Source organism: Sinobaca sp. TMA16-18 (genome assembly GCF_059510535.1).
Window position 1 is genome coordinate 285,591 of sequence record NZ_JCAKFM010000004.1, and the last position, 95,920, is coordinate 381,510.

General features: G+C 44.7%; 83 protein-coding genes, 1 tRNA gene, 2 rRNA genes and 1 pseudogene (1 of these 87 running past the window's edge). 22 read left to right on the forward strand and 65 right to left on the reverse strand.

Annotated elements, in window-relative coordinates; translation table 11 throughout:
• The 6 genes from AC5W14_RS09830 to AC5W14_RS09855 all read left to right on the forward strand — a co-directional run.
• Window positions 1-406 carry the final stretch of a M20 metallopeptidase family protein gene (locus AC5W14_RS09830; protein WP_496194324.1) on the forward strand. The gene continues 806 nt to the left of window position 1, outside the view, so the window shows 406 of its 1,212 coding nt (coding positions 807-1,212); its start codon lies beyond the left edge, outside the window; its stop codon occupies window positions 404-406.
• 36 nt (window positions 407-442) lie between these two features.
• A complete protein-coding gene (locus AC5W14_RS09835) occupies window positions 443-1,153 on the forward strand; it encodes a DUF5058 family protein (protein WP_496060200.1) in 711 nt (236 codons plus the stop codon).
• Window positions 1,154-1,174: 21 nt separating this feature from the next.
• Window positions 1,175-1,882 carry a small-conductance mechanosensitive channel gene (locus AC5W14_RS09840; protein ID WP_496060199.1) on the forward strand — a complete coding sequence of 236 codons (708 nt, stop codon included), beginning with the start codon at window positions 1,175-1,177 and terminating at the stop codon, window positions 1,880-1,882.
• 298 nt (window positions 1,883-2,180) lie between these two features.
• Window positions 2,181-3,053 carry a hypothetical protein gene (locus AC5W14_RS09845; protein ID WP_496060198.1) on the forward strand — a complete coding sequence of 291 codons (873 nt, stop codon included), beginning with the start codon at window positions 2,181-2,183 and terminating at the stop codon, window positions 3,051-3,053.
• 27 nt (window positions 3,054-3,080) lie between these two features.
• Window positions 3,081-3,818, forward strand: coding sequence for an HNH endonuclease (locus AC5W14_RS09850; RefSeq protein ID WP_496060197.1), 738 nt, complete (start codon window positions 3,081-3,083; stop codon window positions 3,816-3,818).
• 21 nt (window positions 3,819-3,839) lie between these two features.
• Entirely contained in the window at window positions 3,840-4,235 is a 396-nt protein-coding gene (locus AC5W14_RS09855; protein ID WP_496060196.1) for an SMI1/KNR4 family protein, read from the forward strand.
• 57 nt (window positions 4,236-4,292) lie between these two features.
• Here AC5W14_RS09855 and AC5W14_RS09860 read toward each other — a convergent pair whose 3' ends face one another.
• From AC5W14_RS09860 to AC5W14_RS09885, 6 genes are all read right to left on the reverse strand, one after another.
• Complete coding sequence (locus AC5W14_RS09860) at window positions 4,293-4,802, reverse strand: DUF2798 domain-containing protein (protein ID WP_496194259.1); 510 nt, start codon at window positions 4,800-4,802, stop codon at window positions 4,293-4,295.
• Between the two features lie 104 nt (window positions 4,803-4,906).
• Complete coding sequence (locus AC5W14_RS09865) at window positions 4,907-5,215, reverse strand: PTS sugar transporter subunit IIB (RefSeq protein ID WP_496060194.1); 309 nt, start codon at window positions 5,213-5,215, stop codon at window positions 4,907-4,909.
• A gap of 261 nt (window positions 5,216-5,476) precedes the next feature.
• A complete protein-coding gene (locus AC5W14_RS09870; protein ID WP_496194260.1) occupies window positions 5,477-6,286 on the reverse strand; it encodes an SDR family NAD(P)-dependent oxidoreductase in 810 nt (269 codons plus the stop codon).
• Between the two features lie 21 nt (window positions 6,287-6,307).
• The gene (locus AC5W14_RS09875; RefSeq protein WP_496194261.1) at window positions 6,308-7,648 is read right to left on the reverse strand and encodes a glycoside hydrolase family 1 protein; all 1,341 of its coding nucleotides are present in this window, start codon (window positions 7,646-7,648) and stop codon (window positions 6,308-6,310) included.
• Between the two features lie 67 nt (window positions 7,649-7,715).
• The gene (locus tag AC5W14_RS09880) at window positions 7,716-10,064 is read right to left on the reverse strand and encodes a beta-glucosidase (protein ID WP_496194262.1); all 2,349 of its coding nucleotides are present in this window, start codon (window positions 10,062-10,064) and stop codon (window positions 7,716-7,718) included.
• A gap of 13 nt (window positions 10,065-10,077) precedes the next feature.
• Window positions 10,078-11,886 (reverse strand): family 43 glycosylhydrolase, encoded by a 1,809-nt coding sequence (locus AC5W14_RS09885; protein ID WP_496194263.1) that lies wholly within the window; start codon window positions 11,884-11,886, stop codon window positions 10,078-10,080.
• A 208-nt stretch (window positions 11,887-12,094) separates the two neighbouring features.
• Here AC5W14_RS09885 and AC5W14_RS09890 point away from each other — a divergent pair, with 208 nt between their 5' ends.
• Window positions 12,095-13,279, forward strand: coding sequence for a helix-turn-helix domain-containing protein (locus AC5W14_RS09890; protein WP_496194264.1), 1,185 nt, complete (start codon window positions 12,095-12,097; stop codon window positions 13,277-13,279).
• Window positions 13,280-13,360: 81 nt separating this feature from the next.
• On the opposite strand, the gene AC5W14_RS09895 is transcribed toward AC5W14_RS09890, so the two are convergent.
• From AC5W14_RS09895 to AC5W14_RS09930, 8 genes are all read right to left on the reverse strand, one after another.
• The gene (locus AC5W14_RS09895; RefSeq protein WP_496194265.1) at window positions 13,361-14,140 is read right to left on the reverse strand and encodes an SDR family NAD(P)-dependent oxidoreductase; all 780 of its coding nucleotides are present in this window, start codon (window positions 14,138-14,140) and stop codon (window positions 13,361-13,363) included.
• A 44-nt stretch (window positions 14,141-14,184) separates the two neighbouring features.
• Window positions 14,185-15,159 carry an SDR family NAD(P)-dependent oxidoreductase gene (locus AC5W14_RS09900; RefSeq protein WP_496194266.1) on the reverse strand — a complete coding sequence of 325 codons (975 nt, stop codon included), beginning with the start codon at window positions 15,157-15,159 and terminating at the stop codon, window positions 14,185-14,187.
• Window positions 15,160-15,224: 65 nt separating this feature from the next.
• Complete coding sequence (locus tag AC5W14_RS09905; RefSeq protein ID WP_496194267.1) at window positions 15,225-16,184, reverse strand: SDR family NAD(P)-dependent oxidoreductase; 960 nt, start codon at window positions 16,182-16,184, stop codon at window positions 15,225-15,227.
• A gap of 18 nt (window positions 16,185-16,202) precedes the next feature.
• A complete protein-coding gene (locus tag AC5W14_RS09910; RefSeq protein ID WP_496194268.1) occupies window positions 16,203-18,668 on the reverse strand; it encodes a glycoside hydrolase family 2 TIM barrel-domain containing protein in 2,466 nt (821 codons plus the stop codon).
• Window positions 18,669-18,762: 94 nt separating this feature from the next.
• A complete protein-coding gene (locus tag AC5W14_RS09915; protein WP_496194269.1) occupies window positions 18,763-20,157 on the reverse strand; it encodes an MFS transporter in 1,395 nt (464 codons plus the stop codon).
• Window positions 20,158-20,587: 430 nt separating this feature from the next.
• Complete coding sequence (gene araA / locus AC5W14_RS09920) at window positions 20,588-22,000, reverse strand: L-arabinose isomerase (protein ID WP_496194270.1); 1,413 nt, start codon at window positions 21,998-22,000, stop codon at window positions 20,588-20,590.
• Between the two features lie 30 nt (window positions 22,001-22,030).
• Window positions 22,031-22,726: an L-ribulose-5-phosphate 4-epimerase gene (locus AC5W14_RS09925; RefSeq protein WP_496060182.1), complete on the reverse strand. Its 696-nt coding sequence runs from the start codon at window positions 22,724-22,726 to the stop codon at window positions 22,031-22,033.
• Window position 22,727: 1 nt separating this feature from the next.
• A complete protein-coding gene (locus tag AC5W14_RS09930) occupies window positions 22,728-24,344 on the reverse strand; it encodes a xylulokinase (RefSeq protein ID WP_496194271.1) in 1,617 nt (538 codons plus the stop codon).
• 289 nt (window positions 24,345-24,633) lie between these two features.
• Here AC5W14_RS09930 and AC5W14_RS09935 point away from each other — a divergent pair, with 289 nt between their 5' ends.
• Window positions 24,634-25,719, forward strand: coding sequence for a GntR family transcriptional regulator (locus tag AC5W14_RS09935; protein WP_496194272.1), 1,086 nt, complete (start codon window positions 24,634-24,636; stop codon window positions 25,717-25,719).
• Window positions 25,720-25,811: 92 nt separating this feature from the next.
• On the opposite strand, the gene AC5W14_RS09940 is transcribed toward AC5W14_RS09935, so the two are convergent.
• The 4 genes from AC5W14_RS09940 to AC5W14_RS09955 all read right to left on the reverse strand — a co-directional run bounded on the left by AC5W14_RS09940 (window position 25,812) and on the right by AC5W14_RS09955 (window position 32,783).
• Complete coding sequence (locus AC5W14_RS09940; RefSeq protein WP_496194273.1) at window positions 25,812-26,267, reverse strand: hypothetical protein; 456 nt, start codon at window positions 26,265-26,267, stop codon at window positions 25,812-25,814.
• A gap of 136 nt (window positions 26,268-26,403) precedes the next feature.
• Window positions 26,404-28,077, reverse strand: coding sequence for an alpha-amylase family glycosyl hydrolase (locus tag AC5W14_RS09945; protein WP_496194274.1), 1,674 nt, complete (start codon window positions 28,075-28,077; stop codon window positions 26,404-26,406).
• Window positions 28,074-30,743, reverse strand: a complete 2,670-nt coding sequence (locus AC5W14_RS09950; RefSeq protein WP_496194275.1) for a glycoside hydrolase family 38 N-terminal domain-containing protein — start codon at window positions 30,741-30,743, stop codon at window positions 28,074-28,076. Before AC5W14_RS09950 ends, AC5W14_RS09945 begins: the two co-directional genes overlap by 4 nt.
• Before the next feature lie 75 nt (window positions 30,744-30,818).
• Complete coding sequence (locus AC5W14_RS09955) at window positions 30,819-32,783, reverse strand: fructose-specific PTS transporter subunit EIIC (protein WP_496194276.1); 1,965 nt, start codon at window positions 32,781-32,783, stop codon at window positions 30,819-30,821.
• 223 nt (window positions 32,784-33,006) lie between these two features.
• Between AC5W14_RS09955 and AC5W14_RS09960 the strand changes: the two genes are divergently transcribed.
• The gene (locus AC5W14_RS09960) at window positions 33,007-33,744 is read left to right on the forward strand and encodes a MurR/RpiR family transcriptional regulator (protein ID WP_496194277.1); all 738 of its coding nucleotides are present in this window, start codon (window positions 33,007-33,009) and stop codon (window positions 33,742-33,744) included.
• Between the two features lie 78 nt (window positions 33,745-33,822).
• Here AC5W14_RS09960 and AC5W14_RS09965 read toward each other — a convergent pair whose 3' ends face one another.
• Complete coding sequence (locus AC5W14_RS09965) at window positions 33,823-34,185, reverse strand: hypothetical protein (RefSeq protein ID WP_496194278.1); 363 nt, start codon at window positions 34,183-34,185, stop codon at window positions 33,823-33,825.
• 93 nt (window positions 34,186-34,278) lie between these two features.
• Window positions 34,279-35,451, reverse strand: a complete 1,173-nt coding sequence (locus tag AC5W14_RS09970; protein ID WP_496194279.1) for a DNA cytosine methyltransferase — start codon at window positions 35,449-35,451, stop codon at window positions 34,279-34,281.
• A 296-nt stretch (window positions 35,452-35,747) separates the two neighbouring features.
• Between AC5W14_RS09970 and AC5W14_RS09975 the strand changes: the two are divergent.
• A pseudogene (locus AC5W14_RS09975) lies at window positions 35,748-36,059 on the forward strand (very short patch repair endonuclease); the annotation flags it as partial.
• A 30-nt stretch (window positions 36,060-36,089) separates the two neighbouring features.
• Here AC5W14_RS09975 and AC5W14_RS09980 read toward each other — a convergent pair.
• The 7 genes from AC5W14_RS09980 to AC5W14_RS10010 form a co-directional block, all read right to left on the reverse strand.
• On the reverse strand, window positions 36,090-37,706 hold the full coding sequence (locus AC5W14_RS09980; protein WP_496194280.1) for an AlwI family type II restriction endonuclease: 1,617 nt from the start codon (window positions 37,704-37,706) through the stop codon (window positions 36,090-36,092).
• 371 nt (window positions 37,707-38,077) lie between these two features.
• Window positions 38,078-38,968: a PD-(D/E)XK motif protein gene (locus AC5W14_RS09985; RefSeq protein WP_496194281.1), complete on the reverse strand. Its 891-nt coding sequence runs from the start codon at window positions 38,966-38,968 to the stop codon at window positions 38,078-38,080.
• Window positions 38,969-38,983: 15 nt separating this feature from the next.
• Complete coding sequence (locus AC5W14_RS09990) at window positions 38,984-40,369, reverse strand: DNA cytosine methyltransferase (RefSeq protein WP_496194282.1); 1,386 nt, start codon at window positions 40,367-40,369, stop codon at window positions 38,984-38,986.
• Window positions 40,317-41,051 carry a DUF6339 family protein gene (locus tag AC5W14_RS09995; RefSeq protein ID WP_496194283.1) on the reverse strand — a complete coding sequence of 245 codons (735 nt, stop codon included), beginning with the start codon at window positions 41,049-41,051 and terminating at the stop codon, window positions 40,317-40,319. The genes AC5W14_RS09990 and AC5W14_RS09995 overlap by 53 nt, the downstream gene beginning before the upstream one ends.
• Window positions 41,051-41,998, reverse strand: coding sequence for a hypothetical protein (locus AC5W14_RS10000; RefSeq protein WP_496194284.1), 948 nt, complete (start codon window positions 41,996-41,998; stop codon window positions 41,051-41,053). The genes AC5W14_RS09995 and AC5W14_RS10000 overlap by 1 nt, the downstream gene beginning before the upstream one ends.
• Window positions 41,995-44,103: a hypothetical protein gene (locus tag AC5W14_RS10005; protein ID WP_496194285.1), complete on the reverse strand. Its 2,109-nt coding sequence runs from the start codon at window positions 44,101-44,103 to the stop codon at window positions 41,995-41,997. Before AC5W14_RS10005 ends, AC5W14_RS10000 begins: the two co-directional genes overlap by 4 nt.
• The gene (locus AC5W14_RS10010; RefSeq protein WP_496194286.1) at window positions 44,103-46,928 is read right to left on the reverse strand and encodes a Z1 domain-containing protein; all 2,826 of its coding nucleotides are present in this window, start codon (window positions 46,926-46,928) and stop codon (window positions 44,103-44,105) included. Before AC5W14_RS10010 ends, AC5W14_RS10005 begins: the two co-directional genes overlap by 1 nt.
• 203 nt (window positions 46,929-47,131) lie before the next feature.
• Here AC5W14_RS10010 and AC5W14_RS10015 point away from each other — a divergent pair, with 203 nt between their 5' ends.
• Window positions 47,132-47,545 (forward strand): very short patch repair endonuclease, encoded by a 414-nt coding sequence (locus tag AC5W14_RS10015; RefSeq protein ID WP_496194287.1) that lies wholly within the window; start codon window positions 47,132-47,134, stop codon window positions 47,543-47,545.
• 385 nt (window positions 47,546-47,930) lie between these two features.
• On the opposite strand, the gene AC5W14_RS10020 is transcribed toward AC5W14_RS10015, so the two are convergent.
• From AC5W14_RS10020 to groES, 21 genes are all read right to left on the reverse strand, one after another.
• A complete protein-coding gene (locus AC5W14_RS10020; protein ID WP_496194288.1) occupies window positions 47,931-48,263 on the reverse strand; it encodes a J domain-containing protein in 333 nt (110 codons plus the stop codon).
• 243 nt (window positions 48,264-48,506) lie between these two features.
• Window positions 48,507-49,496 carry a tRNA dihydrouridine synthase gene (locus AC5W14_RS10025; RefSeq protein WP_496194289.1) on the reverse strand — a complete coding sequence of 330 codons (990 nt, stop codon included), beginning with the start codon at window positions 49,494-49,496 and terminating at the stop codon, window positions 48,507-48,509.
• 131 nt (window positions 49,497-49,627) lie between these two features.
• Complete coding sequence (locus AC5W14_RS10030; RefSeq protein WP_496194290.1) at window positions 49,628-52,723, reverse strand: AAA family ATPase; 3,096 nt, start codon at window positions 52,721-52,723, stop codon at window positions 49,628-49,630.
• Complete coding sequence (locus AC5W14_RS10035; protein ID WP_496194291.1) at window positions 52,720-53,877, reverse strand: exonuclease SbcCD subunit D; 1,158 nt, start codon at window positions 53,875-53,877, stop codon at window positions 52,720-52,722. The genes AC5W14_RS10030 and AC5W14_RS10035 overlap by 4 nt, the downstream gene beginning before the upstream one ends.
• A gap of 171 nt (window positions 53,878-54,048) precedes the next feature.
• The gene (locus AC5W14_RS10040; RefSeq protein WP_496194292.1) at window positions 54,049-54,432 is read right to left on the reverse strand and encodes a VOC family protein; all 384 of its coding nucleotides are present in this window, start codon (window positions 54,430-54,432) and stop codon (window positions 54,049-54,051) included.
• A 129-nt stretch (window positions 54,433-54,561) separates the two neighbouring features.
• Window positions 54,562-55,080: a YehS family protein gene (locus tag AC5W14_RS10045; RefSeq protein WP_496194293.1), complete on the reverse strand. Its 519-nt coding sequence runs from the start codon at window positions 55,078-55,080 to the stop codon at window positions 54,562-54,564.
• Window positions 55,081-55,125: 45 nt separating this feature from the next.
• Window positions 55,126-55,605: an SRPBCC family protein gene (locus AC5W14_RS10050; protein WP_496194294.1), complete on the reverse strand. Its 480-nt coding sequence runs from the start codon at window positions 55,603-55,605 to the stop codon at window positions 55,126-55,128.
• 116 nt (window positions 55,606-55,721) lie between these two features.
• Window positions 55,722-56,174 carry a VOC family protein gene (locus AC5W14_RS10055; protein WP_496194295.1) on the reverse strand — a complete coding sequence of 151 codons (453 nt, stop codon included), beginning with the start codon at window positions 56,172-56,174 and terminating at the stop codon, window positions 55,722-55,724.
• Window positions 56,175-56,407: 233 nt separating this feature from the next.
• Window positions 56,408-58,453 carry a multicopper oxidase domain-containing protein gene (locus tag AC5W14_RS10060; protein ID WP_496194296.1) on the reverse strand — a complete coding sequence of 682 codons (2,046 nt, stop codon included), beginning with the start codon at window positions 58,451-58,453 and terminating at the stop codon, window positions 56,408-56,410.
• A 214-nt stretch (window positions 58,454-58,667) separates the two neighbouring features.
• Window positions 58,668-59,411: an Ltp family lipoprotein gene (locus AC5W14_RS10065; RefSeq protein ID WP_496194297.1), complete on the reverse strand. Its 744-nt coding sequence runs from the start codon at window positions 59,409-59,411 to the stop codon at window positions 58,668-58,670.
• A 147-nt stretch (window positions 59,412-59,558) separates the two neighbouring features.
• Window positions 59,559-60,413, reverse strand: coding sequence for an ABC transporter permease (locus AC5W14_RS10070; protein ID WP_496060158.1), 855 nt, complete (start codon window positions 60,411-60,413; stop codon window positions 59,559-59,561).
• Window positions 60,410-61,366, reverse strand: a complete 957-nt coding sequence (locus AC5W14_RS10075; RefSeq protein ID WP_496194298.1) for an ABC transporter ATP-binding protein — start codon at window positions 61,364-61,366, stop codon at window positions 60,410-60,412. Before AC5W14_RS10075 ends, AC5W14_RS10070 begins: the two co-directional genes overlap by 4 nt.
• Window positions 61,367-61,659: 293 nt before the next feature.
• Entirely contained in the window at window positions 61,660-62,379 is a 720-nt protein-coding gene (locus AC5W14_RS10080; protein WP_496194299.1) for a GntR family transcriptional regulator, read from the reverse strand.
• 17 nt (window positions 62,380-62,396) lie between these two features.
• Window positions 62,397-63,419, reverse strand: a complete 1,023-nt coding sequence (locus AC5W14_RS10085) for an ADP-ribosylglycohydrolase family protein (RefSeq protein ID WP_496194300.1) — start codon at window positions 63,417-63,419, stop codon at window positions 62,397-62,399.
• 21 nt (window positions 63,420-63,440) lie between these two features.
• Window positions 63,441-64,832: a PTS transporter subunit EIIC gene (locus AC5W14_RS10090; protein ID WP_496194301.1), complete on the reverse strand. Its 1,392-nt coding sequence runs from the start codon at window positions 64,830-64,832 to the stop codon at window positions 63,441-63,443.
• A 254-nt stretch (window positions 64,833-65,086) separates the two neighbouring features.
• On the reverse strand, window positions 65,087-66,760 hold the full coding sequence (locus tag AC5W14_RS10095; RefSeq protein ID WP_496194302.1) for a restriction endonuclease: 1,674 nt from the start codon (window positions 66,758-66,760) through the stop codon (window positions 65,087-65,089).
• A gap of 300 nt (window positions 66,761-67,060) precedes the next feature.
• The gene (locus AC5W14_RS10100) at window positions 67,061-67,321 is read right to left on the reverse strand and encodes a hypothetical protein (RefSeq protein WP_496194303.1); all 261 of its coding nucleotides are present in this window, start codon (window positions 67,319-67,321) and stop codon (window positions 67,061-67,063) included.
• A 208-nt stretch (window positions 67,322-67,529) separates the two neighbouring features.
• Complete coding sequence (locus tag AC5W14_RS10105) at window positions 67,530-68,774, reverse strand: MFS transporter (RefSeq protein ID WP_496194304.1); 1,245 nt, start codon at window positions 68,772-68,774, stop codon at window positions 67,530-67,532.
• Window positions 68,775-69,300: 526 nt separating this feature from the next.
• The gene (locus AC5W14_RS10110; RefSeq protein ID WP_496194305.1) at window positions 69,301-70,032 is read right to left on the reverse strand and encodes a MerR family transcriptional regulator; all 732 of its coding nucleotides are present in this window, start codon (window positions 70,030-70,032) and stop codon (window positions 69,301-69,303) included.
• A 229-nt stretch (window positions 70,033-70,261) separates the two neighbouring features.
• The gene (groL, locus tag AC5W14_RS10115) at window positions 70,262-71,902 is read right to left on the reverse strand and encodes a chaperonin GroEL (protein ID WP_496060127.1); all 1,641 of its coding nucleotides are present in this window, start codon (window positions 71,900-71,902) and stop codon (window positions 70,262-70,264) included.
• A 69-nt stretch (window positions 71,903-71,971) separates the two neighbouring features.
• A complete protein-coding gene (gene groES / locus AC5W14_RS10120; RefSeq protein WP_496060126.1) occupies window positions 71,972-72,256 on the reverse strand; it encodes a co-chaperone GroES in 285 nt (94 codons plus the stop codon).
• 353 nt (window positions 72,257-72,609) lie between these two features.
• Here groES and AC5W14_RS10125 point away from each other — a divergent pair, with 353 nt between their 5' ends.
• Together AC5W14_RS10125 and AC5W14_RS10130 are read left to right on the forward strand one after the other, a co-directional pair.
• Window positions 72,610-73,329: a CPBP family intramembrane glutamic endopeptidase gene (locus AC5W14_RS10125; protein WP_496194306.1), complete on the forward strand. Its 720-nt coding sequence runs from the start codon at window positions 72,610-72,612 to the stop codon at window positions 73,327-73,329.
• Window positions 73,326-73,559 (forward strand): hypothetical protein, encoded by a 234-nt coding sequence (locus AC5W14_RS10130; protein ID WP_496060124.1) that lies wholly within the window; start codon window positions 73,326-73,328, stop codon window positions 73,557-73,559. Before AC5W14_RS10125 ends, AC5W14_RS10130 begins: the two co-directional genes overlap by 4 nt.
• A gap of 150 nt (window positions 73,560-73,709) precedes the next feature.
• Here AC5W14_RS10130 and AC5W14_RS10135 read toward each other — a convergent pair whose 3' ends face one another.
• The 3 genes from AC5W14_RS10135 to AC5W14_RS10145 form a co-directional block, all read right to left on the reverse strand.
• The gene (locus AC5W14_RS10135) at window positions 73,710-74,729 is read right to left on the reverse strand and encodes a hypothetical protein (protein WP_496194307.1); all 1,020 of its coding nucleotides are present in this window, start codon (window positions 74,727-74,729) and stop codon (window positions 73,710-73,712) included.
• A 271-nt stretch (window positions 74,730-75,000) separates the two neighbouring features.
• Window positions 75,001-75,783 (reverse strand): ABC transporter permease subunit, encoded by a 783-nt coding sequence (locus tag AC5W14_RS10140; RefSeq protein ID WP_496194308.1) that lies wholly within the window; start codon window positions 75,781-75,783, stop codon window positions 75,001-75,003.
• 2 nt (window positions 75,784-75,785) lie between these two features.
• Window positions 75,786-76,676 carry an ABC transporter ATP-binding protein gene (locus AC5W14_RS10145; protein WP_496194309.1) on the reverse strand — a complete coding sequence of 297 codons (891 nt, stop codon included), beginning with the start codon at window positions 76,674-76,676 and terminating at the stop codon, window positions 75,786-75,788.
• 148 nt (window positions 76,677-76,824) lie between these two features.
• Here AC5W14_RS10145 and AC5W14_RS10150 point away from each other — a divergent pair, with 148 nt between their 5' ends.
• On the forward strand, window positions 76,825-77,388 hold the full coding sequence (locus tag AC5W14_RS10150; RefSeq protein WP_496060120.1) for a TetR/AcrR family transcriptional regulator: 564 nt from the start codon (window positions 76,825-76,827) through the stop codon (window positions 77,386-77,388).
• Between the two features lie 59 nt (window positions 77,389-77,447).
• Here the strand turns inward: AC5W14_RS10150 and tatC are convergent, their stop codons facing one another.
• Genes tatC through AC5W14_RS10165 form a run of 3 tightly spaced genes read right to left on the reverse strand, consistent with a single transcriptional unit; the run spans window position 77,448 to window position 79,148 of the window.
• Window positions 77,448-78,248 (reverse strand): twin-arginine translocase subunit TatC, encoded by an 801-nt coding sequence (gene tatC / locus AC5W14_RS10155; protein WP_496060485.1) that lies wholly within the window; start codon window positions 78,246-78,248, stop codon window positions 77,448-77,450.
• A 16-nt stretch (window positions 78,249-78,264) separates the two neighbouring features.
• Window positions 78,265-78,462: a twin-arginine translocase TatA/TatE family subunit gene (locus AC5W14_RS10160; protein ID WP_252311138.1), complete on the reverse strand. Its 198-nt coding sequence runs from the start codon at window positions 78,460-78,462 to the stop codon at window positions 78,265-78,267.
• A gap of 38 nt (window positions 78,463-78,500) precedes the next feature.
• Window positions 78,501-79,148 (reverse strand): redox-sensing transcriptional repressor Rex, encoded by a 648-nt coding sequence (locus tag AC5W14_RS10165; RefSeq protein WP_496060118.1) that lies wholly within the window; start codon window positions 79,146-79,148, stop codon window positions 78,501-78,503.
• A 274-nt stretch (window positions 79,149-79,422) separates the two neighbouring features.
• Here AC5W14_RS10165 and AC5W14_RS10170 point away from each other — a divergent pair, with 274 nt between their 5' ends.
• The 6 genes from AC5W14_RS10170 to AC5W14_RS10195 all read left to right on the forward strand — a co-directional run bounded on the left by AC5W14_RS10170 (window position 79,423) and on the right by AC5W14_RS10195 (window position 87,197).
• A complete protein-coding gene (locus AC5W14_RS10170) occupies window positions 79,423-81,363 on the forward strand; it encodes an ABC-F family ATP-binding cassette domain-containing protein (RefSeq protein WP_496194310.1) in 1,941 nt (646 codons plus the stop codon).
• A gap of 348 nt (window positions 81,364-81,711) precedes the next feature.
• Window positions 81,712-83,316 carry an ATP-binding protein gene (locus AC5W14_RS10175; protein ID WP_496194311.1) on the forward strand — a complete coding sequence of 535 codons (1,605 nt, stop codon included), beginning with the start codon at window positions 81,712-81,714 and terminating at the stop codon, window positions 83,314-83,316.
• Window positions 83,313-84,014, forward strand: coding sequence for a response regulator (locus tag AC5W14_RS10180; protein ID WP_496060115.1), 702 nt, complete (start codon window positions 83,313-83,315; stop codon window positions 84,012-84,014). The genes AC5W14_RS10175 and AC5W14_RS10180 overlap by 4 nt, the downstream gene beginning before the upstream one ends.
• A 136-nt stretch (window positions 84,015-84,150) precedes the next feature.
• Window positions 84,151-85,152: a tripartite tricarboxylate transporter substrate binding protein gene (locus tag AC5W14_RS10185; RefSeq protein ID WP_496194325.1), complete on the forward strand. Its 1,002-nt coding sequence runs from the start codon at window positions 84,151-84,153 to the stop codon at window positions 85,150-85,152.
• A gap of 74 nt (window positions 85,153-85,226) precedes the next feature.
• Window positions 85,227-85,685 carry a tripartite tricarboxylate transporter TctB family protein gene (locus AC5W14_RS10190; RefSeq protein WP_496060114.1) on the forward strand — a complete coding sequence of 153 codons (459 nt, stop codon included), beginning with the start codon at window positions 85,227-85,229 and terminating at the stop codon, window positions 85,683-85,685.
• 15 nt (window positions 85,686-85,700) lie between these two features.
• Entirely contained in the window at window positions 85,701-87,197 is a 1,497-nt protein-coding gene (locus AC5W14_RS10195; RefSeq protein ID WP_496194312.1) for a tripartite tricarboxylate transporter permease, read from the forward strand.
• A gap of 16 nt (window positions 87,198-87,213) precedes the next feature.
• On the opposite strand, the gene tsaD is transcribed toward AC5W14_RS10195, so the two are convergent.
• The 7 genes from tsaD to rrf (AC5W14_RS10230) form a co-directional block, all read right to left on the reverse strand.
• Entirely contained in the window at window positions 87,214-88,227 is a 1,014-nt protein-coding gene (tsaD, locus tag AC5W14_RS10200) for a tRNA (adenosine(37)-N6)-threonylcarbamoyltransferase complex transferase subunit TsaD (protein WP_496060483.1), read from the reverse strand.
• Window positions 88,224-88,694, reverse strand: coding sequence for a ribosomal protein S18-alanine N-acetyltransferase (rimI, locus tag AC5W14_RS10205; protein ID WP_496060112.1), 471 nt, complete (start codon window positions 88,692-88,694; stop codon window positions 88,224-88,226). Before rimI ends, tsaD begins: the two co-directional genes overlap by 4 nt.
• Complete coding sequence (gene tsaB, locus AC5W14_RS10210; RefSeq protein ID WP_496194313.1) at window positions 88,691-89,395, reverse strand: tRNA (adenosine(37)-N6)-threonylcarbamoyltransferase complex dimerization subunit type 1 TsaB; 705 nt, start codon at window positions 89,393-89,395, stop codon at window positions 88,691-88,693. Before tsaB ends, rimI begins: the two co-directional genes overlap by 4 nt.
• Window positions 89,392-89,853 carry a tRNA (adenosine(37)-N6)-threonylcarbamoyltransferase complex ATPase subunit type 1 TsaE gene (gene tsaE / locus AC5W14_RS10215; RefSeq protein WP_496060110.1) on the reverse strand — a complete coding sequence of 154 codons (462 nt, stop codon included), beginning with the start codon at window positions 89,851-89,853 and terminating at the stop codon, window positions 89,392-89,394. Before tsaE ends, tsaB begins: the two co-directional genes overlap by 4 nt.
• 2 nt (window positions 89,854-89,855) lie before the next feature.
• A complete protein-coding gene (gene thiL, locus AC5W14_RS10220; protein WP_496194314.1) occupies window positions 89,856-90,872 on the reverse strand; it encodes a thiamine-phosphate kinase in 1,017 nt (338 codons plus the stop codon).
• A 125-nt stretch (window positions 90,873-90,997) separates the two neighbouring features.
• A tRNA-Met gene (locus AC5W14_RS10225) sits at window positions 90,998-91,074 on the reverse strand.
• Window positions 91,075-91,094: 20 nt separating this feature from the next.
• A 5S ribosomal RNA gene (gene rrf / locus AC5W14_RS10230) occupies window positions 91,095-91,211 on the reverse strand.
• 195 nt (window positions 91,212-91,406) lie between these two features.
• Between rrf (AC5W14_RS10230) and AC5W14_RS10235 the strand changes: the two genes are divergently transcribed.
• Both AC5W14_RS10235 and AC5W14_RS10240 read left to right on the forward strand, forming a co-directional pair.
• A complete protein-coding gene (locus tag AC5W14_RS10235; RefSeq protein WP_496194315.1) occupies window positions 91,407-91,553 on the forward strand; it encodes a hypothetical protein in 147 nt (48 codons plus the stop codon).
• 73 nt (window positions 91,554-91,626) lie between these two features.
• Complete coding sequence (locus tag AC5W14_RS10240) at window positions 91,627-92,721, forward strand: threonine synthase (RefSeq protein WP_496194316.1); 1,095 nt, start codon at window positions 91,627-91,629, stop codon at window positions 92,719-92,721.
• Between the two features lie 59 nt (window positions 92,722-92,780).
• Here the strand turns inward: AC5W14_RS10240 and AC5W14_RS10245 are convergent, their stop codons facing one another.
• The 4 genes from AC5W14_RS10245 to rrf (AC5W14_RS10260) form a co-directional block, all read right to left on the reverse strand.
• Window positions 92,781-93,926: a trans-sulfuration enzyme family protein gene (locus tag AC5W14_RS10245; protein ID WP_496060106.1), complete on the reverse strand. Its 1,146-nt coding sequence runs from the start codon at window positions 93,924-93,926 to the stop codon at window positions 92,781-92,783.
• Between the two features lie 24 nt (window positions 93,927-93,950).
• On the reverse strand, window positions 93,951-94,907 hold the full coding sequence (locus tag AC5W14_RS10250; RefSeq protein WP_496194317.1) for a 5-oxoprolinase subunit C family protein: 957 nt from the start codon (window positions 94,905-94,907) through the stop codon (window positions 93,951-93,953).
• A 27-nt stretch (window positions 94,908-94,934) separates the two neighbouring features.
• Window positions 94,935-95,666 (reverse strand): 5-oxoprolinase subunit PxpB, encoded by a 732-nt coding sequence (gene pxpB / locus AC5W14_RS10255; protein WP_496194318.1) that lies wholly within the window; start codon window positions 95,664-95,666, stop codon window positions 94,935-94,937.
• 129 nt (window positions 95,667-95,795) lie between these two features.
• A 5S ribosomal RNA gene (gene rrf, locus AC5W14_RS10260) occupies window positions 95,796-95,912 on the reverse strand.
• Window positions 95,913-95,920: the final 8 nt, after the last annotated feature.

A 95,920-nucleotide genomic window follows, 5' to 3' on the forward strand; every position in this document is an offset into this window, starting at 1 on the left:
AATTGAGAAATCAATGGAGTCTATCGTCACCACTACCGGCGAAGGCCTTGGAGCACACGTGGACTTCACGTACACGAGAGGCTATCCTGCTGTCTGGAACCACCCGGAAGAAACGCATCGCGTGGAGAAGGTCGCGCAGAATACGCCGGGCGTGGAACAGATTGAATACATTCAGGAACAGATGGGGATGGAGGATTTTGCCTACTACCTGCTTGAAAGACCGGGAACGTTCTTCTGGGTAGGCGGTGCTCCCGCCGGCGAACCTATTTATCCGCATCACCATCCGAGATTTGATATTGACGAGCGCTCAATGGTCGACATTGGCAGGCTGTTTATCGGTACGGTCTATCAGTACCTGTCCGGAGTGGAAGAACCGGCGCAGCCTGAGACCGCCCGGGCGGAATAATACTTGCACCGCTGACAAATAAAGGAGGAGAACTCCATGAATAGTGATGTAATGGCTCTCGCCAACAGCGCCCCGCTTTGGATTATGGCTTTTATTGTAGTAAGCATCGTCATTTTTCAGGGCATCGTGTTTTTAAGGCTTTCGATCAAAACGGCTCCCGACATTGGCATGAGCTCCGACGAAGTAAAAAGCTCCATAAAAACAGGATTCATCAGCTCGCTTGGTCCCTCCTTCGGTATTGCAATCGTTGTTGTGTCGCTGCTCGCCCTTCTCGGTTCTCCGATAACGCTAATGCGTATCGGTATTATCGGCTCCGCGGCTACAGAATCAGCCGCCGCAGGAATCGGGGCGGACGTGTTCGGCGCCGATCTCGGAAGCGCTGCTTTTAACGAACAGGCCTTTACAACGGTGGTCTGGACAATGTGTATCGGCGGTATGGGCTGGCTGATCTTTACCGCCCTGTTCACCAAGTCTCTCGGATCGTTTCAGAAAAAAGTCGTAAACAAAAATGCAAAAGCGATGGGTCTTGTCTCCACGGCCGCGATGCTTGGCGCTTTCGGGTACCTTGCAAGCGACTCAATGACCGGCGGCATGAGCTACATTGTAACCGGCACGATCTCAGCGGCTGCAATGATGTTTCTCATGTTTGCCTCGCAGCGTCTCGGTATTAACTGGCTGAAGGAATGGGCGCTTGGGATTGCCTTAGTGATCGGCATGACCGGCGGGTACTTTACGAGTATTCTTTAAAAAACGAAAGGGGTATGCACGATGGGAATGAACCAGGAGCATATTGATGCCCGCTCGGTGCCGGAAACGGCAAAAGCAGGTGGCATGGATCTTTTTCACGAAAAAGCCCACTTTTGGGGGCGTATGACGCTTTGGCTGTTGATTGCTGCCTGCCTGCTGCCACCGCTCTATTTATCTTTTGTGCTCGGCTACCATCCGGGCTGGGGCGTTATATTAGCCGGTATCATCGGGTACGCCGCTTTTATCGGTATTATGTGGGTGCTCGAACCGATCACCTATTACCCGACGCTTGGCATTGCCGGGACCTACATGGCGTTTCTGACCGGTAATATCGCGAATATGTGCCTTCCCTGCTCGGCCGCCGCTCAAAACGCCATTGGAGCCGAGCCCGGCACGAAAAAAGCAGAAATTGCCGGAGCTCTTGGCATTGCGATTGCTTCATTAGTGAATATTACTGTTATTATCAGCATCATTCTCGGCGGCTCTTACATTATTACGATGCTGCCGGCTCCGGTGGAGAGTTCCTTTGCTTTCGTGCTTCCTGCTATATTCGGCGGAGTGCTCGGGCAGTTCGCCTACAAGAATCCGCTGTACGGTGCAATTGCCCTTGCGATTGGTGCAGCTGTTGTATTCTCCCCGATTTTCAGCTTGATTAAAATTGTTATCTGCGTCGTACTCACGATTGCAATTGTGCTGTTTTTGGAACGGAAGAATTTAAAAGAAGCTTAAATTGAAAAAGAGCTGTTTCTATGTGATATAGAGACGGCTTTTTTTCTGTTTTTACAGAACACCTCTCAATAGCTTCCGCCTCTTTTCAGAAATCTGCTGACGAGTGTATTAATGGCGAGCAGTACAATAATAATGAAGATTAGTCCTATTAAATACTCTCCAGTCTCGAAAAATAACTTTTTAATGATCTATAATACCTACTAATAATTGTAAAAACAAAATATTGCAGCATTACATACTTAATAGTATACTTTTTTATAGGTATAAATACTTAGTTATAAAGGAGCGTGTTTTTATAGTGGGATTTCTGGATAGCTTTTTATCTAAAAAAGATCAAGAAGGACTGGCTGCCTTTTCCAAAAAAGCTAAAAAGGAATTATCAAAACTTCCCGTCATTTCTGCAGTTGGGGATGCCGTACAGGGAGCCTCCGGGTTAAATGAACTTCAAGAGAACTTAAACAGATACCCAAATGATCCGAAAAGCTGGCTGTATTATTATGAGGGCCACATGATGTACAGAAAAATTAATGGCGGCACCAACATCGGAAGAGCGGTTATTAATCCGGTCGGTTTTGCTGTCGCAAAAGGAGTTTCCACCGGGCTTAATACCCTCGACGATGAATACGAGAAATTCAATCCCAAAAAATGCCTCGGCATGACGATTGCCTTAGTCATGAAGAAAATAAAAAAGGAACATAAGAAAATAAAATCTGCAGATCTGGTGTTATTAGCCAAGGCGTTAGGCTATTCTTCCGCTTTTTCTCATTCCAAAAATAAACAAAAATTATTAAACCGTGCCATTCACTATATAACACTTTCCATTGAATTGGAGGAAACAACCTCCGCAAAAGCCGAGTATTTCTTTTATCTCGCTCAGTTCTATAAACAGGCCGGGGACGAAAAGAAACAATTGCGGGCTTTAAATATTTCAAGAAAATCAGGGTTTCAACCGGCTGATGAACTGCTGAAAAGTCTCTTAAAGAAAAGAACGGAAGATGTTGAGATAAAATCCGGCCTTACTCAATTTATATCCTCCACTCCCTATCAAAACTACCAGTTTACTTATTACCCTCAATTGGGAGATCGTTTCGGAAACGGCTGGAACAATGTTAAAGAGAAGCAGACAGAAAAATTTATAGAGACGAAAAATAGATTGAGTAAATTCCTGTAAAAATATAAAGAAAAGAGCTGATGGCGTATGGCTTTTGATTTAGATGTTTTTGATATTCTGGATGCTGATCAGGCTATGGAAATAGATGCAGCAGAATTAGAGTTATATGAAATACCAAATGAGTCCACATACGGTATTACCGATACTGATCACAGCCTTCTGATGGATAATCTGAATGCTTCCCTGCCCGACTCTTTGTTGCATCAGATGGATGCTGATGCAGGCGGTACGATGCTGAACCAGTATGAATTGGACTATCAGATTTCGGGTGACGGAAATGACAGTGACTATATTGACGAGTTTCTACATAAGGAAGGCGTTGTCGATTCAGACTACACGGCTGAAGGGGAAATAGAACAGATTGATACGATCAATGACCATTTGGAAGGTACGGCTGAACCGGTAAGCGGCATCTATTATGAAAGCAATACGGTGGACATGCCGGACGGCTCAACGATTGAAGGAGTTTTCCCAGTCTTTGATCCTACCTATGACGCTGTTATACCGCCGGAAGACTACCTCTCCAGCTCCTATTCTCATGAACAAATTGCTAACGAACAATTAGCCGCTGCGGTGGAACAAGACCCCGACGTTCAGGGTCAATTTGACGCCACACAGCTGGAACAGATTTCCGATGGCGAAACGCCCGACGGCTATACCTGGCATCATCACGAAGAGCCCGGTAAAATGCAGCTCGTTGAAACGGAAACACATGACCTCGCAAGACATTCCGGCGGCATGAGTTTATGGGGTAAAGGATATTAATACACACGAGGAGGCATTTTTATGGAATGGAAGTACAGCAAAGGACAGGCAGAAGACGCTGCTATTGCAGAAATAGAAAATCACTTCAACATCACTTTTCCCGAATTCTATAAATCGATAGTAAAACAATACAACGGTGCCAGACCGAGACCGCACAGCAGCTATACGGAAGCAGGAAAAGAAGTAAATATCAATTCATTCTTACCGATAGGCCAGGAGTATCCAGAAGATATAATTTCTGTTAATAATCGTTTGAAAGAAGAACTTCCAAAGAATTTAATTGCTTTTGCAAATGACGGCTTAGGTAATTATTTCTGCTTTGATAATAGATACGATGAGAATAAAGAAAAAGAAGTAGTGTTTTGGGATCACGAAAACTCTAAAATCCATAAAATTAACAAAATGAACCTTATATAAATTGATTAAAAAAAACTTCCTCCGGGTCATGCCCGGAGGAAGTTTTTCTCTATTTCATTAAGCAGAAACCGCTTTTCTATCCTGCACCGTACGCATCTGTTTCATCACAAACCGTGCAGTCGGCTGCGCGAAAAGGATCTCGATCCAGAAGGCGATGCCGAAATTGCGGGGCCAGATGTGCAGAAACTGCTGCAGCGGATCGAGGCTGATCCGGCCGGTGCCGACCCACATCCCGATGAACGTCATCAATAGAGAAATGATCGTCACATTCAGCACAATCGTCAGCAGGACCCTGGCGTTGAACCCGTCTGCTGCGTCGGCAAACACAGGCATCAGCCTGCCGACAAGGGGTTTGGCGATAAACAGGACAACCAGCATGACGATCGCCCACATCAGCGGCAGAATTAACAGCGTTTCTTTATAAACCTCGAAGGAAAACCCACGCTCCAGCCCGACCATGATTGAGGCAATCGTATTAACGGATAGAAACGAAACAATCAACATAAAAAGAATGCCTTCCTTCGCATTCTGCGGCAGTCTTGCTTCTTTGTGTGCACGTACGGACACAATTCCAACTCCCTTTCTCTAACTGCTTTGTCAGTATAGCGGGATTGGACTTGTCTTCATAAGTGAACATTATAGAAGGTTTTTCATCTTTTGAAATTATACTTTTATTTCAAATGCTTTTGAGCCTCTTCTAATATAGTCTCTCCATCGTAGTTAACGTAATGTTCTCCACTAACCATAACAACAGGAATATCATCTGTTATATTTGCCTTTATTTCTTTGAATCTGGAAGCCACCGGCGGGGTCAGCAGTACTAAATCTACAGGATCAGATTCAACTACTTCATATAAGTTATCCAACGCCAACGCTCGTATATTAATATCTAAATTCTGTTTCTTTACACTTTTCATCATATCTTTCACAGTAAATGCTGTAGTAATACCTATCGTACATACTAATACTATTTCTTTCATAATTTCCTCCTTAATCTCTCTTATCTATTTAAACTCGCTAAGCTGATATTCGTCTTGCATCATTATTCTATAAAAAGCTTACATCTTTGTATTGCATATGTATGCTTTCTATTATATTTATGTATCTATTCTTTTCAAATAACTTCTTCAGCAGCTTTGGCTTGCGTTAATAGATAGGAAAAGACAGCCGCCGTCCATAAAGTAAAAAGAGCCACCAAAGGTGCCCCATTACTTTGCCAGCTTTACTATTTGTCTCGTCTTTTATTTAAAATTCATATTCCTGGCTATTAGTCCTGCGGCAAATTTTGGATTTAACCGATTAAAAACATCAAGCATTTTGGAATCTTTGCCGGCAAGTACTCTGTATTTATCCCTTTCCATTCCGTCAATAATAATGTCCGCTGCTTCTTTCGGGGTAAATGGCTTTACTTTTTTATTGCTGTTGGCTTTTTTAATGGAATCATAGGCGTCCCCTTCTGCTCCCGAATTTTTAATAATGTCAGTCGCAACGGCACCCGGAAAAACGATCGTTACGTTGACGTTAGTCCCTTTAAGTTCTGAATAAAGCCCTTCTGTCAGCAGTTTAACAGCGGCTTTGGAAGCTCCATAAATCGACTGACCGGGAACCGGAACAAACCCGCCCATGCTTGATAAATTTGTAATGTGGGCTGTTGGCCTTTCCAGCAGATATGGAAGAAAAACCTTCGTCATATAAAGGGTTCCGTAAAAATTAATATCCATCACTAGTTGAATTTTTTCAATATCCAGTTCACTTATATTGATAAAAGGCTGGATAATTCCTGCATTGTTTATTACGCCGTCTACAGTACCGTGATGAGCAATCACCTGTTCAGGCAGCGCTTCTACTTCCTCCCGGCTGGTCAGGTTAACTCTATGTGTGGAGAGGTATTCATTTTTTTCTCCTGCTTGAGTAACGAGCTTCTCTAATGCTTTTTCATCAATATCTACAGCAGCTACACGGGCACCTTTTGATAGGAGGTTATGCACTAAATTGCTTCCTATGCCTCCTCCTGCACCGGTAACAACTACCACTTTGTTTACAACTTTCACGACCAACACCCCCTTCTCGTTTTATCCCTGTAAATCAGGCTTATCCTGTACGTTTGCTGACAATAACGGCAGTCCTGACTTTTTTATATTTCCTAAGCAGGACAAACTTTTCTTTGGATACCTTTTTTGAGTAGAACGATCGACAGCTATTAACCCGAAATGCTGTTCATAGCCAAGCTGCCATTCGAAGTTATCCAATAAAGACCAGTGCGTATAGCCAATAACATCGATCCCGTCTTCTATACATTCATATACACCCTTTAATGCCCGTTCCATAAATTCCACTCTTTCCTCATCGTGATCCGTGGAAACACCGTTTTCCGTTATTAAAATAGGCTTGTTCCAATCTTTGGAAACAAATCTTAGAACGTTCCCCAAAGCTTCGGGATAATACTCATAGCCCATTTTCGTGACCCGTGTGTTTTCATCCGGTTTCACCACTCCGTTGGGTCCATGGATTTTTCTGGAGTAATTCTGCACACCGAGAAAGTCATCTTTTTGGAGGCAGGGAAGATAATCAGTAAAATCATCCGCCTGTTCCTGTTTAACTGCTTCTTCCCCGCCGGGTAAGGCCTGGTGGTCGTATAAAGATAAAGTAAGGCCTACCTGAATATCAGGATTGACTCCTTTAATAACGTCTCTTGCTCTTTCATGGCATTGCATAATAATCAGCTCTCCCACTTCCGTACGAGGGGATAAAAATGTCTGCACTTTCTCAGAATCTATACCAAATACTTCACTTAACGTGGAATAATAGTTCATCATTTCAGGATTTGTCTCCATATTCAAACCAACCTGGACACCTGTATCACTTTCGGTATTCGATGATTCCTGCTTTAGAGAGCCGGTCATTTCTTTTATAATTTTGGCTATCTGCTTTCCCATATTTGCTTCATTTATCGTGCAGATGTATGAAAGAAAATCTCCTAATTCTGTTACAACATGTTTGGCATATGCCTCGAAATAATCAACAGTATGAACACTCTCCCATCCTCCTTCAGAAATCAGCCATTTCGGTGAGGAGAAATGATGCAGGGTGACAATGGGTTTAACGTTGTTTTCGTGGCAGTATTCGAGAACTTCTTTATAATGCGCTATTTCTTTTTTGTCAAAATATCCTTTTTCCGGCTCCACTCTTGCCCATTCAATTGAAAAACGATAAGCATTGCAGCCGGCTTCTATCAATAATTGAATATCTTCTTTATATCTGTTGTAATGATCAACAGCATCCAGGGAAGGCTCTTTATACATAGTGCCCGGGACATTTTCCATTGCCCAGAAATCACTGTTCACATTATTTCCCTCTACCTGGTGTGCAGCTGTTGCAGCTCCAATTAAAAAGTCACTTGGAAATTCCGGCATGTCTCTGTCATCCTTTCGTTTGTTCTTTGATTAGAAGAACATATAATACAGAAATCACAGTAAGTTATTACTTTTGGTTCATTTCATCAAACAGTGAATTCAGGCCGCTTTTAGATAAATCCGGAATAAATTCAATAATGATACTTACAGGCAGACTCATCATGACTTCCGTTCCACCGAAACCATTTCCCTGTCCTTCTGAATCAGCAATAAATTTTTTAACATTTTCATCGCTCACTTCATCTCCCGGCTTTATGCCCATCTCATCGAGCTGTTCCTGCTTGACCATCCCGCTTGCAGCCAGACCGGTAAAAAACCTGCCAATGTTTTCGTCCCAGAACTGTTTACCTGCCGGGTGCTCAATGAACTCACCTAAAGTAGAATTGGCATTATAATTTTTGCTGCCGAGATATGGTTTTGCTGTAATATTTATTGTTTCTTCACATACGATCTCATGTGAAGATTTCCCAATTTGAACAGCATGCTTTCCGCTTTCCATATACCAATCATGAGCTTCCGTATTCCAGTACGCAAAAGCTCTCCTGCTCAGTTCGAACGTAACAGTCTGTGTTTCCCCGGGCTGCAGGCTGACCTTGTCAAAGCCTTTCAGCTCGCGCACCGGCCTGATAATTTCGCCCTTTTCGGGGGCAATATAAAGCTGTACGACTTCTCTGCCGGATACACGGCCGGTATTGGTTACATCCACATGTACGGTAAGCGTATCTTTGTCGGTCATCTCTTTTTTATCAAGCTTTAAATTAGTGTATTCAAACGTGGTATAAGACAGGCCGTGACCGAATGGGAATAATGTCTCCATTTTTTTGCTTTCATAATAACGATAACCTACAAAAACTTTCTCAGTGTATTCCACCCGGTTTCCCTCGCCAAAATAAGACAAATAGGATGGATTGTCTTCGAGCTGCTTCGGAAACGACTCTGCTAACCGGCCGCTCGGATTAACTTCTCCGAAGAGTATATCCACCACAGCTTCTCCCACGGCCTGTCCGCCGAGATAGGTTTCAAGAATAGCTTTGGGTTTGTCGACCCATGGCATTTCAACCGGCGCCCCGTTATGCAGCACGATGACGGTATTGGGCTGCACTGCGCAGACGGCTTCAATTAGTTCGTTTTGGCAGGCGGGTAAATGAAGATGTTTACGGTCATATCCTTCAGACTCCATCTGCTCTGTCAGTCCAACAAAAAGTACAGCGGTATCTGCCTTTTTTGCAGCAGCTGCCGCTTCTGCCCGCAGCATTTGATCTGTCTTATCCTCTTTAATAGAGTAACCCTCTGCATATTCAACATTTATTCCTTCAGCAGCAGCGGCATCTAATGCAGAAGCAACTTTGAAGCTGTTGATCAGGCTGCTTCCGCTCCCCTGGTACCGGGGAGCAGAAGCAAATCTCCCGATAAAGGCAACGCTGCTGGACTTCTGCAGAGGCAGCATAGAATCTTCATTTTTCAACATAACAATCGACTGGCCGGCTGCTTGTCTCGCAAATTTATGTCCTTCTTCATAATTAAACTTCGTTTCAGGTGCCCGGTTTTCAACCCCCATCATTGTCATCATGAGAATATTTTTACAGGCCAGGTCCAACGCGCGCTCATCGAGTGTTTTGCTTTCTACAGCTTTTATGATTTCCGCGTCGGTTTCAATTTCAGCAGGCATGGTTAAATCGGTTCCGGCTGCCACTGCAGCCACACGATCATGCGTAGCTCCCCAGTCACTGACGACGAGTCCTTTATATCCCCATTCTTTTCTAAGAATATCGGTAAGGTAATGGGTATTTTCCGTAGCAAAAGTACCATTGATTTTATTGTAGGAAGCCATGATGGTCCATGGTTGTGCGTTTTTAACCGCACCTTCAAAAGCAGCCAGGTATATCTCGCGGAGCGTACGCTCATCCACCTCAGAGGAGTTTGTCATCCGGCGGTGCTCCTGGTTATTTGCTAAAAAGTGCTTTAAGCTTGTTCCGACTCCTTTGCTTTGGGCTCCTTGTATAAAGGCCGATGCCATTTCCGATGCTACGAGAGGGTCCTCGGAGTAATATTCAAAATTGCGTCCGCATAACGGACTCCGCTTAATGTTAACGCCCGGTCCGAGAATGACCTGCACATCAGCTGCCTGGCACTCATCACCCAGAATTTCTCCTTCTCTGCGCAGCAGTTCGCGGTCAAAGCTTGAAGCAATGGTGCAGGCTGTTGGAAAGCAGACAGCAGAAATGCTTCCGCTGGCAAATCCTTTTGCTTCTCCTGACTGGGTGCGCAGCCCGTGAGGCCCGTCACTCATGCGAATGGCGGGAATCCCGAGACGCTCCACTCCTTTTGTAAACCAATTATCGCGGCCGGAACAGAGCCCCGCTTTTTCCTCCAAAGTCATTTGACTAATTAATTCGTTTATTTTTGTTTCTTTCATCATAAACTCCTTATCATTTCAGATTTTTTACGTGATGAATAACTTTGGATACATCGCCTTCGGTTATCCCTTTTTCATTAAACGTATCAACCCTTACATAGACCGGCTGTCCTTTGACCAGGGCTCCTATATTTACTTCATTGCTGCCAAAAACCATATGGCTGTGATACAGCTTATCCGGTGCAAATCCCCAGAGAACATTACACCCTGTGGATGCTGCAGGACTCCATTTCACCAGCAGATCCAGCTCACTTACTAATTCCAGCGTAACTCCGGCTGCTTTCTCAGGACGTTCAACATCCCCGGTGCCAAAAACCCTCAATCCGGAAATACACGCCTTTTGATTGTAAGGAAGCTCCCGGACTGTGCATCGTATAAACCGTGCTTTCACCCCATCTTCTTTTACGATCAGGTCATGGGATAAATCTGTATCCGCCTCCTGCTTATCTTCTATAACGAAATACTCTTTCCCATCCACTGAACCTTCCAGCAGCCATCTTGTGTAGTGCTGTCGTTCATCTATATACCTTTGTGTGTAGGTATCTCCATGCGGCACTGCGCCTTCCGGAAGGCTGAGATCCAGATTATCGTCTGCAAAATTCAATTGAACCGCATGCACGTCACACACATGATTAAGGTCTATTTCAAGCCATTCTCCGCCGGCATTTCCAACCGCCTTCCACCATGTCTGTACATTTTCATCTGCAGCCTTTGAGGGGGCGTTTTCTTCTGCGGATGATGAAGCTGTCACAGGTTTATTATAGGATAGCAGCATCCACTCCGGGTTCTCCCACGGATTCATGGTTGATTCTTCGATCTTCATCGGCCAATCTCCATAACGCTGGTTGCAGAACAGCTCACCGTCCGTGTCAAATCCTGCAGGCCATATACCTAATCGTCTTTCAAATCTATCATTAACCGAGATTCTCATCGTGGAAGTATGCCAGAGGTTTCCCTGCTTATCTTCCATAGTGGAACCATGACCGGCCCCCGGCATAAAGCCGCCCGGTTTATAGGAATATGGATTGTTTTTTGCTAACGAAAACGGGCCAAGCGGACTGTCGGAAATATACACGCCGTCTGCATACACATTAAATTCTGTGCCCGGTGCAGAATACTGCAGATAGTACCTGCCTTGATGCTTGTCCATCCATGCCCCTTCCATATATGGCTTCTCATTGCCGAGATACATTCGTGTCGAATCGATCATTTCCTGGGTTACATCCGGCGTACTGTTAATATAGTTGTTAATGATTTCATCTATTTCTTCCGGGGTTCTGGCAGGCTTATGATTTTCACCATTTCTCTCATAGCCGATTTCTTTTTCGTTTGCAAAAATCAGTTCAAGCGGTTTATTTTTGGGCTGCATATTCGTTGGATCAAGCTCTACCCCGTAAATGGGATCGATACTCGAACATCCCCAATAGAAATATATCCTTCCGTCATCATCCACAAATAGATTAGGATCCCAGAATGGGAAGGTTCCTTCTATTTCTTCAAACCCGCCGTGAATGGGATCTGTTGTTCTGAAAAAAGAGCAGTTGCTGTCTTTTTTTGATGCAGAAAAGTAAATATATTCTCCGATAACACGCACATCCGGCGCATAATCGTAAATAGGCAGCGCCTTTAACGGGTGAAACTCCCAGGATGCTAAATCATTGCTGCTTAGAAATCCTGCAGTCATCGATGGAAAAAGATAATACTTTCCTTTGAACATAATCATCGAAGGATCAGCAGCTTCCCTGTTAACAGTTATTTGTTCATCCCGAATATTAAATTGATATTTGTATTCCATATTTACAGGGTTACATACGTGTTTCATTGATTTCCCTCATTCCAATATTTAGTGTGCTGCTCCTTTAACAAACGGCCGGTCTTTTATTTCAGCAACCGCTTCCATAAAATTCGTCTTTAAAGCTGCCGCTGTAATCTATAGCTTACTATTATTCTAGTAAACGAATACATTTCAGTATTTCATATTTGTGCTTTTCATTATATAATTGCATTATATTTTAAAAGGAGCTTACTCTATGACTGATATTACAAAATTTTGTGAGTATCTGTATAAATCCTCATTTGTTCCGGTTTATTTATATGAAAACAATGAATTGATCAGCTGTTATCCAGCTCAAAAGGAAGAGACCCTTCCTCCTGACCAGTATGTATCACACCTTACGAAAACAGACAAAACGGTAACATACACATCGACCACCTTTTACTCCTATTACGGGTCCATTCAGATAGAAAACAGCAGCTCCTTTATTGTTCTTGGACCGGTCAATGATTTTCCTTATTCCTATGAATCTTTAGTATTAATGAGTAAAGAATTTTCCACAAGTCAATCCAGCATGGAAGCATTCTCTGAATTTTTTCATGGGATACCTACAGAGAATCTGGATACTTTTATTAATACTCTTTTGTTTATAAATTACACGATCAATCATTCCGAACTAACCAGGAAAGATATTGAAGATGACATTAGTATTCCATTTGAAACATCCATTGCTGAAAAATACTCCATTGAATCTTTTCTTTACAAAGAGGAAGGGTTTTTTGACAACAATTTTCAAATAGAGCGCGAGTTTATACGATATATTGAAACAGGAAATATACAAAAATTAAATGAAATTCATACGATCTCCAGAAATACGAAAATAGGCGTTATTGCCAACAATAAACTCCGTCAGTGGAAAAATACGTTCATTGTTACGGTTACTCTATCCTCCCGGGCAGCAATGAGAGGCGGCCTCGCTCCAAGCATTGCCTATCAGTTATCCAATATTTATATCAATCAGGTGGAAAGGCTGACCGAACTCGACGCCATTATGTCTCTTTTGAGCCAGGTTCAATTAGACTACGCCAATAGAGTCGCCAACTCCATCGTTCCGGCAACAGCAGATGTGATTCTCCGGCAGGTGATTCAATATGTTTATGAGAATACAAATCAAAATATTAAAACAGCGGACGTGGCCGATTATGTCGGCTTCACCCGGTCGTATCTGTCGCGTAAATTCAAAAAAGAGATGGGTATGGAACTAAATTATTTCATTAGAAAGTGTAAACTTGAAGAATCCAGGGATCTGCTTGCCTTTTCCGGTAAGACGATAAGCGAAATAAGCAGTGACCTCTGTTTTTCCAGCCAAAGTCACTTTCAGAAGTCTTTTAAAGATATGTATGACGTGACTCCCCAGACCTACAGGAACTCCTTATTATAAAAAACATTCACCAAAAACCGTTTCCCGGATTTGTTCAGGGAAACGGTTTTTGGTTGTGTCAGATGAAGAATACCGCCCATTTTAAGCGTTGATCAGCGTGCCGCCATCTGCATGAATGTTCTGTCCTGTAATCCAGCGGCTGTCATCCGAAGCGAAAAATACGACGATCGGAGCTACATCGTGATAAGGATCACCTGCCCGTTTGAATGGATTGTCAGTAAAAGCATTCTCCGCCCATTCCTTCACGTCAGGTTCGAGGTGATCAAACCCCATCTGGCAGTTGTCTGTCAAACCATTTGGACACAGCGTATTTACGCGGATATTAAACTGTCCCCACTCTCTGGCAACGACGCGGGACAAGCCCCGCACGGCCTCTTTGGAAGCGGCATACGGCGCAAATGAATCCAGCCCTGCCACCGCTGCTTCTGATGCAAAATTAATAATAGAACTTCCAGCGCCGGGCTTATCTTTTAAATACGGATAACAAAGCTTCATTAAATGCCAGTACGCATACACGGAGCTGTGCATTTCTGTATCAAGATCTGCAATCGGCTTTTCCAGGAAAGGCCCGGGATTGGTCACAGTATGAGCATTGTTAATCAGAACATCAATTGTGCTGAAGCGTTCGACCGTCTTGTCGACGAACGTTACTAAGTCATCATAATTCATAATATCAAGCGCCATCGCAAAAACGTCTGCGCCTCTTTCTTCACACAGCTTCTTTGTTTCCATCAGCCTGCTTTCCGTTCTCGAACAAATAGCCAGCTTCGCCCCTTCTTCTGCCAGTCGAATGGCCTGTTGTTTACCAAGTCCGCTTGAACATCCTGTAATTATAACTACTTTTCCATCTAATTTCCCCATATGAAGTCCTCCAATTATAATAAATACTGCTGGCGGTCTGTCTGTTATTTCAAAGGCAGTTTTGATTCGTTTTCTTTTGCATGTTTGAGCAGTTCCCCGGGCACCCGTTTTTCCAGTTCGTCGATTGTCCAGATACCGTCAGCTTGTTTGATTTCGTTTATAACTTCAGAATCCGACCAGACGCCTATTTCCCCATTGGCAGCAAGCTTGAATAAGTAACCGGAGATACCGGCGGCGCTGTCGGATGCAAGATAAGCCAAAAATGGCACCATCCCTTCGGGTGTTTCTTTCATTGCCTCAGGAGCTGCTGCTTCCACCTGTTCCTTAGAAACGCCCTGAAGCCTGTACGTGGCAACAGCGTTGTACCATGCACGTGTTTTAGCAAGCGGGGTATACGCATTAACCGTGATGCCGTGACCGGCCACATCTTTTGCTGCCGCTTTTGAAAGAGCCACCAGTCCGGCATTGGCAGCACCGTAGGCCGCATAGCCTTCCAGCCCAAGAAATGCGTCTGACGAAGAGTTTAAAATGCGTCCAAATCCCTGTTCTTTCATGTAGGGAAGGGCGTGGTGCATCAGGTTAAATGCCCCTTTCAGTTTCGAAGCGACGCTGGTATCCCATAACTCTTCGTCCATTTTCATAATATTTCCTACCCAGTTCGACGAGGCGTTATTTACAATAATATCGATACGTCCATAATGATCCACTGCTGTTTGGACCATTTCTTCAGCTGTCTTAAAATCACTAACGTCCCCGTAAAAAGGAACAGCTTCTCCGCCTGATCGATTAATTTCATCGGCTGTTGTCTGCGCATCTCCTTTAAATTTCTGAAGCTCTTCACGCTCTTCATCGTTAAATTGAAGCGACGTTTTTTCAAAAGCATTCAAGGAAGATCCCGGCCTGCGGTTGTTAGTAACCACCTTTGCTCCAAGCTTTGCCATGCAGAGTGCAATATCTCTTCCAATGCCCTGCCCTGATCCTGTAACTACAGCTGTTTTGCCTTCCAATAGTCTGCTCATTTTCTTACCACCTCTTCTTATCAGGTATTAAAATCCGTACACACTTTTTTGCCTAATCCAAACCATCAATCGCTGAACGCTGCACCGGTTAACGCTTCGCTGAGCTTCCACAGGCGTTCTGCGAGATCAGGATCAACAGCATGTTGAAAGACAGCATTCGGCATATCATCCATAGAAGACGCCGCTTCAGCAATATCGGCATCTGTGCAGTACACGCCGCCTTTGTTATTCAGCTGAGGATCAGTCGCGCACCATATACTCGTTGCAGCCCCTTGTTCCTCTGTTTTAAAATCAGTAATGCCTCCATCGCCGGCTTCTTCTTCTGATATATATCGAAACAGCTCTGTCTTAATTCCGCCGGGATGTACAGAGAACGCGCGGATGTTATTCTCATAACCGAACCTATCAAGGGCTACCGTAAACAGTGCATTGGCCGATTTTGATTGAGCATAGGCCAGCCCCTTGTTATATTCGCGGTGTTCAAAGTTAGGATCCTCAAAATCAATGCCCCCATACATATGAGCAGCCGAAGAGAGGGTAACGACCCGTGCACCGTCTGCCTGCTTCAAAGCCGGCCACAAACGTGCGGTCAATTGAAAGTGCCCTAAATGGTTGGTCGCAAATTGAGACTCATAGCCCCTTGCATCTCTCATCAATGGCGGTGTCATAATGCCGGCATTATTAATTAAAATATCAAGCGGCCGTTCCGAATCAAGAAAACGGTCTGCAAACGCATCAATAGACCCGGGATCCATTAGATCAAGCGTTTCAATTTCCACGTTAGGAATACCTTTTAAAGAAGTTTCAGCCTTATCTACGCTTCTGGCAGGGACGATAACCGTCGCCCCTTTGTCCGCGAGAGCGCGTGTCGTTTCAATCCCGATGCCGGAATATCCGCCGGTGACAATAACCGTTTTAACGGTCAGATCAATGCCTTCCAGCACCTCAGCTGCGGTCGAACCTTTGCTGAATCCGGATGAAATTGGTTTTTGCGGGGTTATTTGATAGCTTTTTTGGGTGGTCACATTACCTCTCCTCATATTTTATTCAACTAAAACTTTTTCTCTTTTATGAACGGTCCATGATTCATTCACCGCTATCTGCACTTCTGCCGGTTCGCAGCCTTCCGCCGTAACGTATACTTTTATTGTCCCGGGATCTACAGCGGCACGAACAATGGCCTGTGCCCGTCCCCGGTATGGCGCATGCGAACCGGTCAAGAAGCTCTCCTCTGTATATGGGTTGGCACTGCCGAAGGCAATCAATTCTCCGGGTCCTTCCACTTCAACTGTTATCGTTCTGTTTTCGAGCACCTTCACGATTCCCTGATCGTCTGTAAAGGCAATATTTATATAGCCCAGATCCTGGCCGTTGGCATGCAGCGCACTTCTTTCTGCCTCAACGCGTAACTTTAAACTGTCATCAGCCGACTTCAAATAATTAGTCGATAACTCCTTACCTTTTTTATCTTTGCTGACAGCTGTCAAGGTTCCCGCTTCATAGGAAATGTTTTTAAAGACGGCTTTATATTTATTTGCTTCGCCGGCTTTTTTAGTACCGATCGATTTTCCATTCAAAAGAAGTTCTACCTGCGGGGCTGCGCTGTATACTTCCACCGTCGCTTTTTTTCCTTCACAATGATCCCAGGCCCAGCTCGCTGCTCCATCCGAATGGCGCCACATCGACTCGATCGGTTTGTCCGGATAATAATGAACCGGCTCCACGGCAATGATTGGATGATTCACCAGTCCCCAGACCACTTTATTGTAAGCGGCCTGCGGTGTCTGGTAACCTGTTATATCAATCACACCGCCGCCAAATAACAGCCACGGATATGGCTTCGGGTTGCTGTTTTTCTGCCCTGGATACGTACTGGCACCCAACCCGGCTTCTCCGAGGTAATCAAACCCGGTCCAGATGAAATCACCTATGAGATAAGGGTATTTCTTCACCATTTCCCAGTTTTTAGCTAAGTCGCCCGGGAATGTCTCACTTCCTACTATTACACGATCCGGATGTTTTTTCCGCTCCATCTTATAGCGTCCGCTGCCGTAGTTATAGCCGGCTACATCCACTTTTGCAAAAGCATCTCTTGTCGCTTTGTCCACAAGAGGCAGACGTCCGAAATTATTCATAAATGACCCCATTGCGGTCATCATATTGTTAATAAATTCGCTTCCGCTCGCCTGCTTCTTTTTTTCTTTTTGGGACTTTTTGGGTTTTTTCTCCTTTTTGTCTATCTTGTCTTCGCTGTAAATGCCCATTCCAAGCTTTGCGAAACCATTTAGAAAAAGGTTGATTCCAATCGTGACGGGCCTTGTCGGGTCAAGTTCACGTACCTTGTCCGCCTGCTTTTCAGTAAGCTCAATTCCTCTCTCATCTATTGTTTCGCTGACTTCATTGCCTATTGAATACATAATGACAGATGGATGATTATAGTCTTTTTCCACCATCGCCGTCGTGTCCATTTCCCAGTCTTCTTCAAATATGGAAGCGTAATCGTATTTCGTTTTAGGAATATACCACTGATCAAATGTCTCATCGATAACATAGAGCCCGTACCGGTCACAGGCCTGAAGAATGGCTTTGGATAAAGGATTGTGGCCGGCCCGTACTGCATTAAAGCCAGCTTCCTTTAAAATGCTGATCCGCCTTTTTTCCGCATCTTCATACGTAGCTGCGCCCAGGATGCCATTATCATGATGAATGCAGGCACCCCGCAGCTTCACTTCTTCTCCATTAATACGTAAACCATTTCGGGCGCTGACCGAAATGCTGCGAATACCAAATTCTGTTTCATGGCTATCAAGCAGTTCTCCATCTTCCAGTAACGAAATGCGGCAGCGGTATAGATTCGGAGACTCCGCACTCCATTTATTAGCATGCGGAACATGTAACAGCTGCACACCGCTTTCCATCGTGCTTGACGTTACAACCAATTCATTATTATGAAGTATCTCCGTATGCACGCTTATATTCTCATTGTTTGATATATAACGTGTTTCTACAGCAATGTCTTCCGTCTCCGCTGTAACCTTCACTTTGTTTGGGGGAATATACGCCCGGCCTCCGGTAAATAAATGCACAGGGCGGTAGATGCCGCTGCCTGTATACCATCTGCTGTTCGGCTCTTTGGAATTGTCTACTTTAACGAGTATTTCGTTGTATTTATCCAGGTCTGTGTAAATGAAATCGGTAATGTTTATATAGAAATTGGTATAGCCATAGCGGTGTCCTCCCGCCTTTTTTCCATTAATAAATACCTCGCTGCTGCAGTAGACACCTTCAAATTCCAACATAAAATGTTCCGCTTTCCATTTTTCCTCAACCTTAAATTTCTTCCGGTAGAGATACTTCCCCCCGGGAAAATAGCCGGTGTTGGCTCCGTTTCCGCACTCGGGATCTCTCGTTTCCGCCAGCATCGCATCATGAGGCAATACGATGGAGGTCCACTCGGCTGCTTCTTCCTTCTTAAACTCCCAGTCAAGATGAAATGCATGTTTTTTCACGATTAAATCCCTTCCCATTAGTCAAATTAATAAAATAATGTACGTATTTGATATTTATTTTGAGATAACAAAAATTCGTTTCGATATGAATGTCTTATTCCGTCTGGTTATTTCGTTTTTCCAGATCGGCAATAATGGACGGATAGATTTTATACAGATCATAACGGGCTAAGGAGATGATCATAATTACATACAGTATGGCTGGAATGTACGTGTTCATAGCGATAATCATATGATTGGCTAAGTCAGGCTGAGCGGCCTGGCCTTCGGCATATCCCCCAAAAGCAAGAGACCATGCAACGATAGCCGTTCCTATACCAACTCCGGCTTTTGTTACGAAACTGTTGAATCCATTTACAGTCGCTTCCATCCGGACATTGGACTGCCATTCCCCGTACTCAATCGTATCGTTAATCATTGGCCCTATGAGTGCAATTAAAGGAACCAGCCCTATCGAAACGATCAGCATGCCGGTCAAGCCGATGGAAATACTATACGGATCAATTAACCGGACAAAGTTACCAACGATCCCCATAATGGAACCCGCTATAATGACATGCTTTTTTCCGAATTTCTTAATAATAGGAGGAAGCAGAAACAAAACAAAAATCAAAGGCAGAAAGGTTACTCCGCCTATCACCGCTACGAGGTTAACATCCTCCCAGATGTATATAGCGTAATAAACGCCCGCCGCTGTGTTGATGTTAAATAATGTATTGATAAAAATCCCGGTCAACAGTAATTTAACTAAATATTTGTTTTTAAATAAGATTTTCACTTTCTCTTTGTACGGAATCTTTCTTTCAATCTCTGATCTTTCAACCGAGGTTACAACTTCTTTCGACGTTTTAAACGTAATCAATAATGTCACTACTGCGATGCTGCTGATAACGATAATGGCAATCGTCCACGTCTGCTGGCCGCCGCCGAATGCTGCGAGAATTGGAATCAGACCGGCACTCATGATCATTCCGGCAGGAACATTAAATAGAGCACGGGTTATTCCTAATAAGGAACGATCATGGTGATTTCTAGTCGTAAGGGCCATTAGTGAAAAGTACGCCACCGTTAAAATGGTCATACAGATAGAGAAAAATATAATATTGGTTACGAGTATATAAACAGCCTGGCCGGTAGAACCAATATCCGGTACATTAAATAGGGCGATGGCTGCTATCATAGCCGGAAAGACCATCCAGAGTATCCACGGACGTGCTTTTCCGTGCTTTGATTTCGTATTATCAATGACGTTACCCATGAATAAATCCGTAAAGCCATCGGAAAAACGAGCCACCAGAAGCAATGTACCAACTAACCCTGCAGATATACCAACTACGTCGGTATAATAAAACAGCAGGACGGCTGTCAGCGTACCAAGCAGTGTCATACCAAACTGTCCAATACCGTCTCCCAATAACTGCTTGAAAGGCATCTCCCTTTGATTCATCTGTTTTTGAGGCTGCATTTCTTCTTTTTTTATCGCTTCCATTTTTTTCTCCTATTCTAAAATGATAAATTTCATTTTTTTGATATTAAGAAACCCCCGTATGACAGCGGTATCATTTTTTAAATCAACATTCGTATCCGCCTGCAGATTGATCCGTTGTCTTGTATACCCGGCCGCCTGATGGAAATCGTATAGTTTTTTTAACGATATAGATGAAGAGCACGAAAAAGTATTCGGTTAATGAGAGCACAAAATTTTATACTCTTCCTCCTCTCGTTATTTTCGTTAGTTCGATTTGATATAACCTCATTATAGTAAGCGATTACATAACGGTATTCTAACTATGTGTTCTGTATTATATAATTGCGTCTTCTTTGCTAAGTAATACGTGTTATACATCCTATTGCAGAAAAACACGCAAAAAAAAGACGCCGAAGCGTCTTTGGTTTCTTTACGATGGGTGGTGCTGGTATCACTTAATAACAACACATTCCAGATCGACAAGTTTTGCGTAGGTTACTATTTGGTCTGTCGTCAGGTTCAGCGACACGACGGTGTGGTGGCCGCCGCCATTTTCAATCCAGGCTTTAACGCCGTCCTGAAAATTCGGCTTAATGTCCCAGAGCACGCGGGCGGTTGGAAGGTTGGGCGCGGAAACGTCCGGCTCAAATGCAGACACTTCGTTAACTAACAGCTTGTAGTGCGTACCAAGGTCTATCATGGAGACAACTACACCATCGCCTGCTTTTCCATCAAAGACCAGACGCGCCGGATCTTCTCTGCCGCCGATATCCAGTCTGGATACGACAATTTTTGGTTTACCTGCTGCCAGGGTTGGGTCCACTTCAAGCATATGTGATTGAAGCACGGACTCCTGTCCGGCAGACAGCTCATATACATAGTCTTCCATAAAGCCGGTTGACTGGTTGTGACTCATCACTTTGAGAAGACGGTCGAGAGCCGCGGTTTTCCAGTCTCCTTCAGCTGCAAACCCATAGCCCTGCGCCATCAAACGCTGCACAGCAAGACCCGGAAGCTGCTTCATGCCATGTAAATCCTCAAAATTTGTTGTAAAAGCGTTGTAGCCCCCGTCCTCCAGGAAACGCCTGATCGCGATCTCATACCCTGCCTGTACCTTGACGCTCGCTTCCCAGTCTTCTTTTTTATATGACCCATACTCGTATATATACAATTCCTGGTATTCTTCCAATAAAGCCGTTATTTCTTCTTCTTTAACCGCATTCACATACTCCACAAGGTCCCCGATGCCAAAGTAATCCACCGTCCAGCCAAATTGAATCTGCGCTTCTATTTTGTCCCCTTCGGTTACGCCGACGTGGCGCATATTGTCCCCGAAACGGGCGACTTTAGTGTTAAAGCTTTCATTGTACACTACGGCGACGTCCATCCATTCAGCAATCTGCCGCTGCACGTCCTTTCGTCCCCAGTAGCCGACGACCACTTTATTTTTTTTGTTCAAGCGGGCATTGATAAAGCCGTACTCGCGGTCCCCGTGGGCTGACTGGTTTAGATTCATGAAGTCCATATCAATCGTATCCCAGGGAATTTTTTCATTGAACTGGGTGGCCAGATGGAGCAATGGCTTTTGTAATAACGACGTACCGCGGATCCAATTTTTCGCAGGGGAAAAAGTGTGCATCCACGTAATAACACCGGCCACTTTATCCTGATAGTTCACTTCTTTCATTATGTTTGTGATGTTATCTGCGCTCATCGCCAGGTCCTGCAGCACCAGCGGATATGGCAGCACGCCGCTTTCATTTAACGCATCCGTTATTGTTTGGGCATTTGCTTTCACTTTGGCTAACGCCTCTTCTCCGTAAAGATGCTGCGAACCTACGACAAACCAAAATTCCTTCGGCATAGTATTCCTCTTTTCTCTAGTTAAATTAAATTATTTCTGTCCGTAATAGGCATTTTCTCCATGTTTTCGTAAATAATGTTTGTCTAAAATATGCTGCGGCAGCTCTTTGGCAAAATGATTTAATTCCCGTGTGTACAAATTCAGTTTCGCTACTTCGTCCAGCACAAGGCTGTTCAGAACCGCTGCCGCTGCATCTTTCCCCCATGTGAATGGGGCATGGCCGTGAATTAAAATGCCCGGCACGGCCAGAATATCGAGCCCGCGTTCTTCAAACGTTTCGATAATCAGATTTCCGGTTTCTTCTTCGTATCCGCGGTCTACTTCTTCTTTTGTTAACTGGCGGGCGCAGGGAACGGAGCCGTAAAACGTGTCGGCATGCGTCGTTCCCATCGCCGGCACATCAAGGCCTGCCTGCGCCCAGATGGTTGCCCAGGTGGAATGCGTGTGTGCAATGCCCCCAATTTCCGGATAATGCCTGTACAGGGCTGCGTGCGTCGCTGTGTCTGAGGAAGGATTCAATTTTCCTTCTACCGTGATGCCATTCAAATCAACGACTACCATATCTTCTGCTTTCAGCGTTGCATACTCCACGCCGCTCGGCTTAATTACAAACAACCCTGTTTCCCGGTCAATGGCACTGGCGTTTCCCCACGTGTGTTTTACCAATCCGTGTTTAGGCAGATCCAGGTTCGCCTGAAATACTTCTTGTTTCAGTTTTTCCAACACATTAACTCCTCCCGTTTCCTGCTACATGATCTACCGCTGCCTGTTCCACCGCTAATCCTTTTTTGTACCTTTCGATATATGTTTCAAATCCTTTCACATCCGTTTCCTCTGGATAAACCTTCTGCTCCTCTACGCTTTCAAACACTTTGTTATCAAGAAAATCTTCCAAGCTTTCCTGTTGATCTTTGTTTATCATATACGAGGCAAGAACCGCACTTCCCCATGCCCCGCCTTCGCCTGCCGTTTTCATGACGGACACCGGAGCATTCATTACAGCCGCCAGTATTTTCTGGCCGACGAGCGGTGTTTTAAATAAACCGCCGTGAGCCAGTATTTTATCAATGGCGATATTTTCTTCTTCAGCCAGAATATCCATGCCTATTTTCAATACGGCAAAAGCAGTATACAGATGTACTCGCATGACGTTTGCTAGGTTGAAATCACTCTCCGGGGAACGGACCAGCAGCGGCCGTCCTTCCTGAAACCCTGTAATCGTTTCACCCGAGAAATAGCCGTAGCTGACCATTCCCCCGCCGTCCGGTTCGGCCTGCAGTGACTGTTTCAGCATGACCTCAAATACGGTATTCATATCCACCGTGTGGCCCATCGCCTCATAGAATTCTTTAAACAACGTCAGCCAGGCGTTGATATCGCTTGAACAGTTATTCGCATGAATCATGCCGACCGGTCTGCCGGCCGGCGTTGTGACCAGGTCAATTTCCGGCAGGACCTTTTGAAGTTCTTTTTCCAGCACGATCATGGCAAATACGGACGTGCCTACAGACACGTTGCCGGTACGCTGCCTCACGCTGTTTGTCGCCACCATCCCGGTCCCTGCGTCCCCTTCCGGCGGGCAGAACGGAATACCCGGCTGCAGCTTTTTCGATACATCCAGCATTCCGGCTCCGGCTTGTGTCAGCGTCCCTGCCTGCTCTCCTGCCGTATAGATGGGAGGAAGAATATTTTTGATGGTCCAGGAGTATTGGTCTGTAAGCTCATCAAACATTTTAATCATTGAATCGTTATAATCCTGCGTCGCAGCATCTACCGGAAACATCCCCGAAGCCTCACCGATGCCGATTGCTTTCGTCCCGGTCAGCAGCCAGTGAATGTATCCGGATAACGTCGTCATAAAATCAACGTGCTCCAAATGCTCCTCTTTATCCAGAACCGCCTGGTAAAGATGGGCAATACTCCAGCGCTCCGGGATGTTGAATTGAAATGCATCGGTTAACTGCCCGGCTGCGACACCGGTAGTCGTGTTGCGCCACGTACGAAACGGCGTAAGCAGTTCACCTGCTTGATCAAATGCCATGTAGCCGTGCATCATCCCGGAGATTCCGATAGAACCAATCACCTGCACAGGTATTCCGTACTTCTTTTCCACCTGCTCTGTCATGTCCCTGTAGGCTGCCTGCATGCCGGCCGTAATATCCGACAAGCTGTACGTCCAATAACCATTTATGAAAAGATTCTCCCATTCGTGACTCCCCGACGCGATCACGTCAAAATCGTTAGTCATTAATACCGCTTTAATACGGGTGGATCCGAATTCTATTCCAAGTGAAGTGTTTCCTTCCGTAATGGCACGTTTAGTATCTAATGAATTTGCAATCACATACCCCTCCTTATTGACAGCGATTTCAAAAAAACATAAAAATTTCAACGCTTTTAATACGTTCATTGTATTTTTTGTACGTACATATGTCAATATTAATATTATTTATACGAACAAATTAAAAATACAAAAAAAGAAATGGATCCGCTGTGGTATCCATTTCGAGTGTATTTTTTAGTCGTGACTTTAGGATAACTTTTCATTTAATCACTGCCGCGATATAATATGTCCATACAAATCGTTCCAGCTGCTACTTATACGAACCAACTTTACAGAAAGATGTGAGCCGATGAAACCAAAATACCAGGAGCTGTTTGAAGATATAAAAAGCAACATCCTTACCGGCGACTACGAGGCCGGCGAACGAATCCCTACTGAATCCGTCCTGCAGGACATGTATAAGGTCAGCCGCCATACGGTACGCAAGGCTATTCTTGAACTGGCGAACGAAGGCTATTTACGAAGTGAAAAAGGCTCCGGCACGTATGTGAGCGACCAGTACCAGGTAAAGTCCCGGGAGACTGCCAACAATAAAATAATCGGCGTGATCACGACGTATATTTCGGATTATATATTCCCTTCCATCATCCGCGGAGTGGAAGGTAAATTAAATGAGGAAAACTATTCCCTGCTTCTCGCGAGTACTAACAACGACGCAGCGCAGGAAAAGAAAGCGCTGGAAATGATGTTGTCCTTTGGCGTAAACGGACTGATCGTGGAGCCGACGAAAAGCAATCTGTACAACCCCAACCTTTCCTACTACTTATCGTTTAAGGCACAGGGAATTCCGTTCGTTATGATTAATGCGCACTATGAAGAATTAGAGGTGCCCTTCTTTTGCCTGGATGACGTGCAGTCAAGCTACCTCGCCACGAAAGAGCTGATTTCCAAAGGCCATACGCAGATCGGGCTCATTTCCAAGACAGATGATCTGCAGGGAAAGTATAGAATGAAAGGATATATCAAAGCGCTCGGGGAATACAGGCTGCAGTTTCAGCCGGAGCATGTACTCTCGTTCAATACAGAAACGAAAGCAGAACTGCATACCCATCTGGAAACGTTTTTGGCTGAAAATAAAGAGGCACTGACCGCGCTCGTCTGTTATAACGATGAGGTGGGGTTAGAGGTGGTGACGGTATGCAGGAAGCTCGGCATCTCCATTCCGGATGACCTTTCCATTATCGGCCAGGATAATTCCTATATTGCGAAAACGGCCAATATTAAATTATCGACGCTAACCCACCCCCAGGAACAGATGGGACGGGAGGCAGCCGATTGGATTATTAAAAAACTAAAAAACCATAAAGACCTGCCTAACGAAACCTATTACCAGCCGGTGCTCATTCCAGGAGAAACAATTAAAAAACGGGAATGACTATGGGACGCTGCAACGGTTTATGAAGCAAAAAAGATCTCTTATTGAAACACGTCAATAAGAGATCTTTTTTGGCTTTCAGCATTTTTTCGTTACAAAACTTTTCTATAAATCAATCTGAAATCATGCTCCCAGGTCACCCCGTCGTATGCTTTTTCCCAGGTGCTTTGGATAACGTCCTGGGATGCATTGATCTCTCCTGTAAAGCGCTGGGAGAAATCCAACGGGGAAAAGTCCGAAACCTCTCTCCACAGCTTCCACGTATTAGTCTCCAGGCTCATCTGGTAGAGACGCGTTACGCCCCGCGAATCAAAATAATGCTGCAGGTACGTGCCTGTCTCCACGTCATAATCATAAACGATCGTACTGCCCGGGAAGTCCGGCTGATCAATACGGATGCGCTGCATCATGTACTGCTCCCTTTCCATCCACTCAAATACTGTCCGGCCGGAAATGGCACCCAGGTGCGGGTGGATTACTTCCAGCTCCCATTCACCAGTGAAAAAAGACAGCTGGTGTAAGGCATCTTCCCGAATGGATTTCCCCATCGGTAATTCCTCCTTTATAAAAAAATATTTTTAAATGTTTTTATTGTTATCATATCAAAATCCACATCTATCAACCGGTACGGTAACCAAAAAACCTTAAACGGTGGTAAGGCGTTTAAGGTTTAATCTATCTTCGTTATTTTTTCATCCATACAAACTGATACCCTGTCAGCATAACCGTTTCACCGTACTCGCTGCCGCTCCAAAGGTCACGCCCGCCGTAAGGAAGGCGCACTTCAACAGGTTCGTTCGACGTATTTACCACAGCGGTCAATTCTTCACCAGTCTGAGAATTTTTTCTTTTCACGGCAAACACCCGCGGATCAAGTTCAAGCACCTCCTGATTGGCAAAGGGATTAAGGGCAGACTCCTGCTGTCTGGTTCGGATTAACTTTTTCATCCCATTAAATACGCTCCGTCTGCGGGAAGATGTTTCTAATTGAGCCGTCAGCGTTTCGTTATTAAACTTTTCCCGGTTAATGCGACGGTTGATACCGGATGTTTCCAAGCCGTCGTGATCATTTCCCGAGCCTAGCAGGGAGTGGTAGTAAACCGCCGGCACCCCTGAAACAGAAAACAAAATAGAATGAGCCGCCAGCATTTTCTGGATGTGCTGCTCCTCTTCCAGGTCTTCTTCGTGATTAATGAGTGCATCCATGTAGTTAATATTGAGCTCATAAGGCGTTTCGGAGCCATCCGGATTGCTTTTGTAAGAGACGCGGCCGCCATTTTGAATAACTTTATCAGCTAATGCCTGCCTTTCCCGGTCATTTAGAATTCCTTCTGCCGGTCGCATACCGATGCCGTCGTGACTGGCGAGAAAATTGAAATAGGCCGCTTTGTCCGACACTTTTTTAATCGTTTTCGCCCATTGGGTCAAAGTATCGGCGCTGTGGGTTGTAAACGAGTGCAGCACGAGCGGCGGCAGGGTAAACTGATAGACCATATGCGCCTCATTTTCCCCGTCACCAAAATAGCTGATGTTTTCTTTATGCGGGACGTTGGTTTCTGTGATTAGCAACGTGTTTAACTGTAGCTCATCCAGAATCTCGCGCCATAGTTGAATAATGGCATGGGTCTGGGGAAGGTGAATACAGCTCGTGCCTGATTGTTTCCACATAAACCCGATCGCATCCAGCCGAATGCTCGTGCCCCCGCGTCTGGCATACTCGAGCAGAATGGTCGTCATTTCAAACAGGACAGGAAAATGGCTGAAATTCATATCCACCTGGTCCCGGCTGAAAGTCGTCCAGGCCGTTTTTCCTCCTTCGTATTCATGGATTAACGGACTGGTGCGCGGGCGGACCACGTTTGACGTATCAAAGTCGACATCGGGAGAAAAAAAGTAATGCTGGTAGACTGGATCATTTCTTAGATACCCTTGAAACCACTCACTTGACTGGGAGATGTGGTTGGCCACAAAATCAAACATCAACCGGTAGTCTCCTGAGAGTTGTTCGATCTCCTTCCACGTCCCGAGCTTTGGGTCAATGGAACGGTAGTCTGTAACAGAAAAACCATCGTCCGACGTATACGGAAACATCGGGAGCAGGTGCACATCCGTAATTTCCTCTTTCGCCTGGGATCTAAGAAACGTGTGTAACGTTTTTAAAGCGACCTCCCCTTCTTTCTGGACGATATCTCCGTACGTAATCAGATACACGTTGCGCTCAGTTACCGGGGCCTGCGGTTTCCAGGGTTCGGCCTTCCATTTCTCCACAAGAGATTTGATTTGCTGCAGATGGATTTTGTCATACGCTGCCCCGTAGATTGTTTTCAAATACTGTTCTGCCTGAATGGAAAAACTCATGCTTTTTTCTCCTTTACGCGAAGTTTAAGGGTGCGGTATCCTCTCGGCTCTATCAGAATACTCTCTTCTGCCGGCTGTTCGTTTTTTTCATTTAACGTAGTCAGGGCCATGGATTCAATCCATTCCCCGGAATATTGAAACGTCTGCGCTTCCTTCGTTGGGTTAAACAACCGAACGACCAGCGATTGGTCGTCATACGCCTGTTTCATCGAGCTGAAGATGACCTGGTCGTTGGATACCGTAAACAGGCTGAAAGCTGCAGGCAGGCTGTTAACCGGGTACGGAATTTCAAAGCGGTCCAGCCGTTCTTCAAAGGAATTCAGCGTCTGCTTCTGGTAGCTCACCTGGTGATTATGGTAGCGGGACGCTGCTGCAAACAGTGCTTCTTTTGTGTTTCCCGGACCGACGTAAAGCGCATAGTTGAATGTCAGCTCCCCCTGCATTTGCGCGTCAGGCGTGGTCACGACTTTATTGTTAATCCCCGATGCCCGTCCCGGTCTCCAGGCAAGATTGTCTTTGCCCAGCAGACCGACACTCCGAAACAAGGTCAGGGCAATCTCTCCTGAATCTTTCAGTACCTGATACTCCTTGATTCCTTTCGTTATCACCGCTGCAGTTACTTCACTGCTGCTGACGCCTGCAAAAGTTTCCAGCGGATAGATCGGCATGGGAGCTTCTGCAAACTGGTCTTCTTTCCAGCTTTTCATGTATGGATTTTCTGTCGGCCGCTCCATCAGGCTGAAGCCCTGGTCGCCAAACGAAGACGCAGCCTCTTTTACTGAGGTGTGCAGCAGCACTCTTACCCGGTGATCCTTTGCTTCATTATGCACGACGTGCTTCACCCGGATAAACGGCTCTCCTTTGCGAAGCTCGAATTGAGATTTGACCGTAAGCTCTGTGACACAGCTGCCTTTGATCCGGTTATCCAGATCAGCCGGCACCGTCAAAGTGTGGATCACGTCCATCCACTCCACCCCGCTTCTAAATTCTGTATGAACAGAGTGGGCCTGTTTGGACAGGATTGGGTTGTCGTGCTCCAATGGGGAAAAATCATAAGAGTCTCCGGCATCCGCTACATTTTCAAAATGCACAAAGTCCTCAATGTTCTGCCCGGTTGCTTGGACGGTCAGCTGCAGAGCGCCGTCTTTATTTGTAATACGCAGATGCTCGTTTGCTATTGAATGAGAAGCAGGGGATTTAATCTGGGCTTCCTCTTCCGCCGCCCCATCGATTACTTCAAACGCTTCCCATCCCATTGCCGGCAGGGAAAGATTTTGCAGCAGCATTTCATTCCGGTAATAGCCGGGGGCGTCCACCTGTTTTTCTCCGTCCGCGGTGACTACAATCGTTTTACCCCCGCTTATAAATTCCTGGTTCAACAGATCCGTTTCAATTACCCGGCCGTTCATGTTCTTGATGGTAAACGCCTGTTCTTTTGTAAAAATGACGGCTTTCTGTGCGCCTTCAAACTGTTTTGGCAGCAGGTGGAAGACAATAAAAATAGATTCCCTTCCGGTCTGGCGGCTTACCGCTTCGGTTACTTGTTTTTTGATCAGGTTCAGGCAGCCATCCGCTAACCGGATTACTTTGGTTAAGCGGTTCACGACTTCCCGGTTTGTGTCATCAGAATTGCATCCGCCGATGCTGTCGTGCGCATGAACATCAAACAGCATTTTCCACATGTCATCGAGCCAGAGCCCAGGGTAGCGGATGCCCAGGACAGCGGCGATAGACGCCAACGGCTCCAGCTGATAAATGATCTTTTCTTCCGCTTCCGCGTTTAGTTTTTTGATATCACAGCGCTGCGAGCGGATGGTGTGGTGGATGCGCGATTTCTGGGTGGCAATCAGTTCGCCTTCAATCACATTGGTAAACGTACCTTCTTCAGCAAAAGTTTCTTTCATAAACGTTTCAAAATCCGACAGCACATACTCATATCGGTCATCGGTGTCATTTAAAGCCTTCACCGTGGCAGGAAAATGGTCACGTACGAGCACCTGGTCTCCTCCTGCCGGCAGCAACAGATGATCAGTGCTTTGGTTAAACTGTTCCAGCTTCGCTAAAATCGGCAGCAGTCGTTCTTTCCTGTAAGTCTCGTCCGCTGCCAGAAATTTGCCGGGACCGTAGCCATAGTAGAGATTGTTCGTTTTAATGCTTTTTCCGTCCGGAGACTGCCATATAAAATTTAAATTGTTCTTCAGCTGGTCTGTATAAATCCCCCGCTGCAGAATGCTGTAGTCCAGGTCAAACTCCTGAAAGATCGATGGCAGATAGCCGTTCTGGCCGAATATGTCCGGCAGGTAGCCTACGTTCATGCTGTGGCCCATCTTTTCTGCGATTCTTGTGCCGTACAAGAGGTTCCGAATCAATGACTCCCTATGTACGAGCAGGGAATCCGCCTGCGTGTACCAGGGCCCGGCAAAAATCCGCCTGGCCTCGATAAGCCGTCCCAGCCGCTCTTTTTCTTCCGGACGAATCTTTAGGTACTCCTCGATAATCGAAGACTGCGCATCGAACACGTAGCCTGTATAGGCGGGATCGTTTTCCATTACGTCAAGCAGGCGGTCCATGTTTTCAACCAACAGCAGGTTGGAATCTTCTATCGTAAAGTACCATTCCCGGTCCCAGTGGGAATGCGGCACTACATATACTTTTTTCTGTTTCATTTTTATTTCCTCCCAAATGGATCGCAGTATAAAAGAAACAGGGAGCTTCTTTATTCAAGATGCTCCCTCTCTCGTTTAAGCCGAGCGTCTTTCTTTTCGTTTTTCGAGCGAGAAGCGGACAAAAATATTGGTAAATGCGATAAAGCCGCAGCCGACTACAAGTCCAAGGAGATACGCCCACAGGTTTTCCACGAGCGGCCAGCCCCAGATGGCAGGAAGCGGCAGCCATTGCACGGCGCCCAGCAGTACAGCAGTAGTAGCTCCCAGAATAGCTCCAATGATATTGATCGGAATCGTAATAATCGGGTTGCGGAGCATAAATGGAATTGCTCCTTCACTGATAGCGAGAAAGCCAAGCAGCAGCGACGTGTTTCCAGCGACGCGGAGGTCAGCCGGGAATACACGGCGGCCAACCACATACTTATCAAGCACGGTCGCCAGCCCAAGGCCGATCGGCGGAATAACAATCGCCAGCACCCGGGCAGTCAATGGATACACTTCGTCGGCGGCCAATCCAATCGCGATGGCGCCGGCCGCTTTATTAACCGGTCCGCCTAAATCAAAGGCGGTCGCCGAAGCAATAATGGATGACAGGACCACGTCACCTGTCCCCTGAGCCGCTTCAATCCAATCCCGAAGCACGACATTCAACCCGCCGAACAATGGATCGACCAAATAGAAATTTAGGAAAAAGATAGACAGAACGCTGAGAGCCGGAATCAGAAACATCGGCTTCATTGCCTGGAAATTTTTATTCAGCTTGATTTTCTGGTTCAAAAAGCGGGCAATATAACCCGCAGCTAGTCCAAGAAACAATGCTCCCAGAAAACCAGATGGCACGCCTTCTTCAATGCCCCAGAACGTATAGTGCAGTCCTCCTGCAAAAGCGCCGCCGATAAACCCGGCTACGAGCCCGACACGATCGGCCAGTGAATACGCTACAAAGGCGGCAAAGATAGGATACATAAACGTAAAGATCAACGCACCGAACTTATCCAAATGGTGCAGAATGACAAACAGTTCGTTGGAATGGCTCGCATACTCCGGATTGCCCAGCTCATTTACCAGCCCAAATGGCATCGCGCCAAGCTTTGCGATCCCCATCATTAAGCCTGCTGCCACGATCACCGGGATCATGTAGGAAATTCCCGTCATAACCGCCTGCACGGCATCTTTGAAAAAGCCGTTTCCAGATGAAGGTGGGGAGGAAGAGCCATCTGACTCTCCTTTTTCCACTAAGCCGTGCGGGTGATGCAGGGCGTTCTCCACCATCTCCTTGCCTTTTCTTAGCGGTTCCGCTACGCGTGTCTGCACATAGGGCTTTCCGGCAAAGCGTTCTTTCTTTTTTGCAGAAATATCTGTGGCAAAAATCACCGCATCCGCTTTTTCGATAAGTTCGGCGCTCAGTTCATCCTCAATACCGCCGGCTCCCTGTTTTTCCACAATCACACGTACGCCAAGCTCCCGCCCTGCTTTCTCGAGTGCTTCTGCAGCCATGTACGTATGCGCAATTCCAGTCGCACACGCTGTAACGGCGACGACCGTTTTACTGTATGTCCCTTCTTTTATAGGTTCTTCCTTATTTTCTTCATCCAAACGGGTTAAAAAAGCGTCCGGTGATTCAGCAGCCAGCAAACCTTCCAGGTACCCATCTTTCATAAGATTTGTACTCAGTGTAGATAATACTTTTAAATGAGTGGAACCGGCTTCGTCTTCCGGAATTGCCAGTAAAAACACTAGCTGCACCTTGTTTTCCGGATCAATACTTTCCCAGTCAGCTAACGGGGTCCGCAGCCGGGCAGCAGCGAAGACCGATTTTTTCACCACAGCCGATTTCCCGTGCGGAATCGCCAGTCCTCTTTCAAGCCCGGTCGGAGAAATTTCTTCCCGCTCCAGGACGGCTTCCAGGAATTCTGATTTGGATTCCAGGTACCCTTCTTTATTTAAAGCGGTGATCAGCTGTTCAATTACCTGTTGTTTGGTTGATGCTTCCACATCAAACAGCACCAGATTTTGATGCGTCATGTTTCTTAACTTCATAACTCCCACTCCCGTCTATTAAAAGGACTTTCGCTCCTATCGCTGCGTGTTTTTACTGCAGCATAACGATCAACAGTGATTTAATGAAAGCACTTTCAATTCGTTATCTATAGTTTTATCACATAAAGCGGCCCTGCTTTTGTACAGTCTCTGTATATTTGTACAGATTAAAAAAAGGAATGCTATACTAAATAAAAGGCAAGCTCCGAAATGAGGAATAAGAATGGGGACATTACTGGATCAATTTGGCAATCATTTATCCAAACTAACACCGACTGAAAAACAGGTGCTGTACTACATGGACGAGCACTTGCATGAAGGCATGCGGCTCTCCCTCACCGAAATTGCAAAAGTAAACAATGTGAGCACGACCACGATTGTCCGGCTCTCCCACAAGCTCGGACTTGAAGGGTTTTCCGAACTAAAATACATTTTAAAAAACAAGGATCAGTACCTCACGGCGGCCGAAAACGATCCGGTGGCACTGTATAAACAAGAATTCATCGATGCGTTTGATAAGATTCAGCCGGAAGATCTGGAGAAGTTAAGCAGCCGCATCAAACAAGCCCAACAGATCATTATTGTCGGGGTCGGCCTCTCGAAAATGCTCGCCGAGTATTTCAGCAAGCTTTTAATGCAAACGGGAAAACAGACCTACTATACGTATGAATCCCACATGATTGATCTGCTGCCAAACATAGTAAAACCAAACGACCTTGTTTTTTTCATCTCCACGAGCGGCGAAACCAAAACGCTCGTCCAGGCTGCCGAAAAGCTGTCCTACAAAATGGTCGACACCGCCGCCATCATCAACTCCTCCGACTGCACGCTGGGACGTCTCGTGAAAACGAACTTAAGTATGACCGTCGATAAAGTAAACTTCGCCGGCTACGACATTACGGCACGATCGACGCTGATGCTGCTTATTGACTTATTATTTGCAAGCTACCTGAAAAAATAAACCAGGCCGATGCCGTCACGCATAATAAGCGTAGCGGCATCGGCCTGGTTTGTTTGAGGACAGGAGTATTCTTCAATTTTACTCTTTAGGTTTATACACCATGTTAACCAAAAAGGTAATAAACAAAAGCACACCCATAAATGCCGTTGTTTTCCAATCCGGCGATTCCTGTATCAAATTCAAGCACAATATGATTAAGAAAAGAGACAAAAAAAGGTACATCAGATTGGTTATGGACTTTCCCACAACTTGTTTTCGCGACTTTTTGCCACTGCCGGCTTCACTGAACTGCGGCGCTAAAAATACTCCAATAAGCAGCCCCGCTACCGTTTGTGCCAGCACAAGATTTTGATCAAATTCATTTTCTATTATGTAACTCATTACTGTGCTCATGCCAAAGAATGTAGCCATATAAATAACGGCTAATTTTAGTCTTTTCATTAAATTCCTCCTTTATTTTATTATATTATGAGTAAAAAAATAATACCTCTAATATCGTAACTGATTAAACGATAGTATAGAGGTATTATACAATTAGACTTTAACAGTTGGCTTTGCTTCTTTTGAAATCTCGACCTCATCTATAGTGATTTTTTTCTTTCCTTTGAGGTTTTCAAGTTGCAGCTTTGGATCAGGTTCTACATATTCGTATTTAATTCCGGCAAAAGTTTTTAAAATAGCTTCAAATACAATCTGAGCACCCAATGGCGGAACCGCCATACCAATTTGCTTACGAACAGCTTCTTTGCTTCCTACGAAACGGAAATTATCGGGAAACGTCTGCAGTCGAGCCCTTTCTCTATTGGTAAGAGCTCTATTCTCTTCCCAGTGATACATATGTGTACCACCACCACCGCTGCCGGTTACCGTATAGGCTGGTCTATCAGGATCTAAACGTTTATAAATAGAACTTAACCTTGCACCTTTTACTTTCAATTGTAAATGCTCCGGGATTCCTGGATACCAAGCATTACTGCCAGGTGGAATATAACTAAGCATTTCTTTAACTTTTGCAGAATGCTTTGGAAGTTCGTGATTTGGTGCGTAATCTGGAATCGGCGGATCCATGATTGCCTCTTTAGAAGTTACAAACTCAGTAGAAGCAAGCGTAGTCGGTGCTGGAACTTTAAATTCTATTCCTGCATTATGCAAATCATTTCTTATTCCTACAATGATAATACGATGCCTGGCCTGTGGTACTCCATAGGTTTGAAATTTATATAAGTGAGGGGTTAATTTATAGCCGCACTCTTCAAGCTCTGTAAGAATCTGAATGAAGGCTTGACCCTCATTGGCACTTTGTAGCCCTCCGACATTTTCTGCGACAAAAAATTTAGGTTGGTAATCTACTAATACTTTTACTCCATACGAATAAAGCGGACCAAAATCACCATTTAATCCATGCTTTTCTCCAACTACACTATAGTCATTACATGGAAAGCCAAATGCTAGACAATCTATATCTCCTAGTATATCTTTGTTGCCAATTGGCAGTTGTTCAACCGGGCCGCTATAAACGGAAGTATCATCTATATCTTCGCATATGTTTAACCGATAAGTATTGCATGCATTTATTTCATAATCGTTAGACCAAAGATGTTTGATACCCCACTCTTCTCCTGTTTCAGGATCAATAAACCCCGCATTATGCGCTGCTAAACTTAAACCCCCAGGTCCATTAAAGAGTTCTCCTTTTTTAAATATCATTTGTCATCGCTCCTTGAATAGCTTGCTCCGAACACGAATATATGTTCTAGCATACTGATATGCTTCTATTTTACACGATAACTACTTCAATTTGCAGCTTTATTTAAAATGATTTTTAAATTTATTGATTTAAATAATTTTAGTGTAATAACTTGCATCGAGGGAAAATAGATTCACAGGAGGTAATACAAGTGGATAATTTAACAAAGGAACAACGTAAGAAAAATATGCAGGCTATTCGATCTCAATCGAAACTAGAAAATAAAGTCTCACGTATGCTTTGAAGCAAGGGGTTTCGATTTTGTAAAAATGACCGAACCTTAATAGGGAAACCAGATATTTCTATAAAAAAATATAAGGTGGTCATTTTTATTGATTCTTGTTTTTGGCATGCTTGTGAGATTCACGGCAATCAACCGAAAAGTAACCAGGGTTATTGGGATAAAAATCTCTCTAGAAATAAAGAAAGAGATGCAGAAGTAAATGATTATTACAAAAGAAAAGGTTGGTTAATTAAAAGGATCTGGGAACATCAAGTAAAGGAGGACCTCGAAGGCACAACTGAAGAAGTGGCTGATTTCATCCAAAAAGCCAAAGAATCTTCTTAAAGAATCTTTGGCTAAATTTATTGCTACTTATTAACTTCGGGAATGCAGCATTTCTGTAACTGTTCGATAGCCTTTGTTAGTGAAGCAAGACATAAACAGACTTTTTCTCTTTTCTGAATCTATCTTATTATCAAGACAGTAATCCAAAAATCCTAATAATGTATCTGCTGTTATTAAAGCACCTTTAATATTACTTCCGGGAATTGTGATATTAGCTTTTTCGGTAATTTTTTTTAAATTCTTTTCTCCCGACCAATTACTAGCAGTTATATAGCCGAATGAAGAAACATTTTTTCCTTTGTACCCTTGATAATTTGGAAGGTATTCAGAACCCATATGAGAAGCTAAATTTGCCGAAAGAGGGAATTTAGGCCGGTACATTTTTGCATCTATAATACAAATATTTTCTTCATCTGTATGAATAAGAATTTCGATTTGAGTTTGTACATTTTCTTCAAGTATTTTAGGCCGTAATTCTACTTCAAAACCTATTGCCTTTAATACTTCTGCCGTTTTATCTTCAAAAATCCGGTCGTTTTTTTCGTTTAAATATGATTCAACAAAATCTTCATTTAAAGCCGAGTATTGAGGATCAGCTAATAAAGCTGCATATTTCTTTGCTTCTCTTTCTGGTAATTTTTTCTGCAGGATATATGAAATTTCACTTTCTGATATTGTTTGAATCAAAGGATAGTCAGTTAAAAGCTGATGAACCATTCGTAAACTTTTAGCCGAGTTAGAGGCAGGTACAATCGAACCGTAAGAACTTGCTTTGAAACTATCTACATCTAATCCAGCATGTTCAGCAAAACGTTCTGATGAAATTAAATACCTCTTACTGAAAGGATACCGTCTATCTAATTCCTTCAATTTTTTTGCAGTACTTTCTTGCTTTTCAACTGGAACCCTTAATGCATCACCTCTTATATAATCAGCCAATTCAGTATAATCGCAGAGCATCATATATGTATGGGCAACGTCCCCATGGGCAGAAGCAAAGTCACGCGCAGCTTTATCGGATCTTTCTCTGTGTTCAAAATCAACTGCAATCTGCTTTTTCATTTCTATTTTTGTTAGCATATCTGTTTCGCGAAATTTTTTTATTTGTTGAGTTACATTCATTAATTCTTTATCCTGACGAGCTGTTAAAGCAAAGAACACAATTTCTTCTTTTGTAATATAATAATCTAGTTCTTTTTGATTTACTAAACGAAGCAAGAAGAATGCAGGTCGAATTTGGAAATCCGACTCAAATTTTGGACGAAATCCTTTGTCTAAAAAATAAGCATTAGGAATCTGTAATGTCAGAATCTGTTTTGCAACATTTTCACGAATGTTTTCTCCTGACAGCAAAGCTGACCCCACTTTTGTCGGTTTTAGCTTTTTATTGTCATCAATATAGATATAGCTAAATGTCCGCAGCATAGCAGCCCATGTACGACCGCCGGATCCATCGTTGCTAATGTTTTGACGCTTAAGCTCTTCATTCGCTAAGACTTCTTCATAATGCTTATGTAAGGCACGCTCTCCAGACCACTTTCTATTGAAATTTTGAGTAGCTGCCTGTAATGCACGAAGAGCATCTTCATGAAATTTAGGATCGCGTTCTGGGCGAGTGATAAACCATACTTTTCTTTTATTCCTCATTGCGAGCCTCCTCTTGTAAAAAATCACCTATTTTTAATACTGATTTATTCATCTTATTTAAAGCTTTTTCGATTGCATTCAATGCATTTTTAAAACTTAATATTTTTCAAAATTCGAACCGATTTTATAACTGTTTCGTTCCAATTTTCTTAATAAGCATCATAAATATAATAAATTATTAATTAAAATAAGAAATAACCGTATTAGGTCATTTCTTTTTTTTATACTTGTTAAAAGCTTAATTATTGTAAATACATTCTATTAAAAAAAGGGATTTTTTTATTGTATTCATTTATATGAACTGTATTAAACAATCATATACAAATATAGCAACAATCAATTAAGCTTTTATATTATAATTCGATGTATATTTATTCTAAAATATTATCGTAAGCTATACCTGCCAGATCTATATCAAAAGTAATCTTAAGAATTGATGGATCTGACATATTATCAATAAAATTTTTCAATTCTTTTCCGGGAAAAGAATCATCTACTGTGTAAATACGTCCTTCGTGCAGCTTATACTTTTCTTCTCTCACCTTAGAACCTTCTGGAAAACCCATTTTTCTTAATTCTTCATTTAATATTAGTTTTGACATCCCTCGCTTTTCCAATTCATTCAGCAAATCATTAATCGTAATACCAGGGTCAGCTTTTTCAAATTTATAATAGATAATGTAGTCCGGTTCATGTAATTGAAACTGACTACTGATAGTTATTTTTTGTTCAAATCTTGTAGTTGATGATTTAACTTCGAATGTTTCTCCTTCTGATTCAATATCAAGCGTAGAATAATCCGACGGTTTCCAATGTACTTCCTTACCTTGATCCAGCAGATATTTAACAGCTGTCAATTCTCCAATAATACTAAATGGCTTTTTATTAACAACTGCATTTCCCATCAATGCCTTCCATTTTTCCCACCAATCAAAAGGTTTCAGCTGGATGCTTATCCGGTGCTGTTCTTCTTCTCCCAAATCTATAAAGTCTGCACAGATTAAAGCAAATTCATTTCTAAGGTAATATAACGAAGAAGTAAGAATTAAAAATCCTGAATTTTCTTTATTGAATGGTAAGTCGCCGGAATAATACTGTACATTTGCGTAATGCTCAGCTATTTTTTTTCCTTTATATGGTATAGCAGCACCAAAACTGCCATCACTAAGCATAAAAATCCAAGCATTATTTTCTTTAAAATATTGTCCTTTGCCTTCCATAATATTAGCAAAAGTATGTTTGATGTTTTCTGCCTGGGTCATTGTTTCACGCCTTTCTTATTTCACGGCCTGCTCTTCCTCTTTTGATATCCATTTTTTTAAGCTTTCTGCTAATGACTCAGCCAAAAGCGGCGGTACAGCATTTCCAATCTGCTTAAAAGCTTCACTCATCCTGCACTGAAATATAAAATCATCTGGAAATGACTGTATTCTTGCGGCTTCTCTAACTGAAATACCTCTAGGTTCCCAAGGATGAATATGACTGTATGTGTCAGTAGAAAGATGCGCGACTAAAGTATGTGATGGTTTCAATCCATTAATTCTTTTCCATTTTTCTTTAAATTTTTCCGTACTATAAGGAGGAACCATACGCTTTTTTTCCTTTATATACAGTTCCTTGTCGTGTAGTGGATCAATATTGAAAGCTTTACAATGTTCTTCAAAAATTTCCACAGCTATTCTATGAGCATCAACGTAGTTATCTCCCTCATTCATTTTTTCAAATATAGGAAAATCTCTAGTTGTTTTTCGATATGCATTAGCAGTTACTCTATTTAATAAACCATTATTTCTCATTAATTTTTGAAATTCATTAAGCGCTTCTTTTTGATAATCAAAAGACAGATTTAACGGATAAAATTGGTATTTATCTTTTGCACTCCGATATAGTGAAGGCAGATCGGATATAGCTTCTGTGGCTGTAACCCATCCAGGAAGGTTTTCATCAGGTCTTATCGGTTCTATAAAATTAGGAGCTTCTAAAAATTTTTTAATTCTTCGATATCCTCTTGGAACCGTTCCATCATTTGTTCTATGGGTAGGTATAGGAAGCATTTTTTTATCTATTGAAGCGTGCTTAGAAGCAATGACAAAAATTCTTTCTCTCATCTGTGGAACCCCAAAATCAGCAGCAGTTAAAATTGTCCATTTTGCATTGTAACCATTTTCGATAAATCTTTGGCAGACAGTTTCAGGTATATTTACTCCACCATAATTAACTGCTTCTACTACATTTTCCATAACTGCATAATCCGCCTTAAGATTCAATACAGAATCTACGAAATTTTCAAAAAGAGTTCCTCTTGCATCATTTGTGTGAACTCTATCTTCACCTAACGACCTTAGCTTCCCTTTCCCAATAGACGAGTAAGCTTGACAGGGCGGCCCCCCAATCACCATTAAAGGTCTGCTTCTATCAATTTCTTCTTTTAGTACTCCAAGGTCAAAAGTTTTTATATCTCCTTGATAATGCTCTCTATCGACTCCATCTTTCCAATGCAGGTTATATGAAGCAGTAGCAGCGGCCAACTCATTAATGTCCACCCCTCCTGCTATGTCATATCCTGCTTTCTTGAAACCGTAGGCAAAACCTCCACATCCTGAAAAAAGATCAATAATCTGCGGAGTCACTGACTGTGAAATATTCGAATAGCTCTTTAACATATACTTTTTCTCCTTTTGGATGCAAAGCGGGCTCAATAGTTTCTGTTTTAGCAGTGTTAAGTTTCATTAGTCTGCGAAATAAAGAGGAGTTTCTTTTTTTCTGTGATTTATCAATTTCTCCATAAGATCGCATAATTTCCCTGGTTAAACTAACCCGATATCCATTCATACCTGCTCTTTCAACTAACTGAACAATTTCATCTGTAGTATTACCTGCAAGAGCTTTGTATGTATCATTTTTATTTCCCTGCCATGATAGATAGATATACCACCATAAAACTTTCAACCATATTCTACGCGGTTCTTTCCAATATCTGTTTTCTTTTAATCCCCATCTATTATAGACGATATCAGGCACTACAGCTAAAGACAAATACCTCCAAAAATCATTTTCAGCCATGGTTCTTACATTGATATTTTCATATTCAGATAGAATATCAAAAAGCTCCAATCCAAATATTAAATCCAAATCATAACTTGAAGTTTTTGTTTCTTTATTTTCCTTTGTTAATAAATCACGAGTATCAAAATAAGCTTTTAAAAGTTTATTTCTTAATTCTATATTGGATTCGTCAAATTCTTCAGGAGGGGTTTCTTTCCAGGAACCAAAAATTCTTTCTGCTTCCTGTCTGCCTATTTTTTTTACTTCCATTTTTCCTTCATTTTTTATTATTTGTTCCATTACATATTTCCCTCCAAATATTTCCTTATGGATATACTTAAGCGCTGTGGTTCGGAATGATCCCATTGAAAAGTATCAATAAAATAAAAGACCGCTTCTCCAATACTGCCGGATGAATTGTTTATTCCTTTAATAATATCATTCCAATAATCCGATGTTTTCACTTTATTAATAATAATCTCTAGAGCAGAAGCCATTATTTCTACGAATAATGGAGAGTTACGAACATTTTTCCCGTCATACACTTTATAATAGTTGGGATGTTCTCTATTTATACAAAGTTTTAAATGTTCTTCATCAAAAGAATCTTCCTGGGGATCGGTCCACGAACAAATCACCCACCATAGAGGCATCTTTTTATCCGATACTTCCACTATTGGAAAGATTGAACCGCTTCCTTCGATTACAACAGTAAGCTGATTGATAATTCCTAAATTCAAGCCTGGATCATTCCCAAGCATTGTTTCTTCGGAAGATACGTTTACTGCTTTATTTTTTATATATATCACTACTTGAATATTAACTTGATTTTTTAATTCACCACGATCAAAATTCAGATCTACCATGCATTCTAGTGGTGATTTGTGTTTACTATCGAATGATATCACTTCAAAAGCACTTCTTATATTGGAAGATTTACAACTCCATATAACTCCCAAAGCTAACTCAGCTTCCATGGGGGCTACTCCATTTTCACCAAATAAGAATGAAGGATTGGATATCATTATGTTTTGATTTATTTTCAAATTATGCTTATCCGGCTCCCAATTGTAATAGGGATCTTCAAAATATACTGTTTCTTTTAATGTACTTTCTTCAGGGTATAAAGTTTTCAAGGGTTGAGTACTATTATGATAGTAACTAAAGCTCGTTTCTCCAATTGCTATTCCGAGTCTTTGATAAATTTTATCATCTATTTCGGGATAAAAACTTAAAGGTAGTCTCATTTTTCTACACCTGCTTTTTTCTGCAATTCATCTATAGTCGAAATAGTCCCTTTTATGTTATTTTCTTTGGAAGCAAAAGTAACACTTCCAATAATGCTAATTGGATTTTCAGTCATTTTTTCGAATTGTATCCCACAATTTATCCCATACCTAAAAGATTTTTTAGAGCTAATAATTAAACTGTTAAATTCAACATTTTTAACATTTAAATCAAACATTTGATAAATATTAAATACCTCATTATCAACTTTTAATGATTTTATTTCCATTTGATAAATATATAATGGAAAGGGGCTCCCTATTTCTTTCTCGTCTTCCCAATTTTTTTCATTAATATTTCCGCCTTCCGACTTCACTAAAAGTTCCATAATTGTAGTTTTTACATTTTTACCTATACCTATCTCAAAATCCATATGAATGGAACCTTCTTTAAAAATAGGCGATCCAATAAAAGAAAGAGAAGATTTATTGCTTTTATTTTCTAAATTAGTCTTGACTCCACCTTTAGGTTTCTTGTGTGTATTCGGTTTTTTACCAAAATTCTCCGGAGGAAGCAGTATACTTGCCAAAGATTTACCAATTCCCGTCTTTTTTGTTTCACCAGAGATTACATCTTTTGTTTTGTATTGCTCATTTATTTTACGCCCTACATGATTTTTAATTTTAGAAACTATATGAGGATTGTTTTCGTTAAGTGTTCTGTCATTCCAGGAAGTATGGTCAGCTTTTTCACCTCCGCGGAGGTACTCTTCCAATGTAAGACGATCATATTCTTTTTTTAAAACTTTTTCTGCATTTGGTACAAATAATCCAATAATATATTCATTCTCATTTGTTGGCTGAATGTTGTTGATCCAGCTGCCGACAGCATCATAATTAATAATCATCCCGGGTTTTCTAATATAGGTGATTAAAGGAGAATTAAATTCTTCATTATTAAAATTCGTATTTGTCTGTTCGTAAGGAGAAGCTTTATTATGAGGCGGAAGCATTAAAAGGTCTTTTTTCGATAATTTGGCAAAAACGATCTGCCCTGCCTCTCCTCCTCCTTCAAAAATATTTTTAAGATGTATGGATTTTTTTATTATTTTATCTTTCGTTAATAATAGTTTGCTGTCATTCTTAAACGCATAATCAGTAGTATTGTATAAATCCTGAATGACTTGAAATGCTGGAAGCATTAAATTCGGATCGATTATTTCCTCATTAACGTAGGCCCTTATTTCTTTATTTACTTGATAATGCCTGTTACCAAGTCTTGGTGCATACCATCTTTGAATAGAAACTTTTAGATAGTCTTCTATTTTATGCAGCCACCAGTATCTTTCCCAGTCCATCTCTTGGTAGCTTGCTTTGGCACTGTACATCAATTCTTCTTCATTTATAAATGGAATAATTACAGCTGTGCCTGTCTCCATACCTACATAAGGCTCAACATTAATATCTGCTAATATCTGCATGACCTCATTATCATCAGTTATTGGAATAGTTTCATTGGGTTTGATTTCTTTTCCCCACCACGCTATTCCTCTTTTTGGTCCGGTAGAATCAGATTCCAGTAAAGTATTCTCTTTCGTTTCATCCTCCACTAAACAGGCAGCAAGGCGGCTTTCAAATTCTCCGTTTTCTTTTTGAATTCGACTATAATACAAAACCAGCCCCATACCTGCTCTGAAATAGATAGTTTTTCCAAGACCCCAGGAGCCTCCGGACCCTTCTTTCTGCTGAGGTTTACTTATTTCATAAATTAACGTCATTAAATTTCCAAAGTGACGACCTTTAACATCATCAATGTGAAGAGGACCCTTTAAGCCTGTAGTTTTACTGTCACGAACCACAATACTTTTATTAATTTGATTCCCATATTTATTTAATAGCTCTTTTTCAATTCCAGTAAAGTGACTGCTGAATTTCTCGGTTTCAAACTCTTTTAAATTAAACCTTACATCCAGATAATCAGAATCTTTTAAGACTGCATCTGAACTGTTCTGTATAGATTCTCTAACCAAAAGATCCAAGGTTGGTAATTCGTCGTTTTGTATTAATCTTATTAAAGAACTTCCGCTTTCAGACATTTTTCCATGTGGAGCTATTTCTATATCCATTATACTATCTCCTCATCTGCCAGCTCAGGAATATTAATTTCCAGTGCTCCGTAAGACTTTTTAGTAGTCGTATCTTCCTGGGGGATCATTAAACATAGACCTATAATGTCCGATGAAGCCTTTAAATCTTCCCGTCTGCTTTTATTAATAGTTTCATCATTATTTTTCCCTGGAGCAACTTTCGAGTGTTGATGTATACAATAAATAATTAGTATAGGTGTGTTTTTCAAACCGGCATTCTCCCTGATTTCGCCTACTTTTTTTATACTTGGACTACCTTTTGCCAATTCGTCTTTGTATTCATCTTTTAAACTCGAAGGATCAATATCTGCATATAAATCGACGGGAGCCCTCAGCACTCCAATATTAATAATATCCTCGTTTTTGGTAATTATATTTTTTCTATTTCGTGTTACTTTACCCACTACTTCACCGTTAGGAAGTAACCAATTTTTTGAATCATCTTCACCACTTGGGGCTGTACCCGACACTATGACATTCCAGTTATCAATTTTTCCATCTTCGGTTTTTCTCTCCACCCATTCAATAAACGGCTGCAGCTCTCTATCACTAAAAACTCTCGTACGTTCATGGAAATTCATTTTTTTTAATAAATTTTCTTTGATTTCATTAAAATGTATATTTCTCCACACCATTCGATTTTTTATTCTTTCTCCATTCGGCAAGTTGTGTAAAAAATCTTCAGTATGATGTTTATTTTTTTGCTGAATTTCTCTATTATCTTCGAATAGAATAGTTTGAGTACTTGCTCCTGTAAAATCAAAAGATACTTTTTTTGCTGACTGTTGTCTGGAAGCAGCTGTAACACGCAGCCAGGATACTCCGGGTGTATTCTTGACTTTAGGTCCATATTCTCCCGGATCCACAAGTGAACGTGAATAAGCCGATAAAGTTTCCCTAAGTTCATATTCTAGAGTTGCTAAAAATCCAAATTTATCAATTGAATCAGCTTCCATCCAGATTCTTGGGTATAATTCATATCTTGGTCTATAACCAAACCATCTGCCCATCTGCATAAGTGTATCAGCCTGGTTTGTGCCTCTAAGAAAATAACTGCTGATCAATCCTTCCATGGTTAAACCACGCGAAAGAGTAGTTCCCCCTACTACAATAAAAGCGACTGGATAATTTAACTCTTTTATTTTTTCTTCAGAAGGATAAGCAAGCCTTACAAACATTCCTTCATCATTTATTCCATTATTTGAGCAGTTATCAACGCATAAATGAAGATATTCTTTATAAGTGAGTTCTCCATCCTCATCCAAAGGTATGTGCGTAATATCTTGTATTAAGGTAAGAATATTATCACTTATAGCTTCAAACTTTTGAAAGATGTAAGTTTTATCTAAATCTCCACTATATTCCTTAAAAGAAGTAACCAAGTCCTCTTTATTGAATCGGGCAGTTTCTTTATGCCAGACCTCGCGGCATCTATCAAGAATAAATTCAGTTCCTGTAGTCTTCAGCCAGTTTTTAATTCCTTCTGCTATGTTGGTATGATGCTGCTGTTTTTGGCTGGTATGAACCATCATTGTTAAAGGTTTTTTATATCCATGGAGTTTTAAAGAAGAATGTGCACATAAGAACCAGCATAAAGATTCAATTAAAGAATTAGGCAGTTCCTGTCGCGCCCCATTTTGAATTTTATTAAGCACAGCTTTATCTTCATCGTCAACTTCTCTAACTATATTCAAACCTTGAAATTCATCCATACCCTCTACCCCAAATATTTCTTTCGGGCCAAAATATTCATTAGTAGTACTTAATGCTTTAATAAAGTTTTTTGGATATAGAGACTCTCCCCCAAATTCATTTAAAAAATTCGCGTAGGGGGTAGCTGTATAACTCACATAATTTACTGCTGTTGGTTGTTTGTAAAGTGTATTATTTTTTTTACTTTTACTTTCTACCAAATTTACTATGAGTTGATTTATTGCTTTTCGATCTATTTCTTCATTTTCATTTTTCACACTCATATCTGCAGTATTTATGCTGCCTTGATCAGCTTCATCATCAATTATTAATATTTTCATTTGACTGTATTTATTAAGGTCATTCTGTAACGCATCCAATAAATCTTCCAAACGTTTTTTGTTTTTTAAACACACGTAAAGGTGTGCATCATTGGTACCTTTAAAATGAAGGTCTGAAACACGGGCACCAATAGGAGCATTACGTTTAACATTTGATAAAGATTTCCAGGAAATATTACCTGGATGATTCAAGTCTTTTATTAAACGATCCTGGGTTTGTTTTCTAAGGTTTTCAACAAGGCCTGATAATACTATAAACATGTTCCATCCGTGATCAGCTGCCATAGCCATTAACCCAGCCATATTAGCAGTTTTTCCGGATTGCACGTTTCCGACAACTAATCCCTTAATGGGTCCTGTTTCGGAAGTATTCGTACTTAGCCTTCTTAAAATTGATACACTGGCTTTTTCGATTTGTTCAACAGCTTCAGGACTTAATTTCTTTTTCTCTAAATTCTTTTTATACAACTGCCAGGAAGATCTATCATCGGCAGGAACCAGTGCTCCATTATCAGCTTCCTTATCAATTAATTGGGCACCTTGATTTCTTTCTTCAGCTGATATACTCTCCTCATCAACTTTTTTTATATTTTCCACTAAGTCGAACCACTGTTCCTTTGATAATTCAGGCCAAAAATTATTATTCTCTTGGGACTTTAAAAAAAGTTCCAGTCCATTGATGGTTTCTTTGCCACCATATGCGATACTTTTCCAATCAAAATTGTTACTTTTAGCATCTTTTATCCAATTTCTTGGTTTATCGTATTTCACGTCCAAAATCCTCATAGTAATTCCTCCGTTAGTTATATATAATCCTGGGAGCAGACCTAACCATTTTAGTAAGTTATTATAAATTGATTACTATATATACCATTTGTACTATATAGTATATCAAATCAGTGAATATATTATAATGAGTAATAAAGTAAATATTTGTATAGATATATATAAAACTGTCAATTGAGGAGGCATTTATGGATAATTTAAGTTCTAAAGACCGTCAAAAAAATATGAAAGCGATAAAATCTATTTCCCAATTAGAGAACAAAGTTTCCAAATCGTTATTCAATAGAGGACTAAGATTTAGAAGAAATGTAAAAGATTTAAAAGGCAAACCAGATTTTGCAGTAAAAAAATATAAAATCGCTGTATTTATTGATTCCTGCTTTTGGCATCAATGTCCTATACATGGAAATATGCCTAAAACTAATAGTAAGTTTTGGCATCAAAAACTTGCCCGCAATATAGAAAGGGATAAAGAAGTAACTTCTTGGTATAAAGCAAACAATTGGAACATATTAAGAATCTGGGAGCATGAATTCAAAGAAGATTATGAAGAAACTATTAATAAAATAGAAAATTTCTTTATTTCTCAAAAAAGATACTGATTAGAATTCTTGAACTGAAGTATCTAATCAAAAAATGAAAACCTTCACTGATTACTACACGCTTTTTCACTAAAAAATGCTGAAAAAAGCTTCTCGCACATTTGTTAAAGTTGTGGCGAAAAGCTTTTATTTAAAATATTAAAAGATAGAATGACTTTCATAATTCGCAGCCTTACGGGCGGAAGAGATTGAAATCAAAAAAAGGAGGAACCTCCCCAAATCTCGAAGGGATAGATTGCGACCACCATTCTAGAGATTGGTGGAAACCCCCATGCCTATGTATATTCGACAAGAAAGCCTGTTTGATCTGCAAACCTTATACGATTTAGAACCTACCCACCGATTTGAGGAAGTCCTTTCTTCTTTATCCATCGCTCCAATATAGTTATAATCCTAAAAGCATCAATGGTATACCAATAATAAATCCTATAATAAAAAATCCTACAGCTATTTCAAAGATAGATAAATCGTCCCAAGGATGCTTATCTGGTTCTTTCATAGAAACCTCCTCAATTTTATCCCCATGTGTAATCATTAAATTGTATTCTTCGCGTAGGTTAGAATCTTTTAAAACTTTATACGCTTTACTAATCATTTCAAATTTTTCGGGGGAAGTTTCATTAGGATACTTTCTTACATTTAAATAGTAAGCATTTCTTATTTCTTTATAATCTGCTCCAAAAGAAAGACCTAAAACTTCATAATGATTTCTTTCCATGAATTTACCTCCTTTACTTATTATTGAGATAATATAACTAAATAAATGTTATATAAAGGAAATTATACAGGATTTAAGTTTATTTAACTAGTACTTTTGAATTATTATTGATGCAAATCGACGTGATACTCGTTGCCTTACTATTCTATATAGTAGTAATATAGAAATAAATAAGAGAAATATAAAAAAGCCCACTGGATACTCCTTTGTCTTCGGAATATCCAGTGGGCTTTTTTTGTACACTTACGAATTCAACTGTTTTTCTTTCATCGTGCCAGCTTCGAATTCATTCAACAGAGCCCGGACTTCATCCGTCGTCTCGGTATTCATCAACTGATTGCGAAGTTCCCCGCCCCCGCGGATGCCGCGGATGTATATTTTAAAGAAGCGGCGGAGCGGCTTGAAGGAAATCGGCTCAATTTCGGTGGAATACTTGTCATGCAGATCCAGATGCAGGCGCAGCAGATCAAACAGCTCCTTGCTGCTGTGCTCTCTGGGCTCTGTTTCAAACGCAAACGGATTCGTGAAAATCCCGCGTCCGATCATGACGCCGTCCACGCCGTATTTTGTGGCAAGTTCCATCCCGGTCTGATGATCCGGAATATCGCCGTTGATCGTAATCAGAGTGTCCGGTGCTATTTCGTCCCGAAGAGCCATGATTTCCGGAATCAGCTCCCAGTGCGCCTCGACGGCACTCATTTCCTTTTTCGTGCGCAGATGTATCGATAAGTTGGCGACGTCCTGCTTTAATACGTGCGTCAGCCAGCCTCTCCACTCGTCGACGTTCGTGTAGCCGAGTCTTGTCTTTACGCTCACCGGCAGACCGCCCGCCTTGGCCGCCTGGATAATATCGGCTGCGTTATCCGGATAGCGGATCAGGCCGCTCCCTTTTCCTTTGGCCGCCACGTTCGGTACCGGGCAGCCCATATTTATATCGACTCCCTTGAAGCCCTGCTCCGCCATGCCGATGCTCATCTCCCGGAAATGCTCGGGCTTGTTTCCCCATATGTGAGCTACCATTGGCTGCTCGTCTTCTGTGAACGTCAGGCGTCCCCGCACGCTGAAGATCCCTTCCGGGTGGCAGTAGCTTTCCGTGTTGGTAAATTCGGTAAAAAACACATCAGGCCGGGCCGCTTCCGCCACTACATGGCGGAACACGACGTTCGTCACGTCTTCCATCGGCGCCAATACAAAAAACGGCCGCGGCAGGTCACGCCAAAAGTTTTCTTTCATAATTTCCATTCCAATCCTTTCATCTATATAGTCTCTATTTAAAAACAGATCTATTTATATTGTCCTTTTATTTTTCTTAGCCCTGTATATTTTACACGACTCATGCGTTCGTGCAAAGAGACAGGTTTCTTTTAATTCAATACAAACCTCGTCTCGCTGTATCCTTCTTTTGTCTTTTTCACTTCCAGGGTCGCAGGAATTACCTGTTTCATCTCCTGCACGTGGGAAATCACGCCAATCATGCGTCCCGACTGCTGCAGGTCAACGAGCGTATCGATCGCCTTCTGCAGGGATTCCTCATCAAGGGAGCCGAAGCCTTCGTCAATGAACATCGTTTCAATCGAAATACCGCCTTCGTACGCTTGGATCACGTCTGCCATGCCGAGCGCAAGGCACAAGGAGGCGTTGAACTTTTCGCCCCCGGACAGCGTCTTTACGTCCCGCACCTGTCCGGTATAGTTATCGAGCACATCGAGGCCGAGCCCGCTCTGCCTGCCCCGCTTCTCCAGACGGTCGCTGCGCATCAGGTAGTACTGGCCGTTTGCGAGGCGCTTCAGCCGTTCGTTGGCCGCATGAATAATCTGTTCGAGAAATTCAATCTGCAGGTAGCGCTCAAAACTGATCTTTTTCGTATTTTCCCCGCGCACCACGTCATACAGGTCTTTAATCAGCTGAAACTCCTGTTCTACGTCCGCCAGTTCCTTTTCGGCAGCGGCAATTTTCTCCCTGCCCAGTTCGGCATTATTGAGATAGCTTTTCGCCTGCTGTTGCGCCGTTCTTGCCTCTTCCATTTCCAGCTTGAGTGCACCCAGCTTCTCCTGCAGCGCCGGCAGGTCGACTCGTTCCCGGTCTTGTAATTCCTTCTGCAGGTCTTTCACCTGGACCGCGACAGTCTGCACGGCGGTATGATAATCCTTTACTTCCTGCTGCAGCGCTTCCCGCGTTTCCAGTGGCAGCTTGGCTTCCTGATAGGCGGCTTCCGTGGAAAATCCGGCCTTCTCCAGCGCTGCTTCATAGGTGTTCTGTACGTTTTCAAGCTTGCTTTGTACTTCCTGAAGCTGTTCTTCGGTATGCTTGACGTTTGCTTCTGCGGTAAGCAGCGCTTCCTTTGCCTTATCTCTAGCCTCCTGCGCCCGCTTCCACTCGCCTTCGAGCTTTTCGTACGTTGCGGTTGTTTCCTCGATTTTTTGTTTCAGGTGCGTAAGGGAGCGCAGTTCTTCCGGAATCGAAGCAATGCTCTGCTCATACAGCGATGTTTCCGTCTTATAATCGGCACGCAGATTGGAAAGCCGTTCCGTCATTTTTTTCTGCTCTTCTACCTTTGTTTCAAGCGCTTTATCGTTTTTTCTAATTGTTTCCCTTAACTCATCTATCGTTTCCTGATCTTTTTTCAGCTGCTGAATACTCTGGTTCAGCTCAATGCCCTGTCTGGAAATGGTTTGAAAATCCTGTTCTGCGCTTTCGGGATTATAACCATTATCGATCAATTCCTGCTTTTTTTCGTTCTCCTGCTCCTGTATCGCATGTGCTTTCGCCTGGGCGTTCGTGAAATCCCCTTCCTTCTGCTTTTTCTCGCGGCGCTTTGCTTCCAGCTCCTCTTTACCAGGAATATCATCTGTCAGCACCGCAGACTTCGGATGTTCTTCACTCCCGCAGACCGGGCAGGGCTTTCCATCGTGCAGATGATCCGCCGCCAGGATACTGGCCTGTCCATTGAGCCAGCGCTCCTCCAGCTGTTCAAACGATTGTTCTTCTTTTTCATAAACGGCCTTAAATGCGGATACTTCTTTTCCTGCCTCATGCTTCGCCGCCTGTTTTTTTAAGTACTCTTTCATAATCGTAGCAGCAGTACGGAGGTCATTTAATTGTTCTGTTTTCTCCTGGAGGGAGCGGACGTTTTCTTCGAGCGGCTGCAGTTCTTCCCGCTTTTTAGTCAGTTCCGCTCTTGCCTGCTGAACCTCCCGTTCGCCCGCTTCTGCCTGTTTGGAAAGCGTTTCTTCTTCGACTTTTAACTGCCGGATTTTCTGCTTTTTACTCTCCAGCTCCTGTACCGTGGGCAGGTGTAATTCAAGGCGGTCCCGTTCTTTTCTCGTATCCTCCCGGAGCGGCGCTTTGTTTTCTTCCTCGTTAAACAAAGCCTGGGCAGCCTTCTGCTTTTCGGATGCACTGTTATACGCGGATCTTGCCTGTTCCTGCTGGTTTCGTTTACGTGCTGCTTCTTCCCGTATCTCCACTGCCTGCTTTTCATATACTTCCAGCTGCGCGGCTTTCTCGGCAAGCTGCAGCTGCTGTTCCTTTGCGGCAAACTGCTCCTGCTTGTCTTCGAGATGCTGCTGTTCCCGCTGCTTTTCTGCCAGCGTATCGATGCGCTTGTTCAATTCCTGCGCCTGATGAAACTGGACTTCAACTTTTTTGGCGCTTTCTGCTTTGGCCTGGAACGTTTGGTAGGTGTCCGATTGCTGCTGTTCGTAAAACGAGATTTCCTGCTCCAGCCCGTCCAGCACCTGGTTCGTATTGTAATGCTCCTGCGCGAGAACGTTAAAAAACGCCGATGCGTCCCGCTGTGGCAGAGACGCTTTCGCATTTTCAATATGTATCTCTCTTGTGCGCTTCTGGCCGTCGAACTGCTTTTGGATGTCTTTGCGTTTGCCGTCCAGATGATCGACGACCCGCTTATAAAAGCTTGTCTTAAAAATTTTCCGCAGAATTTCTTCCTTGTTTTCTGTTTCTGAGGTGAGCAGTTTCCGGAACTCCCCCTGCGGCAGCATCACAATCTGGCTGAACTGGTCTTTCGTTAAGCCGATAATCGACTGGATTTTTTCATTCACCTGGGTGGCGATAAAGCGATCGGTTAAAGGCACTTCTTGCCCGTCCGTAATTTCATAGAGTTCATACTTGTCCCCGGTGCCGCTTTTGTTTCCCTGCTTCACATGACCGAGCTGGCGGAATACCCGGTAGGCGCGGCCTTTGAGTTCAAATTCAAACGTAACGGAGGTATGCAGGTCGTCCTCGGCAAAGTGGCTGCGCATCGAGCGGATGTCGCTGCGGTCTTCCCCGCTGGCATCCCCGTAAAGCGCAAAGCAGATCGCATCGAAAATCGACGTTTTGCCCGCGCCGGTTTTTCCGGAAATCACGAACAGCTTGTGGTTCTGCAGATCATCAAAATCAATCACTTCCTGATTTTTATACGGACCGAAAGCGGTCATTTTTATTTTTAATGGCTTCATTTCCGCTCCCCCTCTTTCACATTCAGCGCCTGCAGCGCATCCTGGAATAACTGCTCGGTCGCTTCCGTTGCTTCCGAGCCTCGCACTTCTTCATAGAACGATTGAAACAGCGCGAAGTCACTCATCTTCGTACGGTCTTTCAGCGTACTTTCCGAATCGGTCACAGACAACGTAGGAAATTCCCGTTCCACGTGCATGGCGTTCGGATAGACCGAGCGGATCTTCTCCATGGCTGAGAGCACCACCGTCTCGTCAAGCAGTTTCACAAACACGTAGTCTTCACATATCTCATGCTCCAGAATATCAGCGATAAAGCCTTCCACAGCATACATGTCGCGCTTTGGCTCCAGCAGTCTCTTTTCTACTTCCACCGTACCGTCGGCAGCAATGTCCACTACCAGATAGCCTTTTTTGTGCGTCTGTTCGGAAAGGGAATACTTCAGCGGCGAGCCCGCATACTGCACCGACTGCCTGCCGACGAAATGTCCCTGATGCAGGTGGCCGAGCGCTACATAGTCAAAACCGTCCAGATACCCGGCGCTTGCCTGATCTGAGCCGCCTATGGACAACTGGCGCTCGGACGTGCTCGTGTTCTCTTTTTCTTCCCCGTGCGACGTAAGAAACGCGTGGCCTACAAATACGTGGCGGGCATCCGGATCTTTGGCGGCTTCTATTTTTGCCGTAATCGCGCGCAGGGCGTCGTCGTGTGTTTTTACGGTTTCGTCCTCGAAAGCAAGCCGCACCTGGCTCGGATCAGTATACGGCACTAAGTGAAAGTGCACCTCACCGGCGTCATCGTGCAGCACGACCGGCTGAAACGGCTCGCTCAGTTCCCCGGTAATATGAAAGCCGGACTGTTTCATTACTTCCCGGCCAAAATGCAGGCGGCTCGGGCTGTCATGGTTGCCTGCGATCGCAAGCAGCGGCGTGTTCAGCTCGATCGCAATGATTTCCAGCACCCGGTTTAATAGCTGCACGGCCTCGGTCGGCGGCACCGCCCGGTCGTACAGATCTCCTGCAATAATGACCGCATCCGGCTTTTCTGCTTTGACCGCTTCGATAAACTGTTCCAAAATATATTCCTGGTCTTCGGTCATATACACGCCCTGAACCAGCTTTCCTAAATGCCAGTCCGCCGTATGGAAAAATTTCATCCCTGCCACTCCTCTTTTCTAATGTATGAAATAAAAGCTGTCTATGTAAAGAATGTATGTTCTCTCGTTAGAATTACTATACCAAATTGGAAGATGTTTTTGTATGGATAGCTGCAATGAAAAAAAGCCTCTTAGAAGGTCACTGACCTTTTAAAAGGCTTACCCGCTTTCTTACTGCTGGGTGGCAACACTCCATATATTTCCTGAGAAGTCTTTAAATGTACCTCTTTTGTCCGGGTCTCCTTTTTGAACAGGCTTTTCCATTGACGTGCATCCTGACTGAACGGCTGCATCAAATACCTCGTCCACGTCCGGCACATACACATGCAGCAGATGGCTCACAGCCGGAAACTGCTCTGAAGCGTCTGCGATCATCATTACCGAGTCATCAATCTGGATCTCGGCATGCATGATGGTTCCGTCCGTATTATCATAGCGCCGCAGTTCCTTTGCATCAAATACCTTTTCTAAAAACTCCATCAGCTTCTGCGCATCGTCCACGATTAAATAGGGGGACAGCGAATTGTAACCATCCGGTTTGAACGTACGATTCATTCCAATCACCTCCATTTGCTTATCCTATGCCCGGTTATATGAATAATAAACAAAAAATTCCAATCCCGCTTCAACGATACAAGAAACAAAAAAGCGCCGTCTCCATTTAAAATAGAGCAGGCGCTTTTGTTATCCTCTGTATTTGATTGCTAATCCTTTTAGGAAATTCCTTGCATACTGATCGCCGAACTGCCGGTAGTTCTTATGGCCTTCCTTCCGCAGCAGGCCGCTTACTTCCCCTTTGGTGATCGTAACGTCAGCATTGGCCAGAATATCCACAATGTCCTCACTCGTTAGCTGCAGGGCGATTTTTACTTTTTTCAGCATCACGTTATTCACACTCGAGTAATTTTTAATCGACCGGTCCGGCTTCATCGGTTCGCCGTCTTTAGAGGTCTGCGGTCCCCGCTTGAACGTGATCAGCCCATTTAAAAAGGACTCGAGCATGCTGTTTGTGCATTTGAGATGATTGTCATCTTCATACACTTCGTCGTCTTCCTCGTCGTCACTTTCTTCTATTTTCGTAAGTACCTTCCGTACTTCATCTTTGGAGAGATCCACCCCGCCAAGCTTGAATATTTCCATTACGTCCTGATCTCTTATATCCAAAGCGTATCGTATTCTAATGACGATGTCGTTGTTATTCATTCGTAAACCTCCATACTGTATCTATTCCAACTGCTTTCCCTTTACTTAACGGTTTCGATTCAGGGTTTCCCGGTAGTATTCTTTCAGCTCCGCTGCATTGTCTTTCCATTCCACCGGCTGTCCATAAACCAGCTGTTGAAAGGCATCCAGGCACACATGCCAGCCTGCCGCGGTCTCCACTGCCCACGCATCGTCGTCAAACGTATGCGTGAAAATCATGCGGCACCCTGTCTCTTCTTTCCGTATTACAATGCTCAATAAATCATCCTCTTCACGGAAACCAAGTACTTGGGGCTGCTCCAGCTCTGTAATAACACCATTGTATGTTGTTCCTTCCCCGTCATCGAAGGCAATGCCGCCCCCCACTCTCAGATTCATTTCCCCTGTCGCAAACGGATACCACCGGGAGAAGGCATCCGGATTTGTCAGAACACTAAAAACCTCTTCCGGAGTGTAAGGCAAAAACCGTTCAAACCGTAACGCATAACGCCCGTTTTCCTTATGTAGTGTACCATATTCATTCATCGTTTCATCCTCCTTTTCTTCGCTTGTCGGGTCCAGATTACCATTAACCGTACACTCATTATGGCATACCTGTTTTTGTGTGTTTATCGAAACAGAAAAAAGAAAGGCAGCAAATTTCACTGCACTTCCTTTTCATCCATTTTCTCCGCCAGCTCCACAATAATTCCTTCCGGTCCGTGAACGTAGCATAATTTGTACATGTCTTTATAATTTGTGATTTCTCCAAAAAGTTCTGCGCCTGTCTTTTTCAATTTAGCCGCAATGCCCTCAATATCTTCCACAGCAAAAGTAATATGCCGGATGCCCAGCGTATTGGCAAAAGACGGCTGCATCCCCTTTTCATCCAACGGGCTATAGAATTTAACCAGTTCCAGGTTGGCCTCCCCACCCGGCACCCCCAGCATGACCACCATCTCTCTAACATCCGTCAGCCCGATTATCCGCTCCACCCATTCGCCTGCCACTTCCGTTTCCCCCAGTACTTCCAGTCCGAGCTCCAGAAAAAAGGCTTTAGCCGCTGGAAGATCATTAACGACCACACCTACATGATCCATTCGCTGCACCTTCATATTCCACACCTCCTCCGTTTAGACCGGCCCAAACGAATATTGAATAGTACAGTACACTTCTCCTTCCCGGACTCTTTTTCCTTTTAAAATAACCGGCTTTGGCAATCAATTAATACCTTTTCAAAAGCGTACCTCTATCGTCTGCATAAAATCTCAAACAAAAAAGCCATTTCACAGTTATTTCATTGCAAAACGGCTTTCCACAATCAGCTGTTTATTGATACAGTCTGTTATCATTCCGGATGGTTGCCCGGCTCATCTCCTGCTTCAAACGGAGAGTGGATGCCTTCGTACCCCAGATGCATCGTCATGCCTAAATCTGCATGATCAAGATTGTGGCAGTGATCCATCCACATGCCCGGATTATCTGCTTCAAAAGCAACCTCATAGGTCTCTCCGGGTTCCACATTCAGCGTGTCCAGCTTGATCGGGCTTCCGCTAACGGCTTCACCATTCCTGCTTAACACCTGGATATGGTGTCCGTGCAAATGCATCGGATGATCGGCAAAGCTGCGGTTCACAAACGTGGTTTTCACCATATCTCCTTCCTGGACCATAAAGCTTGGCGTCTCCGGAAACACTTCTCCGTTGAGCGCCCATAGATTTCCGGACTCCCCTTTATAATTACCAACGTAGATATTATCCATAATCATGGTAAATTCCCGGTCGTATTCCGTTTCTTCGGTAAAAGGGGTCTCCTTTGGTGTTCCGTACGTGGTCATATCAAAAAGTTGTAATTGATCCGCTGGAGGCTTTTCTACTGGCTCCCCGTTTTCTCCAAACGTCAGGCTCACGTCATTGTGGCCATTTTCCACTTGAAGGCTTACCGGCGCCTCCGGTTTTACGAAGGTTACATCATACCTTCCGCCGGCAGGAATCTTTAACAGCTGATTCTCCAATTCGGTGGGTTCATTAATTTCCTCCCCGTCCAGCGCGTCGACTTTAAACGGGGTGCCGTCCAGCGTGAAGTTTTTGGTTCCGTTGCTGCTGTTAACAAGCCGCAGTCTGACCGGCGTTCCCGGCTCTATCACCTGGTATTCCTCCTGATCACTTTGGTTAAGAGTCGTCACAGGGTCTTCTCCCACTTCCCAATCATGAACGATGGTCGTAATTTCGGTTTCCTGCTTCACGCCCTCCGCCGGTAGAATATTGAATGCTCCGAACAATCCCCGCTTTACCTGCTCAGAGGCCTGCTGGTGGGAGTGGTACCAGTGCGTGCCGGTTTCTTCCGCTTTAAAACGATACGTGTACGATTCGCCCGGCTGGACGGCGTCCTGGGTCATGCCCGCCACCCCGTCTTCTCCGTTTGGCACATCTACTCCATGCCAGTGGATGGTTGCTCCTTCCTCGATGTCTTTGTTGATCAATTCAACCTCCACCACGTCTCCTTCCCGGGCAGTCAGTTCCGGTCCGGGGTACTCCCCATTAAATGTCCAGGCTTCTATCACTTTTCCCGAGCTCAGCTCCACCTCTTCCTTTTGAGCTACAAGAGTGTATGTCTCATCCGGTTCTTCGTCAGTGGGTCCTTTCAAGTCAGCAACACTAACCATTTCATGACCGGCGTGCGCGCCGTGGCCTCCCATATTAGTGAACGGCTCACCGCCTCCGTAATCAACTTTTTCATTCATCATATCGTAGCTCTCCGGCAGCTCGCTGGCCTGCATCGATAAAAGAAAAGCGCTGCCTCCCGCTGTGGTTAATAACACAAGCAGGCCGGCAAACCTCGTGAGCCTCATAAAAACTCCGGAAGACGTCATCCGCTGGTACCGCCACTTATGGTAAAACCAGCTTCCCAACGTGACCCCTGCTGCTATCAATAAGTACATAATTATTTCCGTAACTTTAGGAATGGCCGGGGGTGCCATAAAAACAATATACGTAGCAATGACAGAAGCCGTGAGCATGCTGTAAACGGGTACTATTTTTTTCAGATAGTCCGGCCCGTTCATTTCTTCGTGTTTTGCCCTAGGTACGGAAAAGATAAGAACGAACAGCATTGGAACGACAAACAGAGGCAGAATCGTCGTAATCCTATCCATCGCAAACAGCCAGCCTAACGTTAAAAATAGAAGCAATATAACCGCTCCGTACAATGCAACCAGTACCATTCCAGTCCATAATCCAATCCTGGATATAATCCGCTTCCATTTATTCCATACCCCATCGTTGTACAGCTGATGGCTGATCAGCAGCCCCGTTACGGCCCATACGACAGACAAAGCCAGCACCAGGATCACTTCCAGACCAAGCAATGCTTCAATCATCATCTTCCCCTCCATGCTCATAATATGCCTTTAGACACTTCTACTCCTGCCAGTGACCATTAAACAGATGAATCTCCGCTTCTTATTACTTATAATGCTAACGGAATTTCTGCCTGCTACATTCGCTCTTAAGAGGTAATTTTCAATAGAACTTGAGACGTATATTATTAAAAAGAAACAACAAAAAGCCACCAGGGGCTTGCCCTGATGGCTTAGATTATTATGTTTATTACAAACCGACCTGGCCGGCAGCGTATGCTGCGTGCTCTGTGCTGAATCCTTCAAACGTTAATTGATCAATTAACCCCTGTCTGGAAAAGGAGCTGTAGTCCATATAATCTTCAGCGCTTTTAACCGCCTGTTCCTGCCAGTCAACGCTGATATTTTCTACACCATGCGCGGCCTCTGAGGAACTGAACCCTTCAAACTCTAACTGTTCAATCAATCCTGATTTGGAAAATGCCGAGTAGTCCAGATAGTTCTCGGCCTGCTTGACCGCCTGTTCCTGCCAATCAACGGTGATGTTATCTACCGCATAGGCGGCATCTTCTGCGCTGAAACCTTCATACTCCAACTGCTCGATCAATCCTGACTTTGAAAATGCCGAGTAGCTCAGGTAATCCTCTGCCTTGCCGACTGCCTGCTCCTGAGAAACAGATCCGCTGGATTCTTCAGCCTCTGCTTCTTCTTCTTTAACCTTCTGTTCTTCCTCTTCATTATTAGCTTGTTCATCCGTTTGTTCTTCCTGCGCAGCCTGTGTTTCTTCCTCGGCCGCTGTTGCTTCTTCTGTCTCTAGTTCTGTTACATCATCCGCCGTATTTTCCCCGGCTACTTCTGGGGAAGGATCAGATGGATTTACTATAGCCATTATAATGAAAAAATAAATAACAGAAGCTGTAATCATTTTCCACTTCGCACCAGAACGATACCCCGGTATCCGCTGATACCATTTTTTCTTTTCTTGATATCTCAATGAGCTACCCCCTTTTTACATTTATTGGTTACAGCTTACCAAGAATAAGTTTCACTGACAATCAACAATGAGGGCACTTTCAGATAATTTTAGTTATATTTCAAAGCCCTTGATAAAATGCTTTTTGACGATTGATTTTCCTTTGTTTTAATAACCGCGGGACATCATTTCCTGCTTTCGTTTTTCCATCGTGGAACCGGATTCCTTACGCGCCATTCTTCGCAAAAGTCTTGGCACAATGAGAAAACCTACGACAGTCCAGATTCCAAGCATTCCAAACATTTCAGCATATCTCCAGGATTCACCAATCTCTGCTAACACGGCTGTTTCAGGCAATAAGGCGGAGCGCATTCCTAAGCCCAGCCAATAGACAGGAAAGATCTGTCCAATAATCTGCACCCAGTCCGGCAGGCTTGTAATCGGATAGAAAATACCGGAAATCGCAGTGATACCGCCAATCGGTAAAAAGGTTAGATTAAAGGAGGAAGAGGTACTTTTTACTACGGAGCCAATCACCGCTCCCCAGGGGAGGGTTGCTAATGTTCCGAGAATAAAAATAACCAGCAGCATCAACCAGCCTGTCCACCCCGTGTCCGCTAACCCCCGGATCAGGAATAAACCGGGAACCAGCAGCATGACAAGACTCACTAATGTATAAGTAATAATACTAATGACTCGGCTGATTAAATAACTGACCATGCCGTTTGGCGTTGCCTTCGCCCGCAGCAGTGTCCCATCTTCTCGTTCAAACGTTAAAGTAGTCGCAGCTCCCATGAAGCCGCCGAACACGACGAGCATTCCCAGCAGACTCGGAAGGGTGAACATCGCCAGTGCCATATCCGTACCTTCAATCATCCTGTTGCGTTGAAAATACAAAACAATCAGGAACACAATGGTCATGATCACATTAAAGCCGAATTCCTGCGGATTTTTCAGCATTTGTTTGAATTCAATCCAGCCTCTAAGTACACCTAATTTGGCAGCGTGCATAATAGGATTCATTGTTGTTCCTCCTCAAAGGTGGATACTGTCTTTTCCAATTCGCCGGTCTCATTGATTTGCTTAATCATTTTAATATATGTGTCTTCCAGACTTGCTTTTTTCACTTCCAGGTCAGCAATATTGTCTCCATGCTGTTCAAAAAGCTGCTTTACGAACGTGGTAGGTTCGGCTGTCTCCTGCTTAAAATGGTCGCCGTTAGTGGACCAGCGGACTTCCGATTTGCCCGCTACCTGCCTGGCCAGCTGTTCCGAACTGCCATTCGCGACAATTCTTCCTCCTGCTAAAATGATGATACGATCGGAGAGCTTTTCCGCCTCATGCAAATCATGCGTCGTCAATAAAATGGTCGTGTCCTCAAACTCCGACAAGCGCCGAATAACCTCGTGAAAATCACGCTTCGCCTGCGGGTCAAATCCAGTCGTTGGTTCATCCAGAAAAAGAATCTCCGGGTTTCCAATTAAGCCGATCGCCACATCCAGCCTTCTCCGCTGTCCTCCGGATAAACTGCGGATCTTCTGTTTTGCCTGTTCCTGCAGCCCTACCTTTTCAATTAACTCGGCTGCATCCATTGGCTTCGAGCGGGAATCCGTCGTATAAGGCTCGTAATATCTCCCTAAATGCTCAAGCAGTTCCTGCACTCTCCATTTCGGGTGGTCCCGCCACGATTGCATGACAATGCCTAACTTGGACCGCCACAGCTCATCTCCATCTTTAGGCTGCACACCAAGCACTTTGACATTCCCACTTGAAGGCATGCGAAATCCTTCTAAAATCTCTATAGTCGTGGTTTTTCCAGCACCATTTGGACCCAGCAGTGCCAAGACCTCGCCCCGCTTCACTGAGAAATGCACATCTTTTAATATATCTGTCGGTCCGTAGCTCATTTTAAGTGCTTGAACGTCAATGATTTCTGAATCAGTACCCGGGACATTTTCAATTTCCCCTTCCATCATCTCACCCTCCTCTATATTTGGTACGTACTGTTAAATACAGTATATAATAACTGCCGCAATCGTAAGAGGAAGACGGAAGTCAATTCGAATAATTAGCAGATACATGAACTACGCCAAAGGGCTCCAGGTTGCCCTTTAATAATCTCTACTAAAAATTAATAAAGTTTTATAGTATTCTATATTGCCGCCGGATTGATTTTGTTCTCTTTTAGAAATCAAAAAAGAGACGTTCCAAAAGTTCAATGAACTCATGGAAGGTCTCTTTTTCAAAAAATGTAGTGGATAACAGCTAGTCAGCTTTCCAACTGAATATGGTATTTATACCGATCGGCTCGATAATAAATTTCTGCGAACTCCACACCCTGTCCGTTATCAAACGAACAGCGTTCAATATACAACAAGGAGGAGTAGGCATCCACCTCCAGTTGCTTCTGCAGAAAGGAAGTCGCTCCCATAGCTTCAATCGTTTCATTCGCCGTCGTTAGGTGAATATTGTTTTGATCGAATAATTTATAAAGGGAGGCCTGGGGATCTGAAATATCCTTTTCCTCCATATCGAGTAAGTGTACAGGAATAAATGAGCGGTGAAACCCGACCTTTTCCCCGTTAATAATACGCAGACGCTCAATTTTGTATACTTTGACATTTTCTTTCAAGTACAACTTGGTCAGCACCTGAAAAGGAGCATCTACTATCTCGAACAATACCAGCTCGGAAAAAGATTCCCGGTTTAGGTTGTCTTCACTGAAACTTGATATCTTCTTCAGCTGTAAACTATGTTTGGTATTCACTACGATTGTGCCGATGCCGGAGTGTTTTTTGACATAACCGTTTGTCTGCAGCATCTCCATGGCACGTCGAATCGTAATTCTGCTTACGCCATAGTTTTTTTGCAATTCCGGCTCAGAAGGTAGAATGTCCCCTACTTCATATTCTTTATTCACGATTTTATGAAGTAATTCATTGTACACTTTCTTGTACAGGGGCTCCTGCGTTTCAGTAGAGTAAACCATTATATCCGCTTCCAGTCTTAATTTATTCGAGAAGCCACAGCACTTGCCATATCGACTATCTTAAAGTCATTTGCCTTCTCTATAAAATTAATCATATCATAAAATTGGGAGTTTTTCTCACTAACGGCCCCTACTACTGCTCCAACAATCGTAGCAATAGTATCCGTGTCATACCCAATATTTACAGCGTCTACAACGGCTTGAAAAGCGTTGCCTTCATTAGCTTTAATAATACCAAACGCACATGGGACAGCTTCGGATACATGCAGCCCGCTGCCCACCGTCTGATACAGCTTTAACAGGTTATCCTCTTTCGAGCCCGGCCGGTCTACTATATCAAACGCCAGCTTCATTCTTTCGACCACGCTTGCGCCTGCCACTGTTCTGCTGACCTCCTGCCCCAGCCGTTCTCCTTCAACCGCTCCGTACATGCCGGCATCAATTATTTCTTCAAACGTGACTCCGTCTTTTAAGGATTCACTTACCGCAGCTGCCACTGCACCGGCGCCGGATATGGCCAAATGATTATCGTGTGTGACTCTTGTAATCGTTATCGCATCCTGAAGGGCCTTATCTTTGTTACCGGGGTTGAACAATCCGGCCGGCGATATTTTCATAGCCGCCCCGTTTGTCGCTTTGGAGGCGTAATCGACCGTTACCGCCCCTGCCAGCGGCTGCATTTTCTTACTTTCGCCTTTATACATCGCAATAGCACTTCTCGTGGTAGGTCCCGCAAATCGGTTAAAATAGACCGGCATATTGGACCACTTAATCATCGCTTCTTTCACAGCTTCCGTGGTGATCTGTTGGTCGTTTGTCCCTAACACTTCTTTTATAATAAGATAAATTTGGGAAAAGTCATCGGTTACCTGCCCCGCTTCGTTTCCTAATGCAAACGCCGTTTCACCCGGCTTTTGGAAGTCTCTGACTCCTCCGTTGAACATTTTCCTGATTTGATGAAACGACAGGTTTTCCGTCACTGCCCCCATGGCATCTCCCATTGCTGCATATGCCAAACTCCCTAGTATTTTCTGTTCCATAATAATCTCTCCTTTTTTTGATTATTCTTCTGTATTTTTCGGGTCTTTAAAGCCGAGTATCAGCGTAAGAATCAATGCCGACACAAAGGATATGATGAGCCCCACTACATAAGCCCATAAGGTTGGTCCTGCGAAGGCCGGAATCGTGGTAAGTCCGCCAAAAACGAAAGCATAGCCCACTACGTTAAATACACCCATAAACGCCCCACCAATCGCCGCACCAACGCAGCCGGCAATTAACGGTGTTTTCAACTTTACACCAATCCCGTAAATCGCCGGTTCTACGATCCCTGATAAAAATACCGCCACGATAGACGTGATGGAAAAAGATTTCAACGCTTTGTTTTTGCTTCGCAGAAATACGGCGAAAGCCGCTCCAGCCATAGCAAAGTTCGCGTTGGCAGCGTACGCTATAATACTCGATTGGCCGGTTGAAGCGATGTTCGGTATAACCACTGTTGTATTTGGAGCCCAGTGAACACCGAACATAATAAGAATGTTCCAAATGCCTCCGATGACAGCTCCTGAAATAACGCTGTTCGACGATATAACAAAATCAATACTGTTCGCCGACAGGATACTTAAATAGTTGCCAATCGGTCCGAAAACGACTGCTACGATCGGCACAAGCAACAGCAGTAAGACGGTAGGAATGACTACCATATGTAAGCTGTGCGGCAGTTTGTTCTTCATAAAATGTTCCAGCTTCGACTGCACCCATACGGTTAGAATAGCCGGGATAATCTGTCCACTGTAATCAAAGATAGGCACAGGCAGCCCCATAAAACCAATCGACTCCGAAGAGCCTTCCACCAATGCCAGAAAATCAGGCATAATCAATGCTCCCATGACAGCCAAAGCTATATAGGGGCTGGTTTGAAACCTTCTGGCAGCCGTTATTGCCACCAGCAGCGGCAGAAAGTGAAAGACCGAGGTAGCCGCCAGGGTCAGCATTAAATTGGTTGTACTGTCCTCATTTAAAAGGCCCATTTCTACGGCTAAAATGGTGAATCCTCTTAATAGTCCCGCTCCAGCAAATAAAGGAAGCAGCGGCGTAAAGATACTTACTACTATCTCCAGAAACTGATTAAACCACCGCTTAAAGGAATGCTTCTCTTCTTTCTCTTCTTTTATATCTTCCTCATTGGTTATGTTTACTTTTTCTCTATCCTTTAGTTCTGTCAGATTAATAATTTCATCATACACTTCGCCTACATTGGTTCCGATAATGATTTGAAAAGTGGAATCGGTATCGACTACCCCCATGACTCCTTTTGTCTCTTTAATCTTACTGCTGTCTACTACATCTTTATCCTTCAATTCTGTTCGTAATCTTGTGGCACAGTGAGTAATCGTTTGAATATTGTCTTCCCCGCCCAGCAGCATCACTAATTTCTTTGCTAGTGATTCCATAATTCCCCTCCTTCAAGATTAATAACAACTCACACTGATTACAGAATCATTCCGTAAACATCATAACGTTATAATGTTTATATATGCATCATAGATAGTTTTCAAATAATTGTCAATTATTTAAATAATATTTTAATAGCAAGCATTAAAAAAAGAGCAAACCAAATTATTGGTTCACCCTTTTTTATTGAAAAGAAAGCCTTTAATATCTACATTACAGTTAGTTCTGTCATATTTCTAAATAATATATCTTTTTAAATTTCTTTTTCTTTTAGCTCTTTCTTTGCTTCTATCAAATCAATTTTTGCTTTATGGCCGTGTTTCTGAAGAAGATGAAGTAGGTTATTACCGTTTAATAAGGTCAATGGCTTGTCTTTAGCAAATGAATAAGCATCTGGTCCATAATCGGCGGTTGATACCAATATTCCTTTTGTAGCGCCTTCACTCATTACCGTTCCATAAAGATCGCGCACCGCTGATACACCAACCACATTCGTATATCGCTTTGCTTGAATAACCATTTTCCCTCCTCGTAATGGGTCTGGATCAAAAGCAACCGCATCTACACCACCATCTCTACTAGCTCTGGTTATCTTGACTTCTCCCCCGTTTTGATTGAATTCTCTTTCAAAAATTTCCCGAATTAAATTCTCGAAATCCTGCCAATCCATTGCAGCTATATTCATATTTTCATCAATACCTTCAGCTACTGCATAAGATGAGACAAATCTTGGATCCTCCCGATCTATTTTAATGATAGGTGCTATCGGAGCTAAGCTATGAAGCTTACTGCTTCCAATTCCTTTAAGGTTTTTAAAACAAAGCTTAGGATCCACCTGTCCAAGATTAATCTCTTCAAATTCTTCTTTTCCAGCTTGTACAGATAAAATACATGCGTTCACTTCTTTTCCAGTAGCTTTATCAATAGAATTGACCCATCCATTGAATATGACAGCTTCCAAGGCATCAATAGCATCTGCTTCAAACAGTTCGTGTAAAGAACGCAGAGTAATGTTATAAAGCAAAGTATCATACATTTTACTCTGTGCGGCAGAAGATAAGTGAGTATTTTTTAATTCATCTCGCGATTGAATATACTTAACTTCTTTTAATGTAGGTACATCTTCAGGAGAAGGAAGAGAATAGTCCACGATCATTATTTTTGTTACGGGATTATAATCAATATCAAACTTTTGAGGAAATTCATCCGGATACTCTGAGTTTGATAAAACCATATCGCAGTAATCAATTATTGCCACTGGATCTTTTAACAAATAATTCTCTTTCTGCTGCTCAATAGCTTCATTGGTTTCTTTTTGATATGATTCAAAAATTTCTTTTTCTTTATCCCATTCTTCCATACTATCTTTATATTGTTCGTGTCTTATTCTATTTTGTTTTTGTATCTTTTCTTTTTCCAGCTCCCAGTTTTTATGATCTTTTTGATATTTTTCTTCCATTTCCTTTTCCTTCTTTTCTTTCATAGAAGGAATCATTTTATCTAATAAGTTTAACTGGGGTTGATATATCTGCTCTTTTTTATTAGGTTCAGGTGGATAAGAGGCATCTGTGATCGCTTTTGGCCTTGGCTTGTCAAATTCTCTTGTATCCTTTAAATCATTCCAATTAATGGCATCATTCAGATCAAGTGTATGTATTAGCGTATTCTCAATATTTTTTAGCGCTTCTTCTGCTTCTTCGGTCTGCTGCAAAGCATATAATTTCTTATCTTCTTTTTCCTGTGCTTTTCTTTCTCTCGCTGCTCTTTTTTCTTCAGCATCTACTTTCTTTCTCCACATTTCCTCCCATTGATTCTGTTGAGCCTGTACTTTTTGTTCAACGACATGCCGTTCTCCCCCACGAATAACCCTATACTTATTCAGACCCTCATGTTTAATTTCTACTTCATATACATTTCTGTACGACATGAATTACCTCCTAGTTTTCTGCCTTCTTCTATGAAAACTTCCAGTGAAGTTCTAAAATTTGTTTCTTTAACCAAAAAACTATTCTTACTATTCACAAAATGCAGTCTTCTTCATTTTACCATTTCAACTGAGAGTGAATAAGATAAGATTTTAAATATTTCAAATTATTATTAGTTTTCTAACCATAAATTTTAATTTCTTCATTGCTACATTTGAATTGCATTGGCACAAACAAAAAAAGCTTCCCCCGGATTTACTAAACCTGGGGGAAGTTTTTATAGTCTTCTATATTTACCTTGTTTAAGGAGCGCTGTCCATCAAAAGGCTGCTTTCCTGCTCTGTGGCTTCTCTGCCTTTTTCCAAAAGCTCTTTTTCATTAATTTGATACATAGATGGCTTATTTTCCTTTGGCTCACCGTTCTGCACGGTAAATCCTTCTGCGTTGCTGTACCACAATCCGTTATCATCCTGTCGTACCTTTGTCTCAATCACTCGAAATAGTTCTACTAAACCTTTGGATGGGTAGGGCAATATATAATCATGTCCTTCTTTAATTTCCATGTGTAAACCTCCTTGATGTCGGTTAACTATTTGTATGGCTGCAAGAACCGTCTGACTTTCGAAACGATTTTTCCTAAAGAAAATCGCCTTACTGTCTATTCCCATATAAGCTTGTAAAAAAACACGCCAGCTTTTTTCCAGTCGGGCCGCTTCGTTCTTTTTTCCATGGATCACTCGGAATATAAGTACCCGCAGGCTTACCGAGGTTCTAGTATTCCGGCTTCATTTCCGCTTCCTGGACGTCTGAATAATCCCGTCGATATGATTTTCCCTTCCACAAAATAATCAACGCAATCACCAGGCCTGTAACGGCAAATGCCAACATGATGTTTTGAATATCAAACCCATTCGAAACAAACAGCGTAACCCCTGCATACGCAATAGGATCAAACCCATTCATGGCCAGAAAAATGACGCTCATCACACGTCCCATAATTCTTCCATCGATTTTTTCATGAACGGAGGAAAAGAAAGGAATGTAGACGAAAGTCATGAAAAACCCTATCAAGAAGGCAAGTCCCGCTAATACATAAAGGTTTGATACCTGGCTGAAGGTAACAGCCACCACGAGTATGGCAAGAAGTCCGATAATAGAGACAATGCCTCTTCGGGTTATTTTCACTGCTCCAATGATGACTGAACTCAGCAGCATTCCTACCCCTAATGACACCTCTATATAACTTAAATTAATCGGGGAGCCTCCATGTAAGTTAACAAGGATGGGAATACCGATCTGGATGGCGCCGAAAGCAAAGAAGTTCAGCGTAATCAGGACTAAAATGCCTGTCATTAAAAAGCTGCTCGATTTAATATAGGAAAACCCTTCCTGCAGGTCTTTTAAAGGGGTCTGTTTCACCGTATTTTCTACATCCCCTTCTTTTAGAAACGGAGGAAACATAAAGAAGGCAGATAAAAGGACCACGATGACAGCAGCCAAATAACCTGTTGTTACATTGGAAACTTCCATGACAGCCCCTGCTGAAATAGGACCTGCGATAATCCCAATCTGGCTGGCTCCCTGGTAAAAAGCGTTCGCCTGCTGAATCTGCGAATGCTGCACAATCTTCGGTATCAGAGACGCACTGGCCGGTCCCGAGAACGCGTCCAATGTTCCAAAAAGCATCCCAAACAGGACCAGGTACCACATAGACATAGTGTCCGTGCTGTTCAGCAGGAAAATAATGAATAAAAAGATGCCCTGGGCCAGGCTCGTACTAAACATAATGGTCGTTTTCTTAAATCTATCTGCAAGGACGCCGCCGAAAACCATCATAACTAATCGTGGTACCGTGATGGCGATAAGAACTATACCTAATGACTCAACAGATCCCAGTTCCGATATAACATACCAGGTGGTCGTCATGAAAAACATCGTATAGCCCATCACCGCCAGAAATCCGGCAATCAATATAAAAATAAACGTTCTGTTTCGAAATACAGATGGCTGTGCCACTATCATTCACCTCAATTTCTCTTAGTGAATTCAATAGTAGACTGTGACGTAACGTCCTCCGCAAGTGTTTAGGAAAAGTTTATTTAGTACTTGAGCTATATGTAAAACACGGCATAATAAATGTTCACAGGAAAAGGCACATAACGCTTTTAAATCAACGTTTGTGCCTTTTTAAACTGTCCCTAAACTTTTATATTCGGGAATGCTATTTACATTTATGGTATATTTTATTAAACACTTACTGCATTATTAGGAATAAATGAATGAGGAAGAAGGTCGACTTTATGGGGTTCTGGTATTTCCTTATATTGTTTATAGGCATCTTTTTAATTGTTACGGTTTTTCTCAAACGTTCCATGAATACGGTAAAAAAACTGCCTTTGTTTTTAGTAGGAACTTGTATGATTGCATTCTCTTTATTTATGTTCCAGGATGGCAGTGCAGAAATCGTAGATAGTTTATTAAAATCTTTTAATATCCATTTGTAAAACACTCTTAATCTCCTCTATTTAAAACTTTAACAGAGCTATTTATTTAACAACACCTCAAACGATTCGGTAAGAAATCGGACCATGTGCTCCGGCAGTAAGGACGTATATGGCTGCATTCGTTCGTGTAACTCTTCGTTCGCTTCCTCGTCCTCGGTCATCCACTCTTTTAAATAGCTGTTCCGCATCAACTCATCCAACTGCTCCTGCACGTGATCGTCATCAGGGGAATAACCATGGATGACGGCCTGATTAATAACTGTCAGTAACTGTAGCGAAAGCCTGTCTAATTCTTTTTGCTTTGATTTATCTGTTGGGAAGATGTTATCGACAACCGCTTTCGGGTAATACTCCTTGAATATATCTCGTTGAACGTCTTCAAAAAGCATGGAATTCATAAGCAGCATCAGGATCTCCGCATCCAGCTCTTCCTTTCGTTCGCTGTCTTTTACAGATTTAATCCGTTCAATCATTTCCAGCGATGCCTCAATATTGTCCTTTTTTCTTACTAATACTTTTTCCTGCACATCAATCATTTTTTCAAAAGAATAATCCGGCTCCTCAAACCGATCTTTAATTTCTTTTAAGGACAGCCCGAGGCTTTGTAATAGCCGGATATTGTGAAATATTTTAAACTCTGTAGTCGTATAAACGTTTTGCCCCTTCTCATTTTTTTCGGTCGGCACTAAGATACCCAGCTGCCGATAATGCCTTAACGTCCGTACCGTCGTATCAGCGATCTGTGCAAACCTGCTTATGGTTAATTCCATGGTTTATCTACTCCGATCTTTACTGAAAATATGGTTTTATTATAACAACTGGCGGAATGGAGCGTCTCCGGAACTTTGACTCTGATCCAGTTAGTAAAGGAATCAAAAAAACGCCCCGCCTGTTCAATGAACAAGTGGGACGCTCTTTTATCATGCTATTTAGTTGGAATATGCTGTGCATCATGCAATTCTTAAAAGCTGGACCCTTTTAAACGGGCTCCGGCTTTTATTACATCATGCCGCCCATTCCGCCCATGCCACCGCTCATGTCGGGCATGCCGCCGCCGTAGTCACTGCTGGACTCCGGCTTTTCTGCGATTACGGCCTCAGTTGTGAGGAACATCGCAGATACGGAAGATGCGTGCTGTAGTGCAGAACGGGTTACTTTTGTAGGGTCGACGATACCGGCCTCTACCATGTTTACCCATTCGTTGGTTGCGGCGTTAAAGCCGATGCCGATTTCTTCGTGCTTCATCTTCTCTACGATAACGGAGCCTTCAAGACCTGCGTTCAACGCGATCTGGCGAAGCGGCTCTTCTAGTGCACGAACCACGATGGATACGCCTGTTGCTTCGTCGCCTTCCGCTTCAATAGCGGCAACCGTCTTGTATACGTTCATAAGCGCTGTACCACCACCGGATACGATACCTTCTTCTACGGCTGCACGCGTAGAGTTCAAGGCGTCTTCGATGCGGAGCTTGCGCTCTTTCATTTCTGTTTCAGAAGCTGCTCCGACTTTCACGACAGCGACACCGCCGGAAAGCTTAGCGAGGCGCTCCTGAAGTTTTTCTTTATCAAATTCGGATGTTGTTTCTTCGATCTGGGATTTAATCTGGCTTACGCGGGCAGAAATCTGGTCCGGCTGGCCATTTCCTTCTACGATCGTTGTGTTGTCTTTGTCGATGGTAATCTTGTTGGCTCTACCAAGCATGTCTACTGTAGCCGTCTTCAGGTCAAGGCCTGTGTCGTCTGTGATAACCGTACCGCCTGTGAGCGTTGCGATGTCTTCAAGCATCGCTTTACGACGATCGCCGAATCCCGGTGCTTTAACTGCTACTGCGTTAAACGTGCCGCGGAGCTTGTTTACAACTAGTGTGGCAAGAGCTTCGCCTTCTACGTCTTCTGCAATAATCAGGATCGGACGGCTCTGCTGTACCACCTGCTCGAGTACCGGAAGCACTTCCTGAATGTTGGAGATCTTCTTGTCGGTAATCAGGATATACGGGTTATCAAGCTCAGCTGCCATTTTATCGGAATCCGTCACCATGTAAGGAGACGCATAGCCGCGGTCAAACTGCATACCTTCTACGACTTCAAGCTCGGTATCAAGTCCACGAGACTCTTCTACTGTGATAACGCCGTCGTTTCCAACGCGCTCCATTGCTTCCGCGATAATTTCGCCGACTTCTTCGGATGCAGAAGAAATAGCTGCTACCTGGGCGATGGACTCACGGCCTTCGATTGGCTTGGAAATCTTCTGTAGTTCATCTACAGCAAGCTTCGTTGCTTTCTCGATACCTTTGCGGATCCCCATTGGGTTCGCGCCGGACGTTACGTTCTTCAGGCCTTCCTGGATCATAGCCTGGGCAAGAACGGTAGCTGTAGTCGTACCGTCACCGGCGATGTCGTTTGTTTTGCTTGCTACTTCGGATACGAGCTGGGCGCCCATGTTCTCGAAGTTATCTTCTAATTCGATTTCTTTTGCGATCGTTACACCATCATTGGTGATAAGCGGGGAACCGAATTTTTTCTCGAGAACGACGTTGCGTCCTTTCGGTCCAAGCGTTACTTTTACTGCGTTAGCTAGTTCGTCGACACCGCGCAGCATCGAGCGGCGGGCGTCTTCGCGGAACTTAATATCTTTAGCCATTAATTGTACCCTCCTGAGTGCGTATTTGTTTCGTTTTGTGCTGCTTGTATACGTGCATTTAAAGAATGATTAGTTTACGACTGCTAGAACGTCGCTTTCACGGATGATTAAGTACTCCGTACCGTCAAACTTTACTTCTGTTCCGGAATATTTGGAATAAATTACTTTATCGCCTTCGTTTACTTCAAGCGGGCGTCTTTCTCCGTTGTCTTTTACTGCACCGGATCCAACCGCTACTACTTTGCCTTCCTGCGGCTTTTCCTGGGCAGATCCCGGCAGGACGATACCGCCTTTAGTTGTTTGTTCTGATTCGACTTGCTCAATAATAATACGGTCACCTAGTGGCTTTAACAAGGTAGAACCCTCCTTCAGAGTTATCGTAAAGTCACGGCAGCCTCAAAGTAACGGGCGCTGTTCTTTACTTTTTTCATTTTTAGCACTCGGATGCATTGAGTGCTAATCCACTTATTATATTAATCATTCTGCTTTTGTTTTGCAAGCCCTTCCCGCAAAAAAATTCTGTTTTGCGTGCCGGACCCTTTCTTCTTTTCCCGTCCTCCCTGATTTTTAATCTTATTTTCCCATCCGCTTCACAATTGTTTCACATGCTTTATCGTAAGGGATTTGCTGTCTGTTGTGGTACAATGACGGTTGGTACGGCGTAAAAGCCGCTGAACGACTTTACTTATGTTAAGGAGTGGACGTTATTGAATAAGCGATATTGGGCGATTCTGCTGACGTATATTCTTATGCAGCTCTCCGGTATTCTCGGCATTCCGCTGCTGCTTTCCACCGGAATGGATATCACACAGAGTATTGCTGTATGGAGTATCTTCAGCTTTGTCGCCGCCCTGCTAGTTATGCTTCTGCTATTAATACCGGAGCGCAGGGCAAAGCCTCACCCTAAATTAAAAAGAACGAGCGTCGGGGACGCGGTGCTGTGGAGCTTTCTTGGTATTCTGCTCGCCTTCGTCGCCCAGTACGTGGCGGTTATTGTTGAAACGGCGATTTTCAACGTTGAGCCCGGCTCGGAAAACACGCAGGAAATCGTGGAGATGGTCCAGATGGTGCCGGTCTTCGCTCTCGTCGTAGCCGTGGTCGGCCCGATATTGGAAGAACTTGTCTTCCGGAAGGTACTGTTCGGCGCGCTTTACCGCCGCATGAACTTCTTTTTCGCCGCGTTGATCAGCTCCGTCATTTTCGCAGCTGTTCATCTTGATTTCACCCATCTCTTGATTTACACCGCGGTCGGCTTTACATTTTCCTTCCTTTACGTGAAAACAGGCCGGATTCTCGTGCCGATTATTGCTCACGTCGCCATGAACGCTTTTGTAGTCGTGACTCAGGTCGTATTCGCCGATCAGCTGGAAGAAATTATCCGTGAAGCGGAACAGGCCGCATTGATTATTGGAGGATTGTTTTTATGATGTCACCGTTAACGATGTCGATGATTTACTACGGAATAGCCGGCGTCTGTATTTTCCTTGGCCTGCAGTTTGCCGGAGAATACGGCATGTGGAGCATCATGAGCATGGCGCTTGCTGCCATTGCGGCGTTCGACATTATGCTCGGACACCGCTTCTGGGTACTCCATAAGCGCATGAAAGCCGGAGAAAACCCGGAAAAAAAAGAGAACAACGACAAAAAGGACAAATAAAAAGGGCGCCCCGCGGGGTGCCCTTTTTATTCTGCATTCTGTGTTTCTTTTTCCAGCCGCTTCAACGCCGTTTCTGCCAGTATATAATCAAAGAAGTGGGCTTCCGTGGAAACCTGTTCCGCTTCGTGGACGTTCTCCAACGGTNCCTTTTTATTCTGCATTCTGTGTTTCTTTTTCCAGCCGCTTCAACGCCGTTTCTGCCAGTATATAATCAAAGAAGTGGGCTTCCGTGGAAACCTGTTCCGCTTCGTGGACGTTCTCCAACGGTTCTTTCCAGTCGGCCGCTTTCTCCACGTCTCCTTTATCCAGAAAATGCATCATAATCAAGGCATACACCGCCGGCGCTTCGTACGCGACCGATTCTTCCATCGTCTCCCGGTCGTACCGGCCCATCAGCCTGCCGTTCGTGTCATACGCTTCATACAGCCAGTTTTCCAGAGGCTGCACGTCCCCGGTGACCGTTTCCATCTGCTGCATGATCAGGACCTGGTCAATCAGGTTCACTTCGCCTTCCGTATAAAACTCTTTTTCCTCATCTTTTACATTATACCGCTCGTAGTAGTACACGCTGTCGTCCAGCGCGGCCCGCGTGACGCCTTCCAGAGAAGCACCGTCCCATCCGAAGCTCTCCCAGGCGGCAGCATAAAAGTAGCTGAAATGAACTTCCTGGGAAAGGGAGTCGGACGGCCAGTCGTAAAAGTCGTGCCATTCGCCCGCCTCATACTGGTAGTGATACACCGCCCGCTGAATGGATTCGGAGAGCTCATTATATGACTCTTCTTCGAACAGCTCAGCCCCCCGCTGCAGCGCATACGCAATCCGGACATCGTCAATCAGTGCGTTAACGGAGATGTCATCTTCTACTTTCCATTTGATAAGCGTTCCTTCATCCAGTTCTTCCGTAAACTCGGACAACCTCTCCACTTCGTCAGCGAAAGCGCGCTCGTCTTCAATCACAAGCAGATAGTCCAAATACAGGCCGATCGATTCGGAAAGGTATTCCGTGTTCCCTTCCCCGTCCGGATAATTGGCGATCAGCCCATTGTCTCCCCGGTACCTTTCATCTACCACACCCACCGTTTCATCCTCCTCCCTGTTCAATTGAAGCAGCCAGGTCACTGCCAGGCCGATGCTTAAGACGATAATTGCTGCGATTATCCATTTTTTCATCAAGACTCCCCTTTAAAACGTATTGTTTTGTCTGGAAAATGACGGGCTTCCTGGTTGGGCGGCAAAGCAGAAAAAGGCTTTTGTCAGAAGGGCGAAAAAACAGCCGGGCATACGTAAAATACATAATGGCTTCTACCATCTGCATACTCAAAATTTGGCTAGTATTTACAATATATCTCATAAATAAGACAATTAAAAGGGAAATCACTGCTTTACAGACGTACACTCTTTTCATATACGGGCGGCTTCCCGGGCATCATAATGTCTATCGTTATACCGGCAGATCTTTTCGTTTAAAAACGAACATTCCTACTAAATACAAAATAAGAGTTAACCCGGCAAGTATGAGTAGCTGAGCCCCATAGCTTCCACTTTGAATAATGGCATTGGAATCATAGAGAGTAATAATAGTAATATTTTTAATACCTTCGAGACTTTCACTCATTCCGGAAAGCATATCCGCAGCAAAGAAAAAAACCGACAGTCCTCCACCAAGTGCCAGGGATTGGCTTGAACGGTTAAACAAACAAGAGGCCAAAAAAGTTATTCCACTGATTGCTAAATTTAATAATAAACAACCCAGGGTTAACATGAAGAATTTCTCTACAGGCAGTTCGCCAGGCTGAACCAGCTCTGCCAACCCGTACCCTGTTAAAAACACTAATCCAAACAATACTACTAGTGAAGACACAAAAAAGATGATACTTGTAAAAGTGTACTCGGTTCTTGTGATAGGAGCTGACAGATAATAAGCCATGCTGCCTTTGTCTACTTTTTCTGCTATCAGCTTGTTTCCGATAATAACCGAATAAATCATGGCAAAAATGAGAGCAAAATTCCCAAAATATTGATTGGCCACAAACGCGATTAAGGTGGTTATATCGCCTAACGGGTTAACAGGAGAACCTGTATTCACCCGCGCAATTTCATTCATGGTTTCCGGAGTAAAAACACTCATTATGATCCCAATTAATAACGAAAGAACTCCTGCAATGATGAAAAACACTTTTGCATTCGATTTTATTAAGTGAATAAACAGAGATTTATTCAGCATGGTCATGATTCTCCTTTATAAAAATTCATAAAATATTCTTCGAGTGAATACGTCATTTCACGAATGTATATCAAATCTCTTTTCGAAAGCGCACGTATCAGCTCGTTTATTTGAATGTCTTCTACCTCTATCATCATCTGCAGATTTTCTTTACGAGCTTCTTTAACAACAAAATTTTCCTTCTGAATAGATTCAAAATCCTGAAAGTCGTGAAACGCTATTTTAAATAAAGTGGTTTTATCACGATTTTTAAAAGCTTTAAAATCCTGAGCGTTTAATTCCGAAATCAACCTACCTTGTTTTATCATTGTGATTCTATCGCAGGTTTCCTGAATCTCTTCAAATAAATGAGAAGACATAAGAATACTTTTCCCCTTTTGTTTTTCCTGATGAATTAGTTTTACAAAGGTTGACTGCATAAGAGGATCAAGCCCCGTTGTTGGTTCGTCCAGAATGAGAATGTGCGGATCATGCATAAATGCACATACAATCCCCACCTTTTGTTTCGTGCCCTTGGACATTCGTTTTATTAATACAGAGGGGTCTAAGTCGAACATTTCTATTAACTGTTCAGATTTTTTCATATTACGAAGGTTCCGCATATTAGCAGCATGCTGTATGAGCTGTCTACCTGTCAGATTTTCAGGGAAAGCAATTTCTGCCGGAAGATAACCGAGATGTTTTTGAATCTTTTTCGAGTCATTCCAGCAATCCAACTGCAAAATAGCAGAATTACCGTACTGCGGTTTAATAAATCCCAATAGATGACGGATCATGGTTGTTTTCCCCGCCCCATTCGGCCCTATAAAGCCACAGATTTCCCCTTCTTCGATCTGTAATGAAACATCAAAAATACCTTTATTTTCTCCATAATCTTTTGTAAGGTGCTGCACATTTATTACTGTCATTTAAAACCACTCCACCCATATTTATTTATCCAACAACATGTCGTATGATATAAGTGTATGATGTAAAAATATATCCATCAACCGACATTTTTACCTCACCTGTCGGATTTTGAGACATTATAGGAGGAAGAGGATGAAAAAAAATTCAGCAGTCACCACACAAACAAAACAATATTTAATAGATGCTTTTTGGGAACTATACTGCACTAAACGGATAGAAAAAATAACAATTAAAGAAGTTACCACAAGAGCAGGATATAACCGGTCTACATTTTATGAATACTTTACCGATGTTTACGAGGTCCTCGAGGAAATAGAAAGCACATTAATTTCTAAGCTGCAGGAGATTCCCATTCAACAGCTGTCTTTACCGGATGAACCGCTCCCTTTTCAAGCAATTGTCAGCATTTATTCACAACACAGTAAGTATCTTATGGTACTTCTGGGAGATCATGGCGACCCGGCCTTTCAAGGCAGAATTAAAGCCGGCATGAAGCCCATCATAAAAGAAACCCTGGCTGCCCGGGGCGTGAAAGAAAGTTTTGAGCTGGACTATACCTTGGAATATGCTTTATCCGCCATGATAGGTGTACTAAGTTACTGGTTTAATCAAGAAGAGGCGCCATCTATCGAAAAATTAATGGAATGGTTAGAGGAACTTTCCAGTGACGGGGTGATGAGAAAGTTAATAAAGTGATTTAACTTTCTTTGCCCATTTTCAAGTTATGCAAAAAAAAACACCCTTTCGGATGTTTTTTACGCTTTATTCTTTTTATCGATTTCTTCCTGCAGGCGCTTTTGTTCTTCGAGCGCCCATTCTTCCATGCGTTGTTTTTCGGCTTTCTGTACTTTCTTGTACGTCGACCTGGAAATAATAATGCTTACTTCATAAAGCAGCAGGAGCGGCACGGTGACCATCAGATGCGAGACGATCTCCGGCGGCGTAATAAAGCCGGCGACAACCAGCAGCACGAAGTATGCGTACTTCCGCACCGTGCGCAGCCAGGCGGGCGTAATCAGGCCGAGGCGCGTCAGAAACATGACGACGACCGGCAGTTGAAACAACAGCCCGAACGGGAGCGTGAGCTGGAACAAAAACGAGAAGTAATCGTTCACGCCGTACTGCTCCGTCAGGCCGAGCCGCTCGGTAAGCGAGCTTAAAAAACGGAGCACGTTTGGAAACAGGATAAAGTAGGCAAAAGCGAGCCCCCCGAAAAACAGGAGCGTCGCGATCGGAATGTACGACAAGGTTGCTTTCCGCTCATTTTCCAGAAGCCCCGGAGCGACAAACGCCCAGAGCTGGTGCAGCAATAGCGGAAACACAAGTATCAGGCCGATGACAAACGCGAAGTTCATGTAGAGCATCACGGGATCGGTCAGGCTGAAGACGTTCATCGGAAAATCTTCCGCTGCCGGGATGTTCTGCAGGTGTTCAATCACGCGCGGTGCAATAATCAGGCCGATAATCATAGCCGCAAGAAAAACGCTGCCGACCAGGATGATTCTCCTTCTCAGCTCCCCGAGGTGGTCATACAGCGTCATCTCTTCTTCTATAATAGGCGGTTGGTTCGGATTACTTGGTTTCACCGGTTTTTGGTTCGGATTTCTTTGGCTTTTCTTCATCGTCATCATCTGCCAGCCCCTTGGTTGCGTACTTAAATTCTCTCAAGGTGTTGCCCGCTGCCTTTCCAAGCTCCGGCAGCTTCTTTGGGCCGAATATAAGCAGTGCTACTATCGCTATCAATGCAAGACTTCCTGGACCTATTGGCATGTTACAGCCTCCCTTTTTAAAGTAAATCGGATACGTGCTTACGTGTCGAGCGGGTAATTCCGTAAAAAGTAGACGAGTGTCTGCAGTTCAATCGATAAATCAATATGGTGCACCCTTATGTAAGGCGGCAGGGACAGCCGGGCAGGCGTGAAGTTCAGAATGCCTTTGATGCCGGCATCCACAATCTTTTCGGCAGTGGACTGGGCAAATTCAGCGGGCACAGTCAAAATGGCCACGCTTGGCTGCTCGTCGTCCGGTGCCTTTTCCGAAAGCTTGTCCAGATGGAAAATTTCCACTCCGCCTACTTCGTTTCCGACGATATTGTCATTTACGTCAAAGGCGGAGACGATACGCGTGTTGTCGCTTCTGGAAAAATTATAACGCAGAAGTGCCGTGCCGAGGTTCCCGACGCCAACGAGGCAGACGTTAGTCCGCTCGTCCTGGTCCAGGGTTTTCCGGAAAAAGGACAGCAGGTAGGATACGTTGTAGCCGTATCCCTTCTTGCCGAGCGCGCCGAAGTAGGAAAAATCCCGGCGGATCGTCGCCGAATCCACTTTCACCGCTTCGCTTAATTCCGTGGAAGACACCCTGGTTTTTCCGGAGGCATGCAGGTTTTCAAGAAATCGGTAATACAGCGGCAGGCGCTTCGCTGTAGCCTGTGGTATTTTTTGCTGGTCTGTATTCATTAGAAAGCCTCCAAAGGTCGCTGCCTGTTTCAATCGCTCTCAGGCATTGTTTGTATCGGGATCTCCCGGTATACACAGCATACCTGTTATCTGGGAGAAAGACGAACAGAAGGATTTCTGTTTGCGCTTTCTTTATTTATTGTACACCATTCGGCCACGTATTGTCATATGAATATAAAGGAAATGACGCGCCTTTCTGTTTCCTGAACAATCGCCTTTTCCCGCGAAATACGCTAAACTAAAAGATGAGACTTGTATAAAAGGATGGTTCTTAATGATCGTACTGCAGTGTATAGATATAACAAAGTCATTTGGTGCAGACACGATTCTGCAAAATATAAAAATGGACATAAAAGCCAAGGAACGCGTGGCCCTGATCGGCCGAAACGGCGCCGGGAAATCCACGCTTTTAAAAATCATTACCGGAGAGCTGCCAAGTGATTCCGGCCAGGTCGTCGTTCCAAAAGACGTATCGATCGGCTATCTCGACCAGCACAGCGGACTCGACACCGACCGCTCGATCTGGGAAGAAATGCTGACGGTATTTACCGCACTCCGCAAAATGGAAAAAGACCTCCGCGGACTTGAAGAAAAAATGTCGGACCCCTCCCTTCTCGAACAGCCGGCCGCCTACGAAAAGGTGCTGAGCGAATATGACTCCATGCAGCACACCTTTAAAGAACGCGGCGGCTATCAGTTTGAAGCCGACATCCGCGGGATTCTTTCCGGGCTCCGCTTCGGGGCCTTTGACTACGAGACCCCGATTAACGTATTGAGCGGCGGGCAGAAAACCCGTCTGGCTCTTGCCAAGCTGCTGCTCTCCAAACCGGCGCTTTTGATTCTCGACGAGCCGACCAACCACCTGGATATTGATACGCTCCGCTGGCTCGAGCAGTATTTGTCCGGCTATGACGGCGCGGTCCTGATCGTTTCCCATGACCGCTATTTTCTCGATAAAATTGTCCAGAAGGTGTATGAGATTGCCTGGAACAAAGCTTCTTTATACCAGGGCAACTACAGCTACTATATAGATGAAAAAGCGCTCCGCTATGAGCAGGAGCTGAAAACCTTTGAAAAGCAGCAAAAGGAAATTGCGGAGCTCGAAGACTTTGTGCAGCGCAATATTGCCCGCGCCTCCACCACCAAACGGGCGCAGAGCCGCCGCAAAAAGCTGGAAAAAATGGATCGTGCCGGACGTCCGGACGGTGACCGCAAATCAGCTTCATTTTCTTTTGCCATTGATAAAGAAAGCGGCAACGACGTACTGATGATCGATAACGTCACCATCGGCTACCCGGGAGCGGAACCGATCATTAAAAACTTAAGCCTGAACGTAAAAAAAGGCGAAAGCGTAGCCCTCATCGGCCAAAACGGCGTCGGCAAATCCACGCTCTTGAAAGCCCTGAAAGGAGACCTTCCCCTGCAGGGCGGCACGATCCGCCTCGGGAGCAAAGTGAAAATCGGCTACTATGACCAGGAACAGGCGGACTTGAACACAAATAAAGACGTGCTTCATGAACTATGGGATGACTATCCCCAGACGGTGGAAAAAGAGATCCGCACCGTCCTCGGCAACTTCCTGTTTACCCAGGAGGACGTAATGAAAAAGGTGTACGACCTGAGCGGCGGCGAAAAAGCCCGGCTCGCCCTGGCCAAACTGATGATGCAGAAGCCAAACGTTCTGTTATTTGATGAGCCGACCAACCACCTCGATCTCGACAGCAAGGAAGTGCTCGAAAGCGCGCTGATTGACTATCCGGGAACGCTCGTCTTCGTTTCCCACGACCGCTACTTCCTGAACCGGATGGCAACCCGGATTGTGGAACTGTCCCCGGGCGGCCTCCGCGACTACATCGGCGATTACGATTACTTTATTGCCCGCGTCGAGGATGAAAAGGAGCGCGAAGCGATACGCCGCGAAGAAGCGGCTGAGACGGCTCCCGCCGCAGTCGGTGCGCCCGAAATCAAGAACAGCTTTCAGCAGGACAAAGAGGCGAAGAAACACGAACGCCGCCGCCTGCGCCAGATTGAAACGATTGAAGCTTCCATTGCAGAGATCGAATCCGAGATCGAAGCACACGAGCAGCAGCTTCTGGAGCCCGATGTGTACAGTGACCATGAAAAAGCCGCTTCCATCCAGGCGTCTTCCCAGAAGCTGAAAACGACCCTCGACCAGCAGATGGACGAATGGGAAATGCTGCAGGAGGACGAGTAACCTTTTACCGGAATACGAAATAATAGGCATGCCGCTTGCAGGATTAATTTCGCTGTCAAGCGGTTCTTTTTTTGAAATTCATACTTATACACACTATCCACAGAGTTGTACACATATTCCCCGGCTTTCTATCCAGCCTTCACATGGTTATCCACAAATTTACCGAGTTATCAACAGATTTGCAATCAACAGGTTAATTCCTTTTATATCAGTACTTTCCGCTGTTTTTCTGAATATTTAAAGAAGACTTATCAACAGACGTCCCTGCTTTTCCCGAAGCTGCTTGACGTTATCCCCATTTCCCCGTATTCTTAAGAAAATGTAAGCGATTTAAAAGGGGAAGTTGCTGTGAAAATAACAATTCGGACGAAAATCATTTTCCTGGTATCCGGCATTATTGCCTTTGTTACAATTCTTTTGTCCGGAAGCTATGCCTTTATGGAAATGCATGATATCGAAAGCACGCTCGGCGATAAAGCACTCAGCACCGCAACGTATGTAGCAGCATCCCCTGTCGTGCGGGATGCTTTTTCTGCGGAGGATCCCTCCGAGGTGCTGCAGCCCTATGCCGAAGAAATCCGCGAGCAGTCTGGTGCGGAATTTGTCGTGATCGGCAATACCGAAGGCATCCGCTATGCCCACCCGGATGAGTGGCAGATTGGCGAAAGCATGGTCGGCGGCGACAACGACCGGGCGCTGCTGGAGGGTGAGGCCTATATTTCCAGAGCCACCGGCACCCGGGGGCCGTCGCTTCGCGGAAAAACGCCGGTCCGTGACCAGAATGGCAATATTATCGGCATTATTTCCGTTGGCTTCTTAATCGAAGATCTGCAGGCGGCTGTCTTCCGGCGGATTGCTCTTTTAGCCGGCATCGCTCTACTGGCTGTGGCCTGCGGGGTGATCGGCAGCATTATACTTTCCCGCAGCATCAAAAAGGATATGTACGGCCTCGAGCCCTATCAGATTGCCAACATGTACTCGGAGCGTGACGGGATTTTAAAAGCCATCCGGGAAGGCATTATTGCCATTGATACCGAGGGCCGCGTCACACTGATGAACCAGTCGGCCGCTGCCATGCTTGGCGTTTACGGCACAGTCGAAGGGCGGCATATCAGGGAGCTTCTCCCCGCTTCGAATATGGAGCGGGTGCTCGAGAGCCTGGAGCCGGAATACAACCAGGAGATACAGCTCGAAGACACCACTTTGATTGTTAACCGGGAGCCCATTTATAAAAAAGGAGTAATCGCCGGCGTCGTCTCCAGCTTCCGCGACAAAACGGAAATGATGCAGATGGCCAACACCCTCTCTGACATCCAGCGCTACTCCGACGATCTGCGCTCCCAGAACCATGAATTTATGAACAAACTCTATGCCCTGTCCGGCTACCTGCATCTCGGCAAAAACCGCGAGGCCCTGCAGATGATCGATGAGGAGACGAACTTGCAAAAGCAGCAGGCCTCTGTCGTATTCGGTCAGATTCTCGATCCGACCATCCAGGCTATTTTATCCGGGAAAAGCGGCCGCGCCTCTGAAATGAAAGTGGTTTTCCGTGTGGAAGAAGACAGCCAGCTCGACGTGCTTCCCTCTTCCATCGGCAAAGTACAAATGGTCTCCGTACTCGGAAACCTGATCGACAACGCGCTCGAAGCGGCCGGACAGCACAGTACGAAGCCGGAAGTCCGCTTTTTTGTCACCGATATCGGCAACGACATCATATTCGAAATCAGCGATAACGGTCCCGGACTTGCCGATTCGTTCGAGAAACTCCTGGAAAAAGGCGTTTCCACGAAATCCGGGGCGAAAAAACGCGGCTACGGCCTGTCCGTGATCCAGCATACCGTTCATGAACTGCACGGCATGCTGGAGTATACATCCAGTGAAGAAGATGGCACCGTTTTTTCCGTCTATATCCCTAAACACCAGCACACTGAGAAAAAGGAGGACATCTCATGATTATGACCGCCATTGCAGAAGATGATTTTCGCATTGCCCAGATTCACCAGGAAATCGTTGACGGCCTCGAAGGCTTTGAATGCCGGGCGAAAGCCGCCAGCGCCGCTGAATTGCTTGATCTGCTCCGCACTTATGATATTAAGCTTCTTCTGCTTGATGTATATATGCCGGACAGCATGGGAGTCGACCTGCTTCATACGATCCGCGGGGAATATCCGGAGGTGGACGTGATTATTATTTCAGCCTCCACGAACACTGAACATATAAAAAAAGCATTCCGCTACGGCGTGTTTGACTACATTATTAAACCGGGCTCCCTCGACCGCCTGCAGGAAACGCTGCAGAGATACAAAACGTTTCATCACAGCGTCTCCGGCGTTCCCGAAATGTCACAGAAAGAAATCGATGAATGGTACAGCGGTACGGCCCCGGTACCGCCGGAAACCCCTGCTCCCGCTTACATTTACGGCGAAGAGCCGCTGCCAAAAGGCATTGATGCACTGACGCTCCGCACCGTCCAGGAGCGCCTGACAGAAATGGCCGAAGGGATCACCGCCGAAGAAATGGGAAAGCACCTTGGGGCTTCCCGGACGACAGCCAGACGGTATTTGGAATTTTTGATTTCAGTTAATAAAGGCGAGGCAAAGCCGATTTACGGCATTGTCGGCCGCCCGGAGCGCCGGTACTTCAGCCGGTAGCTCTTTTTTTGTGCACAAAATGAACAAAACCCCCGCTTTTGTTTTTAATAGAACTTATTTTGTAAACGGTTACATTTGTAATCGTTTTCTTTATGCTTAGGCTATTCAATCAAAGGGGGTCATTATTTTGAAACATATGAAATTAGCAGCTTTTGGACTTGTCTCTGCCGTCACGTTATCGGCCTGTGGCTCAGGCAGCGAATCATCCGGCGGGGAAGGCGGCGGCTGGGAGCCGGAACAGTCCATTGAAATGGTAGCTCCGTCCGGCGCGGGCGGCGGCTGGGACACAACCGCACGGATGGCTGCAGAAGGTTTTGAAACAGAGGGCATTCTCGATGAAGGCATGGGTGTTGTAAACAAAGAAGGCGGCGGCGGTTCGGTCGGCTGGTCCTATATTCAAGGGAAAAGCGAAAATCCGCATCACTTGTTTGTCGCCTCTCCTCCCCTTCTGCTGATTCCGCTGAACGGTCAGTCCGATGTCGGCTACGAAGACTTTACGCCGCTTGCGAACATGATTTCCGATTACGGCGCGTTTGCCGTACGCGATGATGCTGAATGGGAAGATTTAAATGAACTATTTGAAGATATGAAAGATGATCCGGAAGGCATTACCGTTATCGGCGAGTCCTCGCCGGGCAGTATGGACCACATGCAGTTTGTTAAAATTGCTGCGGCCGCAGGCGTTGATCCAAAATCCGTTAAATACGTATCGGCTCAGGATGGCAGCACGATGACAAACCTCTTAAACGGAAATGCGGACGTGTACTCCACCGGCGTTACCGAAACCATTGAACAGGTTCGCGCAGGCGAAATCCGCGTGCTTGGTATCACTGCCGAAGAGCGGATGAGCGGAGACGTGATTGAAGACTTTCCGACTGCTGTTGAGCAGGGAATCGATGAAACGTTCGTGAACTGGAGAGGATTCTTCGGCCCGCCGAACATGACAGACGAGCAGGTCGCGTACTACGAAGAGAAATTCCAGGAGCTGAACGACTCCGAGTTCTGGGCGGATACCCGCGAAAAGTATGGCTGGGAAGAAGCATACATGAACAGTGAAGAGTACGGAGCTTTTCTTGAAGAAGAGAGTGCTTCCATGCAGGAACTGCTTGATGACGTCGGCCTTTACAACCAGGAGTAAATAAAGCACAGGCAGAAAAGGTGTCCTGCTGAAAGCCGGCACCTTTTCTTTTCTATACGAAAGGAGAGCATCTTATGCTGAAAGCACCGCACCGGAAAGTCAGCCTTGTCCTGATGGCGATTGCCGCCTACTATTTGTACCTGGCATTTCAGCTTCCCAGTTTTATGAATTCGATTATTGATTCCGATACGCTTCCTAAAGCGCTGGGGATTCTGCTGATTGTGCTCAGCCTGATTTTATTTTTCATGCCGGATAGTGAAACACCGGAGCAGAAAGAAAAACGCAACATCCCCAAAAATGATGTATTCATGCTGATCGGCACGTTTCTCATGATTCTTGTGTATATCTTTTTTCTGGAAATACTCGGATTTATTCTCGTTTCTATTATTTTTATTTTTCTGTGCAGCCGGTTTCTCGGATACAAAAAGCATGTCACCAACGCGATTGTGGCCGTGCTGTTTCCCGTTACGCTGTATCTCATCTTTACACAACTACTGGGTATCTCCCTTCCTTCCGGGATTCTGCCTATTTAGAAAGGAGCATGCAGCATGGGTAATTTTGAAGGTATATTAAGTGGGCTTCAGCTCGCTCTTAGTGTAGAAGGTATTATGTTTGTATTTCTCGGCGTACTGGCCGGAACCTTTATCGGAATGATGCCGGGTCTCGGTCCTATCAGCGCCATCGCCATTATGATTCCCTTAACGTACAGCATGGACCCGACCATTGCGCTCGTCCTGATGGCAGGTGTGTATTACGGAGCCGTATTCGGGGGATCAACCTCTTCCATCCTCCTGAACGCTCCCGGAATTGCCGGGACGGTAGCCACTTCTTTTGACGGCTACCCCATGGCCCAGAAAGGGCAGGCTGGAAAAGCCCTGGCCATTGCCGCCATTGCCTCATTTACCGGCGGCACCATCAGCGTCGTTCTGTTAATGCTTTTCGCACCGATTCTCTCCAGTGTGGCCATTGTGTTTGGACCGCCGGAGTACTTTGCACTGATGATTTTAGGTCTGACCGCTATATCGAGCCTGTCGGACGGTTCGACTGTAAAAGCACTGATTGCTGCTGTTGTCGGCATTATGGCCGTCACGATCGGCATTGACAGCCAGACCGGCACGGCGCGCTTTACCTTTAATAATCCGAATCTGCTTGAAGGCATTGATTTTCTCGTCGTCGCACTCGGCCTGTTCGCTTTAGCCGAGATCTGCAACCTGATTATTAACCGGAAAGACAAATTAAAAGGCAACGAAAACATCGGCAGCCTGAAGTTATCCAAAAGCGACTACAAAGAAATGGCCGGCCCGATGACACGGCAGTCTTTTCTTGGATTTATACTAGGCGTGCTTCCCGGCGCCGGTGCCACCATCGCTTCGTTTATCGGCTACATTACGGAAAAGAAAATTGCGAAGAATCCGGAAGAATGGGGCAAAGGTGCTGTAAAAGGCATCGCAGCTCCGGAAACGGCAAATAACGCGGCTACAAGCGGTGCGTTCGTTCCGCTTCTCAGCCTCGGTATTCCAGGCTCCGGTACGACCGCCGTACTGCTTGGCGCCCTGCTCGTTCTCGACGTCCAGCCCGGCCCGCTTCTCATTACCGACCGTCCGGAATTGTTCTGGGGCGTAATTATCAGCATGTACGTCGGCAATATCTTTCTGCTCGTATTGAACCTGCCGCTGATTCCCTATATTGCGAAGGTGCTTGCCATTCCAAGGCCGCTTCTGATTTCTTTAGTTATTATGTTCAGCATGATCGGCGTGTACTCCATCAGCTTTAATACGTTTGATCTTTACATGCTGCTAGCGTTTGGCGTGCTCGGGTATTTCATGAGACTGTTCTCTTTCCCGGCCGCTCCGCTGATTCTCGCCTTTATTCTCGGCGGGATGATGGAAAATTCATTCCGTCAGTCCATGACGATCGCCAACAACGACTTATCGATTTTCTTCACGCGCCCGATCGCAGTCAGCCTTCTCGCTGTCGCAATGCTCGCATTTGCCGTGCCGCTCTGGCAGGCTGTGCGCAGCCGTAGAAAAGCAAAAACGTCATAAAAAAAGCCCGGTCTGCTTATGTTAAAGCAAGACCGGGTTTTCCGTTCAGATCCCAATCGGCAAGGTTCTGTTTGTTCCATTCTATATAAGCGGCCGCTCCGATCATCGCGGCGTTATCCGTGCACAGTTCAATCGGTGGTATCGTCCAGTCGATGTCCGAGCCGGCGAATGTTTCTTTGATTGCGGCGCGCAGGCCTTTATTTGCAGCCACGCCGCCTGCGGTAATCACCTGTTTGACGTCATAAGCCAGGGCGGCGCGCTTTGTTTTTTCCACGAGCACTTCTACCACACTCTGCTGGAAACTCGCCGCCACGTCGGCTGCGTTAAATGGGGTGCCGCGCTGTTCTGCATTGTGCTTTGTGTTAATGACCGATGACTTCAGCCCACTGAAGCTGAAATCATACGAATCCGATTCGAGCCAGGCAATCGGAAGCTTTACCGTCGGCTCTCCTGTTGCAGCGAGCCGTTCCAGGTGAGGGCCTCCCGGGTAAGGAAGGCCTAACGTGCGCGCTACTTTGTCATAGGCTTCCCCTGCGGCATCATCCCGTGTCTCTCCGATTACTTCCATGTGGCCCGGCTCTTTCATGTAGACGAGCTCTGTATGGCCTCCTGAGACAACGAGTGCCATCGCCGGATAAAGAATTGGCTTAACCAGTTCTGCTGCCTGAATATGGCCTGCGATATGATGAACCGGGATCAGCGGCAGGCCGTGGGCAAACGCCGCCGCCTTGGCCGCACTGATTCCGACAAGCAGGGCACCGACAAGTCCCGGACCTTCCGTTACCGCAATCGCTGTCAGCTGGGAAAAAGGAAGCTCGGCTTCCAGCATCGCCTGCTCCATCACCTGCGTAATGATTTCCGTATGGTGGCGTGAGGCTATTTCCGGCACAACTCCGCCAAACCGCTTATGACTGTCCATCTGCGAGGCAACGACGCTGGAAATAATTTCGCTGCCATTTTTCACAACCGAGGCTGCGGTTTCATCACAGCTCGTTTCAATAGCAAGGATGACTACATCTTCTTTTATCATTGCCAGTACCGCTCCTTCAGGTTCACCCACATAACCAGCGCGTCCTCCTGATTATCGGTGTAATAATTTTTGCGGATCCCGCCCGCTTCGAATCCGTATTTCCGGTACAGATTCTGGGCGAGGTGGTTGCTTGTGCGTACTTCAAGCGTCATCGTAAGCGCCCCATAGGTCAGGGACAGCTCCAGCACGTGCCGCATCAGTGCATCGCCTATGCCAAGTCCTCTTTTCGATTGATGAACCGCTATATTTGTAATATGGGCTTCGTCCATGATGATCCAGACACCGCAGTATCCTACAATCTCACCCTCGTATTCCGCTACCAGATAATAGGCAAATTGATTTAACAGCACTTCATTTTCAAACGCTTCTTTTGTCCACGGGACGGAAAAAGCATCTACTTCTACCTTATAAACGCCGTTGACGTCGTCTGCGGTCATGAGGCGGACCGTCGTCTGTTTCTCTATCATGGCCGGCTGCCGCCTCCTGCCTCCAGCCATTTTTTCTCTGCTTCTGCCAGCTGGGCATATTCCGGTACGAGCTCATGGGCGTGCACAGCAAGCTCCTCGTGTTGTGCCGCTGCTGCGGCCAAAGAGGAGGCACGCGGCACAGCCTGTTCGGCTGAAGCAAACTGAACATCCGCGCGGGCAGCAAGCACCCGGTCTTTATGTTTGTCCGCTTCTTCCCCAATTAACAGCACCGGTCCCTCCAGCGCCTCCAGCTTCTCAAGCCAGGCCGGCACATCAAGTACGCCGTCCGGCTCCACCCGGCGGCACACGCCGTTTTCGGAAAAATATATGCCGGTGTAGACGTGATCTCTTCTTGCATCAATAAACGGCACGATCCATCCGCTGAACAGTTTCGCCTGTTCAGCAAGCAGATGCAGACTCGAAATACCGTACACCGGAATCTGCAGCGACCAGGCAAGCGTTTTGGCTGTCGTTACTGCAATCCGCACCCCGGTATAAGAACCGGGTCCTTTGGCTGCTGCGATTGCATCCAGGTCCCCGGCCTTTACCCCGGTTTCCTTCAGAAGGGAATCAATCGCCGGCATCAGCCGCTGGGAATGGGTCTGCTTTAAAAAAGTCGTATACTCTCCAACCGTTCTTCCGTTAACCGAAACGGAGGCACTCATCGTTGATGTGGTTGTCGTAAAAGACAATATATTCATTCTGCCTTACGCTCCTCTATCCAATTCAGCCAGCTTCCGCTTTCCGCTGAAAAATGTATAATACGTTTGTCATCTCCGGCATACTCGATTGTAACCTGCAGCCGATCCGGGGCGTCCAGCCAGCCTTCAATCCGCTCCGGCCACTCAATCAGCGAGACGCCCTCTCCTTCAATGTACTCTTCCAGGCCGAGCTCTTCGCTTTCCTCTTCAAGCCGGTACACGTCCAGGTGATAAAAAGGAAGACGCCCCATATATTCTTTCATAATCGTATAGGTCGGACTATTTACATTGCCCGTCACACCGAGACCGACTGCCAGTCCTTTGGCAAAATGGGTTTTCCCTGTGCCTAAATCGCCGGACAGCGTGATCACGTCACCTGCCCGGGCCAGCCGGCCAATCTCTTCGGCCCGCTTCATCGTATCGTCGGGAGAGACTGTCGTTATTTGAAAGGCTGCCATTGTTATCCCTGCCCTTCTTTTCCACTGAAGTGATTATACCCCTTTTTTTCTAGGGGGACTGCCTGCTTCTCGTCATGAAGCCAGACCCCGGGTGTTCCCGCTTCCACACGTCCGACTGCGGTTACTGTCAGCCCCAGGGCTTCGGCCCGCTGCCGGAAATCGTCCCAGCATCCGGCTTCGATCGTGCCAAGCAGTTCAAAGTCTTCTCCGCCGTAGAGCATCCACTTCCAGTAGTCCTCCGGGTCGTACCCGGCAAACTCATCCGGCACAGGCACCAGATCCTGCTCCAGGTGCATCTGGATGCCGCTCGCCTCCGCTATTTCAAAGCTTTCGCTTGCCAGGCCGTCGCTGATATCATTGAGCGCGATTCTCGCTGTCATGGAGGCGGCGAGCCGGCCCATTTCCACCTGCGGCTCCGGCCGCTGGTGATAGGAAAGAAGCGTCTGTTCTATAGAAGAAAAAGAAGCGTGTCTCCCTGTTTCCAACAGCAGCTTTAAGCCGGAAGCTGAACGGCCGACAGGACCGGTTAGAAAAATTACATCTCCTGCCGCTGCATTGCGCCGCAGCAGCCGGCGTCCGGTTTCAACGCGTCCGATGACAGTGATCGACACCATCAGTTCGTGCGCTGAGGACACTGTATCCCCTCCGATTAAATCCATCTTGTACCGGTCACCGAGTGCTGCCATGCCTTTATAGAGTCCGGAGAGCTCTTCATCCTCCCAGTGAGGAGGAATCGCAATTGATACAATATAAAAGGAAGGTTCTGCCCCCATCGCCGCCAGGTCGCTTATGTTAGCGGCCAGTGCTTTGTAGCCAACGTCATAAGGAGCCATCGTCTCTTTTTTGAAATGAATGCCTTCAATCATTGTATCCACACAAATGACTTCATCAAAAAAAGAAGACGCTTTGTAAATCGCAGCGTCGTCTCCTATTCCTTCTTCAAGTCGCGTTTGGTGGGAATGGGCAGGCGTGTGCTGTTTTATCCATTCAAATTCGTCTTTTGGCATGCTATCACCCATCTATTTTCTCGGTCTATTCGTTATTCTTTTAGTTTACCTTATTCTATAAAAAGCGCAAGAAAACGAAGGTATTCTTCATTTTGCGCATAAAAAAAAGCCCTTATCGGCTTGAATGGTAAAATAATTGGTTGCGGGAGGAGGATTTGAACCTCCGACCTCCGGGTTATGAGCCCGACGAGCTACCAGACTGCTCTATCCCGCGATATGGTAAAAAATTAACAAGCACGGCAACGTCCTACTTTCACAGGGGGTCGCCCCCCAATTATCATCAGCGCTGAAAAGCTTAACTTCCGTGTTCGGCATGGGAACGGGTGTGGCCTTTTCGCTTTCGCCACCGTACTTATTATTTTTTATGTGGTGTGTCTCTCAACGCCACGTATAATAATATACCACGCGATGATTCACACCGCAACCCTTATTTTAAACTTTTTTGTATTAATTTATTGTCAGAAATGTTACAATATTATAAATACTATAAATAGAAAGAAAGATGCCTGCTGTTGCCTATGAGGATGCGATAAAGGAGGGATTCTGGTGAATGTCGGCCGATCATTGTCTGCTTTTCTGCTGGCGAATGTAATGCTGCTTGTGACGTTTATATTTCTACCTGTGCTAATACTAACAGACAATATCAGTGTCTTTCAGAACATGCTGAACTACATTAACAAATCATCATCATAAGGGAACAAAACAAAGGAACTGTCCCCTACGGGGCAGTTCCTTTCAGGTTTTATATAAAGAAAGGAATGAAAGTATGGAAGAATACATTTGCTCCATCTGCAGAAAAACATATGCGGCAGCTTCTATGATATGGAAATGCACGTGCGGAGGCGTGTTGGATCTACATAAAGATCATCCTTTGATAGATACAAAATCCTGGGACGAGCAGCCGCGTACTTTATGGCGGTATAGGCAGACCATGCCGTTTGCAAAAGACTCGAAAGCATGGGAATGCGTAACGATGGGAGAAGGCCAGACCCCTTTAATTGTGCTGGATACATCTGAACCTGATACGTATGTGAAAGTCGATTACATGATGCCTACCCTGTCTTTTAAAGACCGCGGTGCGTCCGTTCTGATCACCAGGGCGAAAGAATTAGGCGTGTCCAAAGTGATTGCTGACAGCAGCGGAAATGCCGGTACATCCATTGCAGCGTATGCGGCCCGATGCTCGATAGACTGCGAAGTGTTCGTAAGTGATCAGACGTCCCCGAAAAAAATCGCCCAGATTCAGGCCCACGGCGCCGTCATCAAACAAATTCATGGAACACGGGAGGAGGTTGCCGCCGCTGCCCAGCTGGCAGTAGAAACTGATGGTGTTTTTTATGCCAGCCACGTATACAACCCCTATTTTTTTGAAGGAACAAAAACATACGCTTACGAGATATATGAAGAGTTAGGCGGCGCTCCCGATACATTGCTTATTCCCGTGGGAAACGGCACGTTGTTATTAGGGGCATACTATGGATTTAAAGAATTACTGGCCAACGGGTTAATTGGTAAACTACCAAAGATCGCAGCCATTCAGGCAGCAAACTGTGCGCCGCTTGCCGCCGCTTACCAATCCACCACCGTCCCGGCACCACACCGGAGCACAGCAGCCGAAGGGATTGCCATCGCCGCACCGGCACGAGCCAAACAGATTATAGAGGCGGTGGCTGACACAAACGGAACCTTTATAACAGTGGAAGAAGACGAGATTGTAGAGGCCAGGGAGTATCTCAGCAGAAAAGGGTTTTATGTAGAAATCACTTCCGCTGTCAACTACGCCGGCTACCTTCAATACAGCAGAACGCCGGGGGAACAAGTGGTTATTCCTCTTTGCGGAGCCGGTATTAAATCAGGCTGATTTTAAGGAAATCGCATATAAAAAAAGAAGCTGTCCTTTTTGCGACAGCTTCTTTGACGTTATTTTTTTGCTGCTTCGAGTGCTTTGGAAAAGGCCGCAATAATATCCCGGCTGTCTTCAATCCCGACAGAGATCCGGACCGTCTGAACGCTGATACCGAGAGCCGAACGAATTTCTTCCGGAACGGTGCGGTGTGACGTGTTAACCGGGTAAGAGACCGTCGTTTCCACTCCGGCAAGCGATGGCATAATTTTAATCCACTGCAGGGAAGCAAAAAAGGTCTTAATGTCATACGCCTCGGACAGGTTGACGCTGACCATTGCGCCGTTGCCGTGCTCCGATAATCCTTTTGGATAAAAGACCTGGTCGGCACTTCCGCTTTCCTGGAACCATTCGGCCAGGCGGGCGGCATTATCGGACTGGCTCTGCATCCGCAGTCCCAGCGTTTTCAGGCCGCGGCAGGCCAGCCAGCTTTCAAACGGACTTAAATTGGAGCCCATCGAGATCATGCGTTTTTTCGCTTTCCCGATCAGCTCGGTTCCGCCGGTCAGCACCCCGGCGCTCACGTCACTATGGCCGCCGATATACTTCGTGGCACTGTGCACCACAAGGTCCGCCCCAAGCGTATAAGGTTTCAGAAGATAAGGCGTGGGAAACGTGTTATCAATCATTACCCGCATCTGCTCTCTTTTTGAAGCCATAGCGACCAGTCCGGCAATGTCCTCCATGCGCAGAAGCGGATTGGTCACCGATTCAGCATAAAGCAGCACGGTATTGGGCTGAATAGCCTGTTCCACATTGGCAAGGTCTCTAAAGTCGATCACGCTGACCTCAATTCCCCACTCCTGAAGCTCGGTCTGAAAGAGCTGATACGTTCCGCCGTACAGATCGAGCGGCACAATCATATGCTCCCCGGGTTTAACAGTGGCAAGTACCCCTGCGAGAATCGCTGACATCCCTGAAGATGTGGCCAGGCCGGCCGGTGCTTCCTCAAGCTCTGCCGTACCGTGGCCGAGATCATCGGAGTTGGGATTGCTGTACCGCGTGTACAGGTGCTCTTTTTCACCGGAAAAATACTGTTCCATATCATCAAGATCCTGGAACGTAAACGCGGACGTCTGATAGATCGGTTTTGCTTTACTTACATTTTTTTCGCCGTCATTTTTCTGGAAATGAACCGCTTTTGTATTGAAATAAGGTGCCATAATTATATCTCAGCCTTTCGCTTGTCATTGATAGTTTGCTGCAAATTTAATACTTTTAATAAACGAGGTTTTCTTTTTCTTTACCTGATTGGCATTTTCCAAAGACACCTTTTTAAAACGAACCCTCTGGCCCGGATAAAGCTGGGCTGCTTTCGGCAGATCCGCCGAAATAACCGTCGCAATTCTCGTATAGCCGCCGGTTGTCTGCCGGTCCGCCATCAAAATAATAGGCTGTCCCCCTGCTGGTACCTGTATCGTTCCAAAAGAGGAGGCCTCCGACAAAATATCAGCCGATTCAACGTGGGATAAGGTCTCGCCTTCCAGGCGGCAGCCCATCCGGTCCGCGTCTTTTGTGACGGTATAGCCCTGCCGGTAAAACAATTCTACGGATCCAGGAGTAAACGCTTCTGCATCAGGGCCTTCAATTACCCGGAGCACCTGTTCATCCAGATACACCGGCTGCCGCTTGGGGGAAATACTTCTTCCGGTCCGGCCGTTGGCGCGGTCGGCATGATAGTACAGTATGTCATTTTTAAAAAGAGCTCGGCCTTCGATCCCACCGATTTTCGCTTTTAAGTACGTAGAATAGCTGCCTAGAAACCGCTCTCCATCAAATCCGCCTTCTACCGTCAAATAGGCTCGGGAGCCATTTTTATGGCCTTTAAAAGAAAGCACATCTCCTTTATGTACACGAAAGCTTTTCCATTGAGGCACGGGCTTCCCATTACAGGCAGCATGGAGATCCGCTCCTGTCAGGGCGATGACCGCCTCTGTTTGGAACACGAGCTTTGGCCCCATAATCGTAATTTCCAGGCCCGGCGTGTCTTCTTCATTGCCGACAAGCAGGTTACCGATCATTAAGGAATACACATCCATCGCTCCCGCAGGCGCAACGCCTCGGTCCTGGTACCCATAGCGGCCGAGATCCTGAATCGTCGTCAACAGTCCCGGTTTTTCTACTTTGCATAATATGTCCGGCATCGCTTTTCCTCCCCTCTTTACCTTACGTTAGACACGTTTGGCTTTAACACGAATCGTATATGCCTTCTGTTTGACCTGTTCTTTAATGGTTTTATAGTCAGCGGCCGATATTTCATAAAAATTCAGAAAATCCCCGGCCTGCAGTAGAATAGGCGGGTCTGTTTCCTTATTAAACAAGGAAATCGGCGACCGTCCGATAATGTTCCATCCTCCCGGACTCGTAATCGAATAAATCCCCGTCTGCTGGTTCGCAATCCCAACGGAACCGGCTTTGACGAGAGAGCGGGGGGTGTCGAGCCTCGGCACGGCCAAACGTTCATCCATTCCGCCAAGATACGGAAAGCCCGGTGTAAATCCCATCATGAAAATACGGTAATCCGGTTTCGTATGCATTGAAATAAGCCGTTTGCGGTTCAGGCCGGTATGCTTGATCACTTTTTCCATGTCGGGGGCATATGGTTCTTCATAACAGACCGGAATAAAATAGATCTGCGCCTGTTTAAACGAGCCGGCTCCTGCTTTTTTCACATAAACATCCAATGCAGGAAGAAGCTGATTGTATGTAGTAAGAGAAGAGTCGTAGTATACCGTAATTGCTCCATAAGAAGGCACCGCTTCGATGATCCCATAAGGGGGATGCTCTTTGAGCTGCTTCATAAAAGACTGTATCAATACGTGCGTTTTCTCAGAGATAGACGTATCCAGAAGAATCCGAATGCCCTGATCACCAATAGGAGAATACACAGGGGATAGTGTCATAGAACCAGGCTCCTTTATGTAAACCGGCCTTCAGCAGCCGGCAGATAATGTAAAAAAAGAAATGTTCCTAAAGTATAACAAAAAAAGCATCTTCCCACATTATCTAAATGGGGAAAGATGCTTATGGGTGCCCGGCAGCGTCCTACTTTCACAGGGGGTCGCCCCCCAATTATCATCAGCGCACAAGAGCTTAACTTCCGTGTTCGGCATGGGAACGGGTGGGACCTCTTGGCTATCGTCACCGGACGGGTGGT

Coding starts and splice junctions, on each gene's coding strand:
- AC5W14_RS09835 (WP_496060200.1), top strand. CDS start 443: ATGAATAGTGATGTAATGGCTCTCGCCAACAGCGCCCCGCTTTGGATT.
- AC5W14_RS09840 (WP_496060199.1), top strand. CDS start 1,175: ATGGGAATGAACCAGGAGCATATTGATGCCCGCTCGGTGCCGGAAACG.
- AC5W14_RS09850 (WP_496060197.1), top strand. CDS start 3,081: ATGGCTTTTGATTTAGATGTTTTTGATATTCTGGATGCTGATCAGGCT.
- AC5W14_RS09855 (WP_496060196.1), top strand. CDS start 3,840: ATGGAATGGAAGTACAGCAAAGGACAGGCAGAAGACGCTGCTATTGCA.
- AC5W14_RS09865 (WP_496060194.1), bottom strand. CDS start 5,215: ATGAAAGAAATAGTATTAGTATGTACGATAGGTATTACTACAGCATTT.
- AC5W14_RS09875 (WP_496194261.1), bottom strand. CDS start 7,648: ATGCCGGAATTTCCAAGTGACTTTTTAATTGGAGCTGCAACAGCTGCA.
- AC5W14_RS09880 (WP_496194262.1), bottom strand. CDS start 10,064: ATGAAAGAAACAAAAATAAACGAATTAATTAGTCAAATGACTTTGGAG.
- AC5W14_RS09885 (WP_496194263.1), bottom strand. CDS start 11,886: ATGAAACACGTATGTAACCCTGTAAATATGGAATACAAATATCAATTT.
- AC5W14_RS09890 (WP_496194264.1), top strand. CDS start 12,095: ATGACTGATATTACAAAATTTTGTGAGTATCTGTATAAATCCTCATTT.
- AC5W14_RS09895 (WP_496194265.1), bottom strand. CDS start 14,140: ATGGGGAAATTAGATGGAAAAGTAGTTATAATTACAGGATGTTCAAGC.
- AC5W14_RS09900 (WP_496194266.1), bottom strand. CDS start 15,159: ATGAGCAGACTATTGGAAGGCAAAACAGCTGTAGTTACAGGATCAGGG.
- AC5W14_RS09915 (WP_496194269.1), bottom strand. CDS start 20,157: ATGGAAGCGATAAAAAAAGAAGAAATGCAGCCTCAAAAACAGATGAAT.
- araA (WP_496194270.1), bottom strand. CDS start 22,000: ATGCCGAAGGAATTTTGGTTTGTCGTAGGTTCGCAGCATCTTTACGGA.
- AC5W14_RS09935 (WP_496194272.1), top strand. CDS start 24,634: ATGAAACCAAAATACCAGGAGCTGTTTGAAGATATAAAAAGCAACATC.
- AC5W14_RS09940 (WP_496194273.1), bottom strand. CDS start 26,267: ATGGGGAAATCCATTCGGGAAGATGCCTTACACCAGCTGTCTTTTTTC.
- AC5W14_RS09945 (WP_496194274.1), bottom strand. CDS start 28,077: ATGAGTTTTTCCATTCAGGCAGAACAGTATTTGAAAACAATCTACGGG.
- AC5W14_RS09950 (WP_496194275.1), bottom strand. CDS start 30,743: ATGAAACAGAAAAAAGTATATGTAGTGCCGCATTCCCACTGGGACCGG.
- AC5W14_RS09955 (WP_496194276.1), bottom strand. CDS start 32,783: ATGAAGTTAAGAAACATGACGCATCAAAATCTGGTGCTGTTTGATGTG.
- AC5W14_RS09960 (WP_496194277.1), top strand. CDS start 33,007: ATGGGGACATTACTGGATCAATTTGGCAATCATTTATCCAAACTAACA.
- AC5W14_RS09965 (WP_496194278.1), bottom strand. CDS start 34,185: ATGAAAAGACTAAAATTAGCCGTTATTTATATGGCTACATTCTTTGGC.
- AC5W14_RS09970 (WP_496194279.1), bottom strand. CDS start 35,451: ATGATATTTAAAAAAGGAGAACTCTTTAATGGACCTGGGGGTTTAAGT.
- AC5W14_RS09980 (WP_496194280.1), bottom strand. CDS start 37,706: ATGAGGAATAAAAGAAAAGTATGGTTTATCACTCGCCCAGAACGCGAT.
- AC5W14_RS09985 (WP_496194281.1), bottom strand. CDS start 38,968: ATGACCCAGGCAGAAAACATCAAACATACTTTTGCTAATATTATGGAA.
- AC5W14_RS09990 (WP_496194282.1), bottom strand. CDS start 40,369: ATGTTAAAGAGCTATTCGAATATTTCACAGTCAGTGACTCCGCAGATT.
- AC5W14_RS09995 (WP_496194283.1), bottom strand. CDS start 41,051: ATGGAACAAATAATAAAAAATGAAGGAAAAATGGAAGTAAAAAAAATA.
- AC5W14_RS10000 (WP_496194284.1), bottom strand. CDS start 41,998: ATGAGACTACCTTTAAGTTTTTATCCCGAAATAGATGATAAAATTTAT.
- AC5W14_RS10005 (WP_496194285.1), bottom strand. CDS start 44,103: ATGGATATAGAAATAGCTCCACATGGAAAAATGTCTGAAAGCGGAAGT.
- AC5W14_RS10015 (WP_496194287.1), top strand. CDS start 47,132: ATGGATAATTTAAGTTCTAAAGACCGTCAAAAAAATATGAAAGCGATA.
- AC5W14_RS10020 (WP_496194288.1), bottom strand. CDS start 48,263: ATGGAAAGAAATCATTATGAAGTTTTAGGTCTTTCTTTTGGAGCAGAT.
- AC5W14_RS10025 (WP_496194289.1), bottom strand. CDS start 49,496: ATGAAAGAAAACTTTTGGCGTGACCTGCCGCGGCCGTTTTTTGTATTG.
- AC5W14_RS10030 (WP_496194290.1), bottom strand. CDS start 52,723: ATGAAGCCATTAAAAATAAAAATGACCGCTTTCGGTCCGTATAAAAAT.
- AC5W14_RS10035 (WP_496194291.1), bottom strand. CDS start 53,877: ATGAAATTTTTCCATACGGCGGACTGGCATTTAGGAAAGCTGGTTCAG.
- AC5W14_RS10040 (WP_496194292.1), bottom strand. CDS start 54,432: ATGAATCGTACGTTCAAACCGGATGGTTACAATTCGCTGTCCCCCTAT.
- AC5W14_RS10045 (WP_496194293.1), bottom strand. CDS start 55,080: ATGAATAACAACGACATCGTCATTAGAATACGATACGCTTTGGATATA.
- AC5W14_RS10050 (WP_496194294.1), bottom strand. CDS start 55,605: ATGAATGAATATGGTACACTACATAAGGAAAACGGGCGTTATGCGTTA.
- AC5W14_RS10055 (WP_496194295.1), bottom strand. CDS start 56,174: ATGAAGGTGCAGCGAATGGATCATGTAGGTGTGGTCGTTAATGATCTT.
- AC5W14_RS10060 (WP_496194296.1), bottom strand. CDS start 58,453: ATGGAGGGGAAGATGATGATTGAAGCATTGCTTGGTCTGGAAGTGATC.
- AC5W14_RS10070 (WP_496060158.1), bottom strand. CDS start 60,413: ATGAATCCTATTATGCACGCTGCCAAATTAGGTGTACTTAGAGGCTGG.
- AC5W14_RS10075 (WP_496194298.1), bottom strand. CDS start 61,366: ATGATGGAAGGGGAAATTGAAAATGTCCCGGGTACTGATTCAGAAATC.
- AC5W14_RS10080 (WP_496194299.1), bottom strand. CDS start 62,379: ATGGTTTACTCTACTGAAACGCAGGAGCCCCTGTACAAGAAAGTGTAC.
- AC5W14_RS10085 (WP_496194300.1), bottom strand. CDS start 63,419: ATGGAACAGAAAATACTAGGGAGTTTGGCATATGCAGCAATGGGAGAT.
- AC5W14_RS10090 (WP_496194301.1), bottom strand. CDS start 64,832: ATGGAATCACTAGCAAAGAAATTAGTGATGCTGCTGGGCGGGGAAGAC.
- AC5W14_RS10095 (WP_496194302.1), bottom strand. CDS start 66,760: ATGTCGTACAGAAATGTATATGAAGTAGAAATTAAACATGAGGGTCTG.
- AC5W14_RS10100 (WP_496194303.1), bottom strand. CDS start 67,321: ATGGAAATTAAAGAAGGACATGATTATATATTGCCCTACCCATCCAAA.
- AC5W14_RS10110 (WP_496194305.1), bottom strand. CDS start 70,032: ATGGAATTAACCATAAGCAGGTTTGCACAGATCGCTGATACGACGGTA.
- groL (WP_496060127.1), bottom strand. CDS start 71,902: ATGGCTAAAGATATTAAGTTCCGCGAAGACGCCCGCCGCTCGATGCTG.
- AC5W14_RS10130 (WP_496060124.1), top strand. CDS start 73,326: ATGATGTCACCGTTAACGATGTCGATGATTTACTACGGAATAGCCGGC.
- AC5W14_RS10135 (WP_496194307.1), bottom strand. CDS start 74,729: ATGAAAAAATGGATAATCGCAGCAATTATCGTCTTAAGCATCGGCCTG.
- AC5W14_RS10140 (WP_496194308.1), bottom strand. CDS start 75,783: ATGCTGAATAAATCTCTGTTTATTCACTTAATAAAATCGAATGCAAAA.
- AC5W14_RS10150 (WP_496060120.1), top strand. CDS start 76,825: ATGAAAAAAAATTCAGCAGTCACCACACAAACAAAACAATATTTAATA.
- AC5W14_RS10160 (WP_252311138.1), bottom strand. CDS start 78,462: ATGCCAATAGGTCCAGGAAGTCTTGCATTGATAGCGATAGTAGCACTG.
- AC5W14_RS10165 (WP_496060118.1), bottom strand. CDS start 79,148: ATGAATACAGACCAGCAAAAAATACCACAGGCTACAGCGAAGCGCCTG.
- AC5W14_RS10170 (WP_496194310.1), top strand. CDS start 79,423: ATGATCGTACTGCAGTGTATAGATATAACAAAGTCATTTGGTGCAGAC.
- AC5W14_RS10180 (WP_496060115.1), top strand. CDS start 83,313: ATGATTATGACCGCCATTGCAGAAGATGATTTTCGCATTGCCCAGATT.
- AC5W14_RS10185 (WP_496194325.1), top strand. CDS start 84,151: ATGAAATTAGCAGCTTTTGGACTTGTCTCTGCCGTCACGTTATCGGCC.
- AC5W14_RS10190 (WP_496060114.1), top strand. CDS start 85,227: ATGCTGAAAGCACCGCACCGGAAAGTCAGCCTTGTCCTGATGGCGATT.
- AC5W14_RS10195 (WP_496194312.1), top strand. CDS start 85,701: ATGGGTAATTTTGAAGGTATATTAAGTGGGCTTCAGCTCGCTCTTAGT.
- tsaD (WP_496060483.1), bottom strand. CDS start 88,227: ATGATAAAAGAAGATGTAGTCATCCTTGCTATTGAAACGAGCTGTGAT.
- rimI (WP_496060112.1), bottom strand. CDS start 88,694: ATGATAGAGAAACAGACGACGGTCCGCCTCATGACCGCAGACGACGTC.
- tsaB (WP_496194313.1), bottom strand. CDS start 89,395: ATGAATATATTGTCTTTTACGACAACCACATCAACGATGAGTGCCTCC.
- tsaE (WP_496060110.1), bottom strand. CDS start 89,853: ATGGCAGCCTTTCAAATAACGACAGTCTCTCCCGACGATACGATGAAG.
- thiL (WP_496194314.1), bottom strand. CDS start 90,872: ATGGGTGATAGCATGCCAAAAGACGAATTTGAATGGATAAAACAGCAC.
- AC5W14_RS10240 (WP_496194316.1), top strand. CDS start 91,627: ATGGAAGAATACATTTGCTCCATCTGCAGAAAAACATATGCGGCAGCT.
- AC5W14_RS10245 (WP_496060106.1), bottom strand. CDS start 93,926: ATGGCACCTTATTTCAATACAAAAGCGGTTCATTTCCAGAAAAATGAC.
- AC5W14_RS10250 (WP_496194317.1), bottom strand. CDS start 94,907: ATGCCGGACATATTATGCAAAGTAGAAAAACCGGGACTGTTGACGACG.
- pxpB (WP_496194318.1), bottom strand. CDS start 95,666: ATGACACTATCCCCTGTGTATTCTCCTATTGGTGATCAGGGCATTCGG.